Annotated in this window: 111 protein-coding genes and 1 pseudogene (1 of these 112 cut by a window edge); 45 read left to right on the forward strand and 67 right to left on the reverse strand. The window is 59.9% G+C overall.

Translation table 11 applies throughout. The annotated features are described in order from the left end of the window. The 4 genes and pseudogenes from BLU28_RS22685 to BLU28_RS22705 all read right to left on the reverse strand — a co-directional run. Positions 1–199: pseudogene (locus BLU28_RS22685) on the reverse strand (IS66 family transposase); the annotation flags it as partial. 875 nt (positions 200–1,074) lie between these two features. Continuing rightward, positions 1,075–2,958, reverse strand: a complete 1,884-nt coding sequence (locus BLU28_RS22695; RefSeq protein ID WP_077987611.1) for an ABC transporter ATP-binding protein — start codon at positions 2,956–2,958, stop codon at positions 1,075–1,077. A gap of 408 nt (positions 2,959–3,366) precedes the next feature. Next, positions 3,367–4,284 (reverse strand): SRPBCC family protein, encoded by a 918-nt coding sequence (locus BLU28_RS22700; RefSeq protein WP_077987612.1) that lies wholly within the window; start codon positions 4,282–4,284, stop codon positions 3,367–3,369. Continuing rightward, a complete protein-coding gene (locus tag BLU28_RS22705; RefSeq protein ID WP_006700642.1) occupies positions 4,281–4,622 on the reverse strand; it encodes an ArsR/SmtB family transcription factor in 342 nt (113 codons plus the stop codon). The genes BLU28_RS22700 and BLU28_RS22705 overlap by 4 nt, the downstream gene beginning before the upstream one ends. Before the next feature lie 186 nt (positions 4,623–4,808). Between BLU28_RS22705 and BLU28_RS22710 the strand changes: the two genes are divergently transcribed. From BLU28_RS22710 to BLU28_RS22740, 7 genes are all read left to right on the forward strand, one after another. Continuing rightward, on the forward strand, positions 4,809–5,027 hold the full coding sequence (locus BLU28_RS22710; protein WP_004444840.1) for a hypothetical protein: 219 nt from the start codon (positions 4,809–4,811) through the stop codon (positions 5,025–5,027). Positions 5,028–5,073: 46 nt separating this feature from the next. Further along, positions 5,074–5,478, forward strand: coding sequence for a hypothetical protein (locus tag BLU28_RS22715; RefSeq protein WP_077987649.1), 405 nt, complete (start codon positions 5,074–5,076; stop codon positions 5,476–5,478). A gap of 225 nt (positions 5,479–5,703) precedes the next feature. Beyond that, positions 5,704–7,707, forward strand: coding sequence for a hypothetical protein (locus BLU28_RS22720; RefSeq protein ID WP_077987614.1), 2,004 nt, complete (start codon positions 5,704–5,706; stop codon positions 7,705–7,707). Positions 7,708–7,887: 180 nt separating this feature from the next. Next, positions 7,888–8,376 (forward strand): cupin, encoded by a 489-nt coding sequence (locus BLU28_RS22725; protein ID WP_077987615.1) that lies wholly within the window; start codon positions 7,888–7,890, stop codon positions 8,374–8,376. 180 nt (positions 8,377–8,556) lie between these two features. After that, entirely contained in the window at positions 8,557–8,994 is a 438-nt protein-coding gene (locus BLU28_RS22730; protein WP_004444848.1) for a curlin, read from the forward strand. Positions 8,995–9,054: 60 nt separating this feature from the next. After that, the gene (csgH, locus tag BLU28_RS22735) at positions 9,055–9,453 is read left to right on the forward strand and encodes a curli-like amyloid fiber formation chaperone CsgH (RefSeq protein ID WP_077987616.1); all 399 of its coding nucleotides are present in this window, start codon (positions 9,055–9,057) and stop codon (positions 9,451–9,453) included. A gap of 168 nt (positions 9,454–9,621) precedes the next feature. Further along, positions 9,622–10,035, forward strand: a complete 414-nt coding sequence (locus BLU28_RS22740; protein ID WP_175477727.1) for a curlin — start codon at positions 9,622–9,624, stop codon at positions 10,033–10,035. 46 nt (positions 10,036–10,081) lie between these two features. Here the strand turns inward: BLU28_RS22740 and BLU28_RS22745 are convergent, their stop codons facing one another. Continuing rightward, positions 10,082–11,068 (reverse strand): hypothetical protein, encoded by a 987-nt coding sequence (locus tag BLU28_RS22745; RefSeq protein WP_077987618.1) that lies wholly within the window; start codon positions 11,066–11,068, stop codon positions 10,082–10,084. Positions 11,069–11,315: 247 nt separating this feature from the next. Between BLU28_RS22745 and BLU28_RS22750 the strand changes: the two genes are divergently transcribed. Continuing rightward, positions 11,316–11,648, forward strand: a complete 333-nt coding sequence (locus BLU28_RS22750; RefSeq protein ID WP_077987650.1) for a tetratricopeptide repeat protein — start codon at positions 11,316–11,318, stop codon at positions 11,646–11,648. A gap of 173 nt (positions 11,649–11,821) precedes the next feature. On the opposite strand, the gene catB is transcribed toward BLU28_RS22750, so the two are convergent. The 6 genes from catB to ampC all read right to left on the reverse strand — a co-directional run bounded on the left by catB (position 11,822) and on the right by ampC (position 21,110). Next, entirely contained in the window at positions 11,822–12,457 is a 636-nt protein-coding gene (gene catB / locus BLU28_RS22755) for a type B chloramphenicol O-acetyltransferase (protein ID WP_077987619.1), read from the reverse strand. Between the two features lie 203 nt (positions 12,458–12,660). Continuing rightward, positions 12,661–12,843, reverse strand: a complete 183-nt coding sequence (locus BLU28_RS22760) for a hypothetical protein (protein WP_004444862.1) — start codon at positions 12,841–12,843, stop codon at positions 12,661–12,663. A gap of 200 nt (positions 12,844–13,043) precedes the next feature. Then, positions 13,044–14,987, reverse strand: coding sequence for a methyl-accepting chemotaxis protein (locus tag BLU28_RS22765; RefSeq protein WP_004444865.1), 1,944 nt, complete (start codon positions 14,985–14,987; stop codon positions 13,044–13,046). 407 nt (positions 14,988–15,394) lie between these two features. Then, a complete protein-coding gene (locus BLU28_RS22770) occupies positions 15,395–18,184 on the reverse strand; it encodes a bifunctional aconitate hydratase 2/2-methylisocitrate dehydratase (RefSeq protein ID WP_045531740.1) in 2,790 nt (929 codons plus the stop codon). A 201-nt stretch (positions 18,185–18,385) separates the two neighbouring features. After that, entirely contained in the window at positions 18,386–19,708 is a 1,323-nt protein-coding gene (locus tag BLU28_RS22775) for a solute carrier family 23 protein (protein ID WP_077987620.1), read from the reverse strand. A gap of 244 nt (positions 19,709–19,952) precedes the next feature. After that, positions 19,953–21,110, reverse strand: a complete 1,158-nt coding sequence (gene ampC, locus BLU28_RS22780) for a class C beta-lactamase (protein ID WP_077987621.1) — start codon at positions 21,108–21,110, stop codon at positions 19,953–19,955. Positions 21,111–21,241: 131 nt separating this feature from the next. On the opposite strand from ampC, the gene BLU28_RS22785 reads away from it, so the two are divergent. Beyond that, positions 21,242–22,120, forward strand: a complete 879-nt coding sequence (locus BLU28_RS22785) for a LysR family transcriptional regulator (RefSeq protein WP_006700572.1) — start codon at positions 21,242–21,244, stop codon at positions 22,118–22,120. Between the two features lie 5 nt (positions 22,121–22,125). On the opposite strand, the gene chrA is transcribed toward BLU28_RS22785, so the two are convergent. The 15 genes from chrA to BLU28_RS22860 form a co-directional block, all read right to left on the reverse strand. Beyond that, positions 22,126–23,355, reverse strand: coding sequence for a chromate efflux transporter (chrA, locus tag BLU28_RS22790; RefSeq protein WP_034496544.1), 1,230 nt, complete (start codon positions 23,353–23,355; stop codon positions 22,126–22,128). A 137-nt stretch (positions 23,356–23,492) separates the two neighbouring features. Beyond that, the gene (locus tag BLU28_RS22795; protein WP_034496547.1) at positions 23,493–24,251 is read right to left on the reverse strand and encodes an aspartate/glutamate racemase family protein; all 759 of its coding nucleotides are present in this window, start codon (positions 24,249–24,251) and stop codon (positions 23,493–23,495) included. 11 nt (positions 24,252–24,262) lie between these two features. Further along, positions 24,263–25,081: an ABC transporter permease gene (locus tag BLU28_RS22800; protein WP_077987622.1), complete on the reverse strand. Its 819-nt coding sequence runs from the start codon at positions 25,079–25,081 to the stop codon at positions 24,263–24,265. 2 nt (positions 25,082–25,083) lie between these two features. Further along, positions 25,084–25,995 carry an ABC transporter permease gene (locus BLU28_RS22805; RefSeq protein WP_034496552.1) on the reverse strand — a complete coding sequence of 304 codons (912 nt, stop codon included), beginning with the start codon at positions 25,993–25,995 and terminating at the stop codon, positions 25,084–25,086. Between the two features lie 173 nt (positions 25,996–26,168). Further along, on the reverse strand, positions 26,169–27,458 hold the full coding sequence (locus BLU28_RS22810) for an ABC transporter substrate-binding protein (RefSeq protein ID WP_004444880.1): 1,290 nt from the start codon (positions 27,456–27,458) through the stop codon (positions 26,169–26,171). Between the two features lie 30 nt (positions 27,459–27,488). After that, positions 27,489–28,574: an ABC transporter ATP-binding protein gene (locus tag BLU28_RS22815; protein WP_004444882.1), complete on the reverse strand. Its 1,086-nt coding sequence runs from the start codon at positions 28,572–28,574 to the stop codon at positions 27,489–27,491. Positions 28,575–28,858: 284 nt separating this feature from the next. Beyond that, on the reverse strand, positions 28,859–29,584 hold the full coding sequence (locus BLU28_RS22820) for an amino acid ABC transporter ATP-binding protein (RefSeq protein ID WP_006700492.1): 726 nt from the start codon (positions 29,582–29,584) through the stop codon (positions 28,859–28,861). Then, positions 29,562–30,221 (reverse strand): amino acid ABC transporter permease, encoded by a 660-nt coding sequence (locus BLU28_RS22825; protein ID WP_022562609.1) that lies wholly within the window; start codon positions 30,219–30,221, stop codon positions 29,562–29,564. Before BLU28_RS22825 ends, BLU28_RS22820 begins: the two co-directional genes overlap by 23 nt. Then, positions 30,218–30,889, reverse strand: coding sequence for an amino acid ABC transporter permease (locus BLU28_RS22830; RefSeq protein WP_034496560.1), 672 nt, complete (start codon positions 30,887–30,889; stop codon positions 30,218–30,220). Before BLU28_RS22830 ends, BLU28_RS22825 begins: the two co-directional genes overlap by 4 nt. Positions 30,890–30,958: 69 nt before the next feature. After that, positions 30,959–31,744: a transporter substrate-binding domain-containing protein gene (locus BLU28_RS22835; RefSeq protein WP_077987623.1), complete on the reverse strand. Its 786-nt coding sequence runs from the start codon at positions 31,742–31,744 to the stop codon at positions 30,959–30,961. Next, entirely contained in the window at positions 31,741–32,493 is a 753-nt protein-coding gene (locus BLU28_RS22840) for a GntR family transcriptional regulator (RefSeq protein ID WP_034496565.1), read from the reverse strand. Before BLU28_RS22840 ends, BLU28_RS22835 begins: the two co-directional genes overlap by 4 nt. 168 nt (positions 32,494–32,661) lie before the next feature. Next, positions 32,662–33,645: a 3'-5' exonuclease gene (locus tag BLU28_RS22845; protein ID WP_034496567.1), complete on the reverse strand. Its 984-nt coding sequence runs from the start codon at positions 33,643–33,645 to the stop codon at positions 32,662–32,664. 193 nt (positions 33,646–33,838) lie between these two features. Next, positions 33,839–34,252 carry a hypothetical protein gene (locus BLU28_RS22850; RefSeq protein WP_034496568.1) on the reverse strand — a complete coding sequence of 138 codons (414 nt, stop codon included), beginning with the start codon at positions 34,250–34,252 and terminating at the stop codon, positions 33,839–33,841. 142 nt (positions 34,253–34,394) lie between these two features. After that, positions 34,395–35,306, reverse strand: coding sequence for a lytic transglycosylase domain-containing protein (locus BLU28_RS22855; RefSeq protein WP_077987624.1), 912 nt, complete (start codon positions 35,304–35,306; stop codon positions 34,395–34,397). A 168-nt stretch (positions 35,307–35,474) separates the two neighbouring features. Continuing rightward, a complete protein-coding gene (locus BLU28_RS22860) occupies positions 35,475–37,256 on the reverse strand; it encodes a methyl-accepting chemotaxis protein (protein WP_034496571.1) in 1,782 nt (593 codons plus the stop codon). A gap of 266 nt (positions 37,257–37,522) precedes the next feature. Here BLU28_RS22860 and BLU28_RS22865 point away from each other — a divergent pair, with 266 nt between their 5' ends. The 10 genes from BLU28_RS22865 (at position 37,523) to BLU28_RS22910 (ending at position 47,723) form a co-directional block, all read left to right on the forward strand. Beyond that, positions 37,523–38,113: a methyltransferase family protein gene (locus tag BLU28_RS22865; RefSeq protein WP_077987625.1), complete on the forward strand. Its 591-nt coding sequence runs from the start codon at positions 37,523–37,525 to the stop codon at positions 38,111–38,113. A gap of 128 nt (positions 38,114–38,241) precedes the next feature. Then, positions 38,242–38,715: a VOC family protein gene (locus BLU28_RS22870; RefSeq protein ID WP_034496572.1), complete on the forward strand. Its 474-nt coding sequence runs from the start codon at positions 38,242–38,244 to the stop codon at positions 38,713–38,715. Positions 38,716–38,976: 261 nt separating this feature from the next. Continuing rightward, positions 38,977–40,320: an extracellular solute-binding protein gene (locus BLU28_RS22875; protein ID WP_004444904.1), complete on the forward strand. Its 1,344-nt coding sequence runs from the start codon at positions 38,977–38,979 to the stop codon at positions 40,318–40,320. A gap of 79 nt (positions 40,321–40,399) precedes the next feature. Then, the gene (locus BLU28_RS22880; protein WP_034496574.1) at positions 40,400–41,290 is read left to right on the forward strand and encodes a carbohydrate ABC transporter permease; all 891 of its coding nucleotides are present in this window, start codon (positions 40,400–40,402) and stop codon (positions 41,288–41,290) included. Between the two features lie 7 nt (positions 41,291–41,297). Then, positions 41,298–42,182 (forward strand): ABC transporter permease subunit, encoded by an 885-nt coding sequence (locus BLU28_RS22885; RefSeq protein WP_004444907.1) that lies wholly within the window; start codon positions 41,298–41,300, stop codon positions 42,180–42,182. 33 nt (positions 42,183–42,215) lie between these two features. Then, complete coding sequence (locus tag BLU28_RS22890; RefSeq protein WP_006700579.1) at positions 42,216–43,337, forward strand: sn-glycerol-3-phosphate import ATP-binding protein UgpC; 1,122 nt, start codon at positions 42,216–42,218, stop codon at positions 43,335–43,337. Between the two features lie 316 nt (positions 43,338–43,653). After that, the gene (locus BLU28_RS22895; RefSeq protein ID WP_006700580.1) at positions 43,654–44,979 is read left to right on the forward strand and encodes an LLM class flavin-dependent oxidoreductase; all 1,326 of its coding nucleotides are present in this window, start codon (positions 43,654–43,656) and stop codon (positions 44,977–44,979) included. 151 nt (positions 44,980–45,130) lie between these two features. Then, entirely contained in the window at positions 45,131–46,126 is a 996-nt protein-coding gene (locus BLU28_RS22900) for an aliphatic sulfonate ABC transporter substrate-binding protein (protein WP_077987627.1), read from the forward strand. Continuing rightward, entirely contained in the window at positions 46,123–46,992 is an 870-nt protein-coding gene (locus BLU28_RS22905; protein ID WP_004444914.1) for an ABC transporter permease, read from the forward strand. Before BLU28_RS22900 ends, BLU28_RS22905 begins: the two co-directional genes overlap by 4 nt. Next, on the forward strand, positions 46,989–47,723 hold the full coding sequence (locus BLU28_RS22910; protein ID WP_077987628.1) for an ABC transporter ATP-binding protein: 735 nt from the start codon (positions 46,989–46,991) through the stop codon (positions 47,721–47,723). The genes BLU28_RS22905 and BLU28_RS22910 overlap by 4 nt, the downstream gene beginning before the upstream one ends. Positions 47,724–47,735: 12 nt before the next feature. Here BLU28_RS22910 and BLU28_RS22915 read toward each other — a convergent pair whose 3' ends face one another. From BLU28_RS22915 to BLU28_RS22945, 7 genes are all read right to left on the reverse strand, one after another. Continuing rightward, the gene (locus BLU28_RS22915; RefSeq protein WP_004444918.1) at positions 47,736–48,563 is read right to left on the reverse strand and encodes a carbohydrate ABC transporter permease; all 828 of its coding nucleotides are present in this window, start codon (positions 48,561–48,563) and stop codon (positions 47,736–47,738) included. Next, complete coding sequence (locus BLU28_RS22920) at positions 48,560–49,444, reverse strand: carbohydrate ABC transporter permease (protein WP_034496581.1); 885 nt, start codon at positions 49,442–49,444, stop codon at positions 48,560–48,562. Before BLU28_RS22920 ends, BLU28_RS22915 begins: the two co-directional genes overlap by 4 nt. 66 nt (positions 49,445–49,510) lie before the next feature. Beyond that, positions 49,511–50,785, reverse strand: a complete 1,275-nt coding sequence (locus BLU28_RS22925) for an extracellular solute-binding protein (protein WP_022562625.1) — start codon at positions 50,783–50,785, stop codon at positions 49,511–49,513. Between the two features lie 75 nt (positions 50,786–50,860). Beyond that, a complete protein-coding gene (locus tag BLU28_RS22930; protein ID WP_034496583.1) occupies positions 50,861–51,934 on the reverse strand; it encodes an ABC transporter ATP-binding protein in 1,074 nt (357 codons plus the stop codon). Positions 51,935–51,941: 7 nt separating this feature from the next. Beyond that, complete coding sequence (arfA, locus tag BLU28_RS22935) at positions 51,942–53,453, reverse strand: arabinosylfuranosidase ArfA (RefSeq protein ID WP_006700548.1); 1,512 nt, start codon at positions 53,451–53,453, stop codon at positions 51,942–51,944. A 122-nt stretch (positions 53,454–53,575) separates the two neighbouring features. Next, a complete protein-coding gene (locus BLU28_RS22940; protein ID WP_004444928.1) occupies positions 53,576–54,505 on the reverse strand; it encodes an ArsR/SmtB family transcription factor in 930 nt (309 codons plus the stop codon). A gap of 181 nt (positions 54,506–54,686) precedes the next feature. Next, positions 54,687–55,979, reverse strand: a complete 1,293-nt coding sequence (locus tag BLU28_RS22945; protein WP_034496585.1) for an ABC transporter substrate-binding protein — start codon at positions 55,977–55,979, stop codon at positions 54,687–54,689. A 112-nt stretch (positions 55,980–56,091) separates the two neighbouring features. Between BLU28_RS22945 and BLU28_RS22950 the strand changes: the two genes are divergently transcribed. The 6 genes from BLU28_RS22950 to BLU28_RS22975 all read left to right on the forward strand — a co-directional run bounded on the left by BLU28_RS22950 (position 56,092) and on the right by BLU28_RS22975 (position 61,636). Further along, positions 56,092–57,156: a LacI family DNA-binding transcriptional regulator gene (locus tag BLU28_RS22950; RefSeq protein ID WP_004444930.1), complete on the forward strand. Its 1,065-nt coding sequence runs from the start codon at positions 56,092–56,094 to the stop codon at positions 57,154–57,156. Further along, a complete protein-coding gene (locus BLU28_RS22955; protein WP_051674169.1) occupies positions 57,149–59,026 on the forward strand; it encodes a DUF2264 domain-containing protein in 1,878 nt (625 codons plus the stop codon). The genes BLU28_RS22950 and BLU28_RS22955 overlap by 8 nt, the downstream gene beginning before the upstream one ends. Further along, positions 59,023–60,039 carry a hydroxyacid dehydrogenase gene (locus tag BLU28_RS22960; protein WP_034496587.1) on the forward strand — a complete coding sequence of 339 codons (1,017 nt, stop codon included), beginning with the start codon at positions 59,023–59,025 and terminating at the stop codon, positions 60,037–60,039. The genes BLU28_RS22955 and BLU28_RS22960 overlap by 4 nt, the downstream gene beginning before the upstream one ends. Beyond that, positions 60,036–60,812 (forward strand): sugar phosphate isomerase/epimerase family protein, encoded by a 777-nt coding sequence (locus tag BLU28_RS22965; RefSeq protein ID WP_006700538.1) that lies wholly within the window; start codon positions 60,036–60,038, stop codon positions 60,810–60,812. The genes BLU28_RS22960 and BLU28_RS22965 overlap by 4 nt, the downstream gene beginning before the upstream one ends. A gap of 87 nt (positions 60,813–60,899) precedes the next feature. After that, positions 60,900–61,160 (forward strand): DUF4160 domain-containing protein, encoded by a 261-nt coding sequence (locus tag BLU28_RS22970; protein WP_006700539.1) that lies wholly within the window; start codon positions 60,900–60,902, stop codon positions 61,158–61,160. Then, a complete protein-coding gene (locus tag BLU28_RS22975) occupies positions 61,157–61,636 on the forward strand; it encodes a hypothetical protein (RefSeq protein ID WP_006700540.1) in 480 nt (159 codons plus the stop codon). Before BLU28_RS22970 ends, BLU28_RS22975 begins: the two co-directional genes overlap by 4 nt. A gap of 18 nt (positions 61,637–61,654) precedes the next feature. Here the strand turns inward: BLU28_RS22975 and BLU28_RS22980 are convergent, their stop codons facing one another. The 4 genes from BLU28_RS22980 to BLU28_RS22995 all read right to left on the reverse strand — a co-directional run bounded on the left by BLU28_RS22980 (position 61,655) and on the right by BLU28_RS22995 (position 65,932). Continuing rightward, entirely contained in the window at positions 61,655–62,728 is a 1,074-nt protein-coding gene (locus BLU28_RS22980; protein WP_004444934.1) for an ABC transporter ATP-binding protein, read from the reverse strand. Between the two features lie 86 nt (positions 62,729–62,814). Further along, positions 62,815–63,690, reverse strand: coding sequence for a carbohydrate ABC transporter permease (locus BLU28_RS22985; protein ID WP_004444935.1), 876 nt, complete (start codon positions 63,688–63,690; stop codon positions 62,815–62,817). Continuing rightward, positions 63,683–64,636, reverse strand: a complete 954-nt coding sequence (locus tag BLU28_RS22990) for a carbohydrate ABC transporter permease (RefSeq protein WP_004444936.1) — start codon at positions 64,634–64,636, stop codon at positions 63,683–63,685. The genes BLU28_RS22985 and BLU28_RS22990 overlap by 8 nt, the downstream gene beginning before the upstream one ends. Positions 64,637–64,642: 6 nt before the next feature. Further along, entirely contained in the window at positions 64,643–65,932 is a 1,290-nt protein-coding gene (locus tag BLU28_RS22995) for an ABC transporter substrate-binding protein (RefSeq protein ID WP_004444937.1), read from the reverse strand. A gap of 117 nt (positions 65,933–66,049) precedes the next feature. Between BLU28_RS22995 and BLU28_RS23000 the strand changes: the two genes are divergently transcribed. The 12 genes from BLU28_RS23000 (at position 66,050) to BLU28_RS23045 (ending at position 74,325) form a co-directional block, all read left to right on the forward strand. Beyond that, complete coding sequence (locus BLU28_RS23000) at positions 66,050–66,760, forward strand: TetR/AcrR family transcriptional regulator (protein ID WP_034496591.1); 711 nt, start codon at positions 66,050–66,052, stop codon at positions 66,758–66,760. Between the two features lie 247 nt (positions 66,761–67,007). Then, the gene (locus BLU28_RS23005) at positions 67,008–68,150 is read left to right on the forward strand and encodes a Gfo/Idh/MocA family protein (RefSeq protein ID WP_034496593.1); all 1,143 of its coding nucleotides are present in this window, start codon (positions 67,008–67,010) and stop codon (positions 68,148–68,150) included. Positions 68,151–68,160: 10 nt separating this feature from the next. Next, positions 68,161–69,324 (forward strand): dihydrodipicolinate synthase family protein, encoded by a 1,164-nt coding sequence (locus BLU28_RS23010; protein ID WP_022562635.1) that lies wholly within the window; start codon positions 68,161–68,163, stop codon positions 69,322–69,324. Positions 69,325–69,347: 23 nt separating this feature from the next. Then, positions 69,348–70,169: a sugar phosphate isomerase/epimerase family protein gene (locus BLU28_RS23015; protein ID WP_034496596.1), complete on the forward strand. Its 822-nt coding sequence runs from the start codon at positions 69,348–69,350 to the stop codon at positions 70,167–70,169. Positions 70,170–70,188: 19 nt separating this feature from the next. Further along, positions 70,189–71,424: a Gfo/Idh/MocA family protein gene (locus tag BLU28_RS23020; protein WP_006700545.1), complete on the forward strand. Its 1,236-nt coding sequence runs from the start codon at positions 70,189–70,191 to the stop codon at positions 71,422–71,424. Between the two features lie 322 nt (positions 71,425–71,746). Continuing rightward, complete coding sequence (locus tag BLU28_RS26410) at positions 71,747–71,917, forward strand: hypothetical protein (protein WP_175477728.1); 171 nt, start codon at positions 71,747–71,749, stop codon at positions 71,915–71,917. 261 nt (positions 71,918–72,178) lie between these two features. Next, entirely contained in the window at positions 72,179–72,388 is a 210-nt protein-coding gene (locus tag BLU28_RS23025) for a cold-shock protein (RefSeq protein ID WP_003508146.1), read from the forward strand. Positions 72,389–72,498: 110 nt separating this feature from the next. Next, the gene (locus BLU28_RS23030) at positions 72,499–72,789 is read left to right on the forward strand and encodes a hypothetical protein (protein WP_004444954.1); all 291 of its coding nucleotides are present in this window, start codon (positions 72,499–72,501) and stop codon (positions 72,787–72,789) included. 28 nt (positions 72,790–72,817) lie between these two features. Next, on the forward strand, positions 72,818–73,054 hold the full coding sequence (gene rpsU, locus BLU28_RS23035) for a 30S ribosomal protein S21 (RefSeq protein ID WP_006700627.1): 237 nt from the start codon (positions 72,818–72,820) through the stop codon (positions 73,052–73,054). A 35-nt stretch (positions 73,055–73,089) separates the two neighbouring features. Continuing rightward, a complete protein-coding gene (locus BLU28_RS23040; RefSeq protein WP_004444958.1) occupies positions 73,090–73,305 on the forward strand; it encodes a hypothetical protein in 216 nt (71 codons plus the stop codon). A 43-nt stretch (positions 73,306–73,348) separates the two neighbouring features. Continuing rightward, on the forward strand, positions 73,349–73,486 hold the full coding sequence (locus BLU28_RS26415; protein WP_004444959.1) for a hypothetical protein: 138 nt from the start codon (positions 73,349–73,351) through the stop codon (positions 73,484–73,486). 551 nt (positions 73,487–74,037) lie between these two features. Then, complete coding sequence (locus tag BLU28_RS23045; RefSeq protein WP_077987629.1) at positions 74,038–74,325, forward strand: hypothetical protein; 288 nt, start codon at positions 74,038–74,040, stop codon at positions 74,323–74,325. 360 nt (positions 74,326–74,685) lie between these two features. On the opposite strand, the gene BLU28_RS23055 is transcribed toward BLU28_RS23045, so the two are convergent. Beyond that, complete coding sequence (locus BLU28_RS23055; RefSeq protein ID WP_034496605.1) at positions 74,686–75,783, reverse strand: acyltransferase family protein; 1,098 nt, start codon at positions 75,781–75,783, stop codon at positions 74,686–74,688. Between the two features lie 301 nt (positions 75,784–76,084). Here BLU28_RS23055 and BLU28_RS23060 point away from each other — a divergent pair, with 301 nt between their 5' ends. Beyond that, a complete protein-coding gene (locus BLU28_RS23060; RefSeq protein ID WP_004444965.1) occupies positions 76,085–76,321 on the forward strand; it encodes an acyl carrier protein in 237 nt (78 codons plus the stop codon). Between the two features lie 104 nt (positions 76,322–76,425). On the opposite strand, the gene BLU28_RS23065 is transcribed toward BLU28_RS23060, so the two are convergent. From BLU28_RS23065 to BLU28_RS23090, 6 genes are all read right to left on the reverse strand, one after another. Next, complete coding sequence (locus tag BLU28_RS23065) at positions 76,426–77,520, reverse strand: glycoside hydrolase family 88/105 protein (protein WP_077987630.1); 1,095 nt, start codon at positions 77,518–77,520, stop codon at positions 76,426–76,428. A gap of 7 nt (positions 77,521–77,527) precedes the next feature. Further along, a complete protein-coding gene (pglA, locus tag BLU28_RS23070; RefSeq protein WP_077987654.1) occupies positions 77,528–79,081 on the reverse strand; it encodes a polygalacturonase PglA in 1,554 nt (517 codons plus the stop codon). A gap of 114 nt (positions 79,082–79,195) precedes the next feature. Continuing rightward, positions 79,196–80,464 carry an ABC transporter substrate-binding protein gene (locus BLU28_RS23075; RefSeq protein ID WP_077987631.1) on the reverse strand — a complete coding sequence of 423 codons (1,269 nt, stop codon included), beginning with the start codon at positions 80,462–80,464 and terminating at the stop codon, positions 79,196–79,198. 43 nt (positions 80,465–80,507) lie between these two features. After that, positions 80,508–81,608 carry an ABC transporter ATP-binding protein gene (locus BLU28_RS23080; RefSeq protein WP_004444973.1) on the reverse strand — a complete coding sequence of 367 codons (1,101 nt, stop codon included), beginning with the start codon at positions 81,606–81,608 and terminating at the stop codon, positions 80,508–80,510. A gap of 2 nt (positions 81,609–81,610) precedes the next feature. After that, positions 81,611–82,495, reverse strand: coding sequence for a carbohydrate ABC transporter permease (locus BLU28_RS23085; RefSeq protein ID WP_004444975.1), 885 nt, complete (start codon positions 82,493–82,495; stop codon positions 81,611–81,613). Positions 82,496–82,499: 4 nt separating this feature from the next. After that, complete coding sequence (locus tag BLU28_RS23090) at positions 82,500–83,381, reverse strand: carbohydrate ABC transporter permease (RefSeq protein WP_004444977.1); 882 nt, start codon at positions 83,379–83,381, stop codon at positions 82,500–82,502. A 212-nt stretch (positions 83,382–83,593) separates the two neighbouring features. Between BLU28_RS23090 and BLU28_RS23095 the strand changes: the two genes are divergently transcribed. Further along, complete coding sequence (locus BLU28_RS23095; RefSeq protein WP_077987632.1) at positions 83,594–84,520, forward strand: helix-turn-helix domain-containing protein; 927 nt, start codon at positions 83,594–83,596, stop codon at positions 84,518–84,520. Positions 84,521–84,549: 29 nt separating this feature from the next. Here the strand turns inward: BLU28_RS23095 and BLU28_RS23100 are convergent, their stop codons facing one another. The 8 genes from BLU28_RS23100 to kduI form a co-directional block, all read right to left on the reverse strand. Continuing rightward, positions 84,550–85,830 carry a TRAP transporter large permease gene (locus BLU28_RS23100; protein ID WP_004444979.1) on the reverse strand — a complete coding sequence of 427 codons (1,281 nt, stop codon included), beginning with the start codon at positions 85,828–85,830 and terminating at the stop codon, positions 84,550–84,552. Then, positions 85,831–86,352 carry a TRAP transporter small permease gene (locus BLU28_RS23105; RefSeq protein ID WP_022562649.1) on the reverse strand — a complete coding sequence of 174 codons (522 nt, stop codon included), beginning with the start codon at positions 86,350–86,352 and terminating at the stop codon, positions 85,831–85,833. A 70-nt stretch (positions 86,353–86,422) separates the two neighbouring features. Further along, complete coding sequence (locus BLU28_RS23110; protein ID WP_077987655.1) at positions 86,423–87,400, reverse strand: TRAP transporter substrate-binding protein; 978 nt, start codon at positions 87,398–87,400, stop codon at positions 86,423–86,425. Positions 87,401–87,544: 144 nt separating this feature from the next. Further along, on the reverse strand, positions 87,545–88,423 hold the full coding sequence (locus tag BLU28_RS23115; RefSeq protein WP_077987633.1) for a D-galactarolactone isomerase: 879 nt from the start codon (positions 88,421–88,423) through the stop codon (positions 87,545–87,547). After that, positions 88,420–89,556, reverse strand: a complete 1,137-nt coding sequence (locus BLU28_RS23120; protein WP_077987634.1) for a D-galactarolactone cycloisomerase — start codon at positions 89,554–89,556, stop codon at positions 88,420–88,422. The genes BLU28_RS23115 and BLU28_RS23120 overlap by 4 nt, the downstream gene beginning before the upstream one ends. A gap of 24 nt (positions 89,557–89,580) precedes the next feature. Then, entirely contained in the window at positions 89,581–90,492 is a 912-nt protein-coding gene (kdgD, locus tag BLU28_RS23125; RefSeq protein WP_004444985.1) for a 5-dehydro-4-deoxyglucarate dehydratase, read from the reverse strand. A gap of 112 nt (positions 90,493–90,604) precedes the next feature. After that, positions 90,605–91,348, reverse strand: coding sequence for a 2-dehydro-3-deoxy-D-gluconate 5-dehydrogenase KduD (gene kduD / locus BLU28_RS23130; RefSeq protein WP_077987635.1), 744 nt, complete (start codon positions 91,346–91,348; stop codon positions 90,605–90,607). Continuing rightward, entirely contained in the window at positions 91,345–92,169 is an 825-nt protein-coding gene (kduI, locus tag BLU28_RS23135) for a 5-dehydro-4-deoxy-D-glucuronate isomerase (protein ID WP_077987636.1), read from the reverse strand. The genes kduD and kduI overlap by 4 nt, the downstream gene beginning before the upstream one ends. 137 nt (positions 92,170–92,306) lie before the next feature. On the opposite strand from kduI, the gene BLU28_RS23140 reads away from it, so the two are divergent. The 3 genes from BLU28_RS23140 (at position 92,307) to BLU28_RS23150 (ending at position 94,304) form a co-directional block, all read left to right on the forward strand. Continuing rightward, positions 92,307–93,104 carry an NAD-dependent epimerase/dehydratase family protein gene (locus BLU28_RS23140; protein ID WP_077987637.1) on the forward strand — a complete coding sequence of 266 codons (798 nt, stop codon included), beginning with the start codon at positions 92,307–92,309 and terminating at the stop codon, positions 93,102–93,104. Positions 93,105–93,211: 107 nt separating this feature from the next. Continuing rightward, positions 93,212–93,949, forward strand: coding sequence for a FadR/GntR family transcriptional regulator (locus BLU28_RS23145; protein WP_004444990.1), 738 nt, complete (start codon positions 93,212–93,214; stop codon positions 93,947–93,949). A gap of 37 nt (positions 93,950–93,986) precedes the next feature. Further along, on the forward strand, positions 93,987–94,304 hold the full coding sequence (locus BLU28_RS23150) for a cupin domain-containing protein (RefSeq protein ID WP_077987638.1): 318 nt from the start codon (positions 93,987–93,989) through the stop codon (positions 94,302–94,304). An 8-nt stretch (positions 94,305–94,312) separates the two neighbouring features. Here the strand turns inward: BLU28_RS23150 and BLU28_RS23155 are convergent, their stop codons facing one another. From BLU28_RS23155 to BLU28_RS23180, 6 genes are all read right to left on the reverse strand, one after another. After that, a complete protein-coding gene (locus BLU28_RS23155; RefSeq protein ID WP_077987639.1) occupies positions 94,313–95,545 on the reverse strand; it encodes a M24 family metallopeptidase in 1,233 nt (410 codons plus the stop codon). Between the two features lie 320 nt (positions 95,546–95,865). Beyond that, positions 95,866–97,869: an aldo/keto reductase gene (locus BLU28_RS23160; RefSeq protein WP_077987640.1), complete on the reverse strand. Its 2,004-nt coding sequence runs from the start codon at positions 97,867–97,869 to the stop codon at positions 95,866–95,868. A 45-nt stretch (positions 97,870–97,914) separates the two neighbouring features. Beyond that, on the reverse strand, positions 97,915–99,000 hold the full coding sequence (locus BLU28_RS23165; RefSeq protein WP_077987641.1) for an ABC transporter ATP-binding protein: 1,086 nt from the start codon (positions 98,998–99,000) through the stop codon (positions 97,915–97,917). An 11-nt stretch (positions 99,001–99,011) separates the two neighbouring features. Further along, positions 99,012–99,848, reverse strand: a complete 837-nt coding sequence (locus BLU28_RS23170) for a carbohydrate ABC transporter permease (protein WP_077987642.1) — start codon at positions 99,846–99,848, stop codon at positions 99,012–99,014. After that, positions 99,845–100,705 (reverse strand): carbohydrate ABC transporter permease, encoded by an 861-nt coding sequence (locus tag BLU28_RS23175; protein WP_022562661.1) that lies wholly within the window; start codon positions 100,703–100,705, stop codon positions 99,845–99,847. Before BLU28_RS23175 ends, BLU28_RS23170 begins: the two co-directional genes overlap by 4 nt. A gap of 254 nt (positions 100,706–100,959) precedes the next feature. Further along, complete coding sequence (locus BLU28_RS23180; RefSeq protein WP_077987643.1) at positions 100,960–102,231, reverse strand: ABC transporter substrate-binding protein; 1,272 nt, start codon at positions 102,229–102,231, stop codon at positions 100,960–100,962. Positions 102,232–102,317: 86 nt separating this feature from the next. Between BLU28_RS23180 and BLU28_RS23185 the strand changes: the two genes are divergently transcribed. Beyond that, entirely contained in the window at positions 102,318–103,214 is an 897-nt protein-coding gene (locus BLU28_RS23185; RefSeq protein WP_169692187.1) for a helix-turn-helix domain-containing protein, read from the forward strand. A gap of 58 nt (positions 103,215–103,272) precedes the next feature. On the opposite strand, the gene BLU28_RS23190 is transcribed toward BLU28_RS23185, so the two are convergent. Then, the gene (locus BLU28_RS23190) at positions 103,273–104,127 is read right to left on the reverse strand and encodes an AraC family transcriptional regulator (RefSeq protein ID WP_004445008.1); all 855 of its coding nucleotides are present in this window, start codon (positions 104,125–104,127) and stop codon (positions 103,273–103,275) included. A gap of 124 nt (positions 104,128–104,251) precedes the next feature. Here BLU28_RS23190 and BLU28_RS23195 point away from each other — a divergent pair, with 124 nt between their 5' ends. Beyond that, positions 104,252–105,448, forward strand: a complete 1,197-nt coding sequence (locus BLU28_RS23195) for an MFS transporter (protein WP_004445010.1) — start codon at positions 104,252–104,254, stop codon at positions 105,446–105,448. 85 nt (positions 105,449–105,533) lie between these two features. Further along, on the forward strand, positions 105,534–106,430 hold the full coding sequence (locus BLU28_RS23200) for a LysR substrate-binding domain-containing protein (RefSeq protein ID WP_006700384.1): 897 nt from the start codon (positions 105,534–105,536) through the stop codon (positions 106,428–106,430). Between the two features lie 24 nt (positions 106,431–106,454). On the opposite strand, the gene BLU28_RS23205 is transcribed toward BLU28_RS23200, so the two are convergent. The 8 genes from BLU28_RS23205 to BLU28_RS23240 form a co-directional block, all read right to left on the reverse strand. Next, positions 106,455–107,735: a TRAP transporter large permease gene (locus BLU28_RS23205; protein WP_077987644.1), complete on the reverse strand. Its 1,281-nt coding sequence runs from the start codon at positions 107,733–107,735 to the stop codon at positions 106,455–106,457. Positions 107,736–107,738: 3 nt separating this feature from the next. After that, positions 107,739–108,290: a TRAP transporter small permease gene (locus BLU28_RS23210; protein ID WP_004445019.1), complete on the reverse strand. Its 552-nt coding sequence runs from the start codon at positions 108,288–108,290 to the stop codon at positions 107,739–107,741. Positions 108,291–108,419: 129 nt separating this feature from the next. Continuing rightward, the gene (locus BLU28_RS23215) at positions 108,420–109,415 is read right to left on the reverse strand and encodes a DctP family TRAP transporter solute-binding subunit (protein WP_004445022.1); all 996 of its coding nucleotides are present in this window, start codon (positions 109,413–109,415) and stop codon (positions 108,420–108,422) included. A 22-nt stretch (positions 109,416–109,437) separates the two neighbouring features. Next, complete coding sequence (locus BLU28_RS23220) at positions 109,438–110,340, reverse strand: NAD(P)-dependent oxidoreductase (RefSeq protein ID WP_077987645.1); 903 nt, start codon at positions 110,338–110,340, stop codon at positions 109,438–109,440. Between the two features lie 12 nt (positions 110,341–110,352). Next, positions 110,353–110,655 carry a putative quinol monooxygenase gene (locus BLU28_RS23225; protein ID WP_077987656.1) on the reverse strand — a complete coding sequence of 101 codons (303 nt, stop codon included), beginning with the start codon at positions 110,653–110,655 and terminating at the stop codon, positions 110,353–110,355. Between the two features lie 17 nt (positions 110,656–110,672). Further along, the gene (locus BLU28_RS23230; protein WP_175477729.1) at positions 110,673–112,031 is read right to left on the reverse strand and encodes an NAD(P)H-dependent oxidoreductase; all 1,359 of its coding nucleotides are present in this window, start codon (positions 112,029–112,031) and stop codon (positions 110,673–110,675) included. A 262-nt stretch (positions 112,032–112,293) separates the two neighbouring features. Further along, entirely contained in the window at positions 112,294–113,307 is a 1,014-nt protein-coding gene (locus tag BLU28_RS23235; protein ID WP_048902871.1) for a LacI family DNA-binding transcriptional regulator, read from the reverse strand. A gap of 114 nt (positions 113,308–113,421) precedes the next feature. After that, positions 113,422–114,001, reverse strand: the 3' portion of a protein-coding gene (locus BLU28_RS23240) for a D-altritol 5-dehydrogenase (protein ID WP_048902953.1). It continues 431 nt past the right edge of the window; 580 of the gene's 1,011 nt are visible here — the last part of the coding sequence; the start codon falls outside the window, past its right edge; its stop codon occupies positions 113,422–113,424.

Consider the following 114,001-nt stretch of genomic DNA (forward strand, 5'->3'; position numbering starts at 1 on the left):
TCTCGGATTTGCGCCCAAAGGCTGCCTGCTTGAATGCTGCAACCAGCTTCTCAAGCCGTTCGATCCGCTCGTCCTTGCGGGCGATATGTTCGTCCCTGCTGGCTATCGCGACGTCCTTGGCCGCCTCGCGTGCCTGCGCCGCGATCAGCATCGCCTTCAGGGCGGCAACATCATCGGGAAGGTCGGCGGCATCAAGCATGGCCGGAAACTGTCAAATCCGACCCGATTTGACTTCGGAATTCGCGGTACTGAGTCATCGTGCCGCAGCTATTCGATCGCTTCCGGCGTTCTCGTCTGGACGGCATGAACCCGCCGCCAATCGAGGCCTGCGAACAACGCAATGTCGGTGAACCTCACGTCCAGGCTTCCCGGTTGTGAGAAACTCTAATGTAGTCTCCATGGAGAAACTCCCGTTCATCCATGGACAGGCGATCACAGATCAGACAGCGGAGGACAATGTGGGGAGTGGGACAGCGGTTACGGAATAACACAGAGAGGCTACGTTGCATTGTTCACTCGTAGAGGCGAAGTGTGACGCTGAGATAACGACTACGGGAATAGCAAACCGCTTACCTCAGACATCAACATCCGAACCCATGTGGAAAAAAGCCTTTCCTCTCACTTACGCCACGTAGTCCATTGCGACCTTGTTTATCGGTGAGTAGCGACGGCACTTTCAATCCCACGCACCAAGTCTCACCAAACCATTTGATCATCTGCTGGACTTGTTTGGCGGGGGGCACTCCACCAGCATCTACCAATTCAATTGCAGCTTGGGACGTTGCTAACAGAATGCGCGCTGCCTCCGGCACGTATCGGAGATCGACGCCGGTGTCGAGGCGTTCTCGTATGACCTGGTCGCGGAGCTTCTCCGGGTATGTCCACGCGGTCACCAGAAAATCATGGACGCTGACCTTTTGTCCGCCGATATCGATCGTGGCCTCCCGGGCAGTCTCCGCATAATGCAGCGCCTCGACGCGTTCGCAGGCTTCGATTGCTGAATCAGTATGTCTCTGATCGAATTCTAATCGGCTTTCATCGTAACCTCTTTACAAATGACGAAGCTCTCCGCTCTCAGCTTCGGTCCACCACCGCCTCCGACGTCACCCCCTCATCTTCGGGAATGAAGCCACCAATCTGGCGTTTCCAGAGCCGCGCAAACAATCCATCCTGCTCGACCAGTTCCTCGGGCCTTCCCTCTTCGACAATCCGGCCGTGATCCAGCACTATGATGCGATCCATCCGGGCAATGGTCGACAGGCGATGGGCGATGGCAACGACCGTTTTGCCCTCCATCACAAGATTGAGCTTGTCCTGAATGGCGGCCTCGGACTCGCTATCAAGGGCGGAGGTGGCTTCATCGAGGATCAGGATCGGTGCGTCTTTCAACAACACGCGCGCAATGGCGACCCGCTGGCGCTGCCCGCCGGAAAGCTTGATGCCGCGGTCTCCAACGAAGGCCTGATACCCTTTTCGTTCTTCGCTGTCGGTAAGATCGCCAATGAAGCCCTCCGCCTTCGCCACTTTAGCCACCTTCTCCACCTCCTCCTGCGTTGCCTCTGGGCGCCCGTAGCGGATGTTGTCGCCTACCGACCGGTGCAGCAGGGCCACGTCCTGGGCAATCACCCCGATATTGCGGCGCAGGCTCATCTGCGTGACCTCGCGAATATCCTGCCCGTCGATGCGAATGGCGCCCTCCTGAATGTCATAGAAACGCAGGAGCAGATTGACCAGCGTCGTTTTTCCCGCACCTGATAGCCCCACAAGGCCGACTTTCTCCCCGGCGCGCACGGTCAGCGACAGATCATCTATCACCGGTCTGCCTGACTTGTAAGCAAAGCGGATATGGTCGAACTCGATGTTCCCATGCGAAACGCTCAGTTCCGCCGCGTCGGATCTGTCCGTAATCGTCGGCGGCGTCGTCATGACAGGCATGGCATCCTTGATCGTACCGATCGCCTGGAATATCTGCTGGCCCATCTGCAGGAAGGTGAATGTGTGCCCGGACAACCGCTGCAATATATAAACCGCGCCGACGAATTCTCCGACCGTGATGAAGCCTTTCACCAGACCGGAAAGCCCCACCGACAGGATCGCCAGCCACAACGCCATGTTGAGCGCAACCACCGCCAGCTCGGATGCGCGATAGACACGCTGTTCCCGATGCTGCGTCTGCACGGCTTTCATCAGTATGCGGCGGATTGCGCCTGCCTCGCTGTCCTCGGCGGCAAATTGCTTGATCATCTGCATGTTGCTGTAGAGATCGGTGATCGCCCCCGAGACAAGGCTCTTTTGTTTCGCCGAGCGCCGTGACCGCTCTGAGAAGACCGGGGCAAGTTTGACGGCGAGAACTACATTGAGCACGATCCAAATGAACACCGGCAGCGCCAGTTGCCAGGACAAGGCGGCAAGGAGCGCAAGAGAGCCGATCATTTGCAACAGGAAACGCGGTCCGATCTGAAACGCGTTGATAATCTGCTGCTGAACGGCTGACGAGACCTGCGAAAGACGCGAGGCGACCTGCCCCGCATAAAGCTCATGGAAAAATGCCAGATCCTGCTGCTCCACGGCCTTGTGGCCCTGCCACTGGATGGCCGCCGGCATCGCAATGCCAAGCGTGTGGGAATTGAGCGTATTGAGAAGGAACGACGCTATGGGCATAGCGGGGAAAATCAACAACCCAAGCACGGTCAGCAGCGGCCATTCATTGCGCAGGAAAGCCGTTGCTCCCTGCGCCGTCACCCCATCGACGATAACGGACAGACCCCAGATGATCGAAAGATTGATGGCTTCCACCGCCATGGACGACAGGGCAAGAGCAATCAGGACGCCACGAAACATAGCAATGAAATGCAACAGCACCGCGACGGGGCCTTTCGACGGCAGTGGCCGAAAGGGAATGTCGAGCGGCCGTATCAGCGTCTCGAAGGGGCGGAAAATCGTATCTGAAATCGACATGGGCCTCTCGGATCGCGGTTTGGCATCGACGGGGAGGAATCAGCTACGCGTCCGGCATGGAACCATGCATGGCGTTCAATCTCAATTAGCGGCTTAGTTTTTTGGGATTGGAGCTCGTGGTTTGGGCTCGGTGGAGCAACTGCCGGCCCAGTGTAAAAACTTAGTACAGCCGCGTTTCGTGACAGCTCGCGGACCAGATGTCACGCTGGCAAATGCATCCGCTGCCCGACAGTCCGTTGAACCCCTTTTGTAAAATAAGCAAACAAAGGTGCGCGTTTTCGCTGCTCGTTAAAGGCGGGACCTGCAAGACGATCTAGCAAGCTCATAGCGGCTTTGAAGAGTAGTTGCCGCTCTGGACAGGAGGCCGGTATCGAGACAGCCGCGCATGGAGCTGTCGGCCCGGCACATCTATAGTGTCTTGGCGAAGCGTTCCAATTTACCCAGCGTTTGCTGCCCCAGCTCCACAGCGCCGAAACCCTTCGCTTGCTGGAACTCGGCTTCCGTGCTGAACACCATGCCCAGCACAACTTTCGTCGCGCCATCCTGATCTTCGAAGGAGGCCCAGGCGTCGGCATGTTTCGGCCCGTTTTCGCCCCATAGCAGCGTATAGGCGAGCCTCTCTTCGGGGCGGACCTCGACATAACGATGATGGTTCGGGAAAACTGTGCCGTCAGGGCCGATCATGTCAAAGACCCATTCGCCGCCGGTCCGCAGGTCAATCCTCTTCGTGCGGCAGGAAAATCCTTCCGGGCCCCACCATTGCGGCAGCGTCTTTTCATTCATCCAGGCTTTCCAGACAATGTTTCGCGGCACTTTTATCGTTCGCTCCAGCACCATGGTTCGCCCGCCCACGCTGGCCAGATTGTTGAGACCGGCGCTGAAACCTTGTTGATAGCCATCGCGCATATCCTCGGCCAATGAGGAAAGCTGCACCGTTACGGTCAAGCGGCTACGCTCTTCCGCCGCCTGAAAATCGGCAGTCACCAGCGCTGCCGACTGGGTTACGCCGTCGGATGAGACCACCTCGTAATTCACGCTGCGGCGGGTTGGCTGAAGCTCCAGCCAGCCGCATTCACAGCGAATATCCGGTTGGCCGGCGACCTTGCAGAGCGACACTTCGCGACCGCCCAGCCTGCTGTCCGCCTCCAGGAATTCCACTGTCACCGAGGGTGAGGGAGAGGCCCACACCGCCCGGGCGGCGGGTGAGAGCCAGACCTGCCAGAGAGCCGATAGCGGAACGGCAATTTCCCGTTCGAAGCTGAGCGTTGCAAAACGGTCTTGTGGCGGTTCAGCGTGTGCGCTTTGTTGACCCGGTTTCGTTGTCATTGTTCCTCCTCCTTCATGGCGTGAACTGCAAATGCCTCCAGCCGGTCAAGCCGGCTCTCCCACACGGCCCGTTGCTCATCGAGCCAAGTTCTCACCGGCTCCAGCGCTTCAGGTACTATTGCGCAGGTGCGCACGCGTCCATCCTTGGATGTGGCGATGAGCCCCGCCTCCTCAAGCACGGCGAGGTGGCGCATGACCGTGGGCAAGCGCAGACCCGTGGGAGCGGACAATGCGGTAACCTGCGCCGGCCCGCTGCCGAGGCGAGCGAGAATTGCCCGCCGTGTGGGATCGGCAAGGGCCTGGAAGATGAGTGAAAGCTCTGGATGATGCTTAGCCATATCGCTAACTATCATGTTCCATCATCGCGACACAAGTAAAAACCTAGCCGATTAGCTAAGTTTATCATCCGGCAAATCCGGATCGGGAACTGAAACAAGCCATCGAGAGTTGCAAAAAAGCAATTGACTCCCGCCGCCCGGTGGGTGAGCTTCGGCGGGAAAAAGACGGGGAAAAATCAAATCATCATGTCGCCAGAACGCTTTAACCAATGCCTGCGGGTCATTCGCTGGACGCCGATCAACATCGCCTCCGCGCTGCAATGCGAACTCTCCTGGATCGAGGCGCTTGAGGCGGGCAATGAAGAGGTTCCCGAAGGGCTGGCCACATGGCTTGAAACGCTTGCGCAGGCCCATGAGGCTCTGCCGCCGCCCTCCACCTACAGAGGCAAACGGTCAACCTTCTGACACGGCCGATTGTCGTCAGCCTTCACCAACGATTGGATTGTTCGAAATGAAATACCTCATCGCGGCTCTTGGCCTGATCACCTTCTCGAGCCCCGTTTTCGCGGCTTCCTGCGAGAAGAACTTCACCGTCTCCGGCGTGCCGATGGTGACGGCTGTTTCCTACAAGTCCTGGCAGGAGCTGCCGAAGGCAAAAGCGCCGGCCGTGCTTCAAAAGCTCGCCCAGGCCGTGGCGGCGGAAGGTTTTTCGGGCATCCAGATCAACAAGTCGCTGTCGTCCATCGACGCGCACCAGGAGACCAGCGGCAGCGGCAGAATTCAGACGCTGCGGGTGGTGGCCCGGCAAAAGGGTGCGGCTGTGCGGATCGACGCCGTCTTCAACATTCAGGCAGGGCAGATCGCGGACAAGAACGTGATCCGCGAGGGTATCTGCAATATCATCAATGGCGCGTGACGCGGCGGATTCCAAGCCCTGCCCACCCAAACGCTGATTGCCGGTGAGGCCGCGTCTGCCCCTTCGCCCGACGCTTGCGCTGGCGCCGCACCTGTGGTGGCCGGCATGGCGTTGACGGTCTGGATGTAGCGCGGCCTTCACGGGCGTCGATCACCTCTTGCTAAGCAACTTTTGCGTGCTTAAAAGGCGCGCAATATGATCAGTATGTGAGAGAGGACCAACGTCGTGGAACAGGAAAACAGCCATACCGGCAAGGGTCGGCGCAGGGCGCTATGGGCGGCGGTGGCAATTATCGCCGTTGCGGCCGCAGGTGTCATCGGCGGCAAGACCTTCTACGAGGCGAAGGTGAAGGAACTGGTTGCGCGCACCGGCGCGACTGCCGGCTCCGTGGAAGTCGATTTCCTCGGGAAAATTCATGTTCGCGATCTGACGCTGCCGCTCGAAGATGGCAAGAATCTTCGTATTGCCGCCATTGACGGTCGTCCGAAGCTGCCCTTTCTGGACGGCGCGCTGGACATGAGCGACATCGATGTGGATGTACCCACCGGCAAGCTTTCAATGGCGCATGCCCGCATCGAGAATGCGGCGTTCGAGAAGTCCGCACAGGCGGAAGGAAACGGCGGCTCCCTGCCCCGCCGCATCGAGCGCTTCGCAGCGACGCGCATCTCCACGCCCGAGCTGACGTTGAGCCAGTCGGTCGCGACCACCGAGCAGAAGACGGTTTACAGCAACCTGGTCCTCTCCGAGATCGCCGGTGGCCGTATCGCCCGGTATTCGATCGACAAGGGCAGCTACGACATCAAGATGCGGCTTCCCGACAGTGACGGCGCGATTGAGGACAAGCATGTGGCGGTGTCGACCGGCGTGATCGCTGGTCAGGACATCGACGTCGCTTATCTCGCCCGGCTCTATACGGAAAAGGCCGGCCCTGACGACAAGGTGGCAAAACCTCTCTATGGGCCGCTTTCCGTCAAGACGGTTTCATTTTCCGATGGCGATGGCCGTTTCAGCTACGACGAGATCCGCAGCGATGGCTTTACCGCCCGCATGCCATCCGAACCGCTGCTGGACACACTGAAGGCACTGACGGTCACCAAGGATCCCGACCAGCTTCCGCCGGAGGAACGCCAGGCGCTTTTTGCCAAGGTCGTGTCCATCCTCGACATGATCGGCAGGAGCAACATGCAGCTCATCGGCTTCAAGGCCGACGCACCGGATGAAAAAGAGGGAGCGGCCGGCAAAAGGGTCAAGGCCGCCATCGACCGCATCGACATGCAGATGGACAGCCGCAAGCTCGACTTTGGCCTGAACGGTCTGTCGATCGGTGACGGCGACGGCAAGATCGAAGTGGCGGAAGCAAGCCTCAAGGGTTTCGACTGGAGTTCGACGATCGAGGGTATCTCCCAGATCATCGCGCTCGATGAAACCGAGATCGAGACCTTTCAGTTCAATCGCCTGATACCGGAACTTGGCCGGGTGCGCGTCGGCGGCATCAACGTCGATATTGCCGCGCCGAAAGAGCCGGAGGAAGAACCCACCGGCACGCCGGAACGCATCAGGTTCACGCTCAAGAATTTCGAGATGGGGCTGACCAAGCCCTTCAACGGCATTCCGACCGATATAGAGATCAGGCAGGATGACCTCACACTTCCGATCCCCGCAGACGCGACGGAGGACGTTTTCGTGGAAGCCCGCAAGCTGGGTCTCGAGACGCTGGCTTTCTCCTATGGCCTTTCCGCAGGCTGGGACGAGCCGAACAGCAATCTGGTGATCCGCGACATCTCGCTCAGCAGCAGGGATTTCGGCAGCGTCAATCTTGCCGGACTGGTCAGCGGCTTTACGGAGGAGTTCTTCTCCTTCGACGTCAATCGCGCGCAGGCGGCGCTTTTCGGGCTTGCCGGCCGTGAGGTGAAGCTCACCGTCAAGGACGAAGGCTTGATGGCCAAGGCGATCAAGCTCTATGCCCTGCAGAACGACATGACCGAGGATCAGGTGCGCGGCACGCTGACGCTGGTGGCGAGTGTGATGCTGCAGCAGGTGGCGGCGGAGCAGCCGAAGCTGCAAGGCGCGGTGGAGGCGCTGGTGCGCTTCATCAGCACGCCCGGAACCCTGACTGTCACAGTCAAATCCACGGGCGTCAATGGCCTCGGGGTCTTCGACCTGGTTGCGGCTTCCGACAATCCGATGGGTCTTCTCGACAAGGTCGATATTCAGGCGACAGCCGAGTAAGCCAGCCAGAACACGTCCCAAGCCCGGTTCGCCGGGCTTGGGACCGCCGCAACCGCGTTTTCGTCAAGACATTGCGGAACTGCCCGCTCCCCGGAGTTATTATGACCTGGGCGGCTGAAATGCGCCGCCAGATTTCGGTCCGCATTTTTCGCGGTAGAAACGGTCATGAGGAGCATCGCCATGAAAACCGAGCAACTGACCTTCGGCCCCAGCGGACAGGTCCCCAATAACCAGACCTTTCCCGTGATCATTTACCGCAATGTCGGCGCGGACTTTCATTCCGCGGATTTCGAAGCGACATTTTCCCGCAACGGATGGAGCGGCATCTGGCGCAACGGCGTTTTCGACTACCACCATTACCACAGCGGGGCACACGAGGTTCTGGGTGTCGGACGTGGCGAAGCGACCTTGCAGATCGGCGGGCCTGAGGGGCAAGTTCTCGATGTTGCCCGCGGTGACTGCCTGATCCTGCCCGCCGGGACAGGCCACATGAAACTGGACTCCTCCCCGGATTTTCAAGTGGTGGGTGCTTATCCGCCCGGGCAGGAAGCCGATATTCAAACATCCTCCGCCAGCGCTGACATGGTTGAGCGGATCAGATCCCTGCCGAAGCCGGAGACCGATCCTGTGCACGGAGCTTCGGGCGGCCTGACAGATATATGGCGCTGAAGAGGCGTTTACGGTCCCGTCAGGATACCGCGGGAACGTGGAGGCTGGCTTAAGCGATGCCGGCGCCTATTGGCTTCGGCCAATGAACCACGACTGAATGACGCCTTCAGCCTCCGTTCCGGTGGAACGTTCTAAAACGGGGACGTTCAACCGCGGTCCATCCGCCTGAGGAGACACGTCATGATCCGGAAGTCTTTCATTGCAAGTGCACTCGTCGCTCTCGTCGGCTTCGCTGCCGCGGCACCCGCCATGGCCAATGATGTGCGCATCGAACAATATGGCTGGTCCAATTCTGCCGGCGGCGCACAGGAGGGTTACGGCAACCGGATCCGCACGTACCAGAACGGCGGCTACAACCGGATTGTCGGTCATCAATATGGCCGGCATAACCTCTCGGCTGTCGGCCAGGAGGGGCACGACAATTACGGCTCCACCTATCAGAACGGCAGCCGCAACGTGGCCGGCATTGGCCAGTTCGGTTCCAATCACACCACCATCCTCACGCAGGACGGCAACGGCAACATCGCGGCCGGTGTCCAGGTGGGCCGCGGATGCAGCGCCAATGTGAGCCAGGGCGGCAACGACAATGTCGCCGCCTTCGTGCAAGCCTGCCCTTGACCGGCCGCACGACGTGTAACCGGTCGGGCGCGTAACATCAGATCATCCGGGAGACCAGCCATGCCCCACAGCATCAGTCATAAGCGCCGCCTGGCGGCGATCCTTGCGCTGGCACTGCTTCCCGCCGGCACCGTTGCGGCCATATCGACCGCACGGGAGTCGACGGCTGGAAACGTCTGCGAGATCAGGGCAACGTCGCAGGCGGGCATGGTGAAGCTGGAGGCCTTTGCCGGAGCCGATGTCACTGCCGGCGGGACCTACGGCTTTCACGTCGAAAAATCGGGAAGCGGCGAACATTCGGTGATCAATCAGGGCGGCGACTTTGATGCCGCAGCCGGACGTCCGCAACTGCTGACCACGGTAACGCTAGATGCGAAGGGAGCCCGCTATAAGGCGGTGCTCGATATGGTGATCGATGGCCGGAGCTTCAGTTGCACAAAGCAGGTTGATGGCGACTAAGCCAAGACATGCCCGTAAATTATCTCCGTGAAGGGCGCCGCTTCAGGCGCCCTTTTCTTTGGATCCTGCCAAGCGACTGAACGACGTGTGAACGGGCAGTTCCGATCAGGTTCAGTTGCGAAATGCGATTATCGATCATCGGCAAGGCGCTGAGGGATGGAGATCAGAATGACGCGCAACATATTGAAACTCATGACTGTTACCCTGCTCGTCGGGGGCCTCGCACCTCTTGGTTCTCCGGCACCGGCCCACGCCGGCGGTCGCATCTCCTTCGATCTCGCACCCGGCAATGCCGCCGATGGCGGCCTGCTTTCGACGGGCCTCCGCGCCTATTCGCTCTACCGCGGCCTGAAGGATGCCGACATCCGCCAGCTCGGCCGCGGCAACGCCGCCGGCATTGCCCAGAACGGCGGCGGCAATCTCGGCTTTATCCGGCAACGGGGTGTCGGCCACTCCGCGACATTGCAGCAGAACGGCAACAACAATGCCTATGGCATTTTTCAGTACGGCCGCAACACGGATACCAACGTCGTGCAGGACGGCAATAACGGCAGCGGCCTGACCTTCAGCTACGGCTGGTAGGGCAAGGCGGGACAGTCAGTCGTCCCTGCAGGTCTTCGCCACAGACTCAATTCGCAAGAACCTCGCCATCCCTGCTCTGAACGATATCCGGCGATGGAACCGGCGGAGCACCGGTATCGGGCAGAGGCGGAATTATCAGCCATGCGTCTGGGTAGTCATTGCGAAGATTGCGGGGATTATAACGAATATTGGTTCCAGCGGCATGGTGAAGCGTTCCAAGAGCGGCATCTTTTGACAGAGTGCCTCTGCTGATTTCGTGGAGCTTTCGCTCGCCGTTCAAGGCAAGCGTTACCTCTGAAAGATCGAAGTCATCGATGTGAATGGTCTGCCCAGTCGGTATATCGAGAACCCATCTGTCGGAATCGACAAAGCCATCGGTGTAAACATTGCCGGTGGAGGCCCGCAGGGAGGTGCCTTTCGGCAGGTTGATACCGTCAACGACATTGCCATCGGCGAGAATGCATTTGCTGAAGGTAGAGATGCTGCCATCAGCCATGAGATCGAACTCCACGGGCTGCGTTGCATCACAACGCCAGTCGCTCTGAGTGGTCACGCCAATACCGGATATCCGCATGTCGCCTGGGGTGAAACCGATCGTTTCGTAATTTTCATTGGTTTTTATCGCGATATAACGGGCGATCTCAACGGCATCGATATCCGCGATCCGCACCGGATGCGGAAACACGGCCCTATCGAAGGCCTCCTTGTTGTCGGCAATGGCCAGTTCGAGCTTCGTACCCTTGGGCATATCTATCCCGCCCAGACGTGCGGGTTCCAGAAGTTCCGGCTGATAACGTATTGCTCTCTCCCTGTCGTAAGCGCTCATCTCCAGATAAAATTCACCGAACCGAAAAAGCGTGAAAAGCGCAACCGCGGTCACCAGCCCGTAAGGCAGGATCATCGGGCGCTTCCAGCGCCCGCCCATGTATCGAACCAACAGCCATAGTGACCAGACGCCCCACACAAGGGTCGTGATGAGAAAGAAGGCAAGGAGAAGCAACGCTTCGACGGAGGGCAATGCGACGGGGATCATGCAAACCCATAATTCTGGGGGGAATCGTGTCCATTCTTTAGAGACATCCGTGCTTTAACCCACAGGCTGTGGTCATTTCAACTCGGCGAGGGCGAGAGATGCGACGTAGCCTGACGGAGGCGCGCGTCGTCGTCGGACGCGTTCGCATGCGGGCCCATGCAGGATGAGCGCGCCAAATACCGCTTGACCTCAACTGCGCTTGAGATCGTACCGATACATGGTGTTTCACCATTGCTCCGGGACAACGATGATAACAAAACTCATGAAGATGCTGGAAGACGGGAGGGACAGTCCCCTTCTGCGCTTTTCAATCGCGAAGGCTCTGGCGGCAGCGGGGCAGTTCGAAAATGCAGCGCATCACCTGCAGGAGGCTATCCGGCAGGGTCCCGACTATTCGGCGGTATGGGCAGAACTCGGCGAATGCCGTGCACGGTTGGGAGACAATGACGGCGCCGTTACGGCGTGGGTGGAAGGAATGTCGGTCGCCGTCAGGCGAGGCGACATTCAGGCGAGGAGACAGATGGAAGTCCGGCTCCGGCGTCTGCGATCACGCACAGCGCGACCTCATTCGGCGGCTTGATCACTATGAAATCCGCCGTGATGTCTCCACAGGATGGATTTGCAGGATGATACGGAGCTGTCTTGGTCGTTCATCCGGGGCTGACTACACCGCTCACTGACGGCGACGCTGACCCACATGTCCGGCCCTCGGAAAGGCTCGGCCCGCCTCGATGAGACGGGCCGGCCGTTCGTTTACGGCTGGGAGCTATCCGACCGCCAGAACCGGTAAAGCCCCGCAACATTGCCGCTGGTCATGAGCGGCATCGCAGCCTTCAGCCGGTCCGCCGGCCAATCCCACCACTTCATCTCCAGAAGCAGCTCGATCGAGTCGTCGTCGAAACGCTTGCGGATCGTTTTCGCGGGATTGCCACCGACGATAGCGTAAGGTTCGACATCTTTCGTCACCAGCGCACGCGTTCCAATCACGGCGCCGTCGCCTATGGTAATACCGGGCATGATGACAGCTTCCGAGCCTATCCAGACATCATTGCCGATGACTGTGTCGCCGGACGGCAGATAGCCGTTTGCGGCATTCTCGAATTCCGGCACTTCGGGCATGAAGAAGAAGGGAAAGGTGCTGATCCACTCATTGCGATGGCCCTGATTGCCCGCCATGATGAAGGCTGCGCCCGAACCTATCGAGCAGAAGCTCCCCACCACCAGCCTGTCCGCGCCCTCATCCGGCAACAGATAACGGGCACAATCTTCAAAGCTGTGGCCGTGATAATAGCCGGAATAATAGCTATATTTTCCGACCAGGAGGTTTGGGTTCTTTACCTGCTTGTCGAGCGTGATGCCCCGGAACGGGCTTTCGAAATAGTTTTCCATTGAGTAATCTCACTGCATGTCTTCGCTTTCGCTTGCCTTGCGGCAAGCCGACACCAGGCGAAAAGCCGGCTGGCTTCTCGTCCGATGCTCCTCGCGCTGCGGCGGGAGCTAGATGCAGGTGGTACTCGATGCTTTGATCATGGCTCCCTGTTACCGCAAAACGAGCCAAAGGCAAAGTGCCGCCACACGACAACCTTCAAGGATCAGGAAGCAATGGCCAGAATGAGCGCGATCATAAGCAGCATGGGGCCCATCCACTTGAAGTGACGCGCCACCGGCGGCCGGTGGGCTGGATTTCTCGACAGGGACAGATATCCGAACCCCACCAGCGTCATCCAGAGGCCGACGCAGAACATGATGAATTCATCAATATAGGCTGCGATCATGTCTTCCCCTCCCAGGCACGCGCCAATGGCGGCAAACCTAACCAGCATGACGACGAATGGCAACGAATAGCCACGGCGCAGTGGCAGGCTGATCCGTCCCGAAAAGCAGAACACCGGGCTCAGGCTAGAAACCCGACCCCGGTGCCCCTGTCTGGAATAGTGCTTTCAGCGCCATGGAGAGCGTGAAGGCAGAGTGGGTATCAGAACTCCTCCCAATTATCCGTTGTCGTATTCAGTGCCGCGTTGCCGGAGAACGCCGCCCTGATCCGGCCGCCAAGGGCGCGGGCCGGTGAGGTCGCCGGTCTGTCGGCCGACGAAGCGGTTCGCACGGGCGCGGAAGCCTCGCTGTAACCGGCTTCAGACAGCTTGAACTGGGCGATCAGCCGGTTGAGCGACGACGCCTCGCGTGCGAGCCCGTGGCTCGCCGCGGTGCTCTCCTCCACCATTGCGGCGTTCTTCTGGGTGTCCTGGTCCATCTGGTTCACGGCCGTATTGATCTGCTGGAGACCGGAGGACTGTTCCTGTGCCGATTCCGCAATCGCCGCCACGTGGCGGTTGATCTCCTGCACTTCCGTGACGATCAGTTCCAATGCCTTGCCGGTCTCTCCGACGAGCTGCACGCCTTGCTGGACCTGACCGTTCGAGGTCGTGATCAGGTTCTTGATCTCCTTGGCGGCGCCTGCGGAACGCTGCGCCAGTTCGCGAACCTCCTGCGCGACAACGGCGAAGCCCTTGCCCGCCTCGCCCGCACGGGCAGCCTCCACCCCGGCATTCAGTGCCAGAAGGTTGGTCTGGAAGGCAATCTCATCGATAACGCCGATAATATTGGAAATCTCATTCGCGGATGTCGCGATCTGTTCCATCGCGGCAACGGCCTTCTGCACCACGTCTCCGGATCTTTCGGCGCCGATCTTCGCGCGGCTGACGAGATGTCCCGCTTCCTGCGCCCGTTTGGTCGAATCCTTCACCGTCGTGGTGATCTCTTCCAGCGCCGCAGCGGTTTCCTCTACCGCCGCAGCCTGCTGCTCCGTCCGTTTCGCCAGATCGTCGGCCGCTGCGCGGATTTCGTTTGCGCCGGAATCGATGCCACGGGCATTCTGCGCCACCTGGTTGAGCGTCGACTGCAGCTGTTCCGCGGCCCTGTTGAAGTCGCCACGAATACCGTCCAGGCTCGGCACAAACGGCTGCGCTATGCGGTAAGTGACATCGCCTTCGGCGATCTTCGAAAGCGCGGTGGCAAGATTGTTGACCGCAAACTGAACGTCGGCGGCTTCCTGCGCCTTCTGTTTCTCCCGCTCGATCCGATCCTTTTCGGACATGGACCGGTTCGCGTCCGTTTCAGCCTCGAGCCGCAGGCGCTCCACTGCGCTTTCGCGGAACGCTTGAACGGTTGCGGCCATCTGGCCAACTTCATCCTTGCGATCCATGCCGACGATTTCGCTTGCAGTATCCCCCGCCGCCAGCGCTTCCATGCGGGCGCGAAGGCGTGCAATCGGCGTGGTAATGCCGCGGGACGAGATGAGCAGGCCAAGCGCGATCACGGCCAGAGACATGAGTGCGAGTGTGACAACACCCGTCCAGATCGTCGTATTCGTGCTTGCGGTAAGGCGCTCCCGGCCCTCATTCATGACCTGGATGAGCTGTTCGTTACCCGCACTGATTTTCGGCGAAACCTCGGTGATTTTCCGCAGGACGTTAAGCGCCATCTGCTGGGCTTCGGCCCGTTGTCCTGCCTGCATGAGGGAAATGACCTGATTGCCGATTTCCTCGACTTCGACAACACCCTTGAGGATGTCCCGCGCGGCGTCCGTGCGGGCCGGCACGAGTTCCATGATCTTGTTCTGGCGTTCCTCGAGCTGCTTGCGATCTGCCCTGAAGGTCTTTACGGCCGCTTCGAAATCGCTGCTGGCCGGATCGTTGAGGCTGGCGCGAAGCATCTGCATGCCGAGCGCATTGAGATTTCCGCTTGTTCTGGCGTTCAGCACCGCAGCAAGGGCCTCGTGGCCGATGAAATCACTATAGACATTATCGGTGCTTTTATATTGCAGGCTGACATAGCTTATGCCGGAAAGCGACATCAGGCTCATCAGCGAGATGACAAAAACGACCTTCGTTTTTATCTTGGTATTCTTCAGGAATGACATGAACGGCCTCAAGGCAAGCGCTCCTCCTGCCGCCGCACGGGTGGCCGGGGGAACCATATGATGAAACATCGCGGGTAGCTGTTGCCCCTCCTCATAGGGCGACAAGCGGGTGCCTTTTTCGAACCGCAGGGCAGGTCGTGACGGGTCCGCTTGTTCTACCGGCTCCACCGATAAAACCTTGGAACCTGCGTATTTTAGATTTCACAAAACAACTAAACGAAGTGTTACCCTTGCCATGCAAGTGCTGACAATTCGGCATGCCGCAGACGGCTATTGTCTTGATAATGCTCAAGACCCGGCGGGCCAGCGACAAGGGCCAATACAAAAAGGGCAGCGGGAATATCTCCCCGCCGCCCCTCTTTCATTCACCGCACCCTCCCGCATCCAGATGCAGGCGGTATTGCGGATTAATAATGCACCGACTGGGAATCGATCGGCGTCGTCTTCGGCGGAGCGAACTTCGTCAGATCGATGCCCTCGACGGCGGAACGATACTCCTCGATGCTCGGCGTACGGCCGAGAATGGCGGACAGCACCACGACCGGGGTCGAGGCCAGAAGCGATTCACCCTTCTTTTCGGCACTGTCTTCAACGACACGGCCCTGGAAGAGACGCGTCGAGGTTGCCAGAACCGTGTCACCCTTCGCTGCCTTTTCCTGGTTGCCCATGCACAGGTTACAGCCCGGGCGTTCCAGATAGAGGATGTTTGCGTATTCGGTCCGGTTCGTTGTCTTCGGGTTGATGTCATCGAATTCGAAGCCGGAATATTTCTGGAGGATTTCCCAATCCCCTTCCGCCTTCAGCTCGTCGATGATGTTATAGGTCGGCGCGGCAACGACGAGCGGCGCCTTGAATTCGACCTTGCCTTCGGTCTTTTCGATGTTGCGCAGCATCTGCGCGACGATCTTCACGTCGCCCTTATGCACCATGCACGAGCCGACGAAGCCGAGATCGACCTTCTTGGTAGCGCCATAATAGGAAACCGGACGGATCGTATCGTGCGTGTAGCGTCTCGAAACGTCGTTGTTGTTGACGTCGGGGTCGGCGATCATCGGTTCGTTGATGACATCAAGATCGACGACGACTTCAGCGAAATATTTCGCGTTCGCGTCAGGCTTCAATGCTGGAACTTCACCGGAACGGATTTCCGCAATGCGCTGATCCGCCTTCGCAATCAGGCCTTTAAGCGTCTGTGCGGCATTGTCCATGCCCTTGTCGATCATGATCTGGATGCGCGACTTGGCGATCTCCAGCGACTCGATCAGCGTTTCGTCTTCGGAAATGCAGATCGACGCCTTGGCCTTCATCTCGGCCGTCCAGTCGGTGAAGGTGAAAGCCTGGTCGGCAAGCAGTGTTCCGAGATGGACTTCGATGATACGGCCCTGGAACACGTTGTCCCCGTGCTGCTGCAGCATCTGCGCCTGCGTCGCGTGCACCACGTCGCGGAAGTCCATGTAGGGCTGCATCGTTCCCTTGAAGGTGACCTTGACCGATTGCGGGATCGGCATGGTCGCCTCGCCCGTGGCGAGCGCCAAAGCGACGGTGCCGGAGTCCGCACCGAAGGCGACGCCCTTGGACATGCGGGTGTGGCTGTCGCCGCCGATGATGATTGCCCGGTCATCAACGGTGATGTCGTTCAGCACCTTGTGGATCACGTCCGTCATTGAGTGATAGACGCCCTTCGGATCACGGCCGGTGATGACGCCGAAATTGTGCATGAAGGCCATGAGCTTCGGCGTGTTGGCCTGAGCCTTCTTGTCCCAGACGGACGCCGTGTGGCAGCCGGACTGATAGGCGCCGTCCACCAGCGGCGAAATGACAGTGGCCGCCATCGCTTCCAGCTCCTGCGCGGTCATCAGGCCGGTCGTATCCTGCGAACCGACGATGTTGACCTTGACGCGAACGTCGGAGCCGGCGTGCAGCACCTTGCCAGGCGTCACACCAACGGCGTTGCGGTTGAAGATCTTCTCGACGGCAGTAAGGCCCTGGCCTTCGATTGAAATTTCCTTGTTCGGTGCAAAGACAGGGGTCGCCTCGACGCCAAGCGTTTCAGCGGCAAAAGTCTGGAGCTTCTTGCCGAAGACGATGGCATAGGAGCTCCCAGCCTTCATGAATTCCATCTTCTGCGGCGTGAAGGACGAAGCGAGATCGACCAGCTCGGTGCCGTTTTCGTCCCGCAGCTTGCGATCCTTGGCGTCGATCTTGAGGACCGTGCCGGTCTCGACCGAATATTTCTGCTCAAGGATGGGGTTGCCGTCATTGTTGAGGATCGGCTTGCCGTCTTCGCCGAGCTTCTTCACCCAGTTCTTCAGATTGATGCCAATGCCACCCGTCACGTCGACGGTGGTGGCGAAAATCGGCGAAATGCCGTTGGTGCCCGCAACGATGGGGGCATAGTTGACGAAGGGCACGTAGGGGCTGGCCTGCTTGCCGGTCCACAGCGCAACGTTATTGACGCCCGACATGCGCGAGGAGCCAACGCCCATCGTGCCCTTTTCGGCGATCATCATCACCCGCTTGTCGGGGTGCTGCTTCTGCAACGCGACGATTTGCGCCTGCGCTTCCGGCGAGATCATACACTGGCCGTGCAGCTGGCGGTCGGAGCGCGAATGCGCCTGATTGCCCGGCGACAGGAGGTCGGTCGAAATATCGCCTTCGGCGGCGATGAAGGTGACGACCTTGATCTCGTCCTCGACATCGGGAAGCTTGGTGAAGAACTCGGCCCTGGCGTAGCTTTCAAGCACGTCCCGGGCAATCGCGTTGCCGGCCTTGTAGGCATCCCGCAGGCGGAACATGTCGGCATCGTAAAGGAAGACCTGGGTCTTCAGCACTTCACCCGCCTTGGTGGCGATTGCGGCATCGTTGCCGAGCGCGATGTCGAGCAGCACCTTGATCGACGGGCCGCCCTTCATGTGCGACAGCAGTTCCAGCGCGAAGGTCGGGGTGATCTCGGGGACGATGACGTTGCCGAGGATGATCTGCTTCAGAAACGCAGCCTTCACACCGGCGGCGCTCGTGGTTCCCGGCAATGTGTTATAAATGAAAAACTTCAGGGCATCGGCGCGGTGTTCGCTGCCTGCATCCCTGATCAGTTCGATGATTTCGGCGGTCAACGCACCGTCATCGATCGGCTTGGGCGCAAGTCCCTGTGGTTCTCTGCTTTTGATTTCAGCCAAGTAATCCAAGTAAAGGTTCATCGCAATCCCAACGTCATGATGTCTATGGAGCCGAACACAGCGCCACCAAACGGTAGTGCTGGTCACCCCCGGGTTTCTGTCGGTTTCGACTACGCCAACCGGGGGCCGCTGACAAGATGTCGCATGCCTGTAAGCGCGGGGATGCGCGATATTTCGCCCATCCCACATCTTCGCCGCCAGGCCGCGCCGGCACTCCCCGCCTTATCGTCCCTGCGACGGCTTGCCGAGGCCGAGCAGATGATAAAAGGCGATGGCGCCGATTGTCGCCGTGCCGATGCCATCAAGCGTGAATCCGCCCACATTCAGCTTGAAATTTCCTGCCCCCAGAACAAGGGCGATACCCACCGTGATGAGGTTGCGTGGCTCGGAAAAGTCGACCTTGTTTTCCACCCAAATGCGCCCGGCGGTTGCCGCGATGAGGCCGAAGACGACGACGGACAGGCCGCCGATAACCGGCCCGGGTATCGTCTGTATCAGCGCGCCAAACTTCGGCGAAAAGCCGAGGAGGATGGCCACCAAAGCCGCGACAATGAAAACGAGCGTCGAGAAGATGCGGGTTATCGCCATGACGCCCATGTTCTCTGCATAGGTGGTCATGCCGGTTCCGCCAAAGGCGCCGGAGAAGATGGTCGCGATGCCGTCGCCGATAAAGGCCCGACCGAGGTAGGGATCGAGGTTCCTGCCGGTCATCGCGCCGATAGCCTTGATGTGCCCGAGATTTTCCGCCACGAGGATGACGACGACCGGAGCTATCAGTGCGATTGCCGATGCGGAAAAGACCGGCGTGGTGAAGGTTGGCAATCCGAACCAGGCTGCGGCGGCGACGCCTGAAAAATCAACCGGTTTGCCGAGGCCGAGACCGTTCGCCACCACGAGATAAGCGAGATAGGCGATCGCGCCGCCGATGAGGATCGGCAAGCGCCGCGCCATTCCGGGCGCATAGACGGCAATCGCACCGACCGAGGTGACCGTCAGAATGGCAATCCATCGCGACAGCTGGTCGCCATCGGGATTGCCAGGGCCGGAGCCGGAGGCGCTGGCTATCGCGATGGGCGCGAGCACGAGGCCGATGGCAGCGACGATGGCCCCCGTCAGGACCGGCGGCACCAGCCGCTCGATCCAGTTATGACCGGCAATCATGACGATCACGCCAATCAGTGCATAAAGCACGCCCGCAGCGATGATGCCGCCGAGCGCAAGCGCGATATTCGGGCTTGCCGCGCCCGCCGCCGCCCCGGTCGCCACCAGAACGGGGCCGATGAAGGCGAAGGATGAACCAAGATAGCTCGGCACGCGACCGCCAACGGCGATGAAGAAGATCAGCGTGGAAATACCGGAAAACAGGATCGATACATTCGGATCGAAGCCCATGATCAGCGGCGCGAGAACCGTGGAGCCGAACATGGCCACGACGTGCTGCAACCCGAGCACCGCGGTCTGCCCGGCGGGCAATCGCTCATCCGGCATGATGCGCCCTTCGGTTTTCAATCGCCAGCGAGGAAAATAACCACCCCTGTCGCTCATCGTCGTCCCCCACGAACCGCCCGGCGCGAGACTGACGGTTTTTCCGTCGCAGATCGCAGCCGCGCAAAAAGAGTTGCCTTTTGATGATAAGCGCGGTCGGCCGAGATCGAATCGGTGGCCGGCGTATCTTTTCTCCGGTAGCGCGATTGGTTCTCGCTGTCATCCGGGCGGCGGGATCGAAATGCGTTTGGCGCCGGCGGGAGTGCGCCCCGCGCCGGCACGGCAAGGAAGCATCGAGCGGATATCAGTCCGCCTTGTCGACAGCCGTCAAAATCTCAACGGCCGCCGTGACACGATCCTCATTGGGATAGTTTTTGTTGGCCAGTATGACGATGCCGAGTTTCCGTTGAGGGATGAAGGCGACATAGGCGCCAAAACCATTGGTGGAACCCGTCTTGTTGACGAAGACATCCTGTCCGGGCTTCAGGGGCGGCGCGATTTCCTGCACCGGAACGGTTTTGAGAAGAGCGCCGGAATTGGACTGGACAAGCGTCTTCAAGGCGACAGGCCGGGCATATTGCTCCCAGACGAGATCCTGCGTCATGGCGCCGACCGCGAAATAACCGGTATGGGTGCTTGCGATCGCCTGCCGGATCTTGCCGTCCAGCTTTTCAAGCCCCAGATTCGCGTTGACGAAGCGGATCATGTCTGTCGCCGTCGATCTGACGCCATAGGCTTCCGAAGAGAGAATGCCCGGCGTCAGGCGGGCCGGCTCGTCGTTTCGCGTGTAGCCCTGTGCATAATTGGCCAACTTCGCCTGGGGAACGACCGTGAACGTGTCCTTCAGGCCGAGCGCGGGAAAGAGCGTGTCCTGCATGGCGGCGTCGTAGCCCTGCCCCATCGCCTTTGCCATGATGTAGCCGAGCATGCCGATGCTGGGATTGGCGTAGGTCCTGTGCGTTCCGGCACCGTAAGAAGGCTTCCAGCTCTTGAGATAAGCCAGCAGCTGCGTTTCCGTTTTGACATTGTCAGGCACCTGTAGCGGAAAGCCGCCTGCGGTGTGGGTGCCGAGATGCGTCAATGTAACGTCACCGAAAGCGGTGCCCTTCATGCCCGGAAGATAATCCCTGACCCTGCCGGACAGCGACAAATGCCCGTTCGCCTCGGCGTAGGTCGCAAGGGTAGCCGTGAATGTCTTGCTGATGGAGCCGAGTTCGAACAGCGTTTCAGCCGTCACCGGCTGGCCGGTGCTTTTTGACATCACGCCGTAAGTGAAGATGTAACTCTCTCCATCGACGCTGATGCCGACCGCAAGCCCGGGTATGCCGTTCTTTTCCATGATGGGCTTGATCGCCGCATCCGTTATCGCCTTCAGCCTCGCCTCGTCGGCGGCCAGAGCCGGCGTGAGGAGGATCGCCGAAAGCATGGCCGTCCATACGATATGTCTGCGGTGAAAATTCATCTGTCGCGTCTCCAAAACCTCAGGTGGATATCAGGCGTTTCCCCAGCCAGCGCGAAAGACGTTTAGCCGCCCTACATTGCACGAACAAATCATGATATCTCGGAGGAGACACAAGAAAATCTAGGTCTCGAATGGTCCGTCAATTTCTTCCCCTGAACGGTTTGCGCGCGTTCGAAGCTTCCGCGCGGCATCTGAGCTTTACCCGCGCGGCGATCGAACTATGCGTGACGCAGGCCGCTGTGAGCCAGCAGGTCAAGGGACTGGAAAAGCGGCTGGGCGTCGCGCTTTTTCAACGTCTCCCGCGCGGCCTGAAGATAACTGCGGAAGGCGAAGCCCTGCTGCCGACGGTGACCAGTTCCTTCGACCAGATGGCAACGACGCTTGACCGCATCGAGGCCGGGCAGGTGCGCGAACTGCTGTTTCTCGGCGTTGTCGGCACCTTCGCGGTCGGCTGGCTGCTGCCGCGCCTGCAGGCGTTTCAGAAGCGCCACCCCTTTATTGACGTCAGGGTTTCCACCAACAACAACCGGGTGGATATGGCGGCAGAGGGGCTGGATTTCGCCATCCGTTTCGGTCAGGGCTCGTGGCACGGCACGGATGCGTTTCGTCTCTTTGACGCGCCGCTTTCGCCGCTGTGCACGCCGAAACTGGCGGAAACGCTGAAAGCGCCGGCCGACCTGATGGAAGCGACATTGTTGCGCAGTTACCGCGCCGATGAATGGAGCAGCTGGTTTGCGGCGGCAGGCGTCACGCCGGCCGCACAGGTCAATGCCGGCATTGTCTTCGACACGTCGCTCGGGATGATGGAGGCCGCCCTGCAAGGGCTCGGTGTCGCGCTGGCGCCGCCGTCGATGTTTTCACGGCATCTGGCTTCCGGAGCGGTCGTCCAACCTTTTCCCGTCACCATATCGCTCGGTAGCTATTGGTTGACCCGGCTGCAATCGAAACCGCCGACCCCAGCCATGCAGGTCTTTTCCGACTGGCTGTTCGACAGCATCGGCACTGCCTGAAGCCTTTACACGAGGGCGAGCGCCACGCCGCCGGCCGCGCAAAGAAGAACGACGACCCATGGCGGCGCTTTCCAGACCGTCAGCAGGATGAAACCCGCAAGCGCCAGTGCAAAATCCCTGGGGGTGAAGACGGCGCTGGTCCAGACGGGATCATAAAGCGCCGCGCCCAATATGCCGACCACCGCGGCATTGGCGCCGCGCATGGCCGCCTGCGCCAGAGGATGCCGGCGAAAGCCCTCCCAGAAAGGAAGTGCGCCGACGAGAAGCAACATGCCGGGCAGGAAGATGGCAACGAGAGCGATGGCTGCGCCCGCCACGCCGTTCGGCTGAGGGCCCGCCACCGCGCCGAGATAAGCAGCAAAAGTAAAGAGCGGACCGGGCACGGCCTGCGTTGCGCCATAGCCGGCAATGAAGGCATCCCTGGTGACCCAGCCCGAGGCGACGACTTCGGATTGCAGCAGAGGCAACACCACGTGGCCGCCGCCGAAGACCAGCGCGCCGGCCCGATAGAAGGCGTCAAACAAGGAGAGCCCCTGCCAGGCCGCGCCCGCCGCGAAAACCGGCAGCAGAACGAGAAGAAGGGCGAAAGCCGCAAGCGAAACATATCCCACGCGTTTCGACACGCGGAAGGCAAGATGGCTGGTCGACCCCGCCGAGGCGGCGCGGCAGAAGACCAGCCCGGCGAGCGCTCCGGCGCAAAGCGCCAGGATTTGCCCGAAAGCGCCGGCGATGAACACGACACAGACGATGGCGGCCATCGCGATGGTCGCGCGCTCACGATCCGGTGAGAGGCTTTTTGCCATTCCCCATACCGCCTGGGCGACCACGGCAACAGCGACGATCTTCAATCCATGCAGCAGTCCGGTGCCGACGGGGCCTTCGATGGATGCGGCGACCATTGCGAACGCGACGAGAAGAATGGCAGATGGCAGCGTAAACGCCGTCCAGGCGGCCAGCGCCCCGAGCGGCCCCGCCCTCAGCAGCCCGAGCGCAAAGCCCACCTGGCTGGAAGCGGGACCGGGCAGAAACTGGCAGAGCGCCACGAGGTCCGCATAACCGGCTTCATCGACCCATTTGCGCCGGACGACCAGCTCATCGCGAAAATAACCGAGATGAGCGATGGGGCCGCCAAAGGACGTGACCCCGAGCTTCAAAAAGGCCGCGAAAACTTCGCCGGGCGTTCCGATTTTGTGACGCGCGGTGTCGTTCGAAATCGTGGGTGTCGAGGAATTCAACGATAGCTCCCTAAGCGTATGGCGGCTGCGCATACACATCGTCCGCACTGAAACGCCGAGGGTATCAGACACTATTACGACAGGGATATGAAGGGCCTTGCGAAATCAGCACCGTGTGAACCGGACCGGGAAACGTCTCAGCCGCCCTCCGGCATCCCGCCGCTCCTGCCCGGCTGAAACATGTCCAGCAATCCGCGATAGGGCTTGGGGACCGGCGTGGCATAAGCGCCGCGCTTGGCGGTGGAGAGCCCCATGGATACCAGTGCTTCCGCCTGTTTGACGGCTGCTGCGACGCCGTCGATGACAGGGACGCCGAATTCGGCGCGGAGTTCCGCCGTCAGGTCGGCCATGCCGGCGCAGCCGAGCACGATCGCCTCGGCACGATCCTGCCTCAGCGCCAGCGAAATTTGCTCCCGCAGCCTTTCGCGTGCATTCGAACCCGCCTCTTCCAGCGATAGCACCGGAATGTCGGCGGCGCGGACATTGCAGCGGGAAGACATGCCATAGCGCTGGACGAGATGTTCGAGCGGCAGCCGGGACCGTTCCATCGTCGTGACGATGGTGAATTTCTGCGCGATGAAGGCTGTGGCGGAAACCGCCGCCTCACAGATGCCGATGACGGGAATATCTGCAAGAGCCCGGGCCGCATCAAGCCCGGTATCATCGAAACAGGCGATGATCGCCGCGTCGACGCGCAGCGCCGGAGCCTTGGCAAGCTCCAGCAGAAGGCCAGGCACCGCGAATACCTCGTCGTAATAACCTTCGATGGAGACAGGCCCCATGGAAGAGGTGACGGCGAGGATTTCCGTATCGCGGCCCGCCACCCGTGTCGCGGCGTCGGCGATGGTCGCGGTCATGGACTGCGTGGTATTGGGATTGATGACGAGAATGCGCATCTTGGGTTTCTTCATCCGCGCGAATGGCGTCGATTGAGGGTGACGATCAGGCCGAGCGTGGCCGCAATCACCAGGAAGGAAAACAGGGTGGTAACGGCGCCTAGCGCATAAAGCACAGGGGTCGTGACATTGGTGGTCATGCCGTAGATTTCCAGCGGCAACGTGTTGTAGGTGCCAGACGTCATCAGCGTGCGGGCGAACTCGTCGTAGGAAAGCGTGAACCCGAAGAGGCCAACACCGATCAGGCTCGGCGCGATCATCGGCAGCACCACATGGGCGAAGGTCTGCCATGAGGACGCACCGAGATCGCGCGCCGCTTCCTCATAGGACGGCGAAAACCGGTTGAAGACGGCGAGCATGATGAGAACGCCGAAGGGCAATGTCCAGGTCAGATGCGCGCCAAAAGTTGATGTATACCATGAAGGTTCAAGCCCAAGCTGCTGAAACAAAACACCAATGCCAAGGGATATGATGATGGAAGGCACCACCAGGCTGGCGACCGACAGATAAAACAGCGGCGTCGCGCCGATGAATTTGCGACGGAAGGCAAGGCCTGCCAGCAGCGAGACGAGCACGGTTACGACCATGACCATCAGGCCGAGAGCGAAGGAACGGCGGAACGATCCGCCGAAATCGCCGACTGCCTGCTGTTCGAAGAGATTGCCGAACCAGTGCAGCGAGACGCCGTTCAGCGGGAACGTCAGGCCTCCGTTCGGCCCCTGGAAGGCGAGGATGAGGATGGCCGACAACGGGCCGTAAAGAAACAGCACGAAGAGGGCGAAAAAGAAAGCGAGGATATAGAATTCGCGGCCGCGTTTTTCCCGGTGCATAATCAAAGCTCCTTGCGGATATCGACGATGCGCAGGATGCCCGCGACCATCAGGAGAACGAGGACGAGCAGGATGACGGCATTGGCGGCAGCGGCCGGATATTGCAGCAGCGACATCTGGTTCTTCATCATCAGCGCCACCGAGGCGCTCTGGCCGCCCGACATGACCTGAACCGTGGAAAAATCGGCCATGACCAGCGTGACAACGAAGATGCTACCGATCGCCATGCCGGGTTTTGCGAGCGGGATGATGACATTGGTGAGCGTCTGCCAGCCGGTCGCACCAGCGTCGCGCGCCGCCTCGATCAAGGATTTGTCGATGCGCATCAGCGTGTTGAAGATCGGCGTGACCATGAACAGCGTATAAAGATGCACCATGGCCAGCACCACGGCGAAATCGGAATAGAGCAGCCATTCGATCGGCTCGGGGATGATGCCGGTGCCGACCAGCGCGCTGTTGACGAGACCGTTTCGCCCCAGAACGGGTATCCACGAAATCATGCGGATGATGTTGGACGTCAGGAAGGGCACGGTGCAGATAAGGAACAGCACCATCTGCATGGTGGTGGTGCGGATGTGAAAGGCGAGGAAATAAGCCACCCAGAAACCGCAGAACAGCGTGATGGCCCAGACCATCGCTGCATATTTCAGCGTATTTAGATAGGTCTGCCAGGTGACCCACGATCCCAGTGTCTCGCTGTAATTGAAGGTTACGAAATCAGGATACATCTGGGCGAAATCGTAATCCCAGAAGCTGACGACGGCGATCATCAGGATCGGCAGAGCCAGGAAAAAGCCGAGGATCAGGAAAAGCGGGGCAGCCTGCACATAGGAAACGAGTTTTTGCGGCAGCGCGAAGCTGCGGGGCGGTCTGTCCTTCTTGTCGCTGACGCCGATGAGTCTGACCGTCACCATGGGGAGCCTTTCTGTGGATTTGCAGAAGTGCCGGCGGCATTGCCGCCAGCGGGCACGTTGGAAGGTCCGCCACACCCTCGACGTCATCCTCGGCTTGACCCGAGGATGACGTCGAGAGGTGGGTGCCTGTCGCAATTGACCGGCGGCACTTGCCGCCGGTCGTCCTGAAAGCATCACGCCGCGATGAATTCGTTCCATCGGCGGACCATGTAGCGGTCTTCGTCCATGACCGAGTTCCAGCACGCCACCTTGCCCATGCGCTCCTCGAAGGAACCGCCATCGCGCACGGCACCGGCCTTTTCCATGACCTTGCCGTCTGGCGCGATGATATCGCCCTGAGCCGCCTTGCCCTCGACCCAGTAACCCCACTCGTCGGCGGTCATGTGCTCCTTCGCCGTTTCCATGGCGGCGGAGTAATAACCCTGACGGTTGAGGTAGGCGCCGACCCAGCCCGAAGTGTACCAGTTGATATATTCATAGGCTGCATCGAGCTTCGCACCGGACAGATGCTTGGCGAGACCGAGACCGCCGCCCCAGGAGCGATAGCCTTCCTTCAGCGGCTGGTATTTACAGGCGATGCCCTTCGAGCGGACCGCGGCAACGGCCGGTGACCACATGGACTGGATGATGACTTCGCCCGAGGCCATGAGGTTGACGCTTTCGTCGAAGCTCTTCCAGAAGGCGCGGAACTGGCCGTCTTTCTTGGCCTTGATGAGGAAATCGATGGTCTTGTCGATTTCCGCCTTGGTCATGTTGCCCTTGTCGGCATATTTGATGTTGCCCATGGCTTCCATGATCATCGCCGCGTCCATGATGCCGATGGACGGGATGTTGAGGATGGAGGTCTTGCCCTTGAACTTGGGGTCCATGATATCGGCCCAGCTGGTGATATCGCGGCCGACGAGATCGGGGCGGATGCCGAGCGTATCGGCATTGTAGATGGTCGGAACCATGGTGAAATAATCGGTCTCACCCTTGGCAAATGTCTTGTCGCCGGGCTTCTCGACGTAACCGACCGTGTGCGGCGCAGTGCCCTGCGCGACCACGCTGTCAGGCTTCAGCTTGCCGTTTTTGAACAGCGGCACGATCTTGTCGTAATATTTGAGCTTCTTGATTTCCATCGGCTGGATGACGCCGGCCGGATAGACCTTCTTCAGGATCCAGTATTCGATATCGGCGATATCGTAGGAGTTCGGCTGGGTGACGGCGCGCTGGGCAGCGGCGTCGGAATCCGTCGCCGTCATCTCAAGAGTGATCCCGAGGTCCGCCTTGCACTTTTCGGCAATGGCGTTGAGGTTGGAGACGCCGGTCCCGAACTGGCGGATGGTGATGGGGTTCTGCGCCCAGATGGTCGGGAAGCCGGTGATGAGGCCGGAGCCGATCGCCGCACCCGTGGCAGCCGCGCCCGCTTTCAGGAGGCCGCGGCGGGACAGGCCCTTCTTGCTGCTGGTGGTATCGGTCATTGCAAAGTTCTCCTCTGGTTATTTTTGGGGTCACTTCTCTACCCGGCCGAGCACGATGGCATCGGCCGCATTCCATGAAAGCGGTATGGCGTCGCCGGTCCTGACCGGGTTTTCGAAAAAGGCGGCGTCGCTGAGGATGACGTTGAAATCCTCCATGCCGGCGCCGGTCACGGCGATCTTCACGGTGGCGCCGCGATACTCGACATTGGAGACGATGCCCGTGAAACCGAGACCGGGTTGATCGGTCTCACCCACACGCACCCGATCGGTGCGAACGGCGATATCGACCGCCCCGTCATCCGGCGCCGCGCCTGTCGCGGTAAATGTGCCGCCGCCTGCGACTTCAAGCGTTACCAGCTCGCCGGACCTTTCCCTGAATCGTCCGGAAATGACATTGTGGTCGCCCATGAAACGGGCGACGAAAGCGGTCGCCGGTCGCTCGAAAACCTCACGCGGGGTCGCCGCCTGCTCGATCCGGCCGTCATTCATGACGACGATGATATCGGCCAGTGCCATCGCCTCTTCCTGACTGTGGGTGACGTGGACGAAAGTGATGCCGAGTGAAGTCTGCAGCTTCTTCAGCTCTGCGCGCATGCGGATCTTGAGGAAGGGATCGAGCGCCGAAAGCGGCTCGTCCAGCAACAGCGCCTCGGGATCGGTAATGAGCGCGCGCGCCAGCGCCACGCGCTGCTGCTGCCCGCCGGAAAGCTGGGCCGGGCGGCGGCCGGCATAAGGCTCGAGCTGCATCAGGCGCAGCATGTCCAGCGCCTTTGTGCGCCGGGTCTCCCTGTCCACACCCTTCATCTTGAGGCTGAAGGCGACATTGTCGACGAGATCGAGATGCGGAAACAGCGCATAGGACTGGAACATCATCGCCGTGCCGCGCCGGGCGGGCGGCAGATCGGTCACGACGGTGTTGCCAAGCCTGACATCGCCGCTGGAAATGCTCTCGTGACCAGCGATCATCCTGAGCGTCGAGGTCTTGCCGCAGCCCGACGGGCCGAGCAGGCAGCAGTAGCTCCCGGCCGGTATCTTCAGGCTTATCGCATGCACGGCGGTGGTGTTGCCGTAAATCTTGGATACGGAAGCGATGTCAATTGCGGCGGCTTTGCTCATAAACACTCTCCTGCGACACTTCTATCCATGCAGGAGGCGTGCCAATCGGCTTTCTCATTGATGCAAAAGGATAATTTAAAAGAGGAGAAACACAGGGTGAGAAGAGTGCCCAAATTTACAGCGATTGTTTTCGATGCGATGGAAAAATTGTATGCAATCTTGGCGACTAATTGATTACGCGCCGCTGGTTCACATGGCGCATGAACCCGCAAGTCGCAGCGCGAAGCCTGCGGCGCACGGACCACTGCGCACGCCGCTCTGCAGGCGTGCGCAGCCATGGAATGTTAGAGCACACCGAGGAACTGCCTGAGTTCCGGTGTGCGGGGGTTAGCGAAAACTTCTTCCGGCGGGCCGATCTCGTGTACCCGTCCCTGATGCATGAAGACGACGCGCGAGCAGACGTCACGGGCGAACTTCATTTCATGCGTCACCATCAAAAGTGTCATGCCCTCCCTGGCAAGCTCACGCACGACAGCGAGCACCTCCGACACCAGTTCCGGGTCAAGCGCGGACGTGATTTCATCACACAGAAGCGCGATGGGCTGCATGGCAAGCGCGCGGGCGATGGCCACGCGCTGCTGCTGACCGCCGGAGAGCTGGTCCGGATAAGCGTCGAACTTGTGCGCCAGACCGACACGCTCCAGCATCCTGCGCGCCATCGCCTCCGCCTCGGGCGCCGCCAGCTTCTTCACAACCATCTGCGACAGCATCACATTGCCGCCGGCAGTCAGATGCGGAAAGAGATTGAACTGCTGGAAAATCATGCCCACCTTTAATCTGAGGGCCTTCAGATGCAGCTCGTCATCAAGCAGCTGGGCGCCCGCCACCTGAATGGAGCCGCTGCTGATCGTCTCAAGACCGTTGATACAGCGCAGCAGCGTCGATTTTCCCGAACCGCTTTTCCCGATGATCGCGATCACCTCTCCGGGCTCGACATCCAGGTTGATGCCCTTCAGCACTTCGTTGTCGCCAAAGCTCTTGTGGACTTCAGTGATTTCGATGAGCGACATTGAGCTTCCTTTCGAGAAACTGGCTGGATTTCGACAGCGGCCAGCAGAGGGCGAAATAGATGAGCGCCACCAGCCCGTATACCGTGAAAGGCTGGAAGGTCGCGTTGGTGACGATCGTGCCGGCCTTGGACAGTTCAACGAAACCGATAATGGAGGTGAGCGCGGTGCCCTTGATGACCTGGACGGAAAAACCGACTGTCGGTGGAATGGCGATCTTCATCGCCTGGGGCAGGATGACGTAACGCATCTGCTGAAGGCGGCCCATGGCAAGGCTTGCCGAGGCTTCCCATTGCCCCTTTGCGATCGACTCTACACAGCCGCGCCAGATTTCCGCCAGAAACGCAGCAGTCCACAGGATGAGCGCCACGCCTGCGGCAAGCCAGGCTGGAACATCGATTCCGAAGAGGCCGAGGCCGAAAAAGGCGATGAAAAGCTGCATCAGGAGCGGCGTACCCTGAAAGACTTCGATGTAGATGCGGGCAAGACGGCTCAAGGCCGGACGCGGACTGATGCGCAGCCACAGAAGCGCGAGGCCGACCAGGCCTCCGCCAGCGAAGGAAACCAGCGACAGCAGCAGCGTCCAGCGCGTGGCAAGCAACAGGTTGCGCAGAATATCCCAGAAGGTGAATTCCATCATCGCGCCAGCCTCCGCGGAAAAAGGAAGCCGCCCAGCGCCAGCATGCCCTGCCGCAGCAGGATCGCGAGCAGCAGGTAGATCACCGTCGAAACAATATAGGCCTCGAAGGCGCGGAAGGTGCGCGACTGGATGAAGTTGGCCGCAAACGTCAGGTCTTCCACCGCGATCTGCGAGACAACCGCCGACCCGAGCATGACGATGACAACCTGCGACGTGAGCGCTGGCCAGATGCGCTGCAGCGATGGCCGGAGCACCACGTGGCGGAAGGTTTCGAAGCGAGTCATCGCAAGGCTCGCCCCCGCCTCGAACTGGCCTTTCGGTGTTGCCTGGATGCCGGCGCGAATGATCTCGCAGCTATAGGCGCCGAGATTGACGATCATCGCCAGATTGGCGGCGGTCAGCTCCGAAAGCTTGAAACCAAGCGACGGCAGGCCGAAAAAGATAAAAAACAGCTGGATGAGGAAAGGCGTATTGCGGATGAGTTCGACGTAACCGCCGACGATGGGCCTTAGCCAGGAGGGGCCAAGCGCACGGGCCCAGGCGCAGGCGGTGCCGAGCGACACGCCGATAACGCCGCCCACCAGCGTCAGCTGGCTGGTGATGGCAATACCCTTGGCAATCTGCGGCCAATATTCGCCGAGCCACAGGAAATCAAATTGATAGCTCAAGAAAAGTCCCCTTGCGCCGGTGGTGAGAAAGCCGTCCCGGGGAACCGGGACGACGGGGATATGTGACGATCAGAGATCGGCCGGCAGATCCTGCCCGAGCCATTTGGTGGCGGTGGCATTCAGCGAACCGTCCGCCTTGGCCGCGGCGATAGTCGCATTGACCTTCTCCAGCAGGGCCGTCTCATTTTTGTTGAGGCCGATGTAGCAGGGCGAATTCTTGATCAGGAATTTCATTTCCGGCCGCTTCGGCGGGTTCTTCGCCAGAATGGCGGCGGCGACCACATTGCCGGTTGCGACAACCTCCGCCTGACCGGACAGGAAGGCGGAAATGGTGCCGTTATTGTCCTCATAGCGCTTGATGGTGGCGTCAGCGGGCGCAACCTTCGTCAGCTCGAGGTCTTCGACAGAACCGCGTGTCACGGCAACGGTCTTGCCCTTCAGGTCCTCGGCTTTGGAGAGGGAGACGTCCTGCGGACCGAACACGCCGTTGAAAAAAGGAGCATAGGCGGTCGAAAAATCGATGACCTTCTCGCGTTCGGCGTTCTTGCCGAGGCTGGAGATCACCAGATCGACCTTGTTGGTCTGCAGATAGGGAACGCGGTTGGCGCTGGTGACTGGCACCAGCTCCACCTTCACGCCCAGCTTGTCGGCGATCAGCTTCGCGACGTCGATGTCATAACCCTGCGGGGTCATGTCGGCCCCGACACTGCCAAAGGGTGGAAAATCCTGCGGCACGGCGACGCGCAGCGTGCCGCGTGCGGCAATGTCGGCAAGGGCGTCCGCCTTTGCGGGCGCGGAAAATCCGAAGGCGGCAGCCATGGCGGCGGCGGCGATGAAGGTCCGTCTGAATATCATGGTTCATTCTCCTTGTGCTGGTTCTGTTGCTCGGTTTTTTTGTCGGTATCGCCGCGGTTATGTTCCGGAAGGGCGAGCGAGTGGCGAAGACCGGCGAGCGGGTCAGGTCGCCGGGTGAGATCGAGGCCGGTTTCCACCTCGTCCAGATGTTCGATTGAAAGCTCCGCCGCCCTCGCGAAATCGCCGGCTGCCATCGCCTCGAATATCCGGCAATGTCCCTGATGCGACTGCAGCGCATGAAATTCCGACTGGTAAAGCATGGAAATGAGGATCGTGCGGGCCGTCAGGTCGCGCAGCAGTTCAACGAGGACGGCATTGCCACAAAGCTCGGCGATCCTGATGTGAAAATCGCCCATGAGGCAGGTCAGGCGCTGCCGGTCGCCCGCGGCTATGGCGACTTTCTCTTCCTCGAGATGCGCCAGGAGAACGCCGCGCCCTTCTTCGGTAAGGGTCCGCATACTGCGCACTAACCCGGATTCGATGATCCGGCGCGCTTCATAGATGGTCATCGCCTCCTCGGCAGACGGCTCGACCACGAACCAGCCCCGCCTCGCACTAACGTGCACGATTCCCCGGGTTTCCAGCCGCATCATCGCCTCGCGTACCCGGGTGCGCGATACGGAGAAAAGACCGGCAAGCTGGTTTTCGCTGAGCCGTGTGCCCGGCCGGATACGCGCCGACAAAATGCCGGATACGATGGCCTCTTCAATGTTTATCTGACGATCCTGCCTGGTATGTAAATCTTGCATACAAGACAGAAAGCAAAGCCCGTGCCAGACGGATTCCCCACTTTAAATCGCGGGGAAAACGACATGAGCTCAAAATTTGAGCAACCTGTCCAGCGCACACGAAAGAAGCAGCCTGTTAACAGGACAGATTTTCATCACTCGATCAAAAACGCCCGCAGGCGATTAACCCTACCCGGCCTTGAACCGGTCGAAAGCCGTGAGATATTTGACCGTAGGGTCGGCGTCCCAACGATAGATTTCGGTGCGCAGAAAATGCAGCTCCTCCGCCAGCATCTCTTCCGGCAGCTCCGCCCACCAGGATTTCGGCCGGCCGTCCGAACCGTCCGACCAGCGATAACCCCGCTTCTTCAGGTGATCCTTCATATCGAAGGGGCTGTTCTCCGCGTAGATCCGGACGCGCGATCTACGGCTAGCCGCGTGAAGCTCCATGAAGGGCGTCATGCCTTCCTGGCCCGGCCGGTTCTGCTCGAGCACCTCCAGCAGCGCGAAGCAATCATCAACGGCGCGATGACCATCATGGAAATAACCGGACTGACCGATCAGATAACCCAGCTTGTTGCCCTCAAATCCACGCACCCGCCAGTCGATTTCGGAAACGGAGCAGGCCCAGGCCTTCTCATTGAATATGGGCGAGAAGGCTTCACAGAAGGGACGGTCGAAGCCGGCATTGTGGGCAATGATCAGATCAGCATCGCCGACGAGAAAAGTCAGCCGCTCCATGTCGATCGCCTGCCCCGCAACCATGTCATCGGTGATCCCAGTCAGCCGGGTGATCTCCGCCGGTATGGCGACGTTGGGCTGCCGAAGTCCGCCGTAAATGCCGGTGACGTCGCCAATGGCGCCCTGATCGTCGAACGTGAAGGCGATGACGCCGATCTCGATTATTTCGTCCGTCCGGTGGTTCAGACCCGTGGTTTCCGTGTCGAGGATCACGCCCCGGCGGGAAAATTCCGGCCTTGGCCGTTCCACGACCTGACGCGGCATGAGCTTGCGCAGAACGCGGTAATTGCCGGTGGATTCGAGATAGCCCGCCAGCCCCTCATCATCCATTGCGACCCTCTGCACCGCTCCGCGTCCCGGCATTTTTCGCCCCCGTTCGGTCTCGGGAAGCCGCGCGGCCGCGGAAGCGAAAAAGTCCAACTGGGAGGTCATGAGGTGCCTGCCGCCTTGCCCGGAAATCGAAAATCAGTACTCCAACATATGCGTAGAGGCTCACGGTAACAACAGCAGACGCTCTCATCCACAGAAAGGCGGCGCCAATCCGTTAACGAAAGACACGCACGGTTTCAGGCTTCGGAAAAAACCGCCGTCATCTGTAAATCTGCGGCGATCTCAACCACGGCGGTCAGGGAGCCGGACGCCCCAGGACAGTCTCGCAGCTCGCCGGATCGCCGATGATCTCGCTCGTGGTGATGATGGAAGCTGCGTCCGCGGTGATCTTGATGATGCAATCGCGGCGATGTTGCTTGATTTTCATGCCCTCGGTCTGCGAGACCTGCGCCTGCCCGTCGACGGTCCGGTATTCGCGCCGGTTGCTGAGCCCTGCATAGGTCTCGACATCCACTTTCAGCCAGTAGGATTCGGTTGCGCCCTTTTCGATGATGACCTTGTTGGGGCGGCCAAGCCGGGCGATTGCCGCCTCCCGCGGCTGCCCTTTAAAACCGGCCACAGTGCGGGTGATTTCCGTCTGCCCGGTGCTGGTGCACGCCACGGCCATGGTCAGCATCGCTGCCAGCGCTCCGGTTTCAAGCAATCTCATGTGCAATTCATCCCCTCGTCACACGTCACCGGCCCGCGGGTTGCGGTCGCCGCCGGCCGCAAATCTAGGAGCGATCATCTCGCACTGAAAGGAGGAGCGGCGTATGGGCCGATCAACTTGTCATGATCAGCCGCGGCCCCCGCTAGCGGTTGCGGAACACGGTGCAGGGAACACCCGCCCCACGGATTTCACCACAAAGCGCATTGGCTTCGGCTCTGGTCTCGCGGCCGATGCGCGCGGCGTAACGCGGGCGCGAACCGAAATTGCCACCCCTTTGCCGCACGATCAGTGCGCGCTCGGCATTGAGAGGCCCCGACAATTGGCCTATGGCACGGGTAAAGAGCCGGTTCGCCACCGTCGGATTGTAATGGGCGGCAAGCTGCACACCCCATGGCGCCCAGTCGGCCGAAGATATCAGGACGGGATCGTTGATCGTGCGTGTATCGGCAAGCCGCAGGCAGGCGTCGATGAAGGGCCGGCTGCCGTCCAGCGCCGGCGCGGCCTTATCCGGTGGATTGTCTTTCCAGCTTTCCACAGGGTACCCGGTGATTGCAAAGACATAATCGCGCGTTTCCACCGGTAGGCGACCTGTCGCGATAAAACCGCGCAGCCCCGCCTCGCCGGCATTATAGGCTGCGGCTGCGAGACCGAAATTGCCGAAGCGCAGCTTCAGCTCCGACAGATAGCGTGACGACGCCTCCAGCGCAGCAATGATGTTGAAACTGTTGTCCAGACCACGCAGCCTCGCCGTCCCCGGCATGAACTGGGCAATGCCTTCCGCCCCCTTCGGGCTCACCGCATCGGCCCGGAACAGGCTCTCCCGCCAGATCAGCCTGGCGAAATAATCCGGCGGAACGGCATGGCGCGCGGCGAGAACCTCGATGGCGTGGCAAAGGTCCCTGTTGTAGCTCTGGGGACTGATGCACAATTCGGGCGCCACATCGTGGGCATGGGCGCAGGACGCCTTGCCGTCAGCCGGCGTTTCGGCCTGCGCCGGCCCCAGCAACGCCGCCAGCCAGCAGAGAACGAGCACGACCCTGCCTGTTGATGTCATCCCTGCCAAACGAAAGTCCCCGTAATCTTCAGGCGCGCTGCGTCGATTATCCGACAATCGCGACGATATGCCTATACCCCGCACTTGCATGGATCGATTTCGGTTTCAGACGTTTCATGGCCCCCCATGCCAAGGCCCGCAGGGGATGGAAGGGAACCCCAGATGCCTCTAAAAGTCCTGCCATTCCTCATGCGCGACAGCCGCGCTCGATGCGCCACGCACGCCCGACGGGCGGGATAGCGGGTGGCGCGGCGCGGCGGCACCGCGCTGGCCGGACCCGCTGCGCGTAGAGGCCGCATGACGCGCAGTCTCCTCGAACCGGAACTGGCCTAGGAGCTCGAACAGGGCCGCGGCCTCCCGCGCGAGGCTGTGGCTTGCGGCCGTCTGCTCCTCCACCATCGCGGCGTTCTGCTGGGTAGCCTGATCCACGCTGTTGACCGCCTGATTGATTTCGGCAAGCGCCGTGGACTGTTCGCGGGCCGCATCCACGATCGCCGCCACATTGGTATTGATGTCGCCGACCTGCTCTGCGATTTCCTGCAGCGCCGAACCCGCCCTGGTGACGAGGCCGACGCCGTTTTCCACCTGCTTGCCCGAAGCGTTGATCAGGTTCTTGATTTCCTTTGCAGCCGTCGCCGAGCGCTGCGCAAGCTCGCGCACCTCCTGCGCGACAACGGCAAAGCCCTTGCCTGCCTCGCCTGCACGGGCCGCTTCCACGCCCGCATTGAGCGCCAGAAGGTTGGTCTGGAAAGCAATTTCGTCGATCACGCCGATGATGCTCGAGATTTCCCGCGATGATTTTTCAATCTGATCCATGGCGCCTATGGCATCGCGCACCACCTGGCCTGAATGTTCGGCATGGTCGCGGGCACGGGCAACGATTCTGCCGGCTTCTTCCGCCCGACGGCTTGAATCACCGACTGCGGTGGTGACCTCTTCAAGCGCGGCAGCGGTCTCCTCTATCGAAGCCGCCTGCTGCTCCGTCCGTCTGGCAAGATCATCTGCCGCGGATCGTATTTCATTCGACCCGGAAGAAATGGCGCCGGCATTTTCAGACACCCGCGTCATGGCCCGCTTGAGCTTTTCCGAAGCCGCGTTGAAATCCGTGCGCAGCCGTTCAAGCGAGGGAATGAAAGGCGTGTCGATGCTCTGGGCAAGATCGCCTTCGGCAAGGTCTGTAAGGCACTGCGCCAGCTTTTCGACATTCTCGACACGGCCGGTCACATCGGTCGCGAATTTGACGACCTTGAACACTTTCCCATTCAGATCGAAGATCGGATTATAGGAAGCCTGGATGAAGACCTTGCGGCCGCCCTTGCCGAGACGCATGAATTCATCCGCCACCAGATCGCCGCCGGCGAGCCTTTCCCAGAACTGCCCGTAGGCCGGTGAGTGTGTATAGGCCGGCTCGCAAAACATGGAATGATGCCGGCCCTGCACTTCCGCGAGAGAATAGCCCAGCGCCGTCAGAAAATTCTCGTTGGCAGTCAGGATTTCGCCGTTCGGCGAGAATTCGATGATGGCCTGCGCCCGGGAAAGGGCGTCGATCTTGCCGGCGTCTTCCGCCGCCTTCAGCTTGCGTGCGGTGATGTCTGTAGCGATCTTCACCACCTTCACCGGCTTGCCGCGGCGAAACACCGGGTTATAGGAAGCCTCGATCCAGACCTCCCTGCCGCCCTTGCCGATGCGCTTATACTGCTGCTGATCGAACTGACCGGCAGCAAGTTTTGCCCAGAAGCCCTTGTAATCCGCCGAAGACACGACGGCGGGTTCGACGAACATGCTGTGATGCCTGCCGAGGATTTCCGAAAGTTCGTAGCCCAGAGCCCGACAGAAATTCTCATTGGCGGCAAGAATCTTTCCCGAAAGGTCGAATTCTATGATGGCCTGGGATTTGGAAAGCGCGGCGAGAACCGCGAAAGCATTGGCACCACGATCAAGAACACTCAAGCACGCTTCTCCGATAAAACAGGAAGTTTCTATCCAAAATTATTCACGCATATTATAATTTCAGTATTAATTGATATTTAATGATAATTTTTATTCTCGTCTGATGCACGTGCGTACTCCAGCGAAATTTCCATTCATTGATTTGTTTTTTTGAAATTTCACACCTGTTCCCGTAGTCGAAGACAGGGCGATGCAATAGTTCCATTGCTACATTTGTTCCGAGTCGGGATCCCGCTTCCGGCTTGGGCAATATATTTGGGGGAGACATGATTGATCTTGTGGCAGTGCTTGCGGTGTGGACCTATATCGGTGGTTTCTTATGGTTGACGGCCCGGCTGGCGAAGCGCACGGGCGAACCGGTCTGGCTTTTTGCCAAGGGTCGCGAAAGGCAAACCGTTCCCGCCACGCTTTTCCGTGTCGCGTTTCTTCTCGGCGCGCTTCTGCCGCTTTTCACCCTCTGGCTGGAACCGCAACAGGCCGGTTGGCTGCTGGACCGACACTATACCGGCGCAGCCATCCGCTTCGCTGGGGTGGTTATGGCGCTGGCGGGAAGTGCGCTCGCGCTCTACGCGCAGCATTACATGGGCAAATCGTGGCGCATCGGCGCGGCCGAAGGCCACCTCGGAACCATCGTGGATACCGGGCCTTTCAGCATGTCAAGAAACCCGGTCTTCGTCGGGCAGATTGTGCTGTTTACGGGATTGGTTCTGGTGTTCACCTCCGTTCTGCAGCTCACCGTCGCCATCGTCCTCATCATCGCGGTGATGCTGCAGGTCAGCATTGAAGAGCGCGTGCTGACAAAGGAACTTGGCCCGGCCTATGTTGCCTATCGCCGCAGGGTGAGACGCTGGCTTTGACACTGGTCACGCATTGTTTCGGAACGTTTGCGCTGCGGCTGCATTTTACGCCGGATGGGGAGCCGTCAATCTGCCCATGAGTTACCCGCCGGCAAGGGGGAAGCCGTCAACCTCGGAGGACCATACCCATGCAAAAGAACATGATCTGTATCTGGTACGACAAGGACGCAAAGGCAGCAGCCCGTTTTTATGCCGACACGTTTCCCGATAGCGAGGTTATAAAAGTGTATCACGCGCCGGGCGACTATCCCTCCGGCAAGCAGGGGGACGTCCTCATGGTGCAGTTCACTGTCGCAGGCGTAACCTGCATCGGCCTCAATGGTGGGCCGCAATTCAAGCACAGCGAAGCTTTCTCATTCCAGATATCGACTGAAGATCAGGAGGAAACCGACCGCTACTGGAACGCCATCGTTGGCAATGGCGGCCAGGAAAGCGCCTGCGGCTGGTGCAAGGACAAATGGGGCATCTCCTGGCAGATCACGCCGCGCGTGCTGATGGATGCCATGGCTGCCGGCGGGGCAGAAGCCAGACGAGCCTTCACGGCGATGATGGATATGAAGAAAATCGACGTCGCCGCCATCGAAGCCGCACGCCGGGGTTGATGGAGACAGACGGTTCAGCATCAGGTAGCGGAACGCCCGCTTTCCACGTAAATAACTGACGTCTAAATAGAAATACATGCATTGCGCTTCCAGCGATCGTATTTCGCCGCGCCGACGATGCTGCGCCGCAAGTCATCATAAAACGTTCAACAAAATGTAAGCTATCCGTCAAATACGACTGTTAGCAGAGCCCGTGGCTTCGTGCTCAGGACATGACGTCCCTGCCGATCAGGCCATCATTCCATCAACGGGGCTCAACTCATGAAACCTTCCGCTCTGACCTCTTTCATGGCCGGCGTTGCCATTGCCGCCGCCTTCGGCGCCACGGCTGCCCACGCTGAAAAGACCAAGTTCGAATTCTGGTACGGCCTTTCCGGTGACCTTGGCGAACGCGTTCAGGACACCTGCAAGAAGTTCAACGAATCCCAGGCTGAATTCGAGATCGTCTGCACGTCTCAGAACGATTACGACGCCACGCTGCAGAACACCATCGCCGCCTACCGCGCCAAGAAGCAGCCGGCGATCACCCAGATTTACGACGCCGGCACGCTGGACATGATGCTGTCCAAGGCTTTCGTTCCCGCGAAAAAGCTAATGGCTGACAATGGCTACAAGATCGACTGGGACAATTATTTCCCGGGCATTGCCAATTATTATGCAACGGCTGCGGGCGAGCTGAACTCCTTCCCCTACAATTCATCCACCGCTGTGTTCTATTACAATGTCGATGCGTTCGAAAAAGCCGGCATCACCTTCAAGCCCGATACATGGGAACAGGTTGAAGAGGCCGCGAAGAAGCTGAAAGCCGCCGGTTTCGAATGCCCGCTCGCCTTCAACTTCGACACCTGGATGCTGATGGAACAGTTCTCCGCCATCCATAACCAGCCGATCGCCACCAAAGGCAACGGCTATCAGGGCCTCGACGCGGAACTGACGATCAACAAGACCAAGTTCGTCGACCATGTAAAATTCTTCAAAAAGATGCAGGACGAGAAGCTGTTCGTCGTCAAGACGAAGCAGCTCGGCATGGACATCCTGCCCGCTTTCACCTCGCAGACCTGCCAGATGTTCATGTCTTCGATTGCCGGGCACGGCACCGTGGGCAAGGGCATGCCTGAGGGCGTGAAGTGGGACGTGGCCATGCTGCCGGTCTGGAAGGGCACGCAGCGGCAGAACTCGCTCGTCGGTGGCGCTTCCCTGTGGGTCATGGCCGGCCGTCCGGAAGCGGAATACAAGGGCGCGGCAGCATTCCTCAACTTCATCGCCCAGCCGGAGATGGTTCAGTGGTGGTCCACGGTCACCGGTTACATCCCGGTCACCAAGACCGGCTTCGACGCCATGAAGGCCAACGGCTTCTACGACAAGGCACCCTATAAGGGTCGCGAAAAGGCAATCGAGAGCCTGACCTTCACGCCGCCTTCCGAATATACCCGCGGCATCCGTCTCGGCAACTTCACGCAGATCCGCAAGGAAGTCTCCACGGCACTCGAAGCCATCTTCATGCAGAATGCCGACGTTCAGGGGGAACTCGACAAGGCCGTCGAGCGCTCGAATGCCGGCCTGCGCCGCTTCGAAAAGACCTATGCCGGCGCCAAGCTGAACTAAACTTTGCCGTTTTGAAGGGGCTTGCCCGCGGGATCTCCCGGGCAAGCCCGTCCAGTTCTCCACTTTTGCCGGTTACTCAATGGAAAAGCGCGCCGTCTTCAAGAGCACGTGGTTACCCGTGCTGTTCGCCCTGCCGCAGCTTCTGCTGATCTTTCTGTTCTTTTATTGGCCTGTGGCAGCGGTCATCAACTGGGCGTTCACACTTGAACCGCCCTTCGGCGGTGCGGCGGAATTCGTCGGGCTCGCCAATTTCAAGGAGACCTTCTTCGATCCGCTTTACTGGCAATCGGTGCTCGTCAGCCTGATCTTCGCCGTCGCCGGTCCGTTCTTCACCATTCTCATCGGCCTTGTCCTTGCGCTTTGCGTGGATCGCGCCCTTCCCGGCTCCGGCTTCTTCCGGGTGCTCTATATTCTTCCTTACGCCATCGCCGGGCCTGCGGCGGGCATGGCATTCCGTTTCATCCTCTCGCCGGAACGCGGGCTTGCCGCCTCGCTCAACGCCTGGTGGCCGGATTTCTGGAACCCGGCAAAATATGGCGAGCACGCGCTGATCCTCGTCATCGTCATCTTCATCTGGAAATGGGCGGGTTACACCTTCATCTTCCTGTTCGCCGGCCTGCAATCCGTGCCGCGCGCGCTGACGGAAGCAGCCGCTATGGACGGCTCCGGGCCCGTCCGCCGCGCCATCGACATTCAGGTGCCGCTGTTGGCACCGACCCTGTTCTTCCTGACCGTCATCATGATGACGGAGGGTTTCGTCGGCGCGGATACCTTCGGCATCGTCGCCTCCACCACCGAGGGCGGTCCCAACCACGCCACCGAAGTGATGGTCTACCGCATCGTCAGCGAAGCATTCGAGGGGCTGAACTATTCCGGCGCCTCGGCACAGAGCCTCGTCCTCATCGGCCTCATCATGATTTTCACCTTCATCCAGTTCCGCTTCGTCGAGCGGCAGGTCCATTACAAGTGAGGCGACGATGATCCAGCGCACCCCTTATGCCGACGCCCTGACCTACGGGCTGATGATTGCCGGTTTTCTTCTGCTCATCGGTCCCCTGCTCGTCGTGATCGCCGGCGCTAGCCAGTCTGTCGTTCAGGTCAACAGCATCCCGTTCAGCTTTCTGCCACAGGGCGAATTCCTCACCAATGCCCAAACCGCCTGGCAACGCGCCAATCTCGGCAACGCCCTTCTCAACAGCATGATCATGGCCACGCTGGTCACGATCGGCAAGGTGGCCCTTTCGGCCTTTACCGCCTTCGCCATCGTGTTCTTCCGCTCGCCGCTGAAGCACCTCTTCTTCTGGACGGTGTTCATCACCCTCATGCTGCCGCTGGAAGTGCGCGTGGTGCCGACCTATTCGGTAGCCGCGGATATTTTCCAGCCTTTCCGCTCCATCCTCGGATGGTTCGGAATTGAGGTCTCAGTGGAGTGGAACCTCCTGAATTCCTATGTCGGCCTCACCCTGCCGCTGGTCGCAACCGCCACCGGCACCTTTCTATACCGCCAGTTCTTCATGACCATCCCCGACGAACTGGCTGAAGCGGCGCGCATGGACGGATCGGGGCCAATCCGCTTCTTCGTGGAAATGCTGTTGCCGCTCTCCAGAACCAACATGGCGGCGCTCACCACCATCATGTTCGTTTATGCCTGGAACCAGTATCTCTGGCCGTTATTGATGGTCACCGATCCTTCCTACAAGACGGTGATGATGTCGCTGCGCGCCCTTCTGCCCGCCGAAGACGGCACGCCGGACTGGAACGTGACCCTGGCCGGCTCCCTCATCATCATCACACCGCCGCTTCTCGTTGTCGCCTTCCTGCAACGCTGGTTCGTCCGCGGTCTCGTTTCGTCCGAAAAGTGACGGCACGCGGCTTTTAACAACAAGGTTCCCATCATGGCTCAGATCGATATCCGCCAGCTCCGCAAATCCTATGGCAAGACCCCCACGCTGCATGGCGTGGATCTCACTTTCGGCTCCGGCGAATTCGTCGTCATCCTCGGCCCCTCCGGCTGCGGCAAGTCCACCCTTCTGCGCATGATCGCCGGGTTGGAGGACATCACCTCCGGCGAGATCGCGATTGGCGGACGCGTAGTCAACAGGCTCGAGCCGCGTGAACGCGGATGCGCCATGGTATTTCAGAACTACGCGCTCTATCCGCACATGACCGTCGCCGGCAATATCGGCTACGCGCTGAAAGTCGCTGGCGTCGCCAGGGCCGAGCGCCAGCGCCGGATCGAGGAAACGGCGAAGATTGTCGGCCTTTCCGATTATCTGGAACGCAAGCCGGCTGCGCTTTCCGGCGGCCAGCGCCAGCGTGTGGCCATGGCCCGCGCAATCATTCGGGAGCCGCAGGTCTTCCTGTTCGATGAGCCGCTCTCCAATCTCGACGCCAAGCTGCGTGTCACCATGCGCGCCGAAATCCGCAAGCTGCACCAGCGCCTGTCCGCCACCTCCGTCTTCGTCACCCACGACCAGGTGGAAGCCATGACGCTGGCCGACCGGCTGGTCGTGATGAACAGGGGTATCGTCGAACAGGTCGGTCATCCCCTCGATATCTATCATCGTCCCGCCAGCACCTTTGTTGCATCCTTCATCGGTTCGCCGGCCATGAACCTGTTCACCACCCGGGTTGAAGTGGAATCCCACGCCGTCATGCTGGCCGGCACGCCGGTGAAACTCTTTCCCGAAACCGCACTGGAACTGCGCGGCCGCGACGTAACGGTCGGCATCCGCCCGGAGCAATGCCTCGTCAGCGCGGATGGCGAGGGCGTGCCGGCCATCGTCGATTTCGTCGAAGAACTGGGATCGGGCCGCATCGTACACGCCGAGATTGCCGGCGAAACATTCTCCGCTGCCATAGGCGAGGACCTGGCCGTGAAGCCCGGCCAGCGCATCCATCTCGGCCTGCCGGCCGCACAGTTGCACTTCTTCGATCCGGCTACCGGCAAGCGTATCGAAACGGAAAGCGCCATTGAGACCCGCCGCACGGGCAACGAGGCGCTTCTGGCAGTCTGAACGCGGACGGCGCCGAAAGAGAGGTCCGGTGGCAGGCCGCCTGCCGGACCTTCACACGACGCGGCCCCGTCACGACGATACGAAGTTGCAGACACATCAACCGCCCGCGACAACCGGTCGGCAGCGACGGTTGCATCGTCGCAAACGCGATCCCGGGAAAAATCTTTCGGTTTGTAAATCATAATCGGAATAGTCTTTGCCGCGCCAACTCCCTGACGGGGATATCGTCGCCGCAAGCAAGAAGCGGGCTTGCGCCCGCCAGCGGATGCGACAGCGAGCCGTCCGCGCCGAAACACCGACAAGAGAGTGAAACCCAATGGCAAATGATCGCAAACTGCATCTCGGCGCCTTTATGAGGCCCGTCAGCCTCCACACGGGCGCATGGCGTTATCCCGGCGCCTTTCCTGACGCCAATTTCAATTTCGCCCATCTGGCGCGTTTCGCGCAGCAGCTCGAAGCTGCGAAATTCGACGCATTTTTCATGGCCGATCATCTCGCCGTCCTGAACATGCCCACGGAGGCACTGCGCCGCAGCCATACCGTTACTTCCTTCGAGCCCTTCACGCTTCTTTCCGCCCTGGCCGCCGTCACCCAGCGCATCGGTCTCGTCGCCACCGCGTCCACCACGTTCGACGAGCCCTATCACGTGGCCCGGCGTTTTGCCTCTCTCGATCACCTCAGCAATGGCCGCGCCGGCTGGAACATCGTCACAACCTCGAACCCGGACGCCGCCCGGAATTTCGGCCGAGATGATCAACCCGACCACGCCGAGCGCTATGGCCGCGCGCGGGAATTCTATGACGTCGTCACCGGGCTGTGGGATTCATTTTCGGATGATGCCTTCATTCGGGATGTCGATAGCGGACTGTTCTTCGACCCTGAAAAAATGCATGTGCTGAACCACAGGGGCCCCGAATTTTCGGTGCGCGGACCGCTCAATATCGCCCGCCCGGTGCAGGGCTGGCCGGTCATCGTTCAGGCCGGCGCATCCGAACCCGGACGCCAGCTCGCCGCCGAAACCGCTGAGGTGGTCTTTGCGGCCACACCCACCCTTGCAGCCGGCAAGGCCTTTTACAAGGACGTAAAGGACAGGACGGTCGCCGCCGGACGGTCGCGTGATGGCATCGTCATTCTGCCTGGCGCGTTCGTTCTTGTCGGCGATACGGTCGAGGAGGCAAAAGCCAAGCGCGCCAGGCTCGACAGCCTCGTCCACTATGAAAGCGCGATAGCATCGCTGTCGATCGCGCTGGGTCACGATGTGTCCGGTTTCGATCCCGACGCCCCGCTGCCCGACATTCCGGAAACGAATGCGAGCAAATCCAGCCGCGAAAGAGTGATAGAACTTGCCAGAAGCGAAGGGCTGACGGTGCGTCAACTCGCGCAGCGGCTGGGCGGCTATGCGGGGCTCGCCTTCGTCGGCACGCCGAAAACCATCGCCGACGAGATGGAACAATGGCTGCATGAGGAAGGCTCGGACGGCTTCAACGTCACCTTCCCCTTCCTGCCCGCCGGCCTTGACGATTTCACCACGCTGGTCGTACCGGAACTGCAAAAACGCGGAGTTTTCCGAACGGACTATGAAGGTCCGACATTGCGCGATCATCTCGGACTGCACCGCCCGGTCAACCGCTTCTTTGCTTGATAACGGGATGTCGCGCCGATCCCTCCGGGATTAGGGAGATTTTCCACGCCGCTTTCGAAGTTTGGCATGGGGTTCCAGAGGTGCGTATTGACCACAAAAACACCTGCCTTTAGCCTTTATGTATATAAAATCCATAAAATAGGTGAATTAAATGAAGGCCGAACATTCCCGCCGCCATATCCTCGAGCTCGGTATTGCCGGCGCGCTTGCCGCGCCGCTTGCAACTCGCGGTGCGCTGGCACAGAGCACGCCGGAATTTCCGGCAGAGCTGAAGCTGGATTGGGGATTTTATTCGTCCCATACACTGCTGATAAAGAACAAGGGCTGGCTTGAGGAAGCGTTCAAGGATGTCGGCACCAAGATCACCTGGGTACAATCGCGCGGCAGCAACAACTCGCTGGAGTTCCTCAAGGTCGGCTCGACCGATTTCGCCGGTTCCGCGGCGCTTTCGGCCTTTCTTGCCCGCGCCAATGGCGTGCCGCTGAAAGTCATCTATGTAGCAAGCTGGGGCGGTTCGTCCATCATTCAGGTGCGTCCGGATTCGCCGGTAAAGACGGTGGCCGATCTCAAGGGCAAGACCATTGCCGTCACCAAGGGCACGGCTCCCTATTTCACCCTTGTCCGCGCGCTTGCTCAACACAAGCTGTCAGTCGATGATCTGAAGGTTGTAAACCTGCAGCACCCCGAGGGGTTCAACGCGCTGCAGCAGGGACAGGTGGATGCCTGGGTCGGTATCGATCCGCACACCTCCCAGGCCGAGCTTGCCGGCGACAGGGCAATTTTCGATGAGCGTAGCTGGCGCGACGGCAGTGTCTTCAGCGTATCGGAGACGTTCCTGGCAAAACACCCGCGCGCGGTAGAGCGTCTGCTCGGCGTGTGGGTGCAGACGCAGAAATGGATCCGCGAGAATAACGGCGAATTCATCGATTTCGTCACGAAGGTCACGGGCAACGACCCCAAGATCACGGAACTTACCATCAACAAGCGTGACTGGAACGACCCCGTCCCGGGTGAAGAACTGCTGAATTCGATCCGTATCGTTACCCCGCTGCTTGGCGACGACGTCCTGCGTCCGGGCGTCAATGTCGACAATGTTCTTGCGTCATTGATAGACCCGGCTCCGGCGAAAAAGGTGCTGGGCGCATGAATTCCCATCCGCGCGAATTTCAGCGCGTGAGACAGCCATCCAGACAGTCTCCTTCCCGATCGACGCTTGTGCAAAAGGTGGGGGCTTTCTTCACACGGTTCGACCTGCGCGGTGCGATCGTGCCGGTCGGGTCTTTGCTGCTGCTCGAGCTTTTTGTTCGCATGGGCTGGGTGAGCCCTTATGTGCTGCCGCCGCCATCGGAACTCTACGATACGTTTCTGCGGCTTGCCGAAGGACCTCTCTGGACCAATGTCGCGGCAAGCACCGCCCGCGTTTTCGTCGGCTTCGTCATCGGCTCGGTGCTTGCGGTCATCGTTGGATCGCTGGTTGGGCTGGTCGTTGCCGCCGAGCGTTATCTGGAGCCCACGTTTCAGGCCCTGCGCGCGGTTCCGAGCCTCGCCTGGGTGCCGCTGCTGATGATCTGGTTCGGCATCGGCGAAACCTCTAAAATCGTCCTGATCGCCAAGAGCGCGTTTTTCCCGGTCTATCTCAACCTGTTCTCCGGCATCCGCAATGTGGATCGCAAACTTGTGGAAGTGGGCGAAATGTATCGCCAGCCCCTGCCCGTACTGGTCTGGCGAATTTTTATCCCGGCCTCCCTGCCTCATCTTTTCACCGGCCTGCGTTACGGGCTGTCCCTCGCCTGGCTGAGCGTCGTGGCAGCCGAGCTTCTGGCCGCATCCGAAGGGATCGGCTACATGCTTTCCGACGGGCGGGAACTGTCCCGTCCCGATCTGGTGATGATCGCCATCATCTGCCTTGCGGTGCTCGGCAAGATTTCCGACAGCCTGTTCAAGATCGTCGAGGAACGCTGCCTGCGTTGGCGCGATACCTATCCCCTGCAGGAAGGAGGTCGGTTGCGATGAGCCTGCTTCAGGTTGACGTGCGCGAAAAGGCCTTCGGCGATACCGTTGTCCTTCAGGACATTCATCTGGGGCTCGGCGATGGCGAAGCGGCGGTTCTTCTCGGGCCAAGCGGCTGCGGAAAGAGCACGCTGCTGCGCATCGCCGCAGGTCTGGACAGGCGATTTGCCGGCGCAGTGACGATCAACACGGCGGAAGAAGACGGAGCGACGGACACGCCGCCGATCGCCTTCGTCTTTCAGGAACCCCGCCTGATGCCCTGGCTGACGGTTGCCGAAAATATCGGCTATGCGGCCGGCAAGAAATTCGACGTGCAGCGGGTTGAAGGGCTGATCAACGACGTAGGCCTCAGCGGCCACGGCGCGGCGCTGCCGAAGGCGCTTTCCGGCGGCATGGCGCAGCGTGTCGCCATCGCTCGGGCGCTCTATACGCAACCGCGTATCCTGCTGCTGGATGAACCCTTCAGCGCGGTCGATGCCTTCACGCGGATGAAGCTTCAGGACCTTGTTCTGAAGCTTGTGGAACAGCGCGGCATCTCATTCCTTCTCGTCACCCACGATATCGATGAAGCTCTCTATCTCGGCGACCGGATTTACATGATGGGTGCCCATGACGGTCGCATACAGGAGGAGATCGAGGTGGAAGTGCCACGCCCCCGTGACCGGCGCTCACCCCGGCTGGCAACCCTCAAGAACGACGTGCTGACAGCCCTGCACAAGGCGCATGTCATCTGATCGTCCGCCCCCTCACCCTTTCACACCGGACGAGATCATGATGGCTTCCGTTACCCGCCGCTGGAAGATGACGTAGGCGATGATGACCGGCAGCGCGGCAAGCATGGCGATGGCCATCAGCCGGGCATAGGCAACGCCGAATGTGTCATTGACCTGGGTGATGCCGACCGGGATCGTCATCATGTTTTCCGAGGTAACGACGAGGAAGGGCCAGAAGAAGGCGTTCCAGACCGTGATGAATGTCACGATCGCCATGGCGGTCGTAATGCCCCAGTTCAGCGGCAGGTAGACCTTGAAAAGGATTGTATACTCACCGCCGCCATCCAAAACCACAGCCTCGCGCATCTCCTTCGGCACGCTGTCGAAGAACTGCTTGTAGACGATGATGACGATGGGCGTGATGAGCTGCGGCAGGATGATGCCTGCCCAGGTGTTGATGAGGTTAAGGTTTTTCATCAGGATGAACTGCGTGACGACAAGCGTCTGCGCCGGCACCATGAAACTCGCCAGCACGATGCCATAGAGCAGGCGTCGGCCCGGAAACCGTATCTGCGAGAGGGCATAGGCGCACAACATCGAGATAAGAAGCACCGATACGGTAACGATCGCCGCCGTGCCGACCGAGTTGATATACCAGTTCATCAACTGCGTGTTGAAGATGGCGTTCACATAGGCGCTCAGCCGGAACTCGTCGGGTATCAGCAAGGTGTTCCCTGCAACATTCTCATCCGAGCGAATGGAGGTGACGAAGGTCCAGTAGAGCGGAAATATCCACACCAGCGCCGCCGAGAAGGTCAGCACGGTCAGGATGATGTTTTCTAGTCTTCTGGTGAGGCTCATGAGTTCCTCCGGATGCGCAGCAACTGGAACTGGAGAATGGAAACGATGACGATCAGCAGGAACAGCACGGTGGCGACGGCAGAGGCATAACCGCCATTGTTGAGCTGGAAGGCTTCACGATAGACCTTTAGAAGCAGTACAAAGCTTGAGTTGAAAGGGCCGCCGCCGCTCAGGAGATAGATCTGGTCGAATATCTTCAGTTGCAGGATCAATTGAAGGGTCAGCACGAGGGCTGTCACGGGCCATAATAGCGGCCAGGTCACGCGCCAGAAGCGTTGCCACGTCGTTGCGCCATCGAGCGAGGCGGCCTCATAAAGCTCGGCCGGAATGTTGCGAAGACCCGCGATGAATAGCAATACGTTGAAACCGTTGGTCCACCAGATGGTGACGACAGCGACCATCGGCATGACCCAATAGGGATTCTTGAAGACCGCGACCGGTTTTCCGGCAAACAGGGAAATCACCGGCTGAAGAATGCCGAACTGAAGATCGAGCATCCACGTCCAGATTTCCGTGACGACCGATACAGGCAAGACATAGGGCAAGAAAAACAGGCTCATCGCAACCGTCTGCCTGACGCCCGAAAGGCGGCTGACGGCGAGTGCGATCATCAGCGCGATGACGGTCGTCGGGACCACGGTTAGAAGCACAAAATAACCGTTGTTCTTCAGCGACGTTATAAACAGGCGGTCGCTCAGCAGCTTTGCGTAGTTTGCAAACCCGACCCAGTTTCCATCACCGATCAGGGGCGCATCGGTGAAACTCATGCGCACCATCTCGACCAGCGGATAAAGGAAGAAGGTGGCGAAGACCACGATGAACGGCGTCACCATCGACAGCGCGATCAGCGATTTCTTGCGCCGGTTTTCAATCATAGCCATGGACTGTCTCCGGGACTTCACGCATTGCAGGCGCCCTCCGGCCAGAGACCGGAGGGCCGGTTCCTGTCACTTCAGCTTGCTTTGCAGCTCTTCCTTGATCTGCTCCACCGCATCCGTGCCGCTCATGAAGCCCTGAATGGCCGGAGCGATGACGTTGAGCGCGGCATCATAGGCAGGCGAAGCGACACCCGTGATCGTCGTTTTCGGATCGAACACGGCTGCTTCTGCAAGTGACGCATAGGTGGCGTTCGGCTGCATCGCCTTGTAATCGCTGCCCTCGGTGATCGATTTATAGGCCGGGATGTGGCCAGCATCGGCCCAGCTGATGGCGTGTTTTTCCATCCAGCCGATTACCTTCATCACCGCGGCGCGTTTTTCGCCGGAAACGGTCTTGTCACCCTGGTTGGGAATGGCAAAAGCGTGTGAATCCGCCCATGTAGCGCGTTTACCCATGAAGGGCGGAACCTCGACCGCGCTCCATTTGAAGCCCAGCTTGTTGTTCTTTTCCAGGTCCTTGTAGGTCGGCACTTCCCAGACGCCGTTCAGCTGGAAGGCGGATTTTCCGGCGGAGAAGAGCGCGACGGAAGCGGGATATTCCGCCTGCTCCGGCGCCCAGCCGTTTTCGCGCCATTTCGACATGGTATCGATAGCCTTGGCGGCCTTCTCCGCATTGTCGCCGGCCAGCACCTCGCCATTGGTGACGAGTTCACCACCCTGCTGCGAGAACAAGGTGTAAAAGACGCGCCAGACACCGGCTTCTCCGCCGGATTGATACGTGACCGGCGTTTCGACGCCTTTTTCCTTGGCCCAGGCCAGCGCCTTCTCGAAGTCGTCTATCGTCTTGATACCGGTCAGCTTGCCTTCGGCATCGATATAGGGCGAGCCTTTGAGAAGATCGGCATTGTAATAGAGAACCAGCGCGTGAATATCGAAAGGCACGGCATAAAGCTTGCCGTCATGGGTGGCCGCATCGAGCGGCGCACTGAAGAAATCGTCCTTCTTCAGTCCCGCATCCTCAAGATCCTTGTCGGTAATCTCGCTCAGCACCTTCTCCTGCAGCGCCAGCGGCGCACGGGACAGGTGATAGGTCATGACGTCAGGTCCTTCGCCGACGGCAGAAGCGGTCCGTACCTTGGTATAGAAGGGCACGCCCCATTCGAGCGTCGTTCCCTTCACCTGAATATCAGGATGTTCCTTGTTGAAGGCATCGATCAGCGCCTTCATGCGCACGCCGTCACCGCCGGACAGGAAATCCCACCAGACGATATCCTGTCTGGCCAGCGCCGGCAGGGCGGTCAAACCCAGAACCGTGCCAACAAGCAATGTCTTGATCAGTCGCATCGTTCACTCCTCCCGTTTTCTTTGAAAACACCCCATCGGGGATGGTCTGCTGCCTCGACAGGCGCCTCCTCGCGCCTATCGCAACCTTCTGCCGTCGCTGTCGAAAACCATGATGTGGTCGGGCGCGGCGGTGAGCGAAACCGGACGGCCATCCAGGCTCTCGCGCGAGCCCTGGCGCTGCACGATGATTTCCCTGCCGGCCCCGGTGCGGGTATAGAGGTAGGAGACGTCGCCCAGCTCTTCCGCGACCTCGACGACGACCGGCAAGGCACCGTCCTGTGTTATGATCAGATGCTCGGGTCGGATCCCGATCTCGACACGCTGCCCGGCGGAGACGGGTTGCGAGAGCCGCGCCTCGATATGTCCATGCCCGCCATCGGGCGAAAGCGTCACGACGCCTTCGTGCTGTCCGACGACGTCCGCCTGCAGGAAGTTCATCGCCGGTGAGCCGATGAAGCCCGCGACGAACCGGTTATCAGGATCGTCATAGAGGGTGAGCGGTGCACCCGCCTGCTGCACGACGCCGCCCTTCAACACGAAGATCTTGTCCGCGAGCGTCATGGCCTCCACCTGATCATGGGTGACATAGATCATTGTGGCACCCAGCTTGCGGTGGAGCCGGGTCAGCTCCAGCCGCATCTGCACGCGCAACTCCGCATCGAGGTTCGAAAGCGGCTCATCGAACAGGAAGACCTTCGGCTGTCGAACGATGGCGCGGCCGATGGCGACGCGCTGGCGCTGTCCACCGGAAAGCTGCGAAGGCTTTTTCTGCAGATGATCTTCCAGCTGCAGGATGCGGGCCGCCTCGCCCACCCTCTCATTCACCTCCGCCTTCGGCCGGCGGGCAAGACGCAGGCTGAACGCCATGTTCTCGAACACCGTCAGATGCGGATAGAGGGCATAGTTCTGGAAAACCATCGCAACGCCGCGATCCGCCGGCTCGACGGCCGTGACATCACGGTCGTCGATGGCGATGCATCCGCCGCTGGTCTCTTCAAGACCGGCAATCATCCGCAGCAGCGTGGATTTTCCGCAGCCGGAAGGCCCGACGAAGACCGCGAAGCTGCCGGTCGGGATATCCATCGAGACATCCCGGATCGCCGCGAAGGAGCCGAAGGACTTGGCGATATTGTTGAGACGGACACCCATGGCCGCCTCACTGAACCTTCAGACGCAGCACATGATAAGACAGCGCCGGCACGGACCCCTTCAGCGCTCCGTCTTCGACGCCAACACCGCTGCCCGGCACCGGCACGACACGATCCGGCTGATCCGGGCCATTACCGACACGCAGATCGTAACCCGCCATGGCCAGATGCAGATCGAGCGTGGCCGACGAGAAACCGGTGAGGCTGACATCGAGGTCGGCGGCCTCGGTCAAGTGCCGGTTCAACACGAACAATGTCACCATGCCTTCCGCCTCGTCATAGACACCGGCGACATCGAGATATTTGACGTCATCGGCCGCATTGCAGTCATAGGTCGGGCAATCAACGGCGACATTCAGCGCGACGCCACGGCCATAAAGCGAAGCAAACTGGTATGGATAATAGATCGTCTGACGCCATGCCGGGCCGTTCTTCTCGGCACGGATGGGCGCGATGACATTGACGAGCTGCGCGATGCAGGCGATGCGCACCCGATCCGAACGGCGGATGAACTCGTTGAGCAGACCCGCCACGAACAGCGCGTCCTCGAAATTGTATGTCTCTTCGAGAAGTGCGGGCGCTTCCGGCCAGTCCCAGCTCTTGATGCGTTTGCCGTCTTCTTCGCGGATGTGATACCAGACGTTCCATTCGTCGAAGCAGATGGAGACGTCGTTCTTGGCGCGCTTCTTCGCCTTCACATAATCGATGACGCCCGCAATCGTCTGGATGTAGCGTCCGGTTTCCTCGATCTTGCCGAAATAATTCAGCGTGTCGCGGCTGTTGTTGCCGAAATATTTGTGCAGCGAGATGTGATCCACATTTTCATAGCACTCCTCGAGAACTTCCCGCTCCCATTCGGGATAAGTGGGCATGCCGTCATTGGAGCTGCCGCAGACGATTGCTTCAATAGTCGGATCGAAACCCTTGAAGGCCTTGGCGGTTTCGTTGGCGAGACGCCCGTACTCCACCGCCGTTTTGTGACCGATCTGCCAGGGACCGTCCATTTCGTTGCCAAGGCACCACATTTTCACGCCATGCGGCTTTTCGGCGCCATGGCTGCGGCGCAGATCGCTGAGCGTCGTACCGCCGGGGAAGTTGACGTATTCGAGGAAGTTGCGGGCGTCGTCCAGACCACGGGAGCCAAGATTGACGGCGAGCATCATCTCGATGCCGGCCATCTGCGCCCAGTCGGCGAATTCATTGATGCCGATCTGGTTGGTTTCCTTGGAGCGCCAGGCGAGATCGAGCCGGATGGGACGCTGGTCGCGCGGCCCAATGCCGTCTTCCCAGCGATAGGCCGAAACGAAGTTGCCGCCCGGATAACGGATGGCCGGGATCTTCAGGTCCTGCACGAATTTCAGAACGTCCTTGCGAAAGCCGTTTTCATCCGCCTGAGGATGGCCCGGCTCGTAGATGCCGCCGTATATGGCGCGCCCCATATGTTCGATGAAGGCGGAATAAAGACGATCGTCGATACGCCCAATCCGGAAGTCCCGGTGGACTGAAACCCGCGCTTTCATAAGGCTCTCCTCCCATGCGCATTTATATCGTGAAATATGGTATGAACCACATTTGATAATATAGTTGCCGAGGGAATCCGCGCCTGTCAACCGCGAAAATCATACTTATTAAATTTGCTGGATCAGGCAGCCGTTCGCAGGCGTAAAACGATGTCCTGGTCGTAATTTCCGAACCCGCGGCCAAATATGTTCAGCCCGCCCGGATGTTTCGCATCCGCCTTGACCTCGATGCGCAGACGGATGGAACGGTGGCTGGTCAGATCGATATCCGCGAGCGTCACATCCGAAATCCGGGTGCCATCCACAAAGGTCCCCTGGGCGGTAATCCGCCATGTTTTCAGCATACCGTATTGCGAACCGGACAGCTTCCACCAGTCCGGCGTAAATGTTCCCCGCTTGTCTCCGAAATCGCCGGGCGACGTCCAGACGCCGATTTCCCTGCCGTTGACGGACAGGGTGATGTCCGACGGCCAGTTGCTGTGGGTTCCGGGAACCTCTGAACTGACCTCCATGGAAAACTCGACTTCCTCGACCTCCCGCCCCTGAATCTTGGCGTTATTAGGGAACTGATACTCGACGAAACCCGATGTCAGCCATAACAAGGCCGTCTTCATGCGGTCCGGATCCATGAACGTATCGGGCACATCCAGAAGCCCGATAATGCCCTCCGGCGAGCAGATGCCACAGGGCGCCGTTACCGAACTTTGCGTGTAAAGGCCGAGAGGCATCGCCACGGCAATATAGTTTGAGGTCGCCGGGGTTTCGGGTTTTCGGAAGGAAACGATAAGTTCGTCGCAGGTGGCAAAGCAGATTTTCTGGCTACCCTTGCGCGCCTTGCGCGTCTCGGTTCGCAGCAACCCCGCCTCCTCCAGAACGGCCACGCCGGCGGAAACGGTGGACTGGGGCAAATCCAGTCTCTGCGCAATTTCGTTGACATTGAGACCGCTCGCCTCGTGCAAGAGCTTCAATATCTGCACGCGGATCAGCGATGCGGCCGCTTTCAGCACATCGAATTCTTTTTCAGCATCAACGAGAAGGAAATTGGGCGCCATATTCTAATCTTCAGATTTATCGATCCAGATCAGAATTTCTGGCTTAAATGCCATGCACTTGTCCAGTGCTGTTTGCCATGCAGGCGCTTCCAAAAGACGGAAAGCGGGATTCACCGCCCTCGCTTCATGAAAAAGGCATCGCCACGCGGCTGCGAGACCGCGCGGCGGTGCCCTTTCGTCGTCAGCCGCGCTTGCGCAGGGTCCGCGTGCCGGTGTCGACGAGATTTTGCGCTGCTTCATCCACGCTGGCGCGGCCGAAGGCGAGCGAATCGGCGATGGGGCGCATCACGCCGCGGTCGAACTCATTGGCGCCGATCGGGGCGGGCTCCGGATAGGGATCGAGCTTGCCCGACAGGCTCTCAATGTAATCCACCGTCTTGCGCTCGGTCTCGTTGAGCGTCGGCAACAATGCCTCGCGCACAACCTTGGCGGGCGGCACGCCGCGCTCGACGCCAAGCACCTTGCCTGCTTCCAGATCGTTGACGAAGAAGTTGATGAATTTCGCCGCCGCTTCCGCGTTGGTCGAAGTGGACGAAATGGACCAGATGAGGCCCGGCCGATAATAATGCCCGGTCGGCTTGCCCGGCCCCTCACCCGGAAGCATACCGATGGACAGCGTTTGCTTATTGAGTTTCTGGTAACCGACAAGCTGGTTGGAATAGGCAAAACCAATGGCCGAATTGCCAAGCGTCAGCGCATTGGATTCGATGGTATTGTCGTCACGCGTCTGGATATCGGCGGAAACGCAAAGCTTGTTCTCGCGCAGGTCCTCCCAATAGGCGAACCATTCCTTGGCATCTTCCTTGTTGAAGCCGATGGTGCCGTCCTGAAACAGAAGCTTGCCGCGCTGGCGCAGCCAGACGTCGAAGACATAATGATAACGCGCGCCATAGGGTACGGCCCAATAGTTGCGCTTCGCCGGGCCGTTCTTCTTGAAATCGCGCGCCAGTTCAGCAAGCGCTTTCCAGGTGATCTGATCCTGTGGAACGGAAACACCCGCTTCTTTCAGCGTGTCGGCGTCATACATCATGCAGAAGGAATTCAGCCCGAGGCCGACGCCGTAAAGCTTGCCGTCGATACGGCAGAGATCGATCTCGCTTTTGCCGAAGGTGGAAAGATCAAGCGACTTGCCGACGAACTGATCCAGCTCCATGCAAGCGCCTCGACCCGAATAATCGGCGATGGTGGAAGGTTCGAGCTGGAAGATATCGGCGACGTTTCGCCCCGCCATCGATGTCGCAAGCTTGGTCCAGTAATCGGAACCCGCGATCATTTCCCCGCTGATTTCGGTCTGCGGATTGGCCTTCTGGTAAAGAGCGATCACATCGTTGGTGCGCTTGCTGCGATCGGCAGATCCCCACCACACGCAACGAAGCCGGGTTTCAGCCGCAGCCGCGCGAAAACCGCCCGCCGCAGCACCCAGGCTCGCCAGCGCCGCCGTCACCAAAAACCCGCGTCTATCAATCATTTGCATCTGCTCCTCCCGCGTTTTGCAAATTTTTCTGATATCACTTAAATTCTTGCAAATTTTCTTTGTTTGCAATATTTGCATCATAACAGATTTTTTTGCAAGCGCAGGAGCCGATATGAACGATACGCCCGACATCAGCCGTCCGCGCCAGTCGGATATCGCCCAGCGCGCCGGGGTCTCCATCAGCACAGTCTCGCGTGTTCTCGCAGGGGAAAAAGGAATCAGCGCGTCGATCCAGACCAAGGTTCTGGGAGTTGCGGCGGAGCTCGGATACCCCTTGCGACCGGCGACCAACCAGTCGGCCGGTGTGCAGCTGGAAGGCAAGACAATCCTCGCGCTCATGTCCGCGGAAAGGGCGACGGGCGATATTGGCGCCTTTTACCACGATATTTTCGATGTGCTGCGCAGCCTCGCCCAGACGGACGGTTTCGAACTCGACATCAGGCTATTGCACCAGAAGCAGATCGACGATTCCCTGATCCAGCGGGTCTGTGAGGTGGACGGCCTCCTGGCCATCGGGCTCGATCCCGAGGAGGAGATCATCCACCGCATAACGCAGGGCGTACTGCAACCTGTTCTTGTCAACAGTGCTGACCCCTCCATGATGCTCGATTGCGTTTCGCCTTCCAATTTTTACGGCGGCGCGCTGGCGGCCCGGCGGCTTCTGGAACTCGGCCATCGCAAGGTCGCCTATATCGGTCCGCATCATCGCCACACCATCAGGGAGCGCATGCGCGGCTTCCGCCATACGATACTTGAGGAAAAAGGAACGACCTATGAGGAGTTCCTGCTTTCGACGGCAGATAGCGGCTTCGGCCAGGCGGGCGACGCGGTTCGCCAGCTGCTGGCCAAAAACCCTGAACTGACAGGCATTTTCTGTATGAATGACGCAATTGCCCTTGGCGCACTCGGGGCAGCGCAGGAGCTGGGCCTCGGCGTTCCCGACGATCTTTCCATCATCGGTTTCGATGACCTGCCCTTTGCCGAACTTTCTACCCCACGTCTCAGCACGATCCGGGTCGATCGCCGCGAGATTGCGCGCGAAGCGGTTGACCTGCTGCGGCGGCGCCTGACCGAGCCTTCAGCCAATGCCCGTCAGGTGCAACTTGGCGTGCAGCTGGTGGAAGGACAGACAGCCGGCAAGGCGAAAAAGACGGGAAAGGCGACGCGCGATGCATGACACCATGAGCAGACCCCATATGGCGCGATTTAACCCGCTGCACGGCAATCCGCTCAAAAGCCGCGCCGATGTCCGGCGGGCGCTGCATGATAGCTTTGTGCCGCTTCTTCCCTATTTCTCGCAGGGTGGCGCAAGGGTGACGCTCAGCGGAGCGGCCGCGCACTTCGACCGTGCGGCGGCCGATCTGGAAGGCTTTGCCCGACCGCTCTGGGGCATCGCTCCGCTTGCGCTGAGTGGCGATCGTTTCGACCATTGGCCGCTTCTCGCCCGGGGCATAGCCAACGGCACCGATCCTTCCCATCCTGAATACTGGGGCGATGTGCGCCAGAAGGATCAGCGGCTGGTGGAGCTCGCTGCAATCGGTTTTGCACTGCGGCTTGCGCCGCAGCATCTGTGGGAACCACTGTCCGATACACAGAAAGACAATGTGCGCCGCTATTTGCTTACCGCCCGTCAGCGCGGTTACGCCGATAATAACTGGAAGTTTTTTCGCGTCATGGTCGACATGGCGCTGGATAATCTCGGTATCGAATTCGATCGCAGCCTGACCGAAACCTTCCAGAAGGAGCTCGACGATTTCTATATATCCGACGGCTGGTATCGCGACGGCAACTATCGCCGCATCGATCACTACATTGCCTTCGCCATGCATTTCTACGGGCTGATTTACGCGAAACTCAGCAAGCCTGATGACGCCTATGCCGAGCGTTACCGGCAGCGCGCACGGCTTTTCGCTGGCGATTTTGCCAGCTGGTTCGATGAGGATGGCGGAACCCTGGCTTTCGGCCGCTCCATGACCTACCGTTTTGCCTGTGGCGGTTTCTGGGCGGGCCTTGCCTTTGCCGACGAGGAGGCGCTGCCCTGGGGCGAGATCAAGGGCCTTTATCTGCAGCACCTGCGCTGGTGGGCCAAAAAGCCGATTGCCGATCGCGATGGCGTGCTCTCCATCGGCTACGCCTATCCGCAGCTCACCATGTCGGAAAGTTATAATTCGGCAGGTTCGCCCTATTGGGCTTTCAAGGCTTTCCTGCCGCTTGCCCTGCCGGAAAGTCATCCCTTCTGGCAGGCGGAGGAAAGGCTGCCCGAACCGTCCGCAAGCCCTAAGCCGCTTGTTCATCCCGGCATGGTGATGATGCGGACGAAAGGCAACGTCACGGCGCTCTCCAGCGGCCAGGAAAATCTCTCCATGCGCGGCGGGCCGGAAAAATACGCAAAATTCGCCTATTCCTCCCGCTACGGCTTCGGCGTGGAAGTGGACGAGCGTGGCTTCAAGACCAACGGTTTCGACAATATGCTGGCCTTTTCCGAGGACGGACTGCATTACCGCGTGCGCGAGACCAACGAGAAGGTTCTGCTGGCGGGAGCAAGCCTGCGGGCGACATGGAAGCCGTTTGCCGATGTCGCCGTTGAAACCACGCTGGTTGCGGCTGGCGACTGGCATATCAGACTGCACCGGATCACCTCTGCCCGCTCCCTTTGGGTTACGGAAGGTGGTTTTGCGATCAACCGCAACGATGGCGACCGCGACGCCGTGAGCGAAGAGGCCGGACGGGCGACGACGGATTGTGGCACTGACATATCGGCAATCATCGATCTCGGTTCGAACATAGACCGGCACGGCGTGGCGCTGAAGGCACTGCCCAATACAAATCTCATCAACGCCAAGACCACCGTGCCGCAATTGCGCGGCCAGATCGCCGCCGGCGAGAGCGTTCTGGTTTGCGCGGTCTTTGCCGGAGTGAGCGGCCCGGAAGGCGAGAAAGCAATGGCTTCGGTTCCAGCCATTCCCGACCTGGAGGCGCTTGATCGCCTCTTCGCGAGAGAGGGCGTGCCGGTCAGCAGCATGGCGGCCAGGGGAGAGCCGCAATGACGAGCCCGATTCCGCGTCTCAGCATAGCCATGGACCCGGAACGGACCGAGCATGTGCTGACATCGCAGGCGCTCGACAGGTTGTCAGAGAGGGTCGAGATTCTCGACACAGGCACAATCCGCGATTTCCACGATCCCGCGGTGAAAGAGCAGCTGGCGAAGACGGATATCCTCCTGACCGGCTGGGGCTGTCCGGATATCGGCGCGCAGGAACTGGCGCTGATGCCCCGCCTCAGGCTCATCTCCCATGCTGCCGGCACGGTAAAATATTTCCTGTCGCAAGCGGTGTTCGATCGGGGCGTTACGGTGTGCAGCGCCGCAGAGGCGAATGCGCAGCCGGTCGCAGAATTTTCTCTGGCGATGATCCTGCTGGCCGGCAAGCGGACCTTCGGCTTCAGGCGTCTTTATCTGGAGCATCGCGACCGAGCCCCGGTCGAGCGATTGCAGGCGCAGGCCATCGGCAATCTCGGCCTCACGGTCGGCATCGTCGGCGCGTCACGCATCGGACGTCGCGTCATTGGTCTATTGCAGCCCTTCGATCTCAATCTCATGCTTTTCGACCCGCTTCTCGGTGCTGCGGAAGCGGAAAAGCTCGGCGTCCGTCTTGCCTCGCTCGAAGAGCTGATGGCGGCGAGCGATGTCATTTCCCTGCATGCGCCCTCCCTGCCGCAGACGCGGCACATGATTGGCGCGGCAGCGCTTGCCCGCATGAAGGACGGCGCAACCCTGATCAACACGGCGCGCGGCGCACTTGTGGATGAAGACGCGCTTCTGGCCGAACTGAAAACCGGACGCATCGAAGCCGTCATCGACGTGACCGATCCCGAAGTGCCGCCGCCGGACTCACCCTTTTACAGCCTGCCGAACGTCTTCCTGACGCCGCATATTGCCGGCGCCACCGGTCTCGAACGGGCGAGGCTCGGCGACATGGCGATTGCCGAAATCGAACGCTTCTGCTGCGCGGTGCCTTTGCAGCAGCAGGTGCGGCCCGAACATCTGGACCTGATCGCGTGAGACCTTTCGAACCCGGCCTGTGCTCCGTCACCTTCCGCTCCCTGACGCCACAGGTCGTGATAGAGCTTGCGGCCAGCAATGGCATCAGGGCAATCGAATGGGGTGCGGATGTCCATGTCCCGCCGGGCGACCTCGAAAATGCGCGGCAGGTTGCTGCGCGGACGGCAGAAGCGGGCCTCTCCGTCTCGTCCTACGGTTCCTATATCTTCGCGCCGGATTTCACACCTGACGATGTGACCAGTGTGCTCGAAACCACAAGGGCGCTCGGCACACAGCATATCCGTATCTGGCCGGGGCAACGCAAACGTCCATCCGCCGATTACACACCCGCGGAACGCCGCGCGGCAACGGAAGCGCTGGCGACAATTGCTCACCGAGCGGAAGACTACGGCATGACGATCGGCCTCGAATATCACCCGAATTCGCTGACCGACGCCCTCCCCTCCGCCCAGCAGCTGGCGCAGGATTTGCCGATGCCCAACCTGTTCTTCTACTGGCAGCCCGCCCCGGGCCTGCCGCTGGAAGAGGCACTCGCGGAAATATCCGCGCTCGGCCCGCGCATCTGCCATCTGCATGTGTTCGCCTGGCTCGCCGACGCCAGCCGCCTGCCGCTTGCCGACCGCGCAGACTACTGGCGGGCGTGCATCGCGGCTTTGCCTGAGGGCGAATGGACGAGAACCGCCTATGCGATGCTGGAATTCGTCAGGGGTGATGACATCGGCCAGTTTGCGGAAGACGCGCTGACGCTTCGGAAGATTCTCGACAGGTCTTAGATCCCGCCTGCTCATCATAAATATCCTGCAGCCGAACTTGCCATAGTGAAAATTATGCACCATATTTATTGAGGATATGGGTGCTGGATGGGCAAGCTGGTTCAAATTGGAAACATGATCGTACGCGTGTATGCGAACGATCACCTGCCACCACATTTCCACATCATAACACCTGATGCGGATGCCCTTGTCCACATAGAAACTCTGGAAATCCTGCGTGGCAAACTATCCCGCAGGGCGGAGGCCGAAGCTTTGGCATGGGCGAAGGCCAATGGGAGCCTGATTGTTGAGGAGTGGAATCGCACTAACCCGCGTTTTCCTATTGCAGCTAAGGGAAGCAAGTCATGACACCACGCGTCAAAGCCATCCTGCCCACCCTGCCCAGCTCACTCACGATCGACTGGGCCGATGGCAGACGGTCAACCGCCAATCTGACGGGGTGGATCGCGACGGGAGGAGAGTTACTCGCTCCCCTCCGTTCAGCGGGTATCTGGGAGACTGCGAAAGTCACCGACTATGGCGCCAGCGTGGAATGGGAAGGCGATGATCTCGCAATCGACTCCTATCATCTTTACCAGATCGCCGAGGACCAGCGCGACTTTGACGTCGACGACCTGCGCAAATGGCAGGAGGACATCGGCCTTTCCAACAATGAGGCGGCGGATTTTCTTGGTGTGACCTTGAGGACATGGAACAACTACCGCGCTGGCACACCGGTAAGCCATGCGGTGAAGATGCTGTTACGGGCCAGCCAGCGCGACCCGCTTCTATTACATGCTCATTTCCGCCCCCGGCGGCCGGGACGTCCCAGGCACGCCGCATAAGACAGTTCCTCTGCGGCACTATATCCGCCGTCCATCCGCCCCAAACAGATGCGTCTTGCCCAGATCGAAGGCAAAGGGAATCGTTTCTCCGATGCGGATCTGGCGTTGGCCATCGAGAAGCACGGTCGCTGGCTGGCCGTCGGGGGTGCTGGTGTAAACCACCGTCGAGCCACCGAGATGTTCCACGAGCTGGATGGAAGCTTCACCGAGAGAGGATTGCGCCTGCGGGTTCACATGTTCCGGGCGCACACCGAAGGTGAGCGGTTCCCCCTGCTGAGCAGTGACCGGTTTTTCAAGCACGATGCGCTGTCCCGCCACTTCGATGGTGCGGTTGGAGGTGTCGCCTGAAGCCACTTTTGCGGAGAGGAAATTCATCTTCGGTGAGCCGATGAACCCCGCGACGAACTGGTTTGCGGGATTGTTGTAGAGATCGAGCGGGCGGCCAACCTGCATGATGCGGCCGTCGCGCAGCACGACGATCTTGTCGGCCATGGTCATGGCTTCCACCTGGTCATGCGTCACATAGATCATGGTGCTGCCGAGCGTCTGGTGCAGCTTGGCAATTTCGACGCGCATCTGCACGCGCAGTTCCGCATCGAGGTTGGAGAGCGGTTCGTCGAACAGGAAGATTTTCGGCTCGCGCACGATGGCGCGGCCGATGGCGACACGCTGGCGCTGGCCGCCGGAAAGCGCCTTCGGCTTGCGCTGCAACAGCGGGCCGATCTGCAGGATATCGGCAGCCTTCTGCACCCGCGCCTCCACCTCCGGCTTCTTGTAACCTGCCGTTTCCAGCCCGAAGGCGAGGTTCTTGTAGACACTCATATGCGGATAGAGCGCATAAGACTGGAAGACCATGGCGATGCCGCGCTTGGAGGCAGCGGTTTCGTTGACCCTCTCACCGTCGATACGCAGATCGCCTTCGGAGATTTCCTCAAGCCCGGCGATCATGCGCAGAAGCGTGGATTTGCCACAGCCCGAAGGGCCGACGAAGACGGTGAATTCGCCCGGCTCGATCTTGAGATCGATGCCGTGGATGACCGGAAAAGCGCCGAACCGCTTGACGATTTTTTCGAGCGTAATGCTGCTTGCCATGCTGTTTCTCCCGACTGTCGCGCCGCATGCGGGACGGCTGCGACAGTGTTGATTGTCTTAGAATACGTTCCCGATCCGGGATCCGTTCAGCGTTTCATTCCCGTCGTCGCGATGCCTTCAATCAGCAGCCGCTGGAAGAACAGGAAAAACAGGAAGACCGGCACCAGTGACAGGTTGGACATGGCGAAAAGCGAGGTCCAGTCCGAGCTGCCGGTGGAATCCACGAAGGACCTGAGACCGAGCTGCACGGTGTAGGTGTTGATGTCGTTCAGATAGATCAGCGGACCGAAGAAGTCGTCCCAGGTCCAGATGAAGGAAAAGATGGCGGCCGTTGCCAGAACCGGCAGCGACAGGGGCAGCATGATCTTCCAGTAGATACGGAAGGGTGAGCAGCCATCCATGACAGCCGCTTCATCCAGCTCACGCGGAATACCGCGGAAGAACTGCACCATCAGGAAGATGAAGAAGGCGTCCGTCGCGAGATACTTCGGCACGATCAGCGGCAGCGATGTGTTCACCCAGCCCATTTCCAGGAACAGGATATATTGCGGGATGAGCACGACGTGATAGGGCAGCATCAGGGTGCCGAGCATCAGCGCGAACCAGAAATTGCGCCCGCCGAAGCGAAGCCTTGCAAAAGCGAACGCTGTGAGCGAGCAGCCGACCACGTTGCCGATGGTGGCCAGCACCGAAATGAAGAAGGAGTTCCAGAAGAACTGCCCAAAGCTCACCTGCAGCCCGGTCCAGCCTCTGATATAACCGCCGACATCCACCGCCGAGGGAATGAGCGAGGATGAGCCGAACAGCTCGTCCTGCGGCCGGAAGGAGCCTGAAATCATCCACAGGATCGGATAGAGCATCGCAAAGGAGGCGATGATCAGCGCCGTATGGAGCATCACCGATTTCAGCGGCGAGCGTTGCGGGCCTTGTCCCGGCCGGGGAGCGGTAACAGCGTCAGTCATCGTAATGCACCCAGTATTTTGCGCTGAGGAACGAGAAGGCCGTGAACAGCGAGATGATGATCACCAGGATCCAGGCAAGCGCCGAGGCATAACCCATGCGGAAGAAACCGAAGGCTTCCTGGTAAAGATAGAGCGTGTAGAACAGAGTCGAATTGATCGGCCCGCCGGTGCCCTCGGAAATGATGAAGGCCGGCGTGAAGGCCTTGAAGGCATCGATCGTCTGGATCACGGCGTTGAAGAAGATGACGGGCGTCAGAAGCGGCAGCGTAATGCGGAAGAACTGCCGCACCTTGCTTGCGCCATCGATTTCGGCGGCCTCATACATGTCCTGCGGAATTTGCCTCAGACCTGCGAGGAAAATGATCATCGGCGAACCGAACTGCCAGACCGACAGGATGACCAGCGTGTAGATCGAATAATCCGGATTGGAAATCCAGCTCGGCCCTTCATAACCAAAGGCCTGCCAGAGTATCATGTTGACGAGACCGTCAGAGGCGAAAAGCTGACGCCAGAGAACGGCAATCGCGACGCTGGAGCCCAACAAGGACGGCAGATAGAAAATCGCCCGATAGAGGGTCAGGCCGCGGATGCCGCGGTTGAAGGCGAGCGCCACCAGCAGCGCGAAAATCAGCTTCAGCGGCACCGACAGCAGCACATAGGTGAAGGTGACCTGCATGGCGGCGGCAAATTTCGGGTCGGCCGTGGCGATGCGCACATAATTGGCCGCACCCACCCAGTCCGGCGACTGCAACAGGTCGTAGTTGGTGAAGGACAGATAAAGCGACGCAAGCGCCGGGCCCAGCGTAAGGCCAAAAAAGCCGATCAGCCAGGGCAGGAGAAACAGGTAGGCGTGAATGTTGCGGTCGAAGATCCGCTTCAGGCCGCCCCGTTTCGGGAGAGCCGCGCCACGGCTCTCCCCCACAAGAGTTTCAGATCGAAAGGCCATAAACCATCACTTCCGTTTGATAACGGTTTCGGATTCCTTGACGAGGCGGTCACCGCCTTCTTCCGGGGTGATCTTGCCGAAGCCGACTTCTTCCGCCGTGCGTTTCAGGACAAAGGCGAATTCGCCCGCACCCGGAGGTGGCGCCGGCGGCAGATCGCCGACGCCGGGTGTAATTTCGGCGATATATTCCACCATGCTCTTGCTGACTTCATCGAGTTTCGGGGTCAGCGCGTTGCGCATGGATTCCGACGCCGGAACGCCGCGCTCCACGCCGAGAATATCGATGCCTTCCGGCTCGGCGACGAGGAAATTGATAAACCCGACGGCCTGTTCGATACCGGCACTGCCATTGGCGACGCTGATGAGCATGGAAGGTTTAAGGTAGTGGCCGGAGGGGCCGTCCTTCGTGCTCTTCGGATAGGAGCTGATGGCAAGTTTGGCCTTGTTGAGCTTCTGATACCCGACGAACTGGTTGGAATGGGCAAATGCGGTTGCCGCTTTGCCCGTCGTCAAAGGGTTGGTTTCGATATTGAGCTGGTCGAGCGCCTGCACATCGGCGGGCACACAGGCACCACTCTTGCGCAGATCCGCCCAGAGCGTGAACCACTTGGTCGCGTCGGTCGGATCGAAGCCGATGCCGCCATCCTGCGTGTAGAGTGACTTGCCGTTCTGGCGCAGCCAGTTTTCAAAGCTCGGCTCCACACCGCTCGCATCGGCTGTGGCGTAATAACCGGGTTTCGGCTTGTTCTTGCTGAGCTTGGCGGCATTTTCCGCAAACTCCTCCCAGGTCTGGCCGATGGCCGGCGGTGTCGCGCCGGATTTTTCCCAGGCCGCCCTGTCAAAGAAGACGGCGCTGGAATTGACCCCCAGATTGATGCCGTAAAGCTTGCCATCGACCCTGCCGGAATCGATGTTCATCTTGCCGAAATCCTCGATCTTCAAGCCCTTGCCGATGTAATCATCCAGCGGCGCCAGCGCGCCGCGCCGGCCATATTCGAAGATGTAACGATAATCCATCTGGATCAGATCGGGCGCATTGCGGCCCGCCACCTGCGTTGCAAGGCGGGGCCAATAATCGCTCCAGCCGGCGAATTCCCCGGCGATGTCGAGATCGGGCTTCACCTGCTTGTAGGCTGCTATCGCCTTGTTGGTGCGATCGGCACGCTCCTGCGACCCCCACCACAACATGCGAAGGCGCGCAGCCTGCGCCTGCGCCGAACCACCTCCCAATGCTGCAAGCGACAGGGCCGCAAGCCCTGCCGAAAGCACAGTTCTCCTCTGAAGCATCACGGGCATTGGCAACTCCTCCCTATTGACTGCCAATTGATGGCGAACGCAAACGACACTTGCCGTTTTATAACTAATTGGTTACATGGGAACACCGATCGCAAACATTGTCAAGCGGGTGCCGAAATGGAAGAAACGACTAAGAACCAGCCGTCCGATCCGGGCCCCGATCCGGCCGTGGAGAAAACGCCGCCGCCAAAGCGCAAACGGGCCACGACCCAGGTGCGAAACCCGGAAAGAACCCGCGCCGCCATTCTTGAAGCTGCCCGCCGCGAGGTGGCCGCCAAAGGGCTGGCGGGGGCCAGAATCGATGTCGTCGCCCGCCGCGCCGGGACCAACAAGAGGATGATCTACCATTATTTCGGCGACAAGGATGCGCTTTATCTCGCCGTTCTGGAAGACGCCTACCGCCATATCCGCCACACTGAAAGACGGCTTGATCTGGCCCGTAAGGCCCCGTCCGAGGGCTTGCGGGAACTTGCGCTTTTCACCTGGCACTACTTTCTCGACCACCCCGAATTCCTGAGCATCCTCGCCACGGAAAACCTCAATAAAGCCCGGTATCTCAGGCAATCACCGACGATCACAGCGATGCACTCAAATTTCATTTCCGAGCTTGAGGACGTGCTGCGGCGTGGCAGCGACGCCGGCGAATTCCGTGACGGCCTCGACCCGATCGACGTTTATCTGACCATCGCTTCGCTCGGCGCCTTCTACCTGTCGAACAGGTTCACCCTGTCAACGATCTTCCAGCGCGACCTGACAGACCCTGCCGAGCTGGAGCGATGGGGCCAGCACATCGTCGACACGTTGCTTGCTGCAGTGCGGCGGGTCTGAACGAGCCAAACCGGATTCCTGTTTAACTACAGCGATGACGCGCCATTCGCATCCGCGAAGCACGTCATTTTCTTTTGCGGCGCAGCGAATAACTGCAAGGGCGAGCCTTCAAACCTCATCAATTTCTCCTGTCAAAAAACACCTTGACAGATCGTGTTCTTCGCGATCACAAATAACCAAATGGTTACAAATTACCATGTTTGACGGAAGCGGCCTTGCGGGAAAAGGTCGCCTTGGGAGGAAATTCATGAAACGTATCGGCGTCATCATGCACGGCATCACCGGCCGCATGGGTTACAACCAGCATCTCGTGCGCTCCGTTCTCGCCATTCGCGATCAGGGCGGCGTGCTTTTGAAGAACGGTGAAAGGGTGATGCTCGATCCCATTCTCGTCGGCCGCAACGGCGCGAAGATCGAGGAAATCGCCAAAAAGCATAATGTCGCGCGCTGGACGACCGATATTGATGCCGCTCTCGCCAACCCTGACGACACACTTTTCTTCGACGCTGGAACGACACAGATGCGTGGCAGCCTTTTGGAAAAAGCCATCAAGGCCGGTAAGAACGTCTATTGCGAAAAACCGATTTCGGACACGATGGATGAGGCGCTGGCGATTGCCCGCCTGGCCGAAAGTGCGGGCATCAAGCACGGCGTGGTGCAGGACAAGCTGTTCCTGCCCGGCCTTCGCAAGCTCGCCATGCTGCGCGACAGCGGCTTCTTCGGCAAGATTCTCTCCGTGCGGGGCGAGTTCGGTTACTGGGTCTTCGAGGGCGACTGGCAGCCAGCGCAACGCCCCTCATGGAACTACCGCCTGAAGGATGGCGGCGGCATCATTCTCGATATGCTTTGCCACTGGCGTTATGTGCTCGACAATCTGTTCGGACCGGTGAAATCCGTGAGCTGCCTCGGAGCGACGCACATTCCGGAGCGTTTCGATGAACAGGGCAAAGCCTATAAGGCGGATGCGGACGACGCCGCCTACGCCACCTTCGAACTGGAGGGCGGAATTATCGCCCACATCAACTCTTCATGGGCGGTACGGGTGCGCCGTGACGATCTCGTCACCTTCCAGGTGGACGGCACCCACGGCTCGGCCGTCGCTGGCCTGACGAAGTGCTTCACCCAGCACCGCACCAACACGCCGAAGCCGGTATGGAACCCCGACCAGCCGCAGACCATCGACTTCTACAAGACCTGGCAGGAAGTGCCTGACAATGTCGTCTATGACAACGGCTTCAAGGCGCAGTGGGAAATGTTCGTGCGCCACCTCGTCGATAACGACCCGTGGCCTTATGGCCTGATGGAAGGCGTGAAGGGCGTGCAGCTTGCCGAGCTGGGGCTGAAATCATGGAAGGAACGCCGCTGGCTCGACGTTCCCGCCCTTTCCTGAGGAGGCTGACATGAGTGAACTCAAGCTTCCGAAGGACGACCGCAGCATCGAGGTCTACAGATTATCCGGCACGCCGGTCGCGGTTGAAAAACGAAGTGCCGCCGATTTCAACCGCGTCGCTTTCGCAGCCGCCCACGTGGTGGCCGATCCGCTTGCCGACAACGACCCGTGGCTGACCCCCGCGATCGATTGGGACGCGACCTTGCGGTTCCGTCATCGCCTTTGGGACCTCGGCCTCGGGGTCGCGGAAGCGATGGACACGGCTCAGCGCGGCATGGGGCTGGCATGGCCGCAGGCCCAGGAGCTGATCTCCCGTTCGCTCAAGGAAGCCGCCAGCCGCAAGGATGCGCTGATTGCCTGCGGGGTGGGCACCGATCATCTGAACGGCAGCGGTTACGATCTGAACCAGATTGTCCACTCTTACCTCGAACAGCTTGATTTTGTTCAGGGAGAAGGCGGGCGCGTTATCCTGATGGCCAGCCGCGCGCTCGCCGCCGCCGCCCGTTCGCCCGATGATTACCTCAAGACCTACACCAGGGTGCTTTCCCGCGCCGAGCAGAAAGTGGTGATCCACTGGCTGGGCGAAATGTTCGACCCGGCGCTCGAGGGCTACTGGGGTTCGGGCGACCATATGACCGCCATGGACACCTGCCTTGCCATGATCGAGGAGAATGCCGACAAGATCGACGGCATCAAGATTTCACTTCTCTCCAAGGAAAAGGAAATTGCCATGCGCCGCCGCCTGCCCGCTGGCGTGCGCATGTATACCGGCGACGATTTCAATTATGCCGAATTGATCGCCGGTGACGAGAAGGGTCATTCGGACGCCCTGCTCGGCATTTTCGACGCCATCGCTCCCGCTGCGTCCAAGGCGCTGGCCAGCCTGAAGCGCGGTGCCGACAATGAGTTCTTCGATATTCTGGAGCCGACGGTGGCGCTTTCACGCCACATCTTCAAGGCGCCCACCCGCTTCTACAAGACCGGCGTGGTGTTCCTCGCCTATCTCAACGGATTGCAGGATCATTTCACCATGGTCGGCGGCCAGGAAAGCACCCGTTCCACGCAGCATTTCGCCGAGCTTTTCCGGCTGGCGGACAAGGCCAACGTGCTGGCTGAACCTGACCTGGCGACGCACCGGATGAAGGCATTTCTCGCCGTCCGGGGTATCAGCTGAAGCAGAACGAGGGAGGATAGAAGATGAGCCTTGAAGGCCTTTCCATCAATTTCGCGACCGTGCGGCAAGGCGCAAATTTCGGAGCCATCGTGGATGCCTGCCTCGCCCATGGCATCACCACCATCTCACCGTGGCGCGAGCAGGTGAACGGTATCGGCCTTGCGGAAGCCGCCCGCATCGTTGAGCGGAACGGCCTGCGCCTGTCCGGTCATTGCCGCGGCGGTTTTTTCCCGGCTCCTGACGCTGAAGGCCGACGTCTCGCCATCGAGGACAATAAGCGCGCCGTCGATGAGGCCGCCGCCATGAAGGCCGACTGCCTTGTGCTTGTCGTGGGCGGCCTGCCCACCGGTTCGCGCGATCTGAAAGGTGCGCGGCAGATGGTGGAGGACGGCATGGCAGAACTTCTTCCTTATGCGCGGGCTGCCGGCGTGCCGCTCGCCATTGAACCGCTGCATCCTTTCTATGCCGCGGACCGCGCCTGCATCAACACGCTGAAACAATCGCTCGACCTCTGTGACCGGCTGGGTGCCGGCACCGGCGTGGCCATCGATGTCTATCATGTCTGGTGGGACCCGGAACTGGAGGAGCAGGTGGCGCGGGCCGGCAGGAATGGCCAAATTCTCGCCCATCACATCTGCGACTGGCTGGTGCCGACCACTGACCCGCTCAACGATCGCGGCATGATGGGAGATGGTGTGATTGACCTCAAGGCATTTCGCGCCATGATCGAGGCTGCGGGCTTCCACGGCCCGCAGGAAGTGGAAATCTTTTCGCATCGCTGGCAGGCGCGCCCGGTGGACGAGGTCCTCGCCACCGTGGTCGAGCGTTTCAAGACTGTTTGTTGATAGATCCGGGAGAGAGACAATGCCTGAAAGGGTGAAACGCAAACGCTATGCGCTGGTCGGCACCGGCAATCGTGGCACCACCATGTGGGGCCGCGAATTGCTGGCCGGCTGGAGCGACTATGTCGAACTCGTCGGCATTTGCGACCTGAACCTGATGCGCGCCGAGCGCGCCCGCGCCATGATGGGATCGAGCGCACCGCTTTACGACGATTTCGACCGGATGATGGAAGAGCAGCGCCCGGAGCTGGTGATCGTCTGCACGCCCGACGATACGCATGACGACATCATCATCCGCGCGCTGGAAGGCGGGGCAGACGTCATCAGCGAAAAGCCGATGACCACCACCCCCGAAAAGATTGACCGGATTCGCGCAGCCGAGGCCAAAAGCGGCCGCCGGGTCGATGTCTCCTTCAATTATCGCTTCTCTCCCACCGCAGCCCGCATCAAGGAACTGATCGACGAAGGCGCCATCGGCACCGTTACCTCGGTGGATTTCCACTGGTATCTCGATAACCAGCACGGCGCGGATTATTTCCGCCGGTGGCACGCCTTCACAGAACACTCCGGCAGCCTGTTCGTGCACAAGGCCACGCACCATTTCGACCTCCTGAACTGGTATCTCGACTCCGATCCCGTCGAGGTGAAGGGCTTCGGGCAATTGCTGCATTATGGCAAGAACGGCCCGTTCCGCGGAACGCGCTGTCGCACCTGTCCGCACAAGAATGAGTGTGATTATTTCATGGACCTCGGCGCCGATCCTTTCCTCGATGCGCTCTACGAGGACCCGTCAAGCATTGACGGATACATGCGTGATGCCTGCGTTTTCCGGGAGGACATCGACATTCCCGATACCATGAGCGCTTCGATCCGTTATGCCAGCGGCGTGCAGGTTTCCTATTCACTCAACACCTACATGCCGATAGAGGGTCACCACATCGCCTTCAACGGCCACAAGGGTCGCATCGAGATGCGCCAATATGAAAAGCAGCCCTGGACGGAGCCGCCGGCCGATGAAATCCTGCTGGTGAAGAGCTTCGGTGGCGGCGTCGAGCACATCTGGGTGCCGCATGAGCCGGGCGGCCATTATGGCGGCGACAACCGCATGCGCGACATGATCTTCAAGCCCGGCTCCAACGACCGGCTGCGGCAGCGGGCTGGTTCGCGCGCTGGCGCCATGTCGGTTCTGACAGGCGTGGCGGCACTGAAAAGTGCGCTGGAAGGCGGCTCCCAGCCGGTGAAATCCCTGCCCCTCTAGCTGCCTCAGCCCGTGGCGCCATCCGCCACGGGCAACCACCAAAAAGAACGGGCGATATTCCGCAGATTACGCACTCCTTCCATACCGGTAAATTGATTGCCGGGGGAAGAAAGAGTGAGTCATGTCCAGTTTGCAATCCATCGTTCCGCTCATCATCATCGGCGTCAGCCTCGTCGTATTCTTCAAATGGGTGGGGCGCGACATGAATCGGGAAGAGAAGAAGCCGCGCTCCCGCCGCTGACCGATCACGCCCGCCCGCGCCCTTGCACGGTTACGGAACCTCGTCTTGCCGTCGGCGTTTCCCTGTCAGAAGGAGAACGCCATGACGCAAGAGCAAAAGACGAAAAACGACGACAACAGGGCTTCGAAGGCCAGCGACATTCCTCCTGCAGGTCCGCACGCCAAACCTTCCCTGACCGACCATGAAAAGACACCAGGCGCAGGAAGCCTGCCGGATGGCGACAGCAAGAATGTCACGCCTGGCGCCGGTTGATGACCATTTGCGCCGAAATATCATACATTTATTATATTTCGGCGCATTAACAGTCACTTAGCCCCCGAACCGTCGCGAAATACCTGTTTCTTCACGGTGGTCATTGCAAAATCGAAAATTGAGCTTATATTTACCTTATCGACCATTGCTTGTGACGTCGTTCTGGAACAGACTGTTCCCCGTCGGATTTCCTCTCAAATAATCGATCTTATCCCGCAAGGTATCGCGGGAACCACAACGATTCTACGAAAGGAAATCGTTATGAACACTGGTACTGTAAAGTGGTTTAACGCCACCAAGGGCTTCGGCTTCATTCAGCCTGACAATGGCGGCACGGACGTTTTCGTCCACATTTCCGCTGTCGAGCGCGCTGGCATGCGTTCTCTGAACGACGGCCAGAAGATCAGCTACGAGATCGTCCAGGACCGTCGGTCCGGAAAGAGCTCTGCCGACAACCTTCAGGCAGCTTGATATTCGTCATTTTGGCACCGCAGACCACGGATGTACTGGCTGCGCTTGCCGATGACTGTGAGAGGTCGGGTTAAAGCCCGGCCTTTTGTTTTTGGGCCATGGAGGTCCTCATGCGTAAAAATTCCTATCATTGCGGTGACACCGTCTTTTTGAAGTCCGGCGTCCTTGGCAATGCACAGCCCGATGGTCCCGGCCGGATCGTGTCAGTCATGCCCGAAGCCCAGGGAACGGTTCGTTACAGGGTGCGTTTCCAGCACGAGAATTTTGAGCGCAGCGTCGCACTCGATGAGATAGATGCATCGATGTCGACGGCCTCGCGGCTAGGCAAAGGCGAAAGCCTCTCGCCACGCGAAACCGGATCAAGCTGGATCAACCTGAACACGATCAAAATCAGAAAGTAGCGGCATTGGCCGCTTAAAGGAGATAGTCTTGCAGGTACTCGTCAGAGACAACAATGTTGAACAGGCCCTTCGCGTCCTGAAAAAGAGAATGCAGCGTGAAGGCATTTTCCGCGAGATGCGCGCCCGCGAATCCTATGAAAAGCCGTCGGAAAAGCGTGTTCGCGAAGAAGCCGAAGCCGTACGCCGCCACCGCAAGCTGGAGAAAAAGAAGATGCAGCGCGAAGGGCTGCTGCCAGCGCCCAAAAAGGCCGCCCGTACCCGGTAAACGCCCTACAACGCTCTTCCGCGAAGGAGACTGCCATGGCCGCCACGAAAGAAGTTTTTTTCAAGCCCGGTAAACTGTCCGCTCAGGACAAAGCATCATTGACCGACAGCGCGGCAAAGCAGATCATCAACGCCGAAGCCGACCAGCGCGCCCGCAAGACGGAACGCCTTCGCCAGCTTCGCGAGGCACAGGAAGCGGCGGTTGTCGCCGCCGATCCGGTGCCCGCAAAGAAACGATCCGGTAACAGATAGCGGGCGCTTTTACATCACCCGGTCAACGCAGGAGGACGACACCATGGCAAAGGGTCAGTTGCGCAGTAACAAGGAAATCCGCAAGCCGAAGAAGGACAAGACGAAAACACCCGCCGCGGCGCCAGCCGGTTCGCAGGTGAAGTTCGCAAACGCCACGACAGCGGATGGCAAGAAGAAGTAGGGCACGGTGTCGGCGCGCAGGTCACGACGATAAATCTCTCGTCTGGGAGACCGGACTTGTTTTGGCCATATTGCTCTTCTATATATCTCTCATAGCAACTGCTGGTGAGCGCGAATGAATTCGTCGTTCGCAGTTGTTTTAGTCGCTTCAGACTTTTGACCACGGATGTACTGGCACTGGTGTTGAGAGCGATATGAGGAAGGTCGGTGCAATATTGCCCCGGCCTTTTTTGTTGCCGTGAGCAGCCGAAGATAAATATGCACGACTGCCGCCGACTGCGACGGAATTAACTTGTCTATTCCGCCCAATGGGCGCACCCTCCCAATCACTGAAAAGGGCGTTACCGCCGCTTTACGACGGCCGCTGAAGCCCTCGTCCTGCTCATGTCGTTAACCCGCAGGAACGATACGGACCCACACGACATGAATGTCCAAGGCGCGACGCTTTAATGGCACGGCCTGTCGCTCGGATGCACGGAAGCGGCGTCGCATGACGTCCGCAGCGACGCGAGACACCACAGTTTTGGTGAACCCCATAGAAAGGAGGACGTGATGTCTTCCGCATATGAAAATTGCATCATTTCGTCACAGGACCTCAAGATGCTCCAGTCGGTGCTGGCAGACCTCGGTTATGACCGGCACACCATGGACGAGGAGGTCATGATTTACAACAATGCCGCCCGAAAGGTGATCCAGCTGTTTCAGTGCGGGCTGACCGACCCTGCCGAGCTTTCGAAGGAAATGCGCTTTCTTTTTGGCGTTCATAAACATGATCGCAGTAAATCATGGAAACCGTTGCCACGTTACGCGATTCAGGGGCTGCCGCCTCTCTACCGATAACGGCGCTCTTCCATCCATGACGACGGGAACCAGGCCTTCAAAATCACCGATGAAAATAACGGCTTGGCAAATGATGTATATCAGGCAACACTGAAATGGATACCTCCGTGCGCGGATCAGGCGGCACGAAGGTGACGGATGGAACATGCGCGCTGAAGGCCGGGACAGGCCTCGACGTCAGCGGGTTCCATACCGGCGGGTTTGCGTCTGCGTGGAGAGAGAGTATGACGTATGACTGGAGCGGCCGCAGAATGCGCCGCATGCGAGCGGCGAAACTGACGATCATCAGCCTTGTGGCCGCCTTTGTGCTGACCGCGCCTATCTTTGCCCACTACTGAATTTCAGGCCCGCTTGTTTCGACTAGACGGGCTGGCGGGTTTCTGCGCGTTTCCGCAGACGGTTTTTCACCCATTTCTGAACGGGCTGATCGTAACGGACCGTTAGCCACCATGAAATCCACGTCGTGCCGATGAGAAACAGGACGCCGGCTGGCAGGGCGATATTCTGCTGCGTGATGGACGGGATCAAAAACTCCGTCCATGCCAGAAGCGGAATATGCAGGACATAGACGGCGTAAGACGCCGTACCAAGAAACCCCGAAAGTGCACTCACCATGGGGCCCGGCACCGTTCGGCTGGCCACGAACAGCAGCAGCGGCCAGAGGAGCAGGACGATTGCGAGGTCGAAGAAGGGCCGGACTTCGCGTGATACGGGCACGGCAAGGATGACACAGACGAGCACCAGACACAGCGCGGCCTGGACGGGCTTCAGCTCCGGCACACGGTTGCGGAACCGGTAAACCAGCACGCCGGCGAAAAACGAAAAGAATACCCGGCCCATGCCGGCATACATTTCATGCCAACGGAAACCGAGATGCAGCTTTCCAGACGCGGCGGCGGCCACCACCAGTACAATGGCGCTGGCAACAATGACGGCTGCGATCTGTTTCACCGTCGCCCGCACGCCCCAGCGGGCATAGACCACGTTCACCACCAGTTCGTTGAAAAGCGACCACGCCGGGCTGACGAGAAACAGCGCGCCATTGAGGGTCAACGTGAAAGGCGCCGGCAGAAAGAGAAGCCCCGTCACCAGCGCAAAGGCCAGTTCACCGGGATCGATGAGACGATGCAGATCGTCGATCGGCGTCGGCAGACCCAGCACATAAAGGCAGATGAAATAGGCCACCATCAACGCCAGTGCCAGCACATAAAGCGGATAAAGCCGGGCGAAGCGCGCCTTCATGAAAAAGCCGGGCGTGATAGCCCCGTCACGCAATCTGACGCCATAGGCGTGAGCCAGCACGAAGCCGCTGAGAGCAAAAAACAGATCAACGGCAAGATAGCTCGAGGCCGGATCCCTGCCGAAAAACTGCTCGGCGTGGCGATGGACGATAAAGAGCGCAGCCACGCCCCTTATGCCGTCAAGCAAGATGAAGCGTTCTGGGGATGATGGGGCCATGGCGTTGATGCTCAATGAGATAGCGGCAATTGTTCAATGGAAACCAGCTTTACCGCGTCCCGGTTCTCCGCTTCCAGTCACAAACCGTTTAATCTTGCAGTCGCCGCGAATTTTTCCGGACATGGGCTCGAGGCCGGCACCCTTTCGCAGCGGAGAAAGGCGTGCTACGTCCGGATGTCATCGATGTTTTGACCCCGTGGCACAGCCGTGTTGTTCCTGCAAATGTGTGATTTTGCAAGAACAAGTTCCGGCAATGTCCATGGGGCAGGTTCGGCGACAACCACTCTCGCGGAGCCTTCTCATGCCCACAATTGCCGAACGTATCAGAAAAATCATCGTGGACCAGCTTGGCGCAGACCCTGCCGCCGTCGTGGACGATGCCAGTTTCGCCGACGATCTCGGTGCAGACTCTCTGGAAATAGTTCAGGTGGTCATGGAGATCGAAGAGGAATTCGGGGTGGAGATTCCGGATTCCGCCGCAAATACGATCCTGACCGTCGGCGACGCCATCCGCTTCATCGAAAAAAGCACGGCTTGACGGTGAAGCGCCGGAGGCGGGCCTGATCCGCCGATAGCGTCGCAACCGGGCCAAATTTCGGGGTGTCCCGCTCTAACTATCCTGCTCATCGAGGTGGTGGCACATCAGACCAGCAGGAGATTTTCGGCAAAGGCCATCATCAGGGGACCCACTCCCTTGGCGTCATCGCTAACCACTGGCTCGGTCAGATAATATTCCGGCGAGCCGTCGCGATAATTGCCCTCGAAACCACCAAGTCCAGCGACGTGTACGATGCCGGCAAGACGAGTGACACCGTCTTCGCCCGCCAGAAGCCGGGTCTCCAGCAGAGCCGAAAGCGCGCGACGACCTGCGGACAAAGCCGCGCCCGCCGCCTCTCCCTGTAGCAGCCCAAGACGGACCGCACGCAGCAGCGCATAGGAGAACATTGCGGAGGCGGATGTCTCCTCGTAATTGCCCTCCAGATCCGGATTATCGAGAACCTGCATCCACAGACCGGTGCCTGTCTGGCGTGCGACGATCTCAGCCAGGAGGCGCCGTGTGCTCTGTCGCAATTCATTTGTCCGGCCATCATCCGGCAGTATCGTGAGCGCATCCACCAGCGCCATGGCCAGCCAGCCGACCGCACGGGCCCAGACGGCCGGCGATTTGCCGGTCTGCGGATCGGCCCAGCGCTGGGTGCGGCTTTCATCGTAGCCATGAACATAGAGCCCGCCGGTATCCGCCGTCAGGGCAAGTGCCGTTGAAAACTGCCTCAGCGCGTCGTCGATCAGTTCGGGCCGCCCCGTTGCCTGCGCATATTCAATCTGGAACGGAAGACCCATATAGAGACCGTCCAGCCAAACCTGATGCGGATAGCGTTTCTTGTGCCAGTAATTGCCGCAGGCGATGCGTGGATGGCTGCGTAGCTGCCCAGCCAGATGGTCCGCGGCAGCGAGATACCGTGGGTCGCCCGTTTCTTCCGAAAGGGGAAAGAGGAGACGGCCGGCAAGAATATGGTCGATATTATATTCCTGCGGATCGTAACCGGCGAGCGTGCCGTCGGTCGCTATCTGCACATCGGCGAGCCGGTGCAGATGGTCGCTCCAGCGCGCCTCTCCGGTGGCCTCGGACAGCTGCTGCAGGCCGCGGTAGATGCATCCATCCTCATAACACCAGCTGCCGCCCTTGTAAGGCCTATAACGACCGCAGAATTGCTCAAAATATTCAGTGGCTTTCATGGTTTTCTCAATCGCGATCTGAAACAGTGGAAATGGAAGCGTCGCTCAGCATGGCAGGATCGTCGCAGACTATATGTGTCTGCTCGACAACAATCGCCTCATGGCGCATGGGACGAACCCGGTCGGCCATGATGGGAGGCGCGGCGATGGCCGATGGATCGCGCGAGACGATGGTGAGATTGCGGATGGCGACATTGCGGATGGGTGCTTCGGGAAGGCCGAGAAAGACGCCCGCAGCATGGGCGAGATTGCGTATTTCGACATCTTCCACGGTAATTCCATCGATGAATGGCGTGCCCTTGTCGATCGGCGCCGGCTGCCGCGACTGTACCCGTTCGTCATGTCCATCAGCATCGCAATGATAGTGTGCATTGGCGGAAAGCGCGGTTTGCACGCCGTCCAGCAGCACCCGGCGCATGGCGATATTGCTGACGATGCCGCCCCGTCCGCGCCGCGTCTTGAGGCGCAGGCCGCGATCCGTGCAGACCATGTCGCAATCCTCCACAGATACGTCATGCACGCCGCCGGACATTTCCGAGCCGATCACCAGCCCGCCATGGCCGCGCTCCATCAGACAATGGCGCACACGAATGCCACGGGTTTCCGCGAGATGATCGTCCTCGCCATCCGGGCCGCGCTTTCCTGCCTTTACGGCGATGCAATCGTCTCCGACCGAAAAACGAACGCCCGATATCGTGACGTTGCGGCAGCTTTCAGGATTGAAACCATCAGTGTTCGGGCTGTCATGCGGCGCGTTGATGGTGAGGCCGGCAGCGATCAAGTCTTCGCAGCCCTGCGGATGGATTGTCCATGAGGCGGCGTTTTTTATCGTAAAGCCGAGAAGCTGGATTTTGCGGCAGGAAACGAGATGCAGGCCGCGCGGCCGCCGCGCGCCGTCGCGGGTTTCTTTTGGCCAGCTCCACCAGTCACCCCTGTCGCCCGAACCATCGAGAACGCCCCTGCCCTCGATGATGAGATTATCTGTCCCGATGGCATGAACCGGCGCGGCGAAACAGGCTTCCGGAAGGCCTTCCCAGCTTCCGAGCATATGGCCCGCATCATCGCGTGCCGGCAAGATCGGCCAGGCTTTACGGCTCGAAGGGGCGCGCAGCACGGCTCCCTCGGCAAGATGGAAGGTCATGTTGCTTCTGAGGCGGACAGGGAAGGACGTCCACAGACCGGCCGCAAGCTGCAATGTGCCGCCATGCGGCACCGCAGCCACCGCCCTTTCCAGCGCCTCGGCATTGGCACGCGCGCCCTTTTCATCATCGAGCGCGACATCCGGCGTCAGGGAGAACGCCGCAGCCTCCACAAGCCCGGCGCAAGGGCTGGTTCTGAACTCCAGCGCTGCGAACCCCTCGGCCTCGAACAGATAGCAGGTATCCGGGAAGAGATCATGCAGCAGCGTCACCACGGTCGCAGTTTCGCCGCGCCGCTCGTCGCCTTCCGCCGACGACAAACGCCACTCCGTCCTCGCCGGAAGGAAATGGCGAGCGCCGGGTGCGGCGAGGCAAAGCGCTGCCGTTCGCGCTGAAGACGCGATGATAAGAGGTTCGTTCATGTTCATTTCCCGTCTTTCGTCCCTATCCGGCCAGGCCCTGGCGGACATGCCTCGCATGTTCCGGCAGCCGGTCAGTGAGCCCGCCGCCACGGACGCGGCGGCGGGCAATTGCCGTCAATCGAACTTCGCCAGAACATCATTGGTGGAATCGACGATCTGCTCGGCCGCCTCCTCCGCCGTCAGCTGGCCATAGGCATATTCTTCCAGCGTATCGATGAAGGCCGAGCGGATTTCCGGATGTTCGTTGAAGGGCGATACCACCGGCCCGGATGCGGCCATGACGATGGCATTGGCGGCTCGCACTTCCGGCTCGCCCTTGTCGCCCAGACGTGCAGCCGCAGCCTTGGATGCCGGCAAACCACGCGCGGTGCCGAGTGCGTCGATACCCTCAGGCTCGTTCAGCAGGCAGTTCAGTATCTGCGCCGCTGCTTCCGGGTTCTTCGAGTTTTTAGAGATCGAGAACACCATTGAAGGCTTGCGATAGACCCCCTCGGTCACCGCGTCTGCAAGCTTCAGCATCGGCACGGGTTTCAGAACCTGCCCCTGCTTCAGGGGATCGGCATATTTTGAATAGGTCGAATCCCATTCATAGGAGCCGGCAATGCGGCCTTCAGACCAGGACGGCTTTTCATAAAGATTGACATTGCCATCGGCCGCTTCCTCTTTCTGGGAGCGGATGGATCCGGTTTCGACCAGCTTGCCGACAAAGGAAATGCCCTCGGCCAGTTCCTCCGGCGTCCAGGCCACGCGGTTGGTCTTGGGATCGACCAGATCCTTGCCGGTTTTCTGCACAACGGCCAGCGTCACCAGAAGCTGGGCGGTCTCCTTCACGGCGTTGAAGGTATAATAGTCCTTACCGAGCTTTTTTTTGATGGTCTTCGTCGCCGCGAAGAACTCATCCCAGGTCTTCGGAATTTCGACACCCGCCTTTTCGAAGGTCGTGGCATTGAAGAAGAAGACGCGGCCGGTGGTGGAAACGGAAAGCCCCTGCAGCACGCCGTTCATCGACCCCGCCTCCAGATCGCTCTCGGCCCATTGGGAAAGATCGAGCGGCTTCAGCTGGCGCAGATCGGCAAAACCTTCGCCATTCTTGGAAAACAGCGGCAGCCACGGCCAGTTGACCTGAACGATATCAGCTTCCGTCTTGCCCGCCATCTGGGTGGTGAGTTTTTCGAGATAACCGTCGAAACCGGTGAACTCGCCCTTGATCGTGTGGCCGTATTTCTCGCCACAGGCGGCAATCGCTTTCTGGGTGGCGACATGGCGGCTCTCGCCGCCCCACCATGACATGCGCAGTTCCGCGGCACCTGCCGCAGGTGCGGTCGCCATCGCCACATAAGCGGCACCGGCAAGCATCACCATCATTCTGGTCATCATCTTCATTGTTCTTCTCCTCCTCGAAAAATCAGGCACGCCCGTCCGCTCCTCACAGCGAAACGTTGCGCCCATCGGCCTTGTCGAAAATATGCAGCTTCTCCGGGTCCGGCTTCAGGCGCAGAAGACCATCGCGGCCGAGCACCTCGAATTCCGCCGCGCCGACGACGCTGACGACCTTCTGGCCGCCGAGATCGGCGTGCAGATAGACCTCGTGGCCCATGAATTCCGCATTGGTGAGTTTCGCCTGCAGCGCCGGACCATCGGTCGCCTCCGCCAATGAGAAATGCTGCGGACGGATGCCGATGACGGCGTCCGTGGGTCTCGCCGATAGTCGCTGTTCCAGATGCGCGCCGATCGGCAGGCGCTGACCGGCGATCACGAATTCAGTACCCTCGATTGCCACATCCACGAGGTTCATTTCCGGCGTGCCGATGAAGCCGGCGACGAAGAGATTGGCCGGATGGTTGTAAAGCTCCTTCGGCGTCGCGACCTGCATGATGCGACCTGCCTGCATGACGCAGATGCGGTCACCCATGGTCATGGCCTCCGTCTGGTCATGGGTGACGTAGATAACAGTCGATGACAGGCCTTCCGCTTTCAACTGGCGGTGCAGATCGGTAATGCGAACCCGCATCGAAGCACGAAGCTTGGCGTCGAGATTGGACAGCGGCTCATCGAACAAAAACACACCCGGTTTCTTGATGAGCGCACGGCCGAGCGCCACACGCTGCGCCTGCCCGCCGGAAAGCTGCTTCGGCAGACGGTCGAGCAGCGGCTCGATCTCCAGAATGCGCGCGACATTGTCGATGGCCTTCTCGATCTCCGGCTTGGCGACACCGGCGATCTTCAGGCCGAAGGCGAGATTGCCGCGCACCTTCATATGTGGATAAAGCGCATAGTTCTGGAACACCATGGCAATGGAGCGCTTGCCGGGCGGCAGGTCGTTGACCCGCTGATCGCCGATCAGGATTTCACCGCCGGTGATTTCCTCCAGCCCCGCCACCATGCGCAACGTCGTGGATTTGGCGCAGCCCGAAGGGCCGACGAACACCATGAACTCGCCATCCTCGACGTCGAGATTGATGCCGTGCACCGCCTTGAAGCTGCCGCCATAGACTTTTTCGAGATTTTTAAGTTGAACGCTTGCCATTTTCAGCCCTTGACCCCGCCAGACGAGATCCCTTCAATGAAATACCGTTGCGCCGCGAAGAACACGATCAGCGCGGGCGCGATCGTCAGCACCGACATCGCCAGGATGCGGTTCCATTCAAAGGCTTCGGTGGTGTCGATGGAGAGTTTGAGCGCCAGGCTCACCGGATATTTGTCGACCGAGGACAGGTAGATCAGCGGACCGAGAAAGTCGTTCATCGTCCACATGAACTGGAACAGGCAGACCGAGATCAGCGCCGGCGCCAGCATCGGTACGACGATGTAGACCAGTGTCTGCAGGCTGTTGGCGCCGTCCACCCGGGCGGCCTCTTCCATGTCCGAGGGCAGCGAGCGCAGGAACTGTACCAGCATGAAGACAAAGAAGGCATCACCGGCGAAAGCCGAGGGCACCCAGAGCGGCAGGAAACTGTCCAGCCAGCCGAGATCCCGAAACAGGATATATTGCGGAATGCGGGTGACGACATTGGGCAGCAGCAGAATGGCGATGACCGAGCCGAACAGGATCTTCTTCAGCGGAAAATCGAAGCGGGCGAAGGCATAGGCCGCCATGGTGCAGGAAATCGCCGTGCCGATGACCTTCGGCAGGATGATCAGGAACGAGTTCCAGAAGAACCGGCCGAAGGTGTAGGGCGTCGAGGTTTCCCAGCCGCGGATATAGCCATCCAGCGTCGGGTTTTCCGGGATGAAACCGGCACCGGAGAAGATTTCCGAATTGGTCTTGAAGCTTGCGCCCACCAGCCAGATCAGCGGGTAGAGCATGACGAGTCCGACCGCGAAGAGAAGCACGTAGCGGACCGAGGTGGAAAGCAGCCTGAGCCGCGCCCGGCGGGCCGCCTGCATGTCGTTTAGGGTTGCGATATCGGTCATGGCATCAGTTCCGCTTGTCGCCGGCGTAATAGACCCACTTCTTCGAGGACCAGAAGGCCACGAGGGTCAGCACGGTGATGATGGTGAAGAGCACCCAGGCGATTGCAGAGGCATAGCCCATGTTGAACTTCTTGAAGGCCTCGTCGTAGATATAAAGAGGCAGGAGATAGGTGGACTTCAGCGGCCCGCCCTGGGTGATGATGTAAGGGCCGTTGAACTCCTGGAATGCCTGCACCATCTGCATGATGAGGTTGAAAAAGATCACCGGCGTCAGAAGCGGCAGGGTGATGAAGAAGAAGGTCCTCACCTTGCCGGCACCATCGATGGCGGCCGCTTCGTAAAGCGATTTGTCGATGGATTGCAGGGCCGCAAGGAAGATCACCATGGCCGAACCGAACTGCCAGCAGCGCAGCAGCGTGATGGTGAAAAGCGCATTGCCCGGATCTCCGAACCAGTCCACCGGCGACAGTCCCACGGCGGCAAGCGCCATATTGGCAAGGCCTTCGCTGGCGAAGATATAGCGCCACAGAACCGCAATCGCGATCGAGCCGCCGAGGATGGACGGCACGTAAAAGGCGGTGCGGAAAAAGTTGATGAATTGCAGCTTGTAATTGAGTATTGCCGCGATGAACAGCGCAAAGGCAAGCTTCAGCGGCACCGTCAGAAACACGTAGAACAGGGTGACGTTCAGGGATTTCATGAAGGTGCGGTCGCGGGTGAACAGCCGCTCGTAATTGGCAAGCCCTGCCCAACTGGGATCGCTCATCAAGTCGTAACGGGTGAAACTGAGATAGAGCGAGCCAAGAAACGGAATGGCCGTGAAGACCAAAAGCCCGATGATGTAAGGCGTCAGATATCCCAGCCCCAGGAAGCGCTGAGATTTCATGATGCTCCTCCCCGCGTCCCGGTGGAACGCGACTGACAGAATACAATTTCGTACAAGTGATTCTCCCGGAACGGCCAGCGGCGGGCGCAATAAAGCGTATTTCCTCGCCGCGACCGATCTCCTCCCTCATTGATACGGCGCGTAAAAGCAATTTATGCGGTGACAAAACCAAATTTCAGCGCCAAGGTGAATTAACAAAGACGAGGAAAAAGATGGACGAAATCGAAGGTGGCATTCTGTCATCCGTTCCGCCTGAGGCGCTCAACCTCAACCTGACGCGCGCGACGATCAAAATGGAGCATTCGCGCACCTGGCAGATCGACAAATCCAATCCGGTGGACGATCTCATCATCTGCCTGGAGGGGCGCGGGCACTATCTCGTTGATGGCGAAGCAAGGGTACTGGAGCCCGGTGACGCCATGCTTATTTTCCGAGGGCAACGCTTTGTGGGGTGGAACGAGCAGGCCGTGACCTATCGCGGCGTGGCGCAGCATTTCACGCTCGATATTTACGGCCGCCACAACCTGATCGCGCAGATGGACCTGAAACCGAAACTGCGGCTGAGCCGCTGGTCGCTTCTGGAGCCGCTGGTGCGCCACTACCGGCAGAGCGCGCCTCCTTCCTCCGTCACTCTGGGTCAACATCATCTCTTCATGGTGCTTCTGATCGCCTTCATCGATGACGCGTTTCTGGGTTGGGTCGACCGCCCGAGTTTTCAGCCGGAGGGTACGGAAGGCCTCGACCTTGCGGTGATGAAGGCGATCACGATGATTTCCGCCAATCCGTTGGACCCCGACATTGCCGGGCGGGCCACCGATGCGGCGCCCTATAATCGCGATTATTTCCTGCGGGAATTCCAGAAGCGGGTGGGACGGACGCCGCGCAAATATCAGGAGTTCAAACGCATGGAACGTGCCATGCATTTTCTCGAGGCCGGACTTTCGGTCTCGGCAGCGGCGGCCGAGGTGGGTTATGGCGACCCCTATTATTTCTCGCGCATGTTCAAGCGGACATTGGGATTAAGCCCGCGTGACCATATGAACCGGATACGCCGCAGCCGGCACGGCAACCTGATGGCATTTGACGAGCATGAGCAGCAAAGGCTGCTTGCCGACGAAACGGAAAAGGCCCCGGCATAAGGGGGCCTTCTCGTTTGAAAGCGCTGGAATTACCGGAACAGTGACGGCAACCACAGGGACAGCGACGGAATATAGGTGACAGCAAGCAGCACTGCGATGCTGGCGCCGAAGAACGGCCAGATCGTCCGCATTGCCTCCCGTATCGATATGCCGCCCACCGCGCAGCCGACGAAGAGCACCGTTCCGACCGGCGGCGTATTGAGACCGATGCCGGCGTTCAGGATCATCACCACGCCGAAATGCACGGGGTCGATGCCGAAGGCCTTTACGACAGGCAGAAGCACCGGCGTGGAAATGATGACCATCGGCGCCATGTCCATGAAGGTGCCGAGCAGCAGCAGGATGATGTTGATGACAAGTAGCACGATGATCGGGTTGTCCGAAATCGCACTGATTGCCGCGATCATCAATGTCTGGACCTGCAGGAAGGCCATCAGCCAGCCGAAGGATGCCGCCGTGCCGATGACCAGCAGAACCATGGCCGTGGTACGAACCGCCCCCATCACCGCTTCCACGAAGCCGTCCCAGTTGAGTTCGCGATAGACCAGCATGGCGACAAGGAAGGCATAGAGCACGGCGATGCAGGAACTCTCGGTCGCGGTGAAGATGCCCGAACGCACGCCGCCGAAAATGATGCCGATCAGCAGGATGCCGGGGAAAGACGCCAGCAAATAATACATCAGCTTCGAGAAACCGGGGAAAGGCTCAGACGGATAGCCCTTGCGCCGGGCGACGATATAGGCCGTCACCATCAGCGCTGCTGCAAGCAACAGCCCCGGAATGATACCGGCGGTGAAGAGATCGGCCACAGAGACATTGCCGCCCGCCGCGATCGAATAGAGGATCATGTTGTGCGAGGGCGGGATCATCAGCGCGATAATGGCGGCATTGACGGTGACATTGACGGCATAATCCCTGTCATAGCCGCGCTTGGCCATTTGCGGGATCATGAGCCCGCCGACGGCGGAAGCATCGGCGACGGCCGAGCCGGAAATGCCGCCGAACAGTGTCGAAGCCACGATGTTGACCTGACCGAGACCGCCGCGCAGGTGCCCCACGAGGCCTGCCGCGAAGCGGATGAGGCGATGGGCGATGCCGCCGCGCACCATCAGGTCACCGGCGAAGATGAAGAACGGTATTGCCATCATCGCGAAGACATTCATGCCGGAATTCATCTGCTGGAACACCACGATGGGTGGCAGGCCGAGATAAAGAACCGTGGCGAAGGACGCGATGCCGAGGCAGAACGCGATCGGCGTTCCGATCAGCATCAGCAGGGTGAACACCCCGAAGAGAATGGTGTAAGCCATTTATGCGGCCTCCTGCACGATCACGTCTGCAGCGATTTCCTCGCCGATGGAAAGATCGACGAAACGTTCGGCAGCAAACAGCGCGATAAGGAAACCGCCGCCGATCAGCGGAAAGAAATCCGTCCCGCCCGGCCAGCCGAGAACAGGGATCGTCGCCGTCCATGTCCCCATGGCAAGCGAGGTGCCATACCAGGCCATGCCGGCACCGAAGAAGAAGATCAGCGCAAGGCTTGTCAGGTCCATGCCCTTCTGCACACGCGGCGGCATCATGTAGCGCAGAATATCGAGCCCCAGATGCACGCTCTCGCGCACGCCGACGGCGGCGCCAAGCATGATGAACCACGACATGAGATGCAGCGACAGCGGCTCAGACCAGCTGGGTGAATCGTTGAGAATATACCGCGCAAAGACCTGCCAGCCGACGATAAGCGTCATGGCGATCATGCCGATACCGGCAATATAAAGCGACGCGTGGCTGAGCGCGCCGAGAAAAGGGCGGATGGCCCGCATGAAGTGTCGCATTGTCTGTTCCTCCCGCATCAACGGCGACAAAAGAAAACCGGCCTTGTTTCCAAGGCCGGTTTCCCACGCGTTACTTGACCGCTTTCACCCGTTCCAGAAGGTCCTTCATCTTCGGATCGGTGACGAACTTGTCGTAGACCGGACCCATCGCCGCAGCGAATTCCTCCTTGTTGACCTTGATGACATTGGCGCCACCGGCGCGGACCTTTTCTTCCGAGGCCTTTTCACGGGCGCTCCACAGTTCGCGCATCTTGCCGACCGAATCCTTGGCCGCCTGGCGCAGCAGCTTCTGGTCTTCCGGGGAGAGCTTGTCCCAGGAGATCTTCGAAATGACGAGGATTTCCGGGTTCAGAGAATGTTCGGTCAGAGAATAGTTCTTTGCCACCTCATAATGACGGGCGGATTCGTAGGATGGCCAGTTGTTTTCGGCACCGTCGACGACACCGGTTTCAAGTGAGGAATAGACCTCGCCCATCGGCATTGGCGTCGGGTTGGCGCCGAAGGCCTGCATCATCGAAATCCACAGGTCCGACTGCTGCACGCGGATTTTAAGCCCCTTCAGATCCGCCAGTTTTTCGATGGGCTTTTTGGTGGTGTAGAAGGATCGGGCGCCGGAATCGTAAAAGGCGAGACCGACGAGACCGTGCGGTTCGAAAGCAGCCAGAACCTCATCACCAATCGGACCGTCGACCGTATTGTGCATGTGCTCCGTCGAGCGGAACAGGAAAGGCAGACCAAGAACGGTGGTCTCCTTGACAAGATTGTTGAAAGGCGCGGCATTGACGCGGTTCATGTCGATGACGCCGAAGCGGGTCTGCTCGATGGTGTCCTTTTCGCCGCCAAGAACGGAATTGTTCATGACCTGTATCTTGATACGGCCATTGGTCCGCTCGGCCAGAAGCTCGCCCATATATTTCACGGCTTCGACCGTGGGATAACCGTCCGGATGAATATCGGCCGAACGCAGGGTGATTTCCTGCGCCATGGCGGAAACACCGGACAGCGCGATCCCCATCGCGACGCACATCATGCTTGCAATCTTTTTCATGCTTTCCTCCTCCATTGTTGAAACGGCCCAGCCCCTCCAAGGCTTGTCGGGCCGATTTTTTCACGCCCATCCGGGCCGGCATGCAAAGACCTTTCATGTGAAAAGGATGATGGGGCCTCCCTTCCCCAACCATCCCGGATTGACCTATGACGCCTTGAATGGCGGCAGCTTGAACAGCTCTTCGGGGTTTTCGACCAGCGCCCGATGACGCGCCGCCTCATCCGGAAGCCAGCCAAGCGTCAGTTCCGCAAGGCGGGCATCATCAGGATAGGCAGCCGTCTCGCGCACGGAATTATGCGGCCAGTTGGTGCCCCAGACGATGCGTTCCGGCGCATGCGCCGCGATCACCCGCGAAAAGGCGGCGACATCCTCGTAGGGCCAGCTTTCGCGGGAGCTTTCATAAACGCCGGCGAATTTGAACCACAGATTGCCGCCGTCGATGAGTTTCAGAAGCGCCGCCATTTCCGGCCCATCGGTTTTGAGGCCCTTGAAGAACTTGCCGTGATGATCGAACACCCAGCGCGAGCGGATTTTCTGAAGACGCGGCAGATGGTCGAGAAGACCGTTTCCGTCGAACTGCACCGCCACCATCCAGTCGGCCGCATGCGCCCGCTCGTCCACCGCTTCCAGTTCGGAAAGGTTCACCGCGCCACCCGGCAGATCCATGATACGCGCGCCGACCGCACCCGCGGCGGCAAGCTTCTCCATGTCCTTTTCGCTCGTGGTGGCATCGATGATGACGACCGCGCGCGCCGCCTCGCCCATCTCGGCAACACAGGCCAGCGTATTGCCATTGTCTCGCTGATGGGCATTGCCCTGCGTGATGATGACCCGGTCTATGCCGAGCCATTGCATGAGGCGACGATAATCCTCCGGTCCCGGCAGGGCGCCCGGCGGAAGGCCGGGGCCACCCGGCAAGGCGGGATATCCGGGTAGATACATGTGCATCTGCGTATCGACCGCGCCTTTCGGGAAAGCGGGTTTCGGCGCGGTGCCGCTCAGCTTTCTGACGAGTTCACTCATGGGTCTGGCATCCTGAATTCAACGAGTGCATCCCGGTTGATCTCGATGCCGAGACCGGGACCATCGGGAATGGCGACGATACCGTTCACCGCTTCGAGAGGTTCACTGAGAACCGCCTGACGGAACGGATTATGGGTGCGGTCAAATTCCATGATCGGTTCGATGGGATTGACCCGCACCGGATCAGGCGTCATCGCCGCCATGAATTGCAGCGCGGCGGCGATCTGTACGCCGGTGCCCCAGACATGCGGCACGATGCGCACGCCGTGCAGCGTGGCAAGCGTGGCAATCTTCTGCGTTTCTGAAAAACCGCCGCATCCGCAGAGATCGGGCTGGAGAATATCCACGGCACCGGCGGAAAGCGCCTGCCACATGCCGTGACGCCCATGCCAGGTCTCGCCGCCCGCAACCGGGATCGGCTGCCCTGCCCGTACACGCTGATAGGCATCGAGCTGTTCGGGAACCACCGGCTCCTCGAACCAGTCGATGCCATAGTCGGCGGCGCGGTTGCCAAGCGTGACGGCTTCGGCGACCGTATAACCGTGATTGGCATCGATCATCAGCCGCATGTCAGGCCCGATCGCCTCTCGAACCGCGGCTATGACCCTGAGGTCCTCCTCGATGCCGAAGCCGATCTTGATCTTGCAGGCGTGGAAGCCGTCAGCGCGGCGCTCCGCCATTTCGGACGCATTGTCTGAAACGCGGTCGACACCATCACGCTTGAAGCTGCCAGTGGCATAGGCGCGCACGCTCTCGCGCCAGCGCCCACCGAGCAGCATCGAGATGGAAGCACTGTAATGCTTGCCCTTGATGTCCCACAACGCGATATCGATGCCGGACAGGGCCGTAAGACTGAGGCCGCGCTGGCCCTGATCGCGCAGGGCATTATAAAGCACGGCCCAGATCTTTTCGGTCTGGCGAGGGTCCTGGCCGATGAGCCAGCCGGAATAGGCCTGGACCACGGCGGCGTTCGGCCGCGCCGGGCCGAGGCATTCGCCCCAGCCGACGGTCCCGTCGTCGCATTCGATTTCCACCAGAACATGGGCCCGCCGGTCGAAACGCATGGAGGCGCTTTCGAACGGCGTGTCCAGCCGGTGTTCAAGCAGATGCGTGCGCACTGCCGTGATTTTCATGGCTCCCCTCCCGTTATGCCGTGATCAGGCTTTGCGCTTGTGCGTGCCGATCAGGGCTTCGAGCATGCCGATTTCCTCATTGGTCAGGTCCTTCAGCGGCGCACGCACCGGACCGGCATCGAAGCCCTGCAGGCGGACGCCGGCCTTGATGGCGGAGACGGCATAACCCTTGGCGCGGTTGCGGATCGCCATGAATGGATAGAAGAAATCGACAAGAATGCGCTCGCAGGTGGCACGCTCGCCGGCGCGCAGCGCTGCGTAGAACTCGTTGGCAAGGCCGGGCACGAAGTTGAATACGGCCGAGGAATAGGTGGTGAAACCGGCACCGAGATAGGCTTCGGCGAACAGTTCCGCGGTTGGCATTCCGCCGAGATACATCAGGCGGTCCCCCATCTTGGCGGTGATCTGGCGAACGAGGCCGATATCGCCGGTGCCGTCCTTGAAGCCGACAAGGTTCGGGCACTCGTCGCACAGCCGCGCCAGCGTATCGGCCTGAAGAACCGAGTTGTCACGGTTATAGACCATGACACCGATGCCGACCGACTGACACACCTTCTTGATATGGGCGTAAAGCCCTTCCTGCGGCGCATCGATGAGATAATGCGGCAGAAGCAGGATGCCATCGGCACCGACCTTTTCGACGGAGCGGGCGATATCGACCGCAATTTCAGTGCCGTAACCGCAGCCGGAAACGATGGCGGTTTCGCCGGCGACTTCCTTGGCGGCGGAAACGATGGTCGGAATCTCATCCGGCTTCAGCGAAAAGAACTCGCCGGTGCCGCCTGCGGCAAACAGCACCGGCGCCTTGTAACCGGCAAGCCATTCGACATGGGCCCTGTAGCTGTCGGCAGCGAAACGGCCCTCGGAATCGAAATGGGTGACCGGGAAAGACAGAAGGCCGGAGCCGAGAGCCGTTTTGATTTGTTCAGGGTTCATGATCGGTATTCCTTTGAAGTTCAATGACCGAAAGTCACCTAAACCACTTGCCGTATATTTGTCAACAATTCATCATACAAGTTATATGATGAATTTTACAGGCGGGCGCGGCTCAGCGCGCCAGCCAGCCGCCATCGACATTGAGAATGGCGCCATGCACATAATCCGCCGCCGGCGAAGCAAGGAAAACCGCCGCCCCGGCTATATCGTCTGAATGACCCCAGCGGCCAGCCGGAATGCGCTCGAGAATGGCCTTGTTGCGGGCCGCATCCGCGCGCAGTGCCTCTGTATTGTTGGTTTCGATGTAACCCGGCGCAATCGCATTCACATTGATGCCCTTCGCCGCCCACTCATTTGCCAGAAGCTTGGTGAGACCGGCGACGCCATGTTTTGCAGCCGTATAGGACGGCACACGAATGCCCCCCTGGAACGACAGGAGCGAGGCGATATTGACGACCTTGCCGGCGCGGCCGTTCGCCAGCAGCTCCTTTGCAAAGGCCTGCGTGGTGAAAAACAGCGCCTTGAGGTTGACGTCCATCACCTCGTCCCAGTCCAGCTCGGAAAATTCAACGGAATCGGCACGGCGGATGATGCCGGCATTGTTGACGAGAATGTCGAAACCGGCACCGGCAAAACTGTCTTTTGCCGCCAGCGGATCGGCAAAGTCGATAGACAATGCGCTGGCCTTGCCGCCGTCACTCGCGATGATGGCAAGCGTTTCATCCGGCGCACGACGGGCGGCGCAGACGACGTCCGCGCCGGCAGCGGCGAGACCCACCGCAATCGCCTGGCCGAGCCCCGTATTCGCGCCGGTGACGAGCGCCTTGCGCCCCTGAAGCGAAAAGGGGTTCCTCATTTCAGGTCTCCCGGCTGAATGAAGTCCATGTCGGTATAGTCGACATTGTCGCCGGCCATGGCCCAGATGAAGGTGTAGGAGCCGATGCCCGCACCGGAATGAATGGACCAGGGCGGGGAAATCGCGCCTTCTTCATTTGAAATGAACAGGTGGCGGGTCTCCTGCGGCTCGCCCATCAGGTGCAGCACGCGCGACTTTTCATCCATGCCGAAATAGAGATAGGCCTCCATGCGACGGTCATGAATATGCGAGGGAATGGTGTTCCAGACCGAGCCGTCCTCCAGTGTCGTATATCCCAGCACCAGCTGACAGCTTTCCATGACCAGCGGATGGATGAACTGGTTGATGGTGCGCTTGTTGGAGGTTTGGGTTGCACCAAGCTTGACCTCCTTGCTGTTCGCCAGCGTCACCAGCTTCGCCGGCAGGCTGCGATGCGCCGGGCACGAGGTGATGTAGAATCGCCCGGCGCCGTCGAAGGTCACCGCGCCGCTGCCGGCACCGAGATAAAGCACGTCACCGCGGTTCAGCGTGTAGGTTTCGCCGCCGGCGCTGACCGTGCCCGCCTCACCGATGTTGACGATGCCCATTTCACGCCGATCGAGGAAGGAAGGCGTCCTGGTTTCCTCCACCTTGTCGAGCGTCAGCGGCTTTCCGTCAGGCACGGCGCCGCCCATCACGAAGCGGTCGTAATGGGTGTAGATCAGCCTGATTTCACCGGAACGGAACATGTCGCTGGCGAGGAAATGCCGGCGGAGACCTTCGGTATCCAGCGTTTTTGCATATTCCGGGTTCACGGCCTGCCTTGTTTCGACGGTCAGCATCAAACTCATCCTTCATGATTGTTGCGTATGGCACATAATATATGTTATCCGCTTTTTGTACGATCTGTATGACAAGGTCAAGAGGCGCTGCCATATCTGACTGCGTCGATGACGTATAATGCTGATGGAGAATTGCGATGAAACGGCTTCTTGTTACCGGTGCGGCAGGTCAGCTCGGCCGCGTCATGCGCGAACGCCTCGCACCGGTGGCCGAGATATTGCGCCTCGCCGATCTTGCTCCGCTAGACCCGGCAGACCCGAACGAGGAATGCGTGCAGTGCGACCTGGCGGACGCAAATGCCGTGGATGCCATGGTCGCCGGTTGCGACGGGATTATCCACCTTGGCGGCATATCGGTGGAAAAGCCGTTCGAACAGATCGTTCAAGGCAACATCATCGGGCTTTATAATCTCTATGAAGCCGCCCGCGCCCATGGACAGCCGCGGATCGTTTTTGCCAGTTCCAACCACACGATCGGTTATTATCCCCAGACGGAGCGTCTTGGCCCCGACGCCCCCTTCCGACCGGACGGGCTTTACGGCGTCTCCAAGTGTTTTGGCGAAAACCTGGCCCGCATGTATTTCGAGAAGTTCGGGCAGGAGACGGCGCTTGTGCGCATCGGTTCCTGCACCCCGGAACCCACCAATTATCGCATGTTGTCCACCTGGTTCTCGCACGACGATTTCGTATCGCTGATCGAAGCGGTATTTCGGGCACCGATCCTCGGCTGCCCCGTTGTATGGGGTGCGTCTGCCAATGACGCCGGCTGGTGGGACAATTCGCATCTCGGTTTTCTCGGATGGAAACCCAAAGACAATGCGGAGGCCTTCCGGCGGCACATTGTCGAGACAACGCCGAAACCCGACCCCGGCGATGCCATGGTGCGGTTTCAGGGCGGTGTTTTCGTCGACAACCCGATCTTCAAGGCGACGTGAAAAGCGGCAGGGAACGTTCCCGGCAGGCGGTGGGATTGCAAGCCGGGCCGCGAATAACGTATCGAGGAACGGTAGACGCAACCGATATTTTTAGAACGGCGACGAAGATGACAAGAACGACGACCTCCGAACCGGCAGCGCCACAGGCCAAAACGCTTGTGGTGAAGGTTTCGGAGGAACTCCGCAGCCAGATCGCCAAGGGCCGCTACAAGACTGGCGACCGCCTGCCATCGGAAGCGCAGATGACACAGGAATTCGGCGTGAGCCGAACCGTTGTGCGCGAGGCGATTGCCTCCCTGCGCTCAGACGGTCTCGTCGAACCGCGTCAGGGCGCCGGTGTCTTCGTACTGGAGCCCGCCCCGGTCGAACGGCGGCCTTTCCATAATGTCGATCTGGCCCGCGTCTCCTCGCTGATCGAAATGCTGGAACTGCGCACCGCGGTGGAAGGCGATGCCGCGGGCCTTGCTGCGATCCGCCGTTCGCCGGCGCAGGAAGAAAAGATCATCGAGGCCTTCGACGCCTTCCGCGCCAGCGCCGCCAAGGGCAGCCCGACGGCCGAGGCCGATTTCGCCTTCCATCTGGCCGTTGCCGAAGCGACCAACAATCCCCGCTTCAGCGAGTTTCTGCAGGTGCTTGGCCCGACCGTCATTCCCCGCCGCGCCGTGGCCGAAAACGGCTCCGAGACCGTGCTTTCGCCCGCTGATCTCAGCCGTCTGGTGGGAGAGCACGAGGCGATACTGATCGCGATACAGGACGGCGACGAGGAGGCGGCGCGAAGCGCCATGCGCAACCACCTGAAAAGCAGCCAGATGCGATACCGCGCGATGTTGCGCGCACCGCGCTGAGATTGCCGCCTGAACCGCATTGACTGAGGAGAAAGATATGCAGCAGCTTCCGACCTTCCCCACTGTTTCGCCCGACGATGGCGTAGAACGCACCGTGCTTTCCGAAGCGCCCGAACTGATGGTGGTATCGTTCCGTTTCAAGACCGGCGCGGAAGGCAGGCTGCACAGCCATCCGCATGTACAATCGACCTATGTCGCCAGCGGCAGCTTCCGCTTTTACCGTGATGGCGAGGCCTACGACCTCAAGAAGGGCGATAGCCTCGTCATTCCCGGCCATATCGAGCATGGCTGCCTGTGCCTGGAAGAGGGCGAACTGATCGACTGCTTCACGCCGCGCCGCGACGATTTCCTCTGATCCGGCGATCAGTCCGCAGACAAATCCCGCAGGGTGCGTGGCAGGCTGTTCATGCACTCTGCGCCAGATGCGGTGACGAGGAACTGGTCCTCGATCATAAACGCACCCACGACTTCCCCATAAAACGGCGCTTCGAGCGCAACGACCATGCCGGGAAGGATGACTTCCGGATTGTCGTGGGAAAAGAACGGCCATTCCTCGATACCGACGCTGCCACCAACGGAGTGGCCGAAGTGGCCGCGATAATATTCACCGAAGCCGTCCTTGCGCATCGAGGCCAGCATGGCGGCGTGCACTGCACCGAATGTATTGCCCGGGCGGAGCGCGTCCAGCCCGCGGGCGAAGGCCGCTTCCAGAGCCTTGAAGATATCGCCCGCCAAAGGCGAAACCGGCCCCCATGAAAAAGTCCGCGCGCCATCCGAAGAATAACCGTCCACCAGCGTGCCCACATCGGCCTTGATCAGCGCACCCGGCGCGACCGCTGCCGTCATATCCGACAAAGCCGGGCCGACCGAAATGTAGTCCCAATGCCCGCTCAACGAAAAACCGGATTTTGCGGCATATGCCTGCGCGCCGGATTTCCAGGCGGCAGAGAGTTGACCAAGGGCCGCCCCCGGTCGGACGGCGGCTGCCATCTCGACCAACCCCGCCTCGGCGGCGGCTGACGCCTGCCTGAGAAGGTTGATCTCGCGTTGGGATTTCACCGCCCTCAGACGTTTCAGCACCGTCGAACCATCAACCCAGTTCACCTCGGGCAGCGCCTGACGCAGGGCGAAAAAATCGGCGGCGGGCATGAATTCAAGGTCGGCACCGATGCGCGCCGCGGACAGTCCGCGCTCCCGCAGCAGATCGGAGAGCAGGCCGAAGCAGGCGGTACGATCAAATGTCTCTGGCCGCGCCCCACCGGAATTGTTGCGGCGATAGGCATCATCCACCTGCGCGATGGTTTCCACACCCGAAAGATCGACCAAATCGATCCAGATGCGATGGCAGCGCAGATCGATATCAGGTGCCGCCCTCCTGATGATCGACGCGGCATGATCACTGACGACAGCGGCCAGCCCTGCCCCGGTATCGGCAGGCACCAGCGCAATTGCGGAACCCGCTTTGCCCCACATGGTCGCAACACCGGCAGGCGCACCAACCGCATAACGAAAGGCCTCAGGCTGGAACAGTACCAGCGCATCAATCTCCGCCTCCCGCATCAGCTGCTGGGCGCGGCCTCGGTCGATATCGCTCATGGGAACTCCGGTGATTGTTTGGCGGCAGGTTTGTGAACCTACGCTTTAGCAGTCACCGGGATAGGAAAGAAGGTGGAAGATGATGTCTCAACCCTGAGAGTCGTCAGTTGGAGCGAGCGGGTGCAACTCGTTTCTTCTCCCCGCCGGGGAGAAGTCCGCGGCAGCGGGATGAGGGGGGGCTCCGGTAGAGATATCCGGAGAGCTAGCCCCCTCGTCCGACCCTTCGGGCCACCTTCTCCGCGGCGGGGAGAAGAAATATGCCGCAACGGTTTGCCCTATCCGAAAGAGGCGGCAGATAAATCCTCAGCCTCAATCCACTCTTACGCCTCCAGCCACTTCACCTGCTCGTCCGTCAGCGCAATATCCAGCGCCGAAAGACTATCCTCCAGCTCCGCAATCGTGCGCGGCCCGATCAGCGGGATGACCGGGAAAGGCTGGGCGATGACATAAGCGAGAGCGATATGGATTGGGTGGCGCCCGAGTTTCTGCGCAAGCTCGATCGCCCGATCGCGACGGACGAAATTGCGGTCGGAATACCAGACGCGGACGATTTCCTCATCGTCATGCTTGTCCCGCCCTGCCCGCTCGGTGAAGAAACCGCGCCCCTGGCTGGACCAGGCGAAATTTGGGATTTGTCGAGATTTCAGCCATTCTTTCCATTCGTCATCCGATGCCGCCACGCAGCCTGCCCAGATGGGATCGAGCATTTCGGCAAGCGAAAAATTGTTGGAAAGGGCGCCGGGGGCCTGCTTGCCGTTCTTCTGCGCGTAAGCCGCGGCCTCATCCATGCGCTCGCGCGTCCAGTTCGAGCCGCCGAAAATGCCGCGAATGCGCCCGCGCCGGACTTCGGCATCCATGGCATCGACGAACTCGCCAACCGGCACGTCGGGATTATCGCGATGCATGAAATAGGCATCGACATAATCCGTCTTCAGGCGCTCAAGCGACTGATCGAGTTGCTTGGCAATCATATCGGGGTAGCAGAGCGGCGAATGCGCGCCCTTGCCGATCAGCACGATCTCTTCGCGCGGCACGTTACGGCTGGTGTGCCAGTCACCAAAAATCGCTTCCGTCTTGCCGCCGCCATAAACATAGGCCGTATCGAAGAGATTGCCGCCGGCCTCGTAAAACGCGTCGAGCGTCAGGGAAGCGGAAGCAAAATTGGGGAAGAATTCGAAGCCGAGCGCGACGACCGAAGCGGGCTTGGCAAGGCCCGGTATCTGCCGCTTCGGAACCACGTTTCCGGCCACGACCTTGCCACCGGCAATATTGGCGATGCGCGACGTCGCCTTTTCGACGCTGTATTCCAGCCCGACGGAAGCCCGCCACTGGTCCATGACGCGCAGGTTGCCGAGGCTGTCCGCCCAGGCCATGCCGGGTGCATCGAATTCCTTTTTACCCTGGCGAATTGCTTCGCCCGCCGCATCGACCTCGAAGGAATAAAGCCAGCGATCCTCCGGCAGCTCGATGGTTTCGACCTTGTCGCCCCTGATGATATCGATCCGCCCGGTGCCGCCCTTGTGGCCGGCGGCAAACCAGAAATCCCTGACCTCGATCCGGCCGTCCGAGCCGATGATGCGCAGCACATTGTCCTGCGCCGCCATGATCGAGCACGAGACTTCGGCGACGATGCCGTTTGGGAATTTCAGCACGGCCGAGGCCCATTCATCAACGCCCGACTGGCCGAGATGGGCAGCACCCGCCACTTTTTCGGGCTCCGCAAAAGGCTTTCCATCCACAGCGCCTGCGATCATCCGCACCATGGAAACCGGATAACCGCCGACATCGAGAATGCCGCCGCCCGCGGTTTCATTGGCGAACAGCCGGTGATCGGCCCGGAACGATCCCATGTTGAAACCGAAGCTGGATCGGATGATGCGGATATCGCCCACCGCGCGGGCTTTCACCAGTTCCAGCAATTTCGCCGTCTGCGGATGCAGGCGATACATATAGGCTTCACCGGCAAAAACGCAGGCCTTTTTCGCCTCATGGAAAATGGCGTCGGCGTCATAAGCGGAAATCGCGATAGGCTTTTCCACCAGCACGTTTTTGCCCGCCCGGATTGCCTTGATTGCCCACTCGGCATGGCCCGTATGGGGCGTGGCGATATAGACCGCGTCGATATCGGGATCGGCAAGCAGCGCATCGTAACCCTTCACAATGCGCGCGCCTGCAAAAGCTTCGGCAAGGCCGGGCTTGTCCGGATTGCGCGTGGCGATGGCCTCAAGCCTGCCGGTGCGGGAATGGGCGATACCGTCAGCAAAGGTTCTGGCGATGGTGCCCGGGCCGATGATGCCCCAGCGGATCGGTTGTTCGGTGGTCATAAAATCCTCGTCTTTCGTATCGGTCTTGGGTGCTTGGGAAAGGGTTCAGCGCAGGCGTTCGCCCTTGCTGTCGAAAAGGAAAGCCCGGCGGGCGGAAAGGCCGACCGTCAGCCGGTCGCGATTGCCGACATCACGCGATTCCGGCCGCTCGATGATGAGCTGCTCGCCGCCTTCGGTTCGGGCATAGACATAGCTGGTATTGCCGAGATGCTCGGCGACATCGACATGCACGGTGAGATCGGCATCGACCCCGCCCGCATCGGCAAAATGCTCCGGCCGGATGCCGAGCGTGACCCTCGCGCCCTCGTTGACGCGCTCTTTGATCGGCAAAGTCAGCCGCACCGCAGGATCGCTGTCGAGAGCGAGCGTGACGCTGTCGGCGCCGCCGCCGATGACAGTGGCGTCGAGAAAGTTCATCTTCGGCGAGCCGACAAAGCCGGCGACAAAGCGGTTGGCGGGATCGTCATAGAGATCGAGCGGCGCACCCACCTGTTCGATATTGCCCGCCCGCAGGACCACGATCTTGTCGGCCAGCGTCATCGCCTCGGTCTGGTCATGCGTCACATAGATCATCGTGGTGCCGAGTTGCTTGTGCAGGCGCGAAATTTCGACGCGCATCTGCACCCGCAGTTCCGCATCGAGGTTGGACAGAGGCTCGTCGAACAGGAAGACCTGCGGCTCGCGCACAATGGCTCGGCCGATGGCCACACGCTGCCGCTGGCCGCCGGAAAGCTGTTTCGGCCGGCGATCCATCAGTTCATTGATCTGCAGGATTTCGGCGGCGCGGTTGACCCGCTTTTCCGTATCGGCCTTTGGGTTGCCGTTCATCCTGAGGCCGAAGGAGAGGTTTTCGGCCACCGTCATATGCGGATAAAGTGCATAGGACTGGAACACCATGGCAATGCCACGATCGGCCGGATCAGCATCACTGACCGTCTTGCCGCCAATCACGATATCGCCGCCGGAAATATCCTCCAGCCCCGCGATCATTCTGAGAAGCGTGGATTTTCCGCAGCCGGACGGGCCGACAAAAACGACGAATTCCCCGTCTTTCACCTCAAGGTTGGCGCCATGGATCACCTCCAGCGCACCGTATCGCTTGACCACGTTTTTGAGCGAAAGTTCCGCCATGCGGCCTCCCCTTACTTGACTGCCCCGGCTGAAATGCCGGCGATGAAGTGACGCTGCAGGACCACGAAAACCACGAGAATGGGTGCGGTCAGCAGCACCGCGCCGGCCATGATGCCGCCCCATGACACCTTGGTGAGCCCGATAAGGGTGCCAAGCGCCACGGGTGCGGTCATCATTCCTGGGCGGGAATTGATGAGAAGCGGCCAGAGGTAATTGTTCCACGAGGCCAGGAAGAGAATGATGGAGAGCGCCGCCATTGTGGGCCGCGCCAAGGGCAAAGCAATGCGCAGAAAAATCTGCCATTCCTTGACGCCTTCCACCCGCGCGGCATCGAAAAGCTCCGTCGGCATCATCGAGAAGGATTGCCGCATGAACAGCACGCCGAGCGAGTTGAAGAGCGGCGGCACGATCAGCGCCACCCAGGTATTGGCGAGCTTGAATTCCCGCGCCACCATGATGAATTGCGGAATGACGACGACTGCAAACGGCAGGGTGATGGTGCCGAGAATGATGGCGATCACCACGCCGCGTCCCGCAAAACGGTAACGCGCCAGCGCCCAGCCCGCCATCGACGTCAGGAAGACCGAAAGGACGGTGTAGATGCAGGCAACGGTGATCGAGATGAACATGGCCCTGAGGAAATTCGTATCCGCCTGCAGGTTGCTGAAGTTCTCGATGAAGTTGGTGGACGGCACCAGAACGATATCGGGGCTGAAGATGCCGTAATCCGGCATCGTCGAGAACACGAACATCATCCACAGCGGAAACAGCCAGATGACGGCAAGTGGCGTCAGCACCGCGTGCAGAGCGATCTTTTGCCAGAAAAGCAATCTCGATTTCGATCTCATTTCGGCTCCCTCCCGACCCAGAGATTAAGCAGCGAAATGGCGATGGCGAGCGCCGCCATGGTGTAGGCGATGGCCGAGGCGTACCCGAAATTGAGCGAGGTGAAGCCCTGCCGATAAAGGAAAAGTCCCAGCGTTTCCGTGCCGCCGCCCGGCCCGCCCCTGTTGGTGATGAGGAAGGGTTCGGCAAAGAGCTGCATGGTGCCGATGACCGACAGGACAACGCAGAACAGGATGATGGGCTTGAGGAGCGGCAGCGTGATATGAAAAAACTGCTGGCGCTTGCTCACCTTGTCCAGCGTCGCCGCCTCATAGACATCGCCGGGGATCGATTGCAGACCGGCGAGAATGATGATGGCGTTATACCCCGCCCAGCGCCAGGTCACCGCGATGATGACCAGCGCCATGGCCGCATTGGCATTGTCGAACCACGAGATGGGCGCAAGGCCGACTGACGTGATGAGCTTGTTGATGATGCCAAAATCGGCGCTGAACATCAGCCGGAACACCGCCGCATAGGCCACCTCGCCGACAACGACAGGCGCGAAGAAGGCAAAACGATAGAGCGGCCGCGCTTTCAGCAGCGGCGAATTCAGGAGCACCGCCATGACGGTGGCGAGCGCGATCATGACCGGCACCTGAATGACCAGAATGATCAGCGTATTGTAAAGCGCGTTATAAAATGCCGGATCGGAGACGAGCCGCCCCCAGTTCATGGACGGTGCAAACCGCCACGGGTTAATGCGGGTATTCTGGAACGACAGCATGAACGAGCTGATGATCGGCCAGACCCAGAAGGTGGCGAAAATCAGGAGATAAGGTGCAAGGAACGCATAAGCGATCCTGTTCCTAGACGGCATGACGACCTCCAGATGCCGGACATGGTCCGGATAAATGGAAAAGCTTGGAGGCCTGCCCCCGTTTGAGGGCGAGACCATTGCAAGACGGTGCGGCCTGTTTCTTCTCCCCGATCGGGGAGAAGGTGGCCCGAAGGGCCGGATGAGGGGGCAAGCTCTCGGTTTATCTCCACCCTTGCCCCCTCATCCCGCTGCCGCGGACTTCTCTCACTCGGCGAGAAGAAACCCGTGGCACCCGCTCGGTCGTGGCCGCCGGCTTACTGCGCCACCGGCAGCCCCGTCGCCGTTTCGATCTGCTTTGCCGCATCATCGAGCGCCGCCTTCGCATCGGGATAGCCACCTGCGAAATATTTCGTCTGCGTCGCCTTGTAGATCGCATCCGCATCGGACTGGAATGCCGTGCCGCGGCTTGGAACGATCTTCGGCAGCGTGGCGAGAATATCGGTCCAGACCGCCTGCCCGCCCCAATAGGGGTGCTTCTCCTTCACGAAGGGATCGTCGATGGCTGATAGCAGCGAGGGAACGAGGCCGAAGGATTTCAGCATCGTCACCTGGCCCTCATTCGTGGTCAGCGCGTAATCGATGTATTTCCATGCGGCTTCCTTGTGCTCGGACGTCGAACTGATCGCCAGCGAAGACCCGCCGAGATTGGCCGCATGCGGACCGTCAGGCGTGAGGCTCGGCATCAGATAGACGCCCCATTTGCCCGCGAGATCGGGCGAGCCGGAGCGGATCGTGCCCTCGTACCAGGCGCCATACATCTGGCTTGCCGCCTTGCCGGCGGTATTGGCCTGGATCTTTTCATCCCAGATCGCCGCCGTGATGATGCCGGCGTCCTTCATTTCCTTGACCTTTTCAAGGGTCGCGACACAGGCGGGCTGGTTGATGGTAATGTTCTGGCCATCGGTCGAAAAGTAACCGCCTCCCTGCTCATTGGCGATCATGCGGAACCATTCGCTATCGCCGTTGAAGTCGGCCTGCGCCATGACCGTTCCGGGATTGGCAGCCATGACCTTCTTGCCGGCGGCGATGAAATCATCCCAGCTCTTGATGGTGGCCGGATCGACGCCTGCCTTTTCATAGAAGTCGCGGCGATAGAAAACCGCTACCGGGCCGGAGTCCCACGGAACCGCATAGGCGACACCGTCAACCTCCAGTTCCGTGCGCTTGAAATCGGGGAAAAGCGCCTGTTTCTCAGGCGTATAGCCAAGTTCGGTCAGATTGGCGAAACAATCGGGGAAACGGCTCCAGAACAGTTCCGCTTCGAAATTTTCAATGGTGACGATATCAGGAAGACCATCGCCCCCGGCGGCGCAGGCGGCCAGCGTCTTGTCAAAAACCTGATTGTTTCCAAGGTCTTCAACGACGATCTTGATATCCGGATTCTGCTTGTTGAAGCCCTCTACCGTGGATTTCAGCGCGGAAGCCGCGACATTCCAGCTCCAGATGGTGACGGTCTCGGTTTGCGCGAAAGCCGGGGCTGCAAGAAGCAGCATGGCCGTAGACGCGCCAAGAAATTTCAAGCACATTGAAAACCTCCCTTTTTCAATTGCCGTTCTTCAGCGAACATGGGCACATTACCGGCGGCAGGAAATCTGTCTCGTAAAAAGGGAACATCGATTTGGCGGAAAGTAAGATTGCTGAAAGAGCCTTCTACCAGCCGGGTGCAAGCAGCATCGAAGGCATGCCGACAACCCTTCAGCTTTTTCACAATCACCCGCCCATCATGCTCAGGCCACACTGGCACGCGCAGGTGGAGGTGAATTACGTGATGGCGGGATCGGTGCATTATCGCATGGGCGATCATGACCTTACGCTTAATTCCGGCCAGATGTGCATCTTCTGGGGTGGCCAGCCGCACCAGATGGACCACTCTTCCGACGATTCGTTTTACGCCGGCGCGCATCTTCCGCTCGTGCACTTTTTCCGCATGCGCCTGCCCGCTACCGTTTCGAGCCTACTGATGGGCGGTGCGACGATGGTGAGTGCTGAGACGGACAAGGCAGACGCCGAAAATTTCGGCCGCTGGTTTCGCTATGTCACCTCCGGCGACCCGGCGAAAGCCCAGCACGCGGTGGAAGAATTGCTGCTCAGGGTCGAGCGGATGTTCCTCGAGCCATACTCCGTCATATCTTCCGCCGCCAGCGGCAAACGCAGAGAGAATGATGAGGGCATGGCGCCCTCCATCGGCGTGGTACGCATGTGCGATTTCATTGCCGCCAATTTCCTCGACGATATCGACGCAACCGACATCGCCCGCGCCGCCGCGCTTCACCCGAAATATGCGATGAACCTGTTCCGCAAATCCACCGGCATGACGCTGATCAAATATCTGACCCTGCTCCGTCTTTCGCGCGCGCAGGCCATGCTGATGACGGGCAAGGACAATATCCTGCAGATCGCCATGGAAAGCGGTTTTGGCTCGGTCAGCGCATTCAACAAGGCATTCCGCCAGATATCAGGCATGTCGCCTTCCGATTTCCGCCGCGACATGCGGGCGGCGGCGGCTTAGGGTGCCCTCCTCGTTCCTGTGCTCGTCACAGGGATGAGGTTGAGTGAGCACCCCAACCCTAGCCACCCATCTCTTCAAAATCGGGAAAAGCAGCGCTGCGCTGCCGCGCCGCCTGTCGATAAGCCCGGGGCGAGCTGCCCAGCATTCGCCGGAACATCGTTGTAAAAGCGGGGATGTTTTCATAACCGGCATCCAGCGCCACGTTCGTCACGGCCTCCCCCGCCGCCAGCCGCGGCAGGGAGGCGAAGATGCAGGCCTGCTGACGCCATGTGGCGAAGCTCACCCCCAGTTCCTTGCGAAACAGACGCGTAAAGGACCGGCGGCTGATGCCCATGGCCGCCGCCCAGTCATCGATCTCCACCCGCGCCACGGGCCTGTTGAGGAAATCCCGGCAAAGCGCTGCCAGCCGCTGATTGTCCGGAAATGGCAAACCCAAAGGGCGTTCCGGGAGGCGGTTCACTTCATCCAGCAAAAGTGCGCGCACGAGACCCTGCCGGTGAAAAGCAGCTGGCTGATGTTCCTCGGCCAGCAACTCGGAAATGAGGCTCGAGGCGAGATCTGTTATTTCCACGACCCTTGGAGACGTTGCCTGGAAGAGATCGGGATGGACGTAGATGGAGTGCATCTCGACATTGGAGATGACTTCGGCCTCATGTTGCAGACCGGCGGGAATGAGCAGCCCGTGACCCGGCGGTATCATCCAGCGCCCATCCGCCGTGCTGACCAGCACCACCCCCCGGCGCGCGCACCATATCTGCACGCGACTATGGTTATGGGGCGGCGTGCGATGCCCCGTCGGATAGATGCGATGGAGCGCCAGCACCGGCTCATTGGTGCCGTCGATCAATTTCAGGCTGCGCTCATGCTCCTCGAGCGTCACACCGACTGTCTGTCGCGATTTGATTTTTGCCATTTGGCCCACTCACAAAGAAAATCGTCCAGAACACAAATGCAGGCCAGACACAATATGAATAAAAGCGGGAGCAAATAAAGACATGTTTCCCGTTTCATCGGCGGGGATCTGGAGAGGATAATTCATGGCCACCGTCACCAGCACCGGGTTCAACCCGCAACGCACGGCGTTTTCAATCATCGCAGCCGCGAGCTTCTGCCACATGCTGAACGACATCATGCAATCGCTGCTGACGTCGCTTTACCCGTTGCTGAAAGCCAATTACGCGCTCGATTTCGTACAGATCGGACTGCTTACCTTCGCCTTTCAGGTCACGGCATCGCTGCTGCAGCCGGTCGTCGGCATGGTGACAGACCGTTGGCCCATGCCGTTTTCCCTGCCAGTGGCCATGCTCTCCACCTGCGCCGGCCTCATCACGCTCGCCTTTGCCCATAGTTTCGAGGTTCTGGTGATTGGCGCCTGCCTCATCGGCATCGGCTCGGCGATCTTCCATCCCGAAGCCTCGCGCGTTGCCCGCCTGGCATCCGGCGGCCGCCATGGTCTGGCGCAGTCCTTCTTCCAGGTGGGTGGGAATACCGGCACGGCCATCGGCCCGCTGCTCGCCGCCTTCATCGTCATTCCGTTGGGTCAGTCGAGCCTCAGCTGGTTCTCGCTGATTGCGCTCCTCGGCTTCGGCGTGCTGTCCTGGGTCGGCGTCTGGTATACCCGCCACCGCCGCGCAACCGTCGGCAAGGCTCCGGCCAGCCGCGCCCTGCCGCTCTCACGCGGCACCGTGATGATGACGCTTCTGGTGCTGGTGGTTCTGACCGCCACCAAGAATGCCTATCTCGCCAGCCTGTCGAGCTACTTCACCTTCTACACCATCGACAGGTTCGGCCTTGGCGTGCAGGACGCGCAGGTACTGCTGTTCCTCTTCCTCGGCGCTTCGGCACTGGGCGTGTTCTTCGGCGGCCCGATCGGTGACCGTTTCGGCTCGCGCGTCGTCATCTGGTTCTCGATCCTCGGCGTCATTCCCTTCGCGTTGATGCTGCCCTATGCGAACCTGTTCTGGACAGCCGTTCTGGTCGTCGTCATCGGCTTCGTCTTCTCTTCCGCTTTCTCGGCCATCGTCGTTTTCGCGCAGGAGCTTGTGCCGGGCCGCGTCGGCCTCATCGCCGGCATGTTCTTCGGTTTCGCCTTCGGTTTCGGCGGCATCGGCGCTGCGGTTCTGGGGGTCTATGCGGATAAGGAAGGCATTGAATTCGTCTACCGCATCTGCTCCTACATGCCGCTGCTCGGCCTTTTGACGGTCTTCCTGCCCAAACTGCCGAGCCACCGCTAAAAGCCTCGCTTTCAACGCTTTTCAACACGGCGGTCACCTGTGATACTCGGGTGACCGCCGTATTCCGTTGAGCAAAGCCCTATCCATGCAAATCCCGATAAAATCGATCCTCGTTTTCCACGCCGCGGCAAGGGCGGGCAGCATTTCCCGGGCGGCGGAAGAGTTGAGCGTGACGCCTTCGGCCGTTTCCCAGCAGATCCAGCTGCTGGAAGGCCAGCTCGGCACGACGCTGATGGCGCGAACCGGCCGCAAGGTGACATTGACCGAAGCGGGCGAGCGCTATTTTTCGATGATCACCGCCCAGATCGAGCAGATATCTGACGCGACCGACAGCATTCGTGGTTTCCGTTCCGTCACGGCACTGACGATCCGGGCGACGCCGACCATTTCCAACAAATGGCTTCTGCCGCGTCTCGGCTCCTTTCTGGAGGAGCATCCTGAACTGGAAGTGCGCTTGGACGGCACCAACGAGCCGACCGATTTTTCGCAGGAGCTCGTCGATGTGGAGCTGCGCCACGGCGATGGTCGTTGGCCGGGCCTCTTCGTGGAAGGGCTGGTGGAAGAGGAATTCCTGCCGGTGTCCTCACCGGACTATGCCGCCACCGGAAGCCTTCAGGCCGCCGATCTGCTCGAACTGCGGCTCATTCATTCGGTGAAGGCACAGGCGCAGTGGACGCACTGGTTCCCGATGGCGGGCGTGCATTCAGACAAAAGATGGCGGCGCGTGCTGTTCGACCGCAGCCATATGGCCATCGACGCCGCGGCCGGCGGTCTGGGCGTCGCGCTGGAAAGCACGCTGATGATGGAACGGGAACTGAGCACCGGGGCGCTTGTCTGCCCCGTCATCGACGCACCGCGCATCAAGCTCGTTACCCAATGGATCGTTTGCCCGCATTCTCACCTGCGGCAGCGAAAGGTGACGCTTTTTCTGGAGTGGATGCGAAAACAACGCGACGAGTGGCGTGACCGTCGCGTTGTCTGAGTTTTTCAGGCGTACTGTTTCGGCTCAGTAGAGACCCATCAGCCGTATCGGCCCAAGCGTCAGGACCGGGAAAAGCACCAGCGCAAATATGGCGAGCGTCAGCACCGTCATCGGCGCCAGCGAACCGCGGATGACATCCTCGATCTTCATATTCGCGACCTGGGCTGCGGCAAACAGGCAGACCCCGACTGGCGGCGTCACCAGCCCGAGCGTCAGCGTCATGACAGTCACGATCAGGAAATGGATCGGATCGATACCGAGCGCTTCGACCGGCGGCATCAATACCGGAATGAGGATGAACATGGCGGGGATCGCTTCCATGAAAATGCCGATGATCAGCAGGAACACGAAGATCACGAGCATGCCCGTCATCGGCCCGAGGTTCATCGCCTTCAAGAGTTCGGCGACCTGTTCCGGCAGGCCGTCAAAGGTGAAGACCCAGGCAGCCAGCTGCGAAGTGGCGGCGATGAACAGGATGGTTCCGGAAATGCGTGCCGTCGAGATGAGGATTTCCGGCAGTTCGCGCACCGGCAGCGTGCGGTAGACGATGACGCCGAGCACCGCTACATAAACGACCGCGATGGCAGCGGCTTCCGTCGGCGTGAACAGGCCGCTGGCGATGCCGATGATAAGGATCAGCGGGGTGAGCATCGGCAGGATGGCGCGAAGTCCAGTGATGACAACCAGACGGAAGTTGAAGGGGGTCGGCGGGTTATATCCGTAGTGCACGGAATAGAAGTGATTGAAGACCAGGAAGGCGAAGGCGATGAAGAGGCCGGGCACCAGGCCCGCGATCAGCAATGTGCCGATGGACACGTTGGCGATGGAGCCGGCAATGACGATCAGGATCGACGGCGGAATGATCGAGGAGAGCGTGGAGGTGCAAAGCGTCATGCCGACGGCATAACCCTTCGGGAAGCCATGCCGCTCCATCGCCTTGATCTCGATGGCGCCGACAGAGGCGATGTCGGCGACGGACGAGCCGGAGACACCGGAAAAAATCACCGAGGAGATGACGTTGACGTGACCGAGGCCGCCGGGCAACCAGCCCACCATGGCCTCGGCGAAATCGAAAATGCGCTCCGCCACACGCCCCCGCTCCATGACGGTGCCGACGAGGATGAACAGCGGCACGGCGACGAGCAGGAAGGAGTTCATGGACGAGAACATCGTCTGCGACAGCAGGTCCATCGGCATGGAGGTAAAGAGCCAGAGCGTGCCGACGCTGGCGAGCGCCAGCGCAATGGCGAGCGGTACACCGAGCATGCTGAGACCGAAAAAGGCGACGAGAAGAAAGACCGACATGGATCAATGTCCTGCTGAAATGGAGATGTCGGCGTGTGCGATCTCGTCCGCCGGCAGGCCAAGCTCGGGAAGCGCGATGAGCTCCCGGCGGCTGCGCAGCGATTCGACGATGGCGAGCACGGCGATGATGGCGGAAACCGGCAGAACGATGCCGATGGTCCACATCGGGATGGGAAGCGTGGCGGCGGTTTCGTTCATCATGACCTGCTGGCGCACCATAGTCAGGCCCGTCCAGCCCATCATGCCGAAGAAGAACACGGATGAACCGACGTAGATCGGCACCGCGAGCCGCCGGAAGAAGCGGTGAAACAGCACGAGAAACACCACAACACGGGCGCTTTCAACGGTGCGGAAGCCGGCGGCGAGGCCCAGAAACACCATCCAGATGAAGAGAAAGCGGGTCGCTTCCTCGGTCCAGGGGAGAGGACTGCCGATGAGGCGGCCAATGACCTGGAGGAGCACGACGATGAGAATGCCGGCGCAGGCCGCGCCTGCGGCCACATCGGCGATGAGTCTTACGATGGTGCCGAGCACCGAAGGTTTCGTATCGTTCATGACAATACCCTTCCACTGCTGAAACCGGATATCCGGTAAAACGAATGCCACCCTGCCCTCACGGCAAGACGACCCTGCCTGACATTTGGGAAGGCCGGATCGAAACCCGGCCGTCCGTTTGCGGAAAGGTCAGTTCGTCTTGAGGAACGCCTGCGTCTTGTCGAAGAAGGCCTGATCCTTCACCAGAGCGGAGAATTTCGCCGAAAGGCCGGCCGCCACGGCCACGAAAGCCTTGCGCTCGTCATCGGTCAGCGCGTTCACCTCCATGCCGTTCTTTTTCAGCGTTTCCAGTGACTTGTCGATATCGGCAGCGTCGTTCTGCGCCTTCCAGGCCTCCGTTTCCACGGCAGCCTCCTTGAGCGCGGTCTTGAAGTTCTCATCAAGACCTTCAAAACGGGCAGGATTCATGCCCAGCACCCAGGCGTCGGCGATGTGGTTGCTGATCGTCAGGTATTTCTGCACCTCGTAGAGTTTGGCGCTGACCGGCACATTGACCGGATTTTCCTGCCCGTCGACCACCTTGAGCTGGAGGGCATTATAGACTTCGGCAAAAGCCATCGGCGTCGGGGCGGCCCCCATGGCGCCGAAGAATTCAACCCAGAGCGGATTGTTCGGCACCCGCAGCTTCATGCCCTTCAGATCGGCTGGGGATTTGATCGGCGCCCTCGAATTGGTGATCTGGCGCAGCGGCCGTGACCAAAGATCGAGCCCGAGAATGCCGATCTTGCTCAGATCGCCGGAAAGCTCCTTGCCGAGATCGCTGTCAAGATAGACCCGGAGCTGGTCGATATCACGGAACTGATAGGGAATGGCGATAGCTGTGAATTTCGGGTTGAATGTCGCGTAGAGCGATGTCGAATTCAGGAGCATGTCAAGCGAGCCGCCGGCCAGCTGCTTGACGCCCGCCGAAGGATCGCCGCCATAAAGCGTACCGTTTGGGAATACCTTGATCTTGAGCTTGCCGTCGGTCTTTTTTGAAACCAGTTCCGCGAACTTGTTGGCGGAAAGCGTGATTTCGGAATTGTCTGCATCCGGCGTCGACAGCGTCAGCGTCTCGGCCCGTGCAATCGATGCGACCAGCATGGTGGCGGCAAGGGCCAGCCCGTAAAGTTTTGAAATTTTCATGTGTTCCTCCCTTTGTTGTGTCTTAAACAGTTTCGAGCGTTCCTCCGAACGCATTCATGCGCTTAATTTCAAGGATCACACCGCTGTGATCAAGCTCGCCCGCGCCATGCTCGACCATGGAGCGAAACAGCCGGTCAACCTCCTCGCTGACCGGTAATGTCAGGCCGCGGCTTCTGGCGTAGGCCAGCGCCGTGGACGTATCCTTGACCTGATATTTCGCCGGCCCGCCGGGGCGGAAATCGCCCTCAACCATGCGTTTTCCGTGCTGACGGAAGACGGTGGAATCGGCAAATCCGCCAAGCAGGGCGTGGCGCACCTGTGCCGGGTCCGCTCCCCCTTCTTCCGCAAGGGTGAGAGCTTCGGCAACGGCGCAGATTGTCGAGGCGACGATCAGCTGATTGGCAAGCTTGGCCAGAGAGCCGCAGCCCACCGGCCCTACGTGCGTGACGCGGCCAAGACAACCGAGGAGCGGCCGCAGCGCATCCACATCCCGCTGTTCACCCCCGGCCATGATGGCGAGCGTTCCTTCGATCGCTCCCTTTTCACCGCCGGACACGGGCGCATCGACATATCTGACGCCGCATGCCAGGGCGGCTTCAGCCTGTTCAATTGCAATTTCAACGGGAATGGAACTCATGACAAGCAGAACCGCACCGGGTTTCATGGCTGAAACGATGCCCGGCGAACCGAGCAGAACATCGTTGCAGACCGGCCCGGAACTCAGCATGCAGAGCACCACATCCGCTTCGGCCGCAGCCTCGGCAGCCGTTACGGTCGGCTGCACGCCCTTCTCTGCCAGAACCGCAGCCTTGTCGGCACTGCGGTTCCAGGCCTTGACGGAAAACCCGGCCTCTGCCAGGCGCGCCGCCATGGGTGCGCCCATGATACCCGTACCGATAACGGCGACCTGGCGGATGTCTGCCATCGTTCCCATCCTTCAAAGCCATTGCCGGTTCAGGAAGCGCACCGGCAGTTCTTCTTCGATAAGCGCCGGGAACGCCTCGCGGAATCGGTCGAGATGCGGTGTCTTCAGGTGGTCGTCAAAAGCCTGTTTGTCGTCATAGACCTCGTAGAACACCACATTGTTTCCCGTTTCTGGCCGCACCACGTCGAATTGCCGGCAACCCGGTTCATCACGAACCGAATGGGTGGCGTCATCATGCGCAGCGTCGAGAAAGGCCTCCATCGCGTCGGGCTTGACCCGAAATTCCGCTATCACCACGAAGGCCCCCTTCGACATGTCCTGATCCCCGGCCGTCACGCCGCAGCGTCCTTTTGCGGGCGGAAGCGGTTTTCCATGTCCTGACGCAGCTTCACCACGTCGAGATCGTTGACCAGCTCCACATCCTCGAAGCTGACGATCTGGTCTTTCCTGATGGCGCGCTTCAGCTTGACGTTATGGGCGAGGCCGATCGGCAGCGCTTTCATGTCCAGGCTGCGGGTCGCTGGAATGGCGTTCGCCCAGACCGCATAACCGCCCTCACCGTCCAGCATTTCGCCGGGCTGCATGTCCTTCTTGGCTGTGGCGACGGCATCGCCGCGGAACTCCTTCGAGCAGCCGGTTGCCTCGTTTCGCAATACGGCAGAGAGCACGCTGATCGAGGTTTCGAGTCCGATGATATGGAACGGACGCCACATGGAGGCATACCAGCCGGACGGATCGGTCAGCAGGCCATATTGCTTGAAGCAGGCGCGGGCATATTCATTATGCGCCTTGAACGTGACGAAGACGCCGTAACGGATGTTGTTGAACACCTCGCGTCCATCCGGTTCCTGGCTTGCGGCGATATCCACCAGGCCTGAACGGGCCATGCGGCCGCCATCGGCGGCGGGACGGAAAACACGGGCGAGATCGTGCAGGCCGGCGGGCGGGAAAGCCAGACCGTCATCCGGGCAATCCAGCCCCGTACCATTGGCGACAGCCGCCATTTCGATGGCCGCCTTGGTGCCATCGGTGAAGGAATTATACATTTTCGGATTGAAGTCGCCCTTGGCCACTTCCTCGTCCGTCCAGCCGAAATAACCCCAGACCGTGTCCGGCGTCGAATAACGGTAACGCGGCTCGAAGTTCATGCCCTTGCCAGCGGAAACGACCTCGAAGCCGGTGGCGCGCGCCCAGTCGACAAGCTCGCAGATCAACGCCGGCTGGTCGCCGTAAGCCATGGAATAGATCAGGCCCTTGGCGCGGGCCTTTTCGGCAAGGATCGGCCCGACCATGACGTCGGCTTCGACATTGACCATGACGACGTGTTTGTTGTGGTCGATGGCGCCCAACGCGTGGCGGGCACCGGCCAGCGGATGGCCGGTGGCCTCGATGACGCATTCGATCTCACCGCAGGCGAAAAGCTCGTTCACGTCGTCGGTCACATAGGTCTTGCCGCTCTTCAGCGCCTCGGCGCAGCTCTTCGCATCGTAGCGTTCCTTCGGCCAGCCGACGCGATCCAGCGATTCCTTCGCCTTTCCGACATTGAGATCCGCAACGGCGACCATGTGGAAACCGGCGATGCGCTGCGCCTGCGCCAGCACCATGGAGCCGAACTTGCCGGCACCGATGAGACCGACCCGGACAGGTTTGCCGCCGGCTGCACGCGCTGACAGAAGAGAATAGAGATTCATGTTTTGACATCCTTCGCTGGGGAAATTGCTGGCGAGAATGTCCAGACTGCCCGGCGAAGGCCATGCGATACCGAGGCAGCGAAGGTTCACCCCTCGCGGCGCTGGCCACATGACGTTTCTGCGTTCCTCCCGGACCCCGGCACGCCTTTGCGCCGGCTCTCGCGGTCGCCTCCCAAAGCAACCTTGAGACCAGAGTAGGAGCGTTCAGATATTAGTTCTATTTAGAAAATCAGATTTTTCATTTAGTTTATCTAACAAGAAATCAGGCCGATTTGCGCAGCATCAGATCGGCGCTGAGCAGGATGCGTTCACGCATCCGCGTCGTATCATCCGTCTCATCATCCAGCTTCTGCAGCAGAAGCTCGATCGAAAGCCTACCGATCTCGTTATAATTTTGCGCCACTGTGGTAATCGGCGGGCAGGCATAACGCGACAGCGGATGGTCGTCATGGCCGGCAACCCTGAGATCGTAATCGGAGCCATGGCCAACCTTGATGCCCTTCTGGAAGGCGGCGGCGATGACGCCGAAGGCGATACGGTCATTGGCGCATAAAATGGTGCGCGATGGCAAATGCCCTGCGCCATCCAGCAGCCGGCTCGCCTCATCAAAGGCGAAACGCTCGAAATCCCAGGTGACGATGCCGGGAACATCGATGACATGCGGCTCGAAACCCAGACGCTGCATCGCTTCCTCATAGGCCGTGCGGCGTGTCGCAGCGTTGGTATTGACCTGCGGCATATCGAAGAAACAGGGCGGTTCGCCCGAACGGCAGAGATAATCCACCATCAGCCCGACACTCTGGCGGTTGTCCGTGCCGACAAAGGCCGAGGTCTCATCCAGCGGCGAATCGACGTAAACGATCGGAATGCTGGCCGCGAGCTGCTCCAGCGTGGCGCGATGGGATTTGACGCCGAGCGGCGCGATGATGGCGCCCGCAACATTCATTGACTTGAAGGTGCGGATCGCCCGGTCCTCGATTTCCGCCTTGCCATCCGACGATAGCACGAAAGCGAGGAACCCCGCCTCGTTGGCGATAAGTTCGATGCGGCTCGTCAGCGCCATGTAGAACGGATCGGTGGAGTTTGGAATGATGATGCCGATGATATTGGAACGGCGGCGGTTGAGGTTGACGGCGAAGATATTCGGCCGGAAGCCCGATTTCTTCAGCGCGTCCTCAATGGTGTCCCGCGTCTTCTTGCGGACCGAGGCCGGATCATTGAAGTATTTCGAAACAGTCGGGCGGGAAAGGCCGACGAATTCCGAAAATTCTTCCATCGTCCTGATAGATTTGGCCAAAGTGCTTGCCCCCATGAAATATTACATGTGGTACTCTATATCGACCGGCCTTCGCACGAAAAGCCGGTCGAATGGTTATCAACGGCCAAACGATCATTCGGCCGCAAACTGCACTTTCATCGTCGCCGGATCAGACGGTTTTTTCGTAAAGAATGGCAGTATTTCCGAAAGCGGCAGCCGGTGCGACACCAGCCGCGCCATGACATCGCCATCCGTCTCCAGAATGGCAAGCGCCTGCGGTATGTTGCGGTTTAGAGAATGTGAGCCGACAAGCTTCAGCTGACGCCGGAAGATTTCGAAAGGCGCCACCGAAATGCGGGCATCCGGCGCGCAGACGCCGAAAAACAGCGCGGTGCCGCCATCCGCAACCAGCGGGATCATCGCTTCGGCAACAGCGGCAATACCCGTCGCGTCGGCCACAAAATCGAAAGACTTCTGTTGCCGCACGAGCGCTTCCGAGCCCGACACCGCCACCTTGAGCCCAAGACTTTCGGCAAAGGCCAGCCGGCTTTCATTGATATCGGCCATCGTCACCGTCTGAATGCCACGCGCTTTCAGCGACAGGGCAAGCAGCAGACCGATGGGACCGGCGCCAAACACCAGCGCGCTTTCCGGCACCACGCCACTCTCACCGATGCCAGCGCTCTGCATGCCGTTGACGACGCAGGCGAGC

The sequence above is a fragment of the Agrobacterium pusense genome (assembly GCF_900102105.1).
Lineage (GTDB): Bacteria > Pseudomonadota > Alphaproteobacteria > Rhizobiales > Rhizobiaceae > Agrobacterium > Agrobacterium pusense.

Excerpts from the sequence above, each read along its gene's own strand:
- BLU28_RS22695 (WP_077987611.1), bottom strand. The coding sequence starts at position 2,958 with ATGTCGATTTCAGATACGATTTTCCGCCCCTTCGAGACGCTGATACGG.
- BLU28_RS22700 (WP_077987612.1), bottom strand. The coding sequence starts at position 4,284 with ATGACAACGAAACCGGGTCAACAAAGCGCACACGCTGAACCGCCACAA.
- BLU28_RS22705 (WP_006700642.1), bottom strand. The coding sequence starts at position 4,622 with ATGGCTAAGCATCATCCAGAGCTTTCACTCATCTTCCAGGCCCTTGCC.
- BLU28_RS22710 (WP_004444840.1), top strand. The coding sequence starts at position 4,809 with ATGTCGCCAGAACGCTTTAACCAATGCCTGCGGGTCATTCGCTGGACG.
- BLU28_RS22715 (WP_077987649.1), top strand. The coding sequence starts at position 5,074 with ATGAAATACCTCATCGCGGCTCTTGGCCTGATCACCTTCTCGAGCCCC.
- BLU28_RS22725 (WP_077987615.1), top strand. The coding sequence starts at position 7,888 with ATGAAAACCGAGCAACTGACCTTCGGCCCCAGCGGACAGGTCCCCAAT.
- BLU28_RS22730 (WP_004444848.1), top strand. The coding sequence starts at position 8,557 with ATGATCCGGAAGTCTTTCATTGCAAGTGCACTCGTCGCTCTCGTCGGC.
- csgH (WP_077987616.1), top strand. The coding sequence starts at position 9,055 with ATGCCCCACAGCATCAGTCATAAGCGCCGCCTGGCGGCGATCCTTGCG.
- BLU28_RS22740 (WP_175477727.1), top strand. The coding sequence starts at position 9,622 with ATGACGCGCAACATATTGAAACTCATGACTGTTACCCTGCTCGTCGGG.
- BLU28_RS22745 (WP_077987618.1), bottom strand. The coding sequence starts at position 11,068 with ATGATCCCCGTCGCATTGCCCTCCGTCGAAGCGTTGCTTCTCCTTGCC.
- BLU28_RS22750 (WP_077987650.1), top strand. The coding sequence starts at position 11,316 with ATGATAACAAAACTCATGAAGATGCTGGAAGACGGGAGGGACAGTCCC.
- catB (WP_077987619.1), bottom strand. The coding sequence starts at position 12,457 with ATGGAAAACTATTTCGAAAGCCCGTTCCGGGGCATCACGCTCGACAAG.
- BLU28_RS22760 (WP_004444862.1), bottom strand. The coding sequence starts at position 12,843 with ATGATCGCAGCCTATATTGATGAATTCATCATGTTCTGCGTCGGCCTC.
- BLU28_RS22765 (WP_004444865.1), bottom strand. The coding sequence starts at position 14,987 with ATGTCATTCCTGAAGAATACCAAGATAAAAACGAAGGTCGTTTTTGTC.
- BLU28_RS22770 (WP_045531740.1), bottom strand. The coding sequence starts at position 18,184 with ATGAACCTTTACTTGGATTACTTGGCTGAAATCAAAAGCAGAGAACCA.
- BLU28_RS22775 (WP_077987620.1), bottom strand. The coding sequence starts at position 19,708 with ATGAGCGACAGGGGTGGTTATTTTCCTCGCTGGCGATTGAAAACCGAA.
- ampC (WP_077987621.1), bottom strand. The coding sequence starts at position 21,110 with ATGAATTTTCACCGCAGACATATCGTATGGACGGCCATGCTTTCGGCG.
- BLU28_RS22785 (WP_006700572.1), top strand. The coding sequence starts at position 21,242 with ATGGTCCGTCAATTTCTTCCCCTGAACGGTTTGCGCGCGTTCGAAGCT.
- BLU28_RS22795 (WP_034496547.1), bottom strand. The coding sequence starts at position 24,251 with ATGCGCATTCTCGTCATCAATCCCAATACCACGCAGTCCATGACCGCG.
- BLU28_RS22800 (WP_077987622.1), bottom strand. The coding sequence starts at position 25,081 with ATGCACCGGGAAAAACGCGGCCGCGAATTCTATATCCTCGCTTTCTTT.
- BLU28_RS22805 (WP_034496552.1), bottom strand. The coding sequence starts at position 25,995 with ATGGTGACGGTCAGACTCATCGGCGTCAGCGACAAGAAGGACAGACCG.
- BLU28_RS22810 (WP_004444880.1), bottom strand. The coding sequence starts at position 27,458 with ATGACCGATACCACCAGCAGCAAGAAGGGCCTGTCCCGCCGCGGCCTC.
- BLU28_RS22815 (WP_004444882.1), bottom strand. The coding sequence starts at position 28,574 with ATGAGCAAAGCCGCCGCAATTGACATCGCTTCCGTATCCAAGATTTAC.
- BLU28_RS22820 (WP_006700492.1), bottom strand. The coding sequence starts at position 29,584 with ATGTCGCTCATCGAAATCACTGAAGTCCACAAGAGCTTTGGCGACAAC.
- BLU28_RS22825 (WP_022562609.1), bottom strand. The coding sequence starts at position 30,221 with ATGATGGAATTCACCTTCTGGGATATTCTGCGCAACCTGTTGCTTGCC.
- BLU28_RS22835 (WP_077987623.1), bottom strand. The coding sequence starts at position 31,744 with ATGATATTCAGACGGACCTTCATCGCCGCCGCCGCCATGGCTGCCGCC.
- BLU28_RS22840 (WP_034496565.1), bottom strand. The coding sequence starts at position 32,493 with ATGCAAGATTTACATACCAGGCAGGATCGTCAGATAAACATTGAAGAG.
- BLU28_RS22845 (WP_034496567.1), bottom strand. The coding sequence starts at position 33,645 with ATGACCTCCCAGTTGGACTTTTTCGCTTCCGCGGCCGCGCGGCTTCCC.
- BLU28_RS22850 (WP_034496568.1), bottom strand. The coding sequence starts at position 34,252 with ATGAGATTGCTTGAAACCGGAGCGCTGGCAGCGATGCTGACCATGGCC.
- BLU28_RS22855 (WP_077987624.1), bottom strand. The coding sequence starts at position 35,306 with ATGACATCAACAGGCAGGGTCGTGCTCGTTCTCTGCTGGCTGGCGGCG.
- BLU28_RS22865 (WP_077987625.1), top strand. The coding sequence starts at position 37,523 with ATGATTGATCTTGTGGCAGTGCTTGCGGTGTGGACCTATATCGGTGGT.
- BLU28_RS22870 (WP_034496572.1), top strand. The coding sequence starts at position 38,242 with ATGCAAAAGAACATGATCTGTATCTGGTACGACAAGGACGCAAAGGCA.
- BLU28_RS22875 (WP_004444904.1), top strand. The coding sequence starts at position 38,977 with ATGAAACCTTCCGCTCTGACCTCTTTCATGGCCGGCGTTGCCATTGCC.
- BLU28_RS22880 (WP_034496574.1), top strand. The coding sequence starts at position 40,400 with ATGGAAAAGCGCGCCGTCTTCAAGAGCACGTGGTTACCCGTGCTGTTC.
- BLU28_RS22885 (WP_004444907.1), top strand. The coding sequence starts at position 41,298 with ATGATCCAGCGCACCCCTTATGCCGACGCCCTGACCTACGGGCTGATG.
- BLU28_RS22890 (WP_006700579.1), top strand. The coding sequence starts at position 42,216 with ATGGCTCAGATCGATATCCGCCAGCTCCGCAAATCCTATGGCAAGACC.
- BLU28_RS22895 (WP_006700580.1), top strand. The coding sequence starts at position 43,654 with ATGGCAAATGATCGCAAACTGCATCTCGGCGCCTTTATGAGGCCCGTC.
- BLU28_RS22900 (WP_077987627.1), top strand. The coding sequence starts at position 45,131 with ATGAAGGCCGAACATTCCCGCCGCCATATCCTCGAGCTCGGTATTGCC.
- BLU28_RS22905 (WP_004444914.1), top strand. The coding sequence starts at position 46,123 with ATGAATTCCCATCCGCGCGAATTTCAGCGCGTGAGACAGCCATCCAGA.
- BLU28_RS22910 (WP_077987628.1), top strand. The coding sequence starts at position 46,989 with ATGAGCCTGCTTCAGGTTGACGTGCGCGAAAAGGCCTTCGGCGATACC.
- BLU28_RS22915 (WP_004444918.1), bottom strand. The coding sequence starts at position 48,563 with ATGAGCCTCACCAGAAGACTAGAAAACATCATCCTGACCGTGCTGACC.
- BLU28_RS22920 (WP_034496581.1), bottom strand. The coding sequence starts at position 49,444 with ATGGCTATGATTGAAAACCGGCGCAAGAAATCGCTGATCGCGCTGTCG.
- BLU28_RS22925 (WP_022562625.1), bottom strand. The coding sequence starts at position 50,785 with ATGCGACTGATCAAGACATTGCTTGTTGGCACGGTTCTGGGTTTGACC.
- BLU28_RS22930 (WP_034496583.1), bottom strand. The coding sequence starts at position 51,934 with ATGGGTGTCCGTCTCAACAATATCGCCAAGTCCTTCGGCTCCTTCGCG.
- arfA (WP_006700548.1), bottom strand. The coding sequence starts at position 53,453 with ATGAAAGCGCGGGTTTCAGTCCACCGGGACTTCCGGATTGGGCGTATC.
- BLU28_RS22940 (WP_004444928.1), bottom strand. The coding sequence starts at position 54,505 with ATGGCGCCCAATTTCCTTCTCGTTGATGCTGAAAAAGAATTCGATGTG.
- BLU28_RS22945 (WP_034496585.1), bottom strand. The coding sequence starts at position 55,979 with ATGCAAATGATTGATAGACGCGGGTTTTTGGTGACGGCGGCGCTGGCG.
- BLU28_RS22950 (WP_004444930.1), top strand. The coding sequence starts at position 56,092 with ATGAACGATACGCCCGACATCAGCCGTCCGCGCCAGTCGGATATCGCC.
- BLU28_RS22955 (WP_051674169.1), top strand. The coding sequence starts at position 57,149 with ATGCATGACACCATGAGCAGACCCCATATGGCGCGATTTAACCCGCTG.
- BLU28_RS22960 (WP_034496587.1), top strand. The coding sequence starts at position 59,023 with ATGACGAGCCCGATTCCGCGTCTCAGCATAGCCATGGACCCGGAACGG.
- BLU28_RS22970 (WP_006700539.1), top strand. The coding sequence starts at position 60,900 with ATGGGCAAGCTGGTTCAAATTGGAAACATGATCGTACGCGTGTATGCG.
- BLU28_RS22975 (WP_006700540.1), top strand. The coding sequence starts at position 61,157 with ATGACACCACGCGTCAAAGCCATCCTGCCCACCCTGCCCAGCTCACTC.
- BLU28_RS22980 (WP_004444934.1), bottom strand. The coding sequence starts at position 62,728 with ATGGCAAGCAGCATTACGCTCGAAAAAATCGTCAAGCGGTTCGGCGCT.
- BLU28_RS22985 (WP_004444935.1), bottom strand. The coding sequence starts at position 63,690 with ATGACTGACGCTGTTACCGCTCCCCGGCCGGGACAAGGCCCGCAACGC.
- BLU28_RS22990 (WP_004444936.1), bottom strand. The coding sequence starts at position 64,636 with ATGGCCTTTCGATCTGAAACTCTTGTGGGGGAGAGCCGTGGCGCGGCT.
- BLU28_RS22995 (WP_004444937.1), bottom strand. The coding sequence starts at position 65,932 with ATGCCCGTGATGCTTCAGAGGAGAACTGTGCTTTCGGCAGGGCTTGCG.
- BLU28_RS23000 (WP_034496591.1), top strand. The coding sequence starts at position 66,050 with ATGGAAGAAACGACTAAGAACCAGCCGTCCGATCCGGGCCCCGATCCG.
- BLU28_RS23005 (WP_034496593.1), top strand. The coding sequence starts at position 67,008 with ATGAAACGTATCGGCGTCATCATGCACGGCATCACCGGCCGCATGGGT.
- BLU28_RS23010 (WP_022562635.1), top strand. The coding sequence starts at position 68,161 with ATGAGTGAACTCAAGCTTCCGAAGGACGACCGCAGCATCGAGGTCTAC.
- BLU28_RS23015 (WP_034496596.1), top strand. The coding sequence starts at position 69,348 with ATGAGCCTTGAAGGCCTTTCCATCAATTTCGCGACCGTGCGGCAAGGC.
- BLU28_RS23020 (WP_006700545.1), top strand. The coding sequence starts at position 70,189 with ATGCCTGAAAGGGTGAAACGCAAACGCTATGCGCTGGTCGGCACCGGC.
- BLU28_RS26410 (WP_175477728.1), top strand. The coding sequence starts at position 71,747 with ATGACGCAAGAGCAAAAGACGAAAAACGACGACAACAGGGCTTCGAAG.
- BLU28_RS23025 (WP_003508146.1), top strand. The coding sequence starts at position 72,179 with ATGAACACTGGTACTGTAAAGTGGTTTAACGCCACCAAGGGCTTCGGC.
- BLU28_RS23030 (WP_004444954.1), top strand. The coding sequence starts at position 72,499 with ATGCGTAAAAATTCCTATCATTGCGGTGACACCGTCTTTTTGAAGTCC.
- BLU28_RS23040 (WP_004444958.1), top strand. The coding sequence starts at position 73,090 with ATGGCCGCCACGAAAGAAGTTTTTTTCAAGCCCGGTAAACTGTCCGCT.
- BLU28_RS26415 (WP_004444959.1), top strand. The coding sequence starts at position 73,349 with ATGGCAAAGGGTCAGTTGCGCAGTAACAAGGAAATCCGCAAGCCGAAG.
- BLU28_RS23045 (WP_077987629.1), top strand. The coding sequence starts at position 74,038 with ATGTCTTCCGCATATGAAAATTGCATCATTTCGTCACAGGACCTCAAG.
- BLU28_RS23055 (WP_034496605.1), bottom strand. The coding sequence starts at position 75,783 with ATGGCCCCATCATCCCCAGAACGCTTCATCTTGCTTGACGGCATAAGG.
- BLU28_RS23060 (WP_004444965.1), top strand. The coding sequence starts at position 76,085 with ATGCCCACAATTGCCGAACGTATCAGAAAAATCATCGTGGACCAGCTT.
- BLU28_RS23065 (WP_077987630.1), bottom strand. The coding sequence starts at position 77,520 with ATGAAAGCCACTGAATATTTTGAGCAATTCTGCGGTCGTTATAGGCCT.
- pglA (WP_077987654.1), bottom strand. The coding sequence starts at position 79,081 with ATGAACGAACCTCTTATCATCGCGTCTTCAGCGCGAACGGCAGCGCTT.
- BLU28_RS23075 (WP_077987631.1), bottom strand. The coding sequence starts at position 80,464 with ATGAAGATGATGACCAGAATGATGGTGATGCTTGCCGGTGCCGCTTAT.
- BLU28_RS23080 (WP_004444973.1), bottom strand. The coding sequence starts at position 81,608 with ATGGCAAGCGTTCAACTTAAAAATCTCGAAAAAGTCTATGGCGGCAGC.
- BLU28_RS23085 (WP_004444975.1), bottom strand. The coding sequence starts at position 82,495 with ATGACCGATATCGCAACCCTAAACGACATGCAGGCGGCCCGCCGGGCG.
- BLU28_RS23090 (WP_004444977.1), bottom strand. The coding sequence starts at position 83,381 with ATGAAATCTCAGCGCTTCCTGGGGCTGGGATATCTGACGCCTTACATC.
- BLU28_RS23095 (WP_077987632.1), top strand. The coding sequence starts at position 83,594 with ATGGACGAAATCGAAGGTGGCATTCTGTCATCCGTTCCGCCTGAGGCG.
- BLU28_RS23100 (WP_004444979.1), bottom strand. The coding sequence starts at position 85,830 with ATGGCTTACACCATTCTCTTCGGGGTGTTCACCCTGCTGATGCTGATC.
- BLU28_RS23105 (WP_022562649.1), bottom strand. The coding sequence starts at position 86,352 with ATGCGACACTTCATGCGGGCCATCCGCCCTTTTCTCGGCGCGCTCAGC.
- BLU28_RS23110 (WP_077987655.1), bottom strand. The coding sequence starts at position 87,400 with ATGAAAAAGATTGCAAGCATGATGTGCGTCGCGATGGGGATCGCGCTG.
- BLU28_RS23115 (WP_077987633.1), bottom strand. The coding sequence starts at position 88,423 with ATGAGTGAACTCGTCAGAAAGCTGAGCGGCACCGCGCCGAAACCCGCT.
- BLU28_RS23120 (WP_077987634.1), bottom strand. The coding sequence starts at position 89,556 with ATGAAAATCACGGCAGTGCGCACGCATCTGCTTGAACACCGGCTGGAC.
- kdgD (WP_004444985.1), bottom strand. The coding sequence starts at position 90,492 with ATGAACCCTGAACAAATCAAAACGGCTCTCGGCTCCGGCCTTCTGTCT.
- kduD (WP_077987635.1), bottom strand. The coding sequence starts at position 91,348 with ATGAGGAACCCCTTTTCGCTTCAGGGGCGCAAGGCGCTCGTCACCGGC.
- kduI (WP_077987636.1), bottom strand. The coding sequence starts at position 92,169 with ATGCTGACCGTCGAAACAAGGCAGGCCGTGAACCCGGAATATGCAAAA.
- BLU28_RS23140 (WP_077987637.1), top strand. The coding sequence starts at position 92,307 with ATGAAACGGCTTCTTGTTACCGGTGCGGCAGGTCAGCTCGGCCGCGTC.
- BLU28_RS23145 (WP_004444990.1), top strand. The coding sequence starts at position 93,212 with ATGACAAGAACGACGACCTCCGAACCGGCAGCGCCACAGGCCAAAACG.
- BLU28_RS23150 (WP_077987638.1), top strand. The coding sequence starts at position 93,987 with ATGCAGCAGCTTCCGACCTTCCCCACTGTTTCGCCCGACGATGGCGTA.
- BLU28_RS23155 (WP_077987639.1), bottom strand. The coding sequence starts at position 95,545 with ATGAGCGATATCGACCGAGGCCGCGCCCAGCAGCTGATGCGGGAGGCG.
- BLU28_RS23160 (WP_077987640.1), bottom strand. The coding sequence starts at position 97,869 with ATGACCACCGAACAACCGATCCGCTGGGGCATCATCGGCCCGGGCACC.
- BLU28_RS23165 (WP_077987641.1), bottom strand. The coding sequence starts at position 99,000 with ATGGCGGAACTTTCGCTCAAAAACGTGGTCAAGCGATACGGTGCGCTG.
- BLU28_RS23170 (WP_077987642.1), bottom strand. The coding sequence starts at position 99,848 with ATGAGATCGAAATCGAGATTGCTTTTCTGGCAAAAGATCGCTCTGCAC.
- BLU28_RS23175 (WP_022562661.1), bottom strand. The coding sequence starts at position 100,705 with ATGCCGTCTAGGAACAGGATCGCTTATGCGTTCCTTGCACCTTATCTC.
- BLU28_RS23180 (WP_077987643.1), bottom strand. The coding sequence starts at position 102,231 with ATGTGCTTGAAATTTCTTGGCGCGTCTACGGCCATGCTGCTTCTTGCA.
- BLU28_RS23190 (WP_004445008.1), bottom strand. The coding sequence starts at position 104,127 with ATGGCAAAAATCAAATCGCGACAGACAGTCGGTGTGACGCTCGAGGAG.
- BLU28_RS23195 (WP_004445010.1), top strand. The coding sequence starts at position 104,252 with ATGGCCACCGTCACCAGCACCGGGTTCAACCCGCAACGCACGGCGTTT.
- BLU28_RS23200 (WP_006700384.1), top strand. The coding sequence starts at position 105,534 with ATGCAAATCCCGATAAAATCGATCCTCGTTTTCCACGCCGCGGCAAGG.
- BLU28_RS23205 (WP_077987644.1), bottom strand. The coding sequence starts at position 107,735 with ATGTCGGTCTTTCTTCTCGTCGCCTTTTTCGGTCTCAGCATGCTCGGT.
- BLU28_RS23210 (WP_004445019.1), bottom strand. The coding sequence starts at position 108,290 with ATGAACGATACGAAACCTTCGGTGCTCGGCACCATCGTAAGACTCATC.
- BLU28_RS23215 (WP_004445022.1), bottom strand. The coding sequence starts at position 109,415 with ATGAAAATTTCAAAACTTTACGGGCTGGCCCTTGCCGCCACCATGCTG.
- BLU28_RS23220 (WP_077987645.1), bottom strand. The coding sequence starts at position 110,340 with ATGGCAGACATCCGCCAGGTCGCCGTTATCGGTACGGGTATCATGGGC.
- BLU28_RS23225 (WP_077987656.1), bottom strand. The coding sequence starts at position 110,655 with ATGTCGAAGGGGGCCTTCGTGGTGATAGCGGAATTTCGGGTCAAGCCC.
- BLU28_RS23230 (WP_175477729.1), bottom strand. The coding sequence starts at position 112,031 with ATGAATCTCTATTCTCTTCTGTCAGCGCGTGCAGCCGGCGGCAAACCT.
- BLU28_RS23235 (WP_048902871.1), bottom strand. The coding sequence starts at position 113,307 with ATGGAAGAATTTTCGGAATTCGTCGGCCTTTCCCGCCCGACTGTTTCG.